Annotated in this window: 63 protein-coding genes, 1 tRNA gene and 2 pseudogenes (1 of these 66 cut by a window edge); 42 read left to right on the top strand and 24 right to left on the bottom strand. The window is 48.3% G+C overall.

Annotated elements, in window-relative coordinates:
- Positions 1-398: pseudogene (locus tag NDI52_RS07560) on the bottom strand (IS21 family transposase); the annotation flags it as partial.
- 634 nt (positions 399-1,032) lie between these two features.
- On the opposite strand from NDI52_RS07560, the gene NDI52_RS07555 reads away from it, so the two are divergent.
- The 3 genes from NDI52_RS07555 (at position 1,033) to radC (ending at position 4,035) form a co-directional block, all read left to right on the top strand.
- The gene (locus tag NDI52_RS07555; protein ID WP_348256380.1) at positions 1,033-1,599 is read left to right on the top strand and encodes a hypothetical protein; all 567 of its coding nucleotides are present in this window, start codon (positions 1,033-1,035) and stop codon (positions 1,597-1,599) included.
- A gap of 707 nt (positions 1,600-2,306) precedes the next feature.
- Positions 2,307-3,002, top strand: a complete 696-nt coding sequence (locus NDI52_RS07550; RefSeq protein WP_348256379.1) for a hypothetical protein — start codon at positions 2,307-2,309, stop codon at positions 3,000-3,002.
- A gap of 130 nt (positions 3,003-3,132) precedes the next feature.
- Positions 3,133-4,035, top strand: coding sequence for a DNA repair protein RadC (gene radC, locus NDI52_RS07545; protein WP_348256378.1), 903 nt, complete (start codon positions 3,133-3,135; stop codon positions 4,033-4,035).
- Here radC and NDI52_RS07540 read toward each other — a convergent pair.
- Positions 4,028-5,008: a ParB/RepB/Spo0J family partition protein gene (locus NDI52_RS07540; RefSeq protein WP_348256377.1), complete on the bottom strand. Its 981-nt coding sequence runs from the start codon at positions 5,006-5,008 to the stop codon at positions 4,028-4,030. The two genes, radC and NDI52_RS07540, sit on opposite strands and share 8 nt — an antisense overlap.
- Positions 5,005-5,787: a ParA family protein gene (locus tag NDI52_RS07535; RefSeq protein ID WP_348256376.1), complete on the bottom strand. Its 783-nt coding sequence runs from the start codon at positions 5,785-5,787 to the stop codon at positions 5,005-5,007. Before NDI52_RS07535 ends, NDI52_RS07540 begins: the two co-directional genes overlap by 4 nt.
- A gap of 238 nt (positions 5,788-6,025) precedes the next feature.
- On the opposite strand from NDI52_RS07535, the gene NDI52_RS07530 reads away from it, so the two are divergent.
- From NDI52_RS07530 to NDI52_RS07515, 4 genes are all read left to right on the top strand, one after another.
- Positions 6,026-7,102, top strand: a complete 1,077-nt coding sequence (locus NDI52_RS07530) for a replication initiator protein A (protein WP_348256375.1) — start codon at positions 6,026-6,028, stop codon at positions 7,100-7,102.
- 757 nt (positions 7,103-7,859) lie between these two features.
- Positions 7,860-8,105 (top strand): hypothetical protein, encoded by a 246-nt coding sequence (locus tag NDI52_RS07525; protein WP_348256374.1) that lies wholly within the window; start codon positions 7,860-7,862, stop codon positions 8,103-8,105.
- 321 nt (positions 8,106-8,426) lie between these two features.
- On the top strand, positions 8,427-8,813 hold the full coding sequence (locus tag NDI52_RS07520; RefSeq protein WP_348256373.1) for a response regulator: 387 nt from the start codon (positions 8,427-8,429) through the stop codon (positions 8,811-8,813).
- Positions 8,814-9,574: 761 nt separating this feature from the next.
- Entirely contained in the window at positions 9,575-12,988 is a 3,414-nt protein-coding gene (locus NDI52_RS07515; protein WP_348256372.1) for a PAS domain S-box protein, read from the top strand.
- Between the two features lie 79 nt (positions 12,989-13,067).
- On the opposite strand, the gene NDI52_RS07510 is transcribed toward NDI52_RS07515, so the two are convergent.
- Entirely contained in the window at positions 13,068-13,685 is a 618-nt protein-coding gene (locus NDI52_RS07510) for a hypothetical protein (RefSeq protein WP_348256371.1), read from the bottom strand.
- A gap of 480 nt (positions 13,686-14,165) precedes the next feature.
- Here NDI52_RS07510 and NDI52_RS07505 point away from each other — a divergent pair, with 480 nt between their 5' ends.
- The 4 genes from NDI52_RS07505 to NDI52_RS07490 all read left to right on the top strand — a co-directional run bounded on the left by NDI52_RS07505 (position 14,166) and on the right by NDI52_RS07490 (position 18,931).
- Entirely contained in the window at positions 14,166-14,522 is a 357-nt protein-coding gene (locus tag NDI52_RS07505) for a hypothetical protein (protein ID WP_348256370.1), read from the top strand.
- A 746-nt stretch (positions 14,523-15,268) separates the two neighbouring features.
- A complete protein-coding gene (locus NDI52_RS07500) occupies positions 15,269-17,074 on the top strand; it encodes a DUF4209 domain-containing protein (protein ID WP_348256369.1) in 1,806 nt (601 codons plus the stop codon).
- Positions 17,075-17,664: 590 nt separating this feature from the next.
- Positions 17,665-18,177, top strand: a complete 513-nt coding sequence (locus tag NDI52_RS07495) for a JAB domain-containing protein (RefSeq protein ID WP_348256368.1) — start codon at positions 17,665-17,667, stop codon at positions 18,175-18,177.
- A gap of 310 nt (positions 18,178-18,487) precedes the next feature.
- Positions 18,488-18,931, top strand: coding sequence for a DUF6876 family protein (locus tag NDI52_RS07490; protein WP_348256367.1), 444 nt, complete (start codon positions 18,488-18,490; stop codon positions 18,929-18,931).
- 491 nt (positions 18,932-19,422) lie between these two features.
- Here the strand turns inward: NDI52_RS07490 and NDI52_RS07485 are convergent, their stop codons facing one another.
- Together NDI52_RS07485 and NDI52_RS07480 are read right to left on the bottom strand one after the other, a co-directional pair.
- Positions 19,423-20,961: a tetratricopeptide repeat protein gene (locus NDI52_RS07485; RefSeq protein ID WP_348256366.1), complete on the bottom strand. Its 1,539-nt coding sequence runs from the start codon at positions 20,959-20,961 to the stop codon at positions 19,423-19,425.
- Positions 20,958-22,520: an NB-ARC domain-containing protein gene (locus tag NDI52_RS07480; RefSeq protein ID WP_348256365.1), complete on the bottom strand. Its 1,563-nt coding sequence runs from the start codon at positions 22,518-22,520 to the stop codon at positions 20,958-20,960. Before NDI52_RS07480 ends, NDI52_RS07485 begins: the two co-directional genes overlap by 4 nt.
- Positions 22,521-23,013: 493 nt before the next feature.
- Here NDI52_RS07480 and NDI52_RS07475 point away from each other — a divergent pair, with 493 nt between their 5' ends.
- The 9 genes from NDI52_RS07475 to NDI52_RS07435 all read left to right on the top strand — a co-directional run bounded on the left by NDI52_RS07475 (position 23,014) and on the right by NDI52_RS07435 (position 31,986).
- Positions 23,014-23,262: a hypothetical protein gene (locus NDI52_RS07475; RefSeq protein ID WP_348256364.1), complete on the top strand. Its 249-nt coding sequence runs from the start codon at positions 23,014-23,016 to the stop codon at positions 23,260-23,262.
- Entirely contained in the window at positions 23,259-25,391 is a 2,133-nt protein-coding gene (gene mobF / locus NDI52_RS07470) for a MobF family relaxase (protein ID WP_348256363.1), read from the top strand. Before NDI52_RS07475 ends, mobF begins: the two co-directional genes overlap by 4 nt.
- A 173-nt stretch (positions 25,392-25,564) precedes the next feature.
- Complete coding sequence (locus NDI52_RS07465) at positions 25,565-26,068, top strand: hypothetical protein (RefSeq protein ID WP_348256362.1); 504 nt, start codon at positions 25,565-25,567, stop codon at positions 26,066-26,068.
- Positions 26,058-27,698, top strand: coding sequence for a type IV secretion system DNA-binding domain-containing protein (locus NDI52_RS07460; protein WP_348256361.1), 1,641 nt, complete (start codon positions 26,058-26,060; stop codon positions 27,696-27,698). The genes NDI52_RS07465 and NDI52_RS07460 overlap by 11 nt, the downstream gene beginning before the upstream one ends.
- 12 nt (positions 27,699-27,710) lie before the next feature.
- Positions 27,711-28,319, top strand: a complete 609-nt coding sequence (locus NDI52_RS07455) for a hypothetical protein (protein WP_348256360.1) — start codon at positions 27,711-27,713, stop codon at positions 28,317-28,319.
- Between the two features lie 66 nt (positions 28,320-28,385).
- Positions 28,386-28,970, top strand: coding sequence for a hypothetical protein (locus tag NDI52_RS07450; protein WP_348256359.1), 585 nt, complete (start codon positions 28,386-28,388; stop codon positions 28,968-28,970).
- The gene (locus tag NDI52_RS07445) at positions 28,927-30,156 is read left to right on the top strand and encodes a hypothetical protein (RefSeq protein WP_348256358.1); all 1,230 of its coding nucleotides are present in this window, start codon (positions 28,927-28,929) and stop codon (positions 30,154-30,156) included. The genes NDI52_RS07450 and NDI52_RS07445 overlap by 44 nt, the downstream gene beginning before the upstream one ends.
- 123 nt (positions 30,157-30,279) lie before the next feature.
- Positions 30,280-30,930 (top strand): DUF4433 domain-containing protein, encoded by a 651-nt coding sequence (locus NDI52_RS07440; RefSeq protein WP_348256357.1) that lies wholly within the window; start codon positions 30,280-30,282, stop codon positions 30,928-30,930.
- An 18-nt stretch (positions 30,931-30,948) separates the two neighbouring features.
- The gene (locus NDI52_RS07435) at positions 30,949-31,986 is read left to right on the top strand and encodes a macro domain-containing protein (RefSeq protein WP_348256356.1); all 1,038 of its coding nucleotides are present in this window, start codon (positions 30,949-30,951) and stop codon (positions 31,984-31,986) included.
- Between the two features lie 4 nt (positions 31,987-31,990).
- On the opposite strand, the gene NDI52_RS07430 is transcribed toward NDI52_RS07435, so the two are convergent.
- Positions 31,991-33,052: an IS4 family transposase gene (locus NDI52_RS07430; RefSeq protein WP_348256381.1), complete on the bottom strand. Its 1,062-nt coding sequence runs from the start codon at positions 33,050-33,052 to the stop codon at positions 31,991-31,993.
- Positions 33,053-33,568: 516 nt separating this feature from the next.
- Here NDI52_RS07430 and NDI52_RS07425 point away from each other — a divergent pair.
- The 3 genes and pseudogenes from NDI52_RS07425 (at position 33,569) to NDI52_RS07415 (ending at position 35,608) form a co-directional block, all read left to right on the top strand.
- Entirely contained in the window at positions 33,569-34,552 is a 984-nt protein-coding gene (locus tag NDI52_RS07425; protein WP_348256355.1) for a tyrosine-type recombinase/integrase, read from the top strand.
- Positions 34,553-34,846: 294 nt separating this feature from the next.
- Positions 34,847-35,107 (top strand): annotated as a pseudogene (locus NDI52_RS07420) (tyrosine-type recombinase/integrase); the annotation flags it as partial.
- A 180-nt stretch (positions 35,108-35,287) separates the two neighbouring features.
- Entirely contained in the window at positions 35,288-35,608 is a 321-nt protein-coding gene (locus NDI52_RS07415) for a hypothetical protein (protein WP_348256354.1), read from the top strand.
- Positions 35,609-35,661: 53 nt separating this feature from the next.
- On the opposite strand, the gene NDI52_RS07410 is transcribed toward NDI52_RS07415, so the two are convergent.
- The 6 genes from NDI52_RS07410 to NDI52_RS07385 all read right to left on the bottom strand — a co-directional run bounded on the left by NDI52_RS07410 (position 35,662) and on the right by NDI52_RS07385 (position 57,770).
- A complete protein-coding gene (locus NDI52_RS07410; protein ID WP_348256353.1) occupies positions 35,662-52,623 on the bottom strand; it encodes a putative Ig domain-containing protein in 16,962 nt (5,653 codons plus the stop codon).
- Between the two features lie 1,465 nt (positions 52,624-54,088).
- A complete protein-coding gene (locus NDI52_RS07405) occupies positions 54,089-54,616 on the bottom strand; it encodes a hypothetical protein (RefSeq protein ID WP_348256352.1) in 528 nt (175 codons plus the stop codon).
- 250 nt (positions 54,617-54,866) lie between these two features.
- A complete protein-coding gene (locus NDI52_RS07400) occupies positions 54,867-56,243 on the bottom strand; it encodes a ThiF family adenylyltransferase (protein ID WP_348256351.1) in 1,377 nt (458 codons plus the stop codon).
- Positions 56,240-56,764 (bottom strand): Mov34/MPN/PAD-1 family protein, encoded by a 525-nt coding sequence (locus NDI52_RS07395; RefSeq protein ID WP_348256350.1) that lies wholly within the window; start codon positions 56,762-56,764, stop codon positions 56,240-56,242. Before NDI52_RS07395 ends, NDI52_RS07400 begins: the two co-directional genes overlap by 4 nt.
- Before the next feature lie 460 nt (positions 56,765-57,224).
- Complete coding sequence (locus NDI52_RS07390; protein WP_348256349.1) at positions 57,225-57,470, bottom strand: hypothetical protein; 246 nt, start codon at positions 57,468-57,470, stop codon at positions 57,225-57,227.
- A 78-nt stretch (positions 57,471-57,548) separates the two neighbouring features.
- The gene (locus tag NDI52_RS07385) at positions 57,549-57,770 is read right to left on the bottom strand and encodes a DUF2188 domain-containing protein (protein ID WP_348256348.1); all 222 of its coding nucleotides are present in this window, start codon (positions 57,768-57,770) and stop codon (positions 57,549-57,551) included.
- A 172-nt stretch (positions 57,771-57,942) separates the two neighbouring features.
- Between NDI52_RS07385 and NDI52_RS07380 the strand changes: the two genes are divergently transcribed.
- Together NDI52_RS07380 and NDI52_RS07375 are read left to right on the top strand one after the other, a co-directional pair.
- Positions 57,943-59,172, top strand: coding sequence for an XRE family transcriptional regulator (locus NDI52_RS07380; protein WP_348256347.1), 1,230 nt, complete (start codon positions 57,943-57,945; stop codon positions 59,170-59,172).
- A 30-nt stretch (positions 59,173-59,202) separates the two neighbouring features.
- Positions 59,203-59,676, top strand: coding sequence for a hypothetical protein (locus tag NDI52_RS07375; protein ID WP_348256346.1), 474 nt, complete (start codon positions 59,203-59,205; stop codon positions 59,674-59,676).
- A 132-nt stretch (positions 59,677-59,808) separates the two neighbouring features.
- Here NDI52_RS07375 and NDI52_RS07370 read toward each other — a convergent pair whose 3' ends face one another.
- Positions 59,809-62,436, bottom strand: a complete 2,628-nt coding sequence (locus tag NDI52_RS07370; protein WP_348256345.1) for a DEAD/DEAH box helicase — start codon at positions 62,434-62,436, stop codon at positions 59,809-59,811.
- A gap of 263 nt (positions 62,437-62,699) precedes the next feature.
- On the opposite strand from NDI52_RS07370, the gene NDI52_RS07365 reads away from it, so the two are divergent.
- Complete coding sequence (locus NDI52_RS07365) at positions 62,700-63,236, top strand: hypothetical protein (RefSeq protein WP_348256344.1); 537 nt, start codon at positions 62,700-62,702, stop codon at positions 63,234-63,236.
- 302 nt (positions 63,237-63,538) lie between these two features.
- Here NDI52_RS07365 and NDI52_RS07360 read toward each other — a convergent pair whose 3' ends face one another.
- A complete protein-coding gene (locus tag NDI52_RS07360; protein WP_348256343.1) occupies positions 63,539-63,973 on the bottom strand; it encodes a hypothetical protein in 435 nt (144 codons plus the stop codon).
- A gap of 539 nt (positions 63,974-64,512) precedes the next feature.
- Here NDI52_RS07360 and NDI52_RS07355 point away from each other — a divergent pair.
- From NDI52_RS07355 to NDI52_RS07325, 7 genes are all read left to right on the top strand, one after another.
- On the top strand, positions 64,513-64,713 hold the full coding sequence (locus NDI52_RS07355) for a hypothetical protein (RefSeq protein ID WP_348256342.1): 201 nt from the start codon (positions 64,513-64,515) through the stop codon (positions 64,711-64,713).
- A gap of 147 nt (positions 64,714-64,860) precedes the next feature.
- Positions 64,861-66,333 carry a hypothetical protein gene (locus NDI52_RS07350; protein ID WP_348256341.1) on the top strand — a complete coding sequence of 491 codons (1,473 nt, stop codon included), beginning with the start codon at positions 64,861-64,863 and terminating at the stop codon, positions 66,331-66,333.
- Positions 66,334-66,460: 127 nt separating this feature from the next.
- Complete coding sequence (locus NDI52_RS07345) at positions 66,461-68,101, top strand: caspase family protein (protein WP_348256340.1); 1,641 nt, start codon at positions 66,461-66,463, stop codon at positions 68,099-68,101.
- Complete coding sequence (locus tag NDI52_RS07340) at positions 68,098-69,174, top strand: MoxR family ATPase (RefSeq protein ID WP_348256339.1); 1,077 nt, start codon at positions 68,098-68,100, stop codon at positions 69,172-69,174. Before NDI52_RS07345 ends, NDI52_RS07340 begins: the two co-directional genes overlap by 4 nt.
- Positions 69,167-70,288, top strand: a complete 1,122-nt coding sequence (locus NDI52_RS07335) for a hypothetical protein (protein ID WP_348256338.1) — start codon at positions 69,167-69,169, stop codon at positions 70,286-70,288. The genes NDI52_RS07340 and NDI52_RS07335 overlap by 8 nt, the downstream gene beginning before the upstream one ends.
- Before the next feature lie 11 nt (positions 70,289-70,299).
- Positions 70,300-71,871, top strand: coding sequence for a formylglycine-generating enzyme family protein (locus tag NDI52_RS07330; protein ID WP_348256337.1), 1,572 nt, complete (start codon positions 70,300-70,302; stop codon positions 71,869-71,871).
- 551 nt (positions 71,872-72,422) lie between these two features.
- Positions 72,423-74,057 (top strand): SUMF1/EgtB/PvdO family nonheme iron enzyme, encoded by a 1,635-nt coding sequence (locus NDI52_RS07325; protein ID WP_348256336.1) that lies wholly within the window; start codon positions 72,423-72,425, stop codon positions 74,055-74,057.
- 149 nt (positions 74,058-74,206) lie between these two features.
- Here NDI52_RS07325 and NDI52_RS07320 read toward each other — a convergent pair whose 3' ends face one another.
- The 3 genes from NDI52_RS07320 to NDI52_RS07310 all read right to left on the bottom strand — a co-directional run bounded on the left by NDI52_RS07320 (position 74,207) and on the right by NDI52_RS07310 (position 76,253).
- Positions 74,207-74,581, bottom strand: a complete 375-nt coding sequence (locus NDI52_RS07320) for a DUF6876 family protein (protein ID WP_348256335.1) — start codon at positions 74,579-74,581, stop codon at positions 74,207-74,209.
- Between the two features lie 213 nt (positions 74,582-74,794).
- Positions 74,795-76,012 (bottom strand): DUF3596 domain-containing protein, encoded by a 1,218-nt coding sequence (locus NDI52_RS07315; protein WP_348256334.1) that lies wholly within the window; start codon positions 76,010-76,012, stop codon positions 74,795-74,797.
- 169 nt (positions 76,013-76,181) lie between these two features.
- A tRNA-Gly gene (locus NDI52_RS07310) sits at positions 76,182-76,253 on the bottom strand.
- Between the two features lie 269 nt (positions 76,254-76,522).
- Here NDI52_RS07310 and NDI52_RS07305 point away from each other — a divergent pair.
- The 4 genes from NDI52_RS07305 to murI all read left to right on the top strand — a co-directional run bounded on the left by NDI52_RS07305 (position 76,523) and on the right by murI (position 82,592).
- Positions 76,523-76,984, top strand: coding sequence for a VOC family protein (locus NDI52_RS07305; protein ID WP_190771801.1), 462 nt, complete (start codon positions 76,523-76,525; stop codon positions 76,982-76,984).
- 356 nt (positions 76,985-77,340) lie between these two features.
- Positions 77,341-78,777: a cation:proton antiporter gene (locus tag NDI52_RS07300; RefSeq protein WP_190773430.1), complete on the top strand. Its 1,437-nt coding sequence runs from the start codon at positions 77,341-77,343 to the stop codon at positions 78,775-78,777.
- 1,040 nt (positions 78,778-79,817) lie between these two features.
- Positions 79,818-81,638, top strand: coding sequence for an N-acetylmuramoyl-L-alanine amidase (locus NDI52_RS07295; protein WP_190773429.1), 1,821 nt, complete (start codon positions 79,818-79,820; stop codon positions 81,636-81,638).
- 57 nt (positions 81,639-81,695) lie between these two features.
- Positions 81,696-82,592 carry a glutamate racemase gene (gene murI / locus NDI52_RS07290; protein WP_190773431.1) on the top strand — a complete coding sequence of 299 codons (897 nt, stop codon included), beginning with the start codon at positions 81,696-81,698 and terminating at the stop codon, positions 82,590-82,592.
- Positions 82,593-82,811: 219 nt separating this feature from the next.
- Here the strand turns inward: murI and NDI52_RS07285 are convergent, their stop codons facing one another.
- From NDI52_RS07285 to NDI52_RS07265, 5 genes are all read right to left on the bottom strand, one after another.
- A complete protein-coding gene (locus tag NDI52_RS07285; RefSeq protein ID WP_190773428.1) occupies positions 82,812-84,884 on the bottom strand; it encodes a cation:proton antiporter in 2,073 nt (690 codons plus the stop codon).
- Positions 84,885-85,426: 542 nt separating this feature from the next.
- Positions 85,427-86,707: an SPFH domain-containing protein gene (locus tag NDI52_RS07280; protein WP_190773427.1), complete on the bottom strand. Its 1,281-nt coding sequence runs from the start codon at positions 86,705-86,707 to the stop codon at positions 85,427-85,429.
- A 102-nt stretch (positions 86,708-86,809) separates the two neighbouring features.
- A complete protein-coding gene (locus NDI52_RS07275) occupies positions 86,810-88,123 on the bottom strand; it encodes an SPFH domain-containing protein (protein ID WP_206754945.1) in 1,314 nt (437 codons plus the stop codon).
- A gap of 164 nt (positions 88,124-88,287) precedes the next feature.
- Positions 88,288-88,869: an NfeD family protein gene (locus NDI52_RS07270; RefSeq protein WP_199307867.1), complete on the bottom strand. Its 582-nt coding sequence runs from the start codon at positions 88,867-88,869 to the stop codon at positions 88,288-88,290.
- A gap of 375 nt (positions 88,870-89,244) precedes the next feature.
- Complete coding sequence (locus tag NDI52_RS07265; RefSeq protein WP_190773424.1) at positions 89,245-89,790, bottom strand: tetratricopeptide repeat protein; 546 nt, start codon at positions 89,788-89,790, stop codon at positions 89,245-89,247.
- Positions 89,791-90,366: 576 nt separating this feature from the next.
- On the opposite strand from NDI52_RS07265, the gene NDI52_RS07260 reads away from it, so the two are divergent.
- A complete protein-coding gene (locus NDI52_RS07260) occupies positions 90,367-91,944 on the top strand; it encodes a B12-binding domain-containing radical SAM protein (RefSeq protein WP_190773423.1) in 1,578 nt (525 codons plus the stop codon).
- Between the two features lie 63 nt (positions 91,945-92,007).
- Here the strand turns inward: NDI52_RS07260 and NDI52_RS07255 are convergent, their stop codons facing one another.
- A complete protein-coding gene (locus tag NDI52_RS07255) occupies positions 92,008-92,352 on the bottom strand; it encodes a DMT family protein (RefSeq protein WP_190773422.1) in 345 nt (114 codons plus the stop codon).
- A 509-nt stretch (positions 92,353-92,861) separates the two neighbouring features.
- Between NDI52_RS07255 and NDI52_RS07250 the strand changes: the two genes are divergently transcribed.
- The 4 genes from NDI52_RS07250 to NDI52_RS07235 all read left to right on the top strand — a co-directional run.
- Positions 92,862-96,512, top strand: coding sequence for a response regulator (locus tag NDI52_RS07250; RefSeq protein ID WP_190775438.1), 3,651 nt, complete (start codon positions 92,862-92,864; stop codon positions 96,510-96,512).
- A gap of 137 nt (positions 96,513-96,649) precedes the next feature.
- The gene (locus tag NDI52_RS07245; protein ID WP_190775439.1) at positions 96,650-97,483 is read left to right on the top strand and encodes a protein-glutamate O-methyltransferase CheR; all 834 of its coding nucleotides are present in this window, start codon (positions 96,650-96,652) and stop codon (positions 97,481-97,483) included.
- On the top strand, positions 97,483-98,055 hold the full coding sequence (locus NDI52_RS07240) for a chemotaxis protein CheB (RefSeq protein WP_190775440.1): 573 nt from the start codon (positions 97,483-97,485) through the stop codon (positions 98,053-98,055). The genes NDI52_RS07245 and NDI52_RS07240 overlap by 1 nt, the downstream gene beginning before the upstream one ends.
- A gap of 2 nt (positions 98,056-98,057) precedes the next feature.
- Positions 98,058-99,585: the 5' portion of a response regulator gene (locus NDI52_RS07235; RefSeq protein WP_190775441.1), read on the top strand. It continues 554 nt past the right edge of the window; the window shows 1,528 of its 2,082 coding nt (coding positions 1-1,528); it begins with the start codon at positions 98,058-98,060; the stop codon falls past the right edge of the window.

Genomic DNA, 99,585 nt, shown 5'->3' with positions numbered 1-99,585 from the left:
ATCATCCCTGGCTCATGGCGCAATTCGAACATCACATCCCGCGCTTCACCATGCAGGGCTTTCCATTCCTGCACTCGTCGTTGCAGGGTTCGCAGTACCTGAGGGTATTGTCCGGGATAGCGCTCTTGCAGATACTCGAATAGGGTCATGGGCGTTAGCCCTGGCTCTCGTTCTAGCATCGGTTTCAATTCGCTTTCCCAGACCTCGGCTAGTGGATCATGACCCGTACGGCGAGGGCGCTCTTGCCCTCGCTTGGGCTGATGGGTGCCAGCCTCGATGCGTTGGCCAGTCCGTTCTGAAAATTCGGCAATGGTAGCTGAATCTACCTGAGTCAACCCCAGTTCTCGTGCATTCATGTACACTCGTATTTGAAAACTTTCAATTGTTTTGCCAGACATTGTTCGGGTCTCCACTTCGCATGCGGGACTTTTGAACAATGTCTTTTTTGTCGTTGATTTTGTCTGATACCTAAGCGTCAATTGGCGATCTCACAGGTGGTCGTCAAATCCGCCTACTGCACTGTCGTCTCCTGACAAGGGCATTGTCACCTGACACCCCTCAAAGACATTTAACACTTAGGCGTATTAAAAAATTGCAGATTGCCTGTTAGTTATTATTCTTGACCTCGATGGCAGAATCCCTACAGTTCTTGCTTGGAAAAATTTCTTTTTGAAAATACTTACATAAGCGGTGTGTTTGGCTTGAGTAGAGCAAGATTTGATACACCCGGCCTATTTAATCGAAACACGTATCGTTGCGTACCCTGCTTTCCCATGCTCTCTAATGAATAATGAAGATCTGAACAAAGCGGAAGTTTGCGATCGCTACATCATTCCTGCCCTCTGCTCGGCTAGTTGGGAAATAGGGTAATTCGAGCCGAAAGTTTAGCTCTACAGATGCTTAGATGATTATAAGGGGACAAATGACAGGGTGAGGGAAAACTCGACGAGCTGACCATTTGTTATACTCCCTATTAACCAGGCGATTGCCGTTATTACAGTAAAAGACAACAAGCACAGCCTGAGGGCGGGGATGCAGCAGGCATTGGTCTATGCAGATGCGCTTCAGGTGCCGTTTGTTTTTTCATCCAATGGCGATGCGTTTCTGCTTCATGACCGGAGTGGCACCTATGGCAGTCCGGTAGAGCGGGAGATTCCGTTGGAAGGCTTTCCTTCGCCGGATGAGTTGTGGCAGCGATACAAGCAGTGGCAGCAGCTTGAGGATGCGCTGGAGAATTTACTGACAGCTCTCTATTTCGTGGAGTTGGATAGGCAAGACCCTTGCTACTCTCAGCAGTTAGCAGTGAACCGGACGATTGAGGCGATCGCCCTTATGAAAGTAGGCATCTTTGGTGCAATGCCTTCCCCCTATATGAGTGGAAGCTGTTGCATAGCACAGCGTAGAGCAGTCTCATTCTACAAACCCAGAAAGCTTGATCGAAAAGATCTTAAAGTTTTACTGGCACCTGTGGTTGGTAAAAGCTATGAATTTTTTCTCCTAAGTTCCACGCTCAAAAATCTTGCAGCTTTGCTATTTCTTGTGGAAGCAAATTGGCTTTCCTCCATGCCTAAAAGCGACTTTTTAGGTAGGTCTCAATAGTTCTTTGGTGAGCTGCCGGAGAATTTCTGTTAATTGCCCAATCAACAAGAAGTGCCTCGTTATAGCGAATGGTGCGAGAATTCCATCGATAGTAGTGAATTCCCTCTAACAGAGGTGAGTCTTTCGCAAGCCGATACTTCTTCAGGGTTGTTGGGCTAATTGAGAGAAGAGCCGCTGCTTCATATTTGTTTAAGAGCTTCACTGGAGGAAGAGAAAGTATAGGTGCACTTGTTTTTTTCCTCATAGGTCCTTACCACCACTGAGAAGAGTACTTTTCATATCACAACACAGTACTTTTTCGTCCCACTCAACATCAAACGCCCCATATATCTCCAAAAAGCTCCGCTGCCACCTGTGTTGATAGGAGTTTCAGGATATGACTGAATCGGGATCCTGAAACTTAGTTTGTTCTTAAGAAGGAGCCTCCCGTGCTCGCAGCCACACTTCTACGGTCTCTCATTTACTCTGTTAGTAGATAAGGTGGAGCTAAGACCAGAAAATGCTATGTTCCACGCTATAAATATGGTTTATTTATGAATTTGTCGCTACATCCTTATTAAATACCTAACTTCTTAAAAAGAAAGAATATGTTGAAAAATGAACTTCCTTCTTATGTTTAATTTTGCTTCCAAAACAGCGTGGAACAATCATGAATTTAACGCAAAATTATTAAGCCCTAGACTCTTTAACTAAAGGCTTAAAAATTAATGAATCAAACTTTGCAGCGCAAAGTGCATCATCTCCGTGAGATAGGCTTCACTACTCCTGAGATTTGTGCGCACCTTAATCTTGGGCTTGATGCCGTTATTTCTTTGCTACTGCATGAACCTGTTTCCCGTGCTCCAGTTTCTAAGAAACGTAAAGGCGTCGTAGGCAGACCCAAAGTAACACTGCATGAAAGTGATTTCGTGAGGTTAGTGAATATGCTTACTTCTCACCAAGAAGCAGCGCCGCTCTGGACGCTTCCTTGTGTGATTCAGGAGTTACGATTGACCATTGGGCCACGGCTTTCAACTGATACGCTCCGTCGCTATCTCCATAGCAATGGGTTAACCTTCTCTCAACAGATGAAGGAATGTTCTCTTTTAGAAGAAGTGGAGGAACTTGTGAGAGTTAAGCGATCGCTTCTTTATGTATTGACCCACTCTCATGCAAGAGATTTTGGTTTTGACTCAGTCAATGCTACAGCTCTTATAGGAATTAGTTCATCTAATCGCCTCGCTTTCTCTATTTATCAACAAAGCCGTATTTCTTGCCCAGCTTTGTCAAATTTTCTCACGAGATTGTTGCTCCTTCACTCCCAACGACATGTGACGGTTTTCTTTCCAAAGAAGCGGTACGGTTATCTTGTACAAAGAAGTATCGTTCCTTCTTCCCAAAGGCTTCATTTGGTCCCGTATTGAAACTATCAACTCTCTCCACCTTCAAGCGCTAACATTCAGAACAATTTTTGTTCTGAAATACCTCAAAGTAGGATATAGGAAGGCATACGATAACTTGCTTCTTCAGGTTAAATAGACTTTTTCCAAGCCTATGGTAGCGTACTCCTATAAGCTTTCAAGTACTTCATGGTCGTCCGACCTCACCTTCAATTCTTCTCAATCCCATGCATCTGAAGTTTCCGTTGAAGAGTCTTTCGAGAACAGTACGGCAACGCTTTCTTCTCAAGCTATTCGAATTGTAGAGAGTGACAGCCCAGTTGAACGACTACAGACAAGTGGACCTAGTTCGCTCTCTACTGAAGAACTACTTTCGTTATTGCTAAGCGCAGGAACATCAAGTTCGTCTCTTGCATTGACGCAGCGTGTTATTGAAGCAGTGCAGCAAGGTGATGGAAACCTTTGTAAGCGTCTTCTTCGGGTGGACATGACCGAGCTCATCGCCGTATCGGGAATGGGTGTCGCACGAGCGGCACGGATAATCGCCGCAGTTGAACTCGGTAGACGGCTCTACCTACAAGCACCTTCTATGGGCACTGTGATCGACACCCCGGATCTTGCCGCCGCTGCGATCGCCCCTCATCTCATGTGCAAACCCTATGAGGCATTTGTCGTTGTATGTCTTGATATTAAGCACCGGTTCCTCTCATCAAAGCTCCTTTCAATGGGAACCGACACTGAGACTCTCGCCCATCCCCGTATTATTTTTGGCGAGGCTTTACGGCGAGGATCAGCACGAATTATCGTGGGGCACAATCATCCAAGTGGAGATGTCGATCCTTCCCCGGATGATATTGCGCTCACTAGACAACTTCTCGACGCAGGAACACTACTTGATGTACCAGTCCTTGACCATTTAATACTTGGGTGCGGCACCTATAAAAGCCTTCGCCAAAGCACGCAGTTGTGGAAAGAGATTCCTCAAGCGCCGAGAGAAGGAACCGACACGACAGTCCATGAACAATCAGGAGTTCATGCGGTATGGCCGATTACGTAGAGGTTTCTTTTCGTTCGCTTTCTGTTAGTAATGCTTCTAAGTCCTTCACAATCTGCTCAAAGCGCTTTTTGTGTGCTGTGTGCTGCAACAAATTGTTGACCTTCTTTGCTCGTTTCAGTGAAACCTCAAGACGTGCAAAGAGTGATCGCTCAGCTCCCAGGTTACTCCTCTTTTTCACGCCCTTTGTACTTTCCTGTAGACGCTTTTTAATATCTCGGAATGAGAGTTTTTGAGAGAGTGCCTCTCTAAGGAGTGCTAATCGAGCGTCTTTCTCTTTTATCTTATTGAGTTCTAGCGCTGATGAGTAGGAAAGGCCCCTTTTAAGGTGTGCTTCCTTTAAATCTTCTGGAAGGGTAAGCGTAGGAAGGTGTTTGGTCCGAAATGTTTGCAGTTCAATGTTGAGCAATGAAAGAAGCACTTCAATTTGTTGCAACTCGTTGCTCGGAGCGACGTCGCTCCGAGCTTGTTGATCTGAATGCCCTTCTGAACGAATCACGGCAATTGCGCGATCACGTGCGATACCACATTTTGCTTCAATAAGTTGCAGAATTCCTTCTGTTTCTTCAAGCTTACTTAAGTCTTCCCGTTGAAGATTTTCTATCAAGGCAAATTCAAGTGCCTCTTCATCAGTGTAGTGGTCAATAAGACAACGTACCTTATTAAGCCCTGCTGCTTTCGCAGCCCGCCATCGACGCTCACCCGCGACAATCTCAAACGCGTCATCATTACGACGACGGACATTAAGCGCACCACGAAATCCCTGCTCCTTAAATGTATGAGCTAATCTTTCAATGCTCTTTTCTGAGAAGTATTGTCTAGGTTGGTAGGGTGCAGGAATGATTTTATCGATAGAAATCCATTCCGCATCGCCCTCTTGTATTTTTTGTGCCTCTTGCTGACCTTCTCCTGAAAGAAAGCCATCGAGAACTCCTTTCCCCCTCAGGGTAAATGCTGCATTTGTGCTAGGTGTCATGAAAGTCTCTCTATTACTGCCGCAATCTCTTCTAATTGCTCAACGGCTGGATGACGAGGTGTCAATTTTGCAAGTGGAAGGTTATGGGCAGTGGCTTTAGCAAAGTCAGTACGTCTTGGAATAGGGGGGAAGACTGTTGTTTGCGCAAAACTTTGCTTCTTCTGAAGTGATGCAAACAGTTCTTCAATCGTTTGCAGTGCACGTTTTGCTTGTGACGTTCTTTCGTCATACATCGTGGGAATTGCCCCTGCAACTTTCAAGGTCCGGTTGACTTGTTGGGCAATTTCGTACGTCGTTTGTAGAAGGTTAATCGTTGCTTCAACCGATTTGTATTCGGTTTGAATTGGAATTAGCAGGTACTGTGCAGCGACTAGGCAGTTGACCGAAAGAAGCCCAAGAGACGGAGGACTATCAATTAAAATAATGTCATAGCTTTTCTTTGCGCTTTCAAGCACATCGTGAAGCCTATATTCTCGCCGCAGTTCTGAAGAGAGCTTGAGTTCTGCTTGCGCAAGTGTGAGGTTTGCGGGCAGAAGATCACATCCAAAAATGTCTGGAATAATAGGGAGCGGCTCATAGTGAAGAAGACTATCACACAACGTCTTGTGGAGATCAAAAGGACTTTGTCCCATGAATGTGGTAAGCGATGCTTGAGGGTCTAGATCGACAAGGAGCACGCGCTTCTTAAAACGATCCACTAGATGAAAGCCAAAATTCATAGTCAGCGTTGTTTTCCCAACCCCACCTGACATGTTAAAAAGTGCAATAGTTTTGTTCATGTATGTAGATTTAATTGGGATATCTTTAGTGTGAAAACGCTATTGACTAACTAAATTCTCTTATTTTTAGATGTTTTACCCACATTCGGAGCGACGTCGCTCCGAATGTGGGTATTAGGTGAAAAAGACTATAGCTTTTGTGCCAAAAAGCGCAAAGATGTTTAGCGATCTTTCAGTAAGATAACGTCTGTAATAGGAGCTTTGAGAAGTTTCTTAAGATGGATTCCATTTAGGTTTCATGGTCACTCGAAAACCCCCTCCCAATGACGCCCAACTTAACCTCTTTACTGCGGTCTTTACCGATATTGCAACACGGGACACGCAGGACACAATGGAGGTGCCTTTTCTTAGCCTCTCGAAAAAGCCCCGCTTCACTCCGATTACCTACAAATCTGATACGGCAGAAATTACTGTGAGTGGTGGTGCTCCCTTTGGCATTGCGACGATCTGGGATTGGGACCTCATAATGTGGCTTTTAAGCCAAGTGCGAGAGTCGCTCGACCAGGGAGAGAATGCTTCACGCAAGATCCGGTTTCATCCTCATTCATTTCTTAAGGCAGCACGGCGTGCTATTGGAGGGGTGCAGTACCAACGGCTCGATGATGCTATTAAACGCTTAAAGAATACGACAGTAGTCACGACTCTTCGTGCAACGCGAGGGAGGACAGTCATGTTTAGTTGGCTTGAGTACGGTGAGCTCGAACGTGACGAGCAGGGGAGAATTCAGTACGCCACCGTGGTGCTTCCTGAATGGTTGTTTGAGGCAGTCAGTGATAATCGGCTCGTGCTCTCACTTCATCCTGATTATTTTCTGCTCACTGGAGGAATTGAGCGGTGGCTCTACCGCTTCATTCGTAAGCAAGCAGGCAGTAATCGTGCAGGGTGGGGGTGGTATTTTCAGACGCTCTATGAACGGTCAGGGAGTACTCAACGGTTTTCCGATTTCGCGATCGCGTTACGAGAAATTGCTGCAAAACGCACGTTGCTCGACTACGCACTTACCATCCAGGAGAAGGACGGACGAGAATATCTCCATGCAAAGCGCGCCATTGAGGTGGCGGACCAGCCAGAGCCAGAGGTTATGCCTCTCACGCCTGCGCCTCAGTTTCTTCATCTCCGCACGGCAACCTATGAAAAAGCAAAGGAGCTTGTTCCTGGGTACGATGTGTATACCCTTGAGGCCGACTGGAAAGAGGCCACGAAAAGAAACGGTGTTTTAGTTGCTAATCCTGATAGTGCGTTTCTTGCGTGGTGTCGAAAAGTGGGTGCACGTCCTACCAGAATTGCTCGTAAAGGGAGCAAGGGCTGTGGATAACTCCTTTTGACATTTGGTCTATTACCCGCATTCCATTTGGTCTATTACCCGCACGGATTTGGTCTATTACCCGCATCCATTTGGTCTATTACCCGCATGAAGGCCCTTTTTCGTGAGTGATTTTAAGGGGTTGGAGCGCCTAAACTCTTTTAAACTTTATTAAACTCTCTTCTAAACGGGATGTGACCTGTGGATAACTTCGGCTCGTTGAGGCCCTCTGAGCGGAAGATCTTTTTTAATTTTTGAGGAGAGAGGATTAGGAACCTCATTTCGTCGTTTTCTTTAGCTTGTACTTCTAAGGGCTTGTATAACGGTCATAAATAGCTTCTAGAGCGCATATTCTCCTTGTGTAGGGGTAAGGGGAGGGGGAAAGCCAAACGCTTCTCCTAGAGGCATTTCTGAGGCTTTAAAGCAGTGCTGAAGAAATTGATTGCGTCGTGGGTGTAGATGGGGAAAAGATCATTTGGTCTATTACCCGCACAGACGACAGAGCTATTTGGGCTATTACCCGTAGCGCCTATGGGTGGCACATTTTTTGAGAAGTGAACGGAACTAGATGAGGGAGAAGAAAGCGAAAAAGAGTAGTACTTCGTGCAAGGCTTAGTCTGGCTTGTACGACAAAAGAGAATAAATGATTTCCTACTTCAGCAATACGATCCCGAGGTGCAGGAATTCCATTTGACAGAGACAAAAAGGAGCGGCTCACAAGTACAACTTACTTGTAAGCACACACCTGCGATGCACAAGTGAGGAGACTATGGCTACGAAGGTTATGGCAGCGCCTCGTCTTCGTAAGGGGCAGAAGGTAAGTTTTATCGGTGGCAGTGGCGTAATTAGAGGCTTTCAACCTGAAGCTGGAACCTGGTCCTACTTAGTCGAGATGGAATTGGGGCCAGAGCCGGAGATGGGAAGAATTGGCTATGAAACAATGATTCTTCTTTCCCAAGCTGACTTAACGCTCCCTAGTGAAGCCGCATGTTTTGAATTCGCATATAGTGCATAGTGCTGCTCTCTACGTTTATGAAAAAAGAGAACTTCAGGGAGAAACTCAGTACTGAAATGCTTAAGCGATGTAGCAGATGGTCGCGTAGTCGCGTGGCTATCTTCTTTAAAGGCAGCCTCTTTAAGGCTGCCTTTTTCTTGGTTGTGTAAGGTTTGCGCGTGTTACACCTTACAATTTCGATAATAGAAATAGATAATACAGTAGGTATAAAATAAATTTATAGCTCACTTCATAAATACTTAATCTATGCCATAGGTGGGAAGACCAGGGGTTCTCTACATGAAATAATTCTTTGGCTTGTTTTACCAGCGTTGTTTTCCTGTGCCTGATTCTGTCTATCGAATCTTGGTTGTTGATGATGTACTCGACAATTCATTTTTACTGCAAACCGTATTACAAGCAGAAGGGTATGAAGTTGAATGTGCTGATAATGGCCAATTAGCTCTTAAAAAGGCTGAACTCTTCTCTCCTCATTTAATCCTGTTGGATCTTATGATGCCTGGGATGAATGGGGATGAAGTCGTTTGGAAGATGCAAGATTCTCCAAACGTTTCTGCTATTCCAATCTTTCTCGTGACCGCTTATGGAGAGTCAGAATCCATTCAAAGTGTAGAAGCACATGTAGAAGAAATTATTCACAAACCTATTGACTTTGAAAACCTCTTACTACGTATTAAGAATCTTCTCGTAAATAAAGAGATTTTTTAATCTTATTATTTATCATTCTGTAAATGAACGAAAAGAATCCCCTCGGGTTACCCGGCGAACGTAAGGAAAACGTCGTTAATTGTAGGGTATTCCCTCTATAAAAGAATGAAAGTGGACCTAGCGAAAGTTGAGTTTCTCTCGGGAACATCAATTGAGAAGCAAAGCTTGGTTACCACTCGATAAAAAACCGCAGGTGAAACTGCGGCTCGCGGCTTAAGAGGTTTGTTATGTACAGGATCCGGTAGCATTACAACAAAGACCTCTATCAAAAGAAATATAGTGCTAATGCTCGTAACCCAGGGAGATGTTTTCCTTCTCCAAAAGTCTAAAAAATAGGAACAAGAAACTGTGCTCCTCGGCTTATTCTCTGATTTGGACTTACCATCTTAAAAGAACTCCTTTTGCAAGGCTACACTTCTGTGATGTAGATTAACTTTCTACGCCTACCGATAGAAGAATAAGTGTTTTATCGGATGGTATAGCTGAAGAGACTGCATTTAACTGTTCGTGCATTGTGCTTGTAATTGACCACTCAGAGCTTGTAGGTCTTGTCCGTGAAGCCAGGCAACGCCTGGGATTTTTACAGGTTAAGGTTGCTGCAACGTTAGGAGTTTCTTTTCAACGCGCCAACCGCGGGGAGAACGGACGAACTAAGCCCTTGTTGATTGCAGCAAAGCAGACTGAGCATTTGCTGCATCAGAGAGGTGATTCGGGCCAGGATCTCTTAGTTAAGCACTTCTCATCGTGAAGACAAAGACTGTATGAGGGATCGCCTCCAGAACAACTCTGTTCTTTCCGAGAATGGATCACCTCAAAGCAGCAGTGGGGCGGTTACCGAAGCTGATGTCCTGATGACTGCGGCGCTAAGAGAGCGTTCCACAAGACAACCCAATTTAGCGGCAGAAAACCAAGCGTTGCGGGCGCTCTCTCAACGACTGATGGACGAGCCACAGTCTCTACTCAGAACGCTCGTGGAGATTGCCAAGGACCTCTGTCAGGCCGACACGGTTGGAGTGAGTCTTTTAGAGACATTACCCGGTGGTACTGCTGTCTTTCGTTGGGTAACGATCGCGGGGTCATTAGCATCTTTGGAGCAAACGACTACACCAGCCAGCTTTAGTCCGTGTGGTACAACAATCCGTTGCAATTGCCCGCAGCTCTATGCGTATCCTGAACGCTATTTTACCTACTTGCATCACCCCCAATTTCCCATTGTCGAGGGATTGCTGTTTCCGCTGAGCGTGAACAGTCAACCACTGGGCACCATCTGGCTTGTTTCTCACACAGCCGGGCGACACTTCGATCAGGAAGACCAACGGCTAATGGTCAGTCTTGCAGGGTTTACTGCCACTGCGTTGCAGAGCATCCATCTGCGGCAAACGGCTGAGCACGCATTGCAACGAGAGCAGGAAATCCACACGCAGCAGCAACAAGCAGAAACGTCGTTACGCCAAAGTGAGGCGTTTAATCAGCAGATCCTAGACAGCAGCGATGACTGTATCAAGGTTTTGGATTTATCAGGGCGGCTCCTATACATGAACCAAAGGGGGCAGGCGTTGATCGGTATTCAGGAGATGGCCCCGTTCCTGAACACTGCTTGGGTTGAGTTCTGGCAAAACGTTGACGACAGACAAGCAGCGGTAGATGCGCTTGACATGGCAAGAGCAGGCGGCGTGGGCAACTTCCAGGGCTACTGCCCTACTCTAGCGGGCGAACCAAAATGGTGGGACGTCAAGCTGACTCCAATTTGGGGGGTAGCGGGGCAAGTTGAACGTTTGTTGTGCATCTCGCGGGACATCACTGAACGCAGACAAGTAGAAGAGGAACGTCACCAAAATCAGGAGCGCCTGCGGACGAGCGAGGAGCGCTTATCCGCAATCTTCTCACAGGCAGCGGTGGGGCTCTCCGAAATCTCACTTGAGGGGCATTTCCATCGAGTCAACGACGAGCTTTGTAAGATGTTGGGGCGATCGCGCCAGGATCTGTTGGTCGCAGGTGTGCCGGATGTCACTCATCCAGATGATGTACCTAGGAGCCTGGAGGCGTTTAGACAACTGGTTGCAACGGGTGAGCCAATCTCGTTTGACAAACGTTATCTACGTCCGGATGGAACGATCGTCTGGGCAAACAGCAATCTCACCCGCCTCGACGATGAGCAGGGTCATCCACGCAGCGTATTGGCAGTCACCGTTGATCTGAGCGATCGCAAGCGCGCAGAGGAAGCGTTGCGTGAGCGTGAACAACGCCTATCCATCGCCACCGAAGCCGCCCAGTTAGGAATATTCGAGTGGAAAGTGCCCGAGGATGTCACCATCTGGGAAAACGATCGGCAGTACGAACTGTTTGGACTTACGCCTGCCGATGGTTCAGTTTCTGCGCAAGAGTTTTTTGAGCACTACTTGCATCCAGATGATGTCGAAGCCCTCACAGTGAAAATGACAGAAGCGATGCAGACGGGCATTTTGTTGCAAACGAGTTACCGAATTTGTCGCAAGGACGGCACCACGCGCTGGATCGAAGTTAACGGACAGTTTGAGTATGCTGCTGACGGTTCACCGCTGCGATTTATTGGCGTTAATGCCGACATCACCGAGCGCAAGCACGCAGAAGCCACCATTTTGCAACGGGAAGCGCAACTTCGCCAACTAGCGGACGCAATGCCGCAACAGGTTTGGATTACCGATGCTGGAGGCAACACGCACTACGTGAACCAGCAATGGACAACTTACACCGGGCTGACACTGGAACAGGCCCAAAACATTCACTATGTGGCTCAAGTCATCCATCCCGATGACTTTAAGATAACGAGTGAATTGTGGAGTACTGCACTTGCCACGGGGATGCCCTATCAAGCTGAATTTCGCTTAAAGCATCAGGCTGATAATACCTATCGTTGGTTTCTCTCCCGCGCAATCGCGGTTCGTGATGAACAGGGACAAATTGTGCGGTGGTTTGGCACGAGCACAGATATTGAAGAGTTTAGGCGTGCCCAAGCTGAACGAGAACAACTCCTGGCCCGTGAGCAAGCCGCACGCGCGGAAGCCGATCGTGTCAACCGAATCAAAGATGAGTTTCTGGCAGTGCTCTCCCATGAGTTGCGATCGCCCCTTAACCCGATTCTGGGTTGGTCCACTCTGCTCTTGGGTAACACACTAGATGAAGCTAAAACTACTCAAGCGCTTATCACAATTCAACGCAACGCTAAGCTGCAATCTGAACTGATTGAAGACCTTTTAGATGTATCCCGAATTCTGCGCGGTAAGCTCAGCCTGAATGTGGCTGTCGTTAATCTTGTTTCCATCATTCAGGCGGCGATGGAAACAGTACGGCTCGCCGCAGAAGCCAAATCAATCCACGTAGAAGCACGCCTTGCACCAGATGTATGCCTAGTCTCGGGTGATGCTACTCGATTGCAACAGGTGATTTGGAACCTCCTCTCAAATGCGGTCAAGTTCACGCCTAACGGAGGTCGGGTAACTATTCAGTTGGAACGTCTTGACTCCCATGCTCAAATTTCCGTGAGTGATACCGGGCAAGGAATTGAGCCCGGCTTTCTGCCCTATGTATTTGACCACTTCCGTCAAGCGAACGCTGCAACCACGCGGCAATTTGGTGGACTGGGGTTAGGACTCGCAATCGTGCGGCACTTAGCCGAATTGCACGGGGGTACAGTCGGGGTTGAAAGTTTAGGGGTGGGAATGGGTGCAACCTTTACCGTCAGACTTCCACTCATGCCCACACACATAAGCGCTTATCAGCACAGCCGATCATCAGAGTCGTCTTGTGAGTTGAATGGGATCCAAGTTTTGATCGTGGACGATGAGCCTGATTCACGGGAGTTTGTTGCCTTTGTGTTAGGGCAAGCTGGAGCACTCGTAATGACAGCAGCGACTGCCGATGAAGCATTGATCACGTTAATGCAATCGAAGCCAGATGTGCTGCTCAGTGACATCGGGATGCCTGACACCGATGGCTACATGCTTATGCAACAGGTGAGAGCCTTGTCGCCAGCGCAGGGCGGCCAAGTTCCGGCGATCGCCCTGACAGCCTACGCCGGAGATTTTAACCAGCAACAGGCATTGCAAGCTGGATTTCAACAACATGTGTCAAAACCTGTGGAACCTGAGGTGTTGGTAAGGGCGATCGCAAATGTACTCGGTCAGACCAAGTGTTAAACATCTCCAGAGAGGTCTGTCGCAGCGTAGTTCGCTCTCAATGCCCGTTTCCTTCATTGGCATACAGTACTTTTTCTTCTTAAGTTTTTCTCAGCTTGTTCTTTGGGTGCAGTTCCCAGAACGGTCTCTCTGGCGGTACAAACGTGACCCTTGAGAGTCCTGCGACACGGCGACGATGGTTAAGTGCAGTGACGAGCTCTCGCATCTGAGCAACTACGCCGGGAAATCGGTAGTAGGGGAGGGAGTTCACCGCTCGCTCTACGATCGCCTGTGGGTAGAGCGCTCGCTTGTGAAGCCGTGCTTCGACGTACTGCCACACCTCACGTCGTACCTGCACTGACACGCCCTGGTGAATGACTTTAATCGAGTACGCTCCAATGTAGAGCGGGACGAGCGTTGCGTCGTAGCTTTGAATTCGCTCAAACGCAGGATGATTACCTTTGGTGGCAAGCAGCACAAACGTGTGATCAAACCGCACGTATTGAACGACGGCTAATCCCTTTTGCTTTTGTCGCATTCGCTTCGTGCGACATTGCGTTACGCCATACACGTCAACGAGCTTTCTATCGATCGCTTGTGGATCTTTGTCTGTCGGAATATGGCGGAGTGCCCAGCGTGTGTAGCCATAGCGCATGTAATCAAGGGCAATACGACGGAGGAAGTGACCTAAGGTTGACACCTCATACAAGTACGGCATGTGGGCCTCCAGCGGTATCAAGAAGCGGACTGCCGTTGTGGTCAGTCCGCAAAAGTCCCCTTTCTTGTCAACCTTGATGGTGCACCTTTGTGAGTAAACTCTGTGTAACCTTGCACAAAGTCCCTTCTCTCCACACAAACGCATCGCGTCGCGATACGTTTGATCGCGCGTGCCACCTTCCTTAAGCTGTCACACAGCCCGGAAAATCAGGTCGTTGCGAATGTGTGTCTATAAACCATCATGGAGTTTTTCCAGTTCAAGAACTGCACTGGTTGAATTGGCGGAAGGCTGTGTTTCAGACCCACCGCCAATCCCACGAAAGAGGGGAACTCATAGAGAGCGTACAACCACCTCAGAGCTTTCGTGCTCATTGTGCTGTGTACCGTGGGCACCACCCCACGGTACTTTTGTGCAGCACCAATGAATGTGCAACGGACTGCCTTGCCCTTTGCACATCTCGCATTTCTTGCGAGATCCTACTTGCTCCACACTCCCAGTCTGGTCAGTTTTAACCACCTAGGTGACAAGCCCAGGCACCGAGAGGAGCCACCTCCCGGCCTGCCAGACCTTCCCCGGTTAGCACATAAAGTTGATGAACGAGTCACGTTGGTAGGGGATTGTTATCCTCAGGGCTACTGCACTGGCGGCTGTGCCGCTCCCATTGCAGGTTTCCTCGTGCGGAAGGCAGAAGTGACCACGAATTACTATGCAGCGCCTTTTCCTCAGTTCGGCATCGTCTCTCGTTCATCTGACCAGCAAGGGCTTTCGCCCCTTTCACAGTTGAGCTCTTCACCGTCGCGATTTCGCGCGATCGTCGAAGGTGTCTCCTCCGATTGACTTTTTCACAAAAGCCAAGCTCCCTGCGCTGGATAGGGTTGCACACCATATGTGTTGCCACACGTAGGCTATGCCCCCCTATGGGGATTAGTGCGCATGAGCACATCACCCGCTTCCGTATGTGCGACCTCTCTTGAGGTATGTCCCGGTCGCCCAACTTCCGTTACGTAAATGCTTCTTACGATGGGATAGAACGATTGGATTACTCTGCTTGCACAGGATTTGCACAATCGAGCCTCCCTGAGAGCTGTACAAATGCCTCTCAACATATACAGCTCGAAGCGTCTCGGCAGTAGTGCAGGTGGCTCACCTGCCCTCTTTTACCACTAATGGTGAGTTAGTGGCCGAGGGCTGCCGGTACTCTCTCTATGACGTGTACCCACCGCCGTGTTTGGCGAAGTAGCACAGTTGTCACGCCTGCATTAAGGGAATTATGGTTGGAATTTCAAGTGTTTATTTTGTGACGGTGGTTGGAAGCGATGAAGTTGGGAAGTGTGACTATTGTAGGCTTGCTTCATTGCTCTCCATCTCTTAAAGCTCCTCGGTCATAAAATTTCTTATATATTTATGCCAGCGTAGACCTGGTGAATGTTTATTTAAGATGCCCTTACTAGAATTACCTGTGGCATACACCCACTCCCTAGAAGTTCTAGAGCAATAAGCACAAAGGTTTTTAATACTGAAAGTCCAGCCAATCTGATGAAAATTTGGCAAAGTAGAAGATGAAATAATAAACCCTGACTATCATGCCATTGAATCCACCTCTCACGAAAAACGACTTCACTAATGTCTGTTGGCAGGATGTAGTTAACGGTAGCGAGCGGAAAGATTGTCTTTCTTATCATCGTGCTTTTTGGCAGAAATCAAAGGAATCGCAGGAGACAGGAAATCTTAGGGAGCAAGAGGTATTCGAAATTCTGGCATATGTTACTAGTGCTGAAGTTAAGCCAGAATCAACAGAAGAGTTCTTTGCCGATATTTTTAGGAATCTTACGGATGATCAGTTGGACTTTCTCACTGATATTGCGTCTGAAATATCAGATCCTGAGCTCCAAGCACGAGTGGCAGATATTCTCTGGTCCATACGGCGTAATTATCGAATGGCTCAATTAGCAGTTTCTGCTTATCTACAATCAGCAACCACTTTAGAAGACCCCGCTCATTGGACTTTCTGTCTTGATAGAATAGAGCGTGCACTACGATTAGCACGAAAAATTAATTATCAAGGGGAAGTTGTTTTTGCACATATAGAAACAGTTCTTGATCGCTATCAGGGGGAAGATCCTCTGTGGTTGTCAGCAAGGCTAATGAGACTTTTGCAAGAGTATCGAGTTGGCGATCCAGCTAAATATGCAACTCTTGCTGAAAAGGCAGCAACGTTAGCAGAAGCAATCTCTGATTGGTCCAGAGCAAGAACTCTTTGGAATATTAAGGCTATATGGCATCGAATTGAGAACGACTATAGTAAAGAGTTCGCTGCTTCAATGTCTTCTGCGGAGACTTTTGTAAAGGAATCTGGCTCTGCTCTTCAAAGAACCCCACCAAGCTACCTAGCCGCATCACGCTATTTACAACAGGCTGTTGAAGCTTTTAGGAATATTCGAGGCACAAGAGAAGAAACTGTAGATGCTAAAGCAAGAGCTGAAGACCTTCATAGGCTCCTCCTTGAGTACCAAGAGCAAACTCGTCATGAGATGATCACAAGTTCTCATGACGTGAACATTGGTGATTTGGTAGAAGTCGCAAGAGACCATGTCAGAGGTAAAGATTTTCAAGAAGCGGTCTTTGCTTTAGCTCTCTTGGGAGGATCAACTAATGTCTCTCACTTGAAGCAGCAAGTGCAGCAGCAGGGGCAAGAGTTTATTGCATCCCATCTTTTTCCTGTTGTCATGATGAATGAAATGGGCAAAGTAGTTGCTCGCCAACCAGGTTCTATCCTTTCTAGTGATCCCGAGGAAGCGGAAGCTGCAACCCGTTTCTCGATGTACCAAAACGCTGTTTATTATCAGAGTTTACAGGCTCAAGCATACGTTGAACCTGCTAGATATCAGATCAACGTAGAGCATGCGGTAGGTCTCTACGATATTCTCTCACTTATTTCACCTAGCCCTTTTATTCCACCTGGACGTGAATACCTTTTTGCAAAAGGACTCTATGCTGGATTCACTGGAGATTTTCTCACATCTACTCATATCCTAATTCCTCAAATTGAAAACTCTGTCCGTTACATCATGTGGCGAAGAGGCATAATTACTTCGGGACTAGACGATAGTGGTATTCAAAATGAACATAATCTGAACTCTACTCTTTATCGTCCGGAGATAACCTCTATTTTTGACGAAGATACTTTATTTGATTTGAAATGCTTACTAGTTGAACATGCTGGGAGCAACTTAAGAAATCGTATGGCTCATGGTCTAATGAGTGATGGCGATTTTATGAGTCCACTAATGTCGTATATATGGTGGCTTACATTAAGGCTTTGTTGCTTACCCATTCTAAGACAGCCGCAACATGTTGAAGAGTCCAACGCAAATCCCGGTACAACCTAACATCATGTCAGTGATCGGCTGAAAGCTACCGATGCTGAATCTAGGGGAGAAGCGTTAGCTCATTCAAAATAGCACTCGCTTTGCTTCCTCTTCTGTTGATCGTAGACGGCTCCATTTTCGGATACTCCATCACGAACCACTTTCAAACATGGTAGGTGTTAGACTAAGTCGCGTCTAACTTACCCATGCTTATGGTGATCGCAGCGGTGCGATATAACTCCACTGTTGTCTGACGTGAACAGTACTTAGGAACGTATTTCACCCCAAACGTTCATTTTTTCTTTCCTTCAGGGGGCCGCGCCCCCATCGGTGTCAAGGGACTCCCCCGAGAATTTTGGCTCCCCCCACTGCTGCGCAGCGGGTACCCCCCAAAATTCACGGCGGAGCCTCCCCTTGACACCGCTTCCCCCGCAAACGCTCCCGATGGGAGCGCTCGCCAGAAAAGCGAGCGCTCCACATTCCATTTTTTTAACTGGGGTGTGGCCAATTTGATTGCTTTTCGGATTTGTTCGGAGGCGATCGCAGACAACAAAAAAGCCGCCCCTCCCGCTCACAACGATAAGGGACGGCCCTTCCTACAAAGGAATAGTATGAGCAATACCGCAGAAAATAAAATCGTTCAACTTCCGCTTCAGGACAGTACTCAGCACGCGGCACCAAAGGAACCAGTCGCGTTATTTCGGGTGAGAGAAACAGTGGTGAAATATAGGACGCTCACGAAAGTAAAGGAGCCAATTAGAACCGCCGCGGATGTCGCCGCGCTGTTTTGGAAACTTGTCCCAAACAATGTGCAGGAACATCTGTGCCTGTTCTGCCTCGATGGTAGTCATGCCGTAGTGAACTGTTCACAGGTATTCATGGGCACCGCCAATAGCTCCACAGTTCACCCGCGTGAAATTTTTCAAATCGCATTTCTGGCTGGAGCGGTCAGCATCATCATCGCCCACAACCACCCTTCAGGGGTCCTTACTGAAAGCAAACAGGATCGCGTAGTGACACGACGGATTAAAGAAGCCGGGGAACTGATGGGGATTCCGCTGCTAGACCACGTGATTGTGAGTGATCACGGCTATCAATCAGCCCTTGAACAAGGGTGGCTCTAGTAGGGGAGTAAAGTTCAGGGGGACAAGGCACCGTGGAGTATAGGCGGGAAGGGGCCTTGCCCCTCTGCGTCAAGGGACTCCACCGAGAATTTTGGCTCCCCCCACCGTAGGAACCGGTGGGTGCCCCCCAAAATTCACGGCGAAGCCTCCCCTTGACTCATTCACCCCGCTTGGAAGTTTTCACTTGTTAAGGAAGAGCGCGAGGCGCTCTTCCCCCAGAAATTTCTGGGGGACAGAGCACAAGAAAAAACAAGAGACCGCCCATCCGTTGCGCTTAATCTGGACGGTCTCTCCAACACAGAAAGGAAGTATGACAACTCATGATAAAAAGACAATCCTCACGGAAAGAGACCTACAGCACTTTCAGGGAAATGGATATTACTGGTCTACTGGAAAGACTTTTCATCCGTTTGTTTATACCGATGGGGTACTCTACGCCATGATGCATGGGAATGCTGACTGGTTGCTTACCCTGATTGGCTCATGGCAGTTTGAGACGGTAGTGAAAGATGATAAGGCGCTCCAGAAAATTCAATTCTGGACACTGATAGTGAATGATAACCACTCTGTCGAAATGATATGCGAACGTGATCAAGGTGATGTCGTTGTGCGTCAGGAGATTGCGTGGCCTAACGTTTTACTGTCAGGAGTTCGATTCTATCTGCAACACATGGAGGCATATTGGGCCGCGGCTAGGCACCCAAATCGTGATCCGCGTAAGAACGGGGTCTTACATCTGCCGAGTGAGTACTAATCTCTTATGAACCAGGGGGAAGGGGATACGTTCTCCTTCCCCTTGGGGGTGGGGGGAGGAAAAGGGGAAAGGAGACCACGTTAAGGGCCATGCTCTTCTTGCCTATATACACATCCACAGCTACAAAGCTTTTCAAGTATGTCCGCATTGCTCAGGTAGTCGTGCCTTTGTTACAAGGCTTTGCTTTTGGTGTTGATTATAGGTTGGTGTTTTCCTAGCGATTCATATACGAGGCAGTTCTCATCTCGCTCTGCTAGACGTAGGAGTCTTTTTACAAAGACTCTAGCTCTCTCACCCAACTACTCGGATCTGTCTGCGAATTTAATTATTTGTGCGCGACGCGCACAAATAATTAAATTCGCAGACAGATCCGAGCCCTTTAGGTTGAGTGGGTACCCAGTTGGGTACCCACTCAATAAATTGAGTCTTTTATTGGGTAGTTTATAAGAAAGTATCCAGTTAAATTGCTACACACCAAGGCACTAAAGTGCCTACTGGTTTGTTGTATCAGCTGTTCCCGTTTTCTCTTGCTGCTCTCTCACAGATGCCAGCCCCTTTGCTGTCAGCAATGTATCAGGGTCATTGTCGCCTAGTACTTGTCGCGATGACTCTAAAGCTTCCTCATAAAAAGTCCGCGCTTCATCTAAACGCCCTTGGATCGAGCACAGCCACCCTAAATTACTGAGGTTAGCCGACCAACTACGAGTTGCTGTCCCTTGAAGCCGCTGCCGAAGAGCGAGCGCTTCACGACATACGGCTTCAGCCTCTGCATACCTTTTAGTTTCTACATACAAAGTGGCAAGCCGATTGAGATGGTTCAACACGGCATTATGCTCGGTGCCGAGCACGCTTTTTCGAATGTTGAGCGCTTGGGTCGAAAGGGTGATTGCTTCTGGGTAGCGGTTCTCTAAACGATACAAATTAGCCAGCACATCTAGGGTGATGGCAACTTCTAAATGAACCTCACCAAATACCTTGATTCGAACATCAAGTGCCTGCTGATACAGCGCCTCTGCTTCACGGTATCGGCCTTGTTCTTCATAGAGGGCAGCGAGATTGCCCAAACTCATGGCGACCTCTGGATGTCGATCACCTAGGCAGTACCACATGATTCCAAGGGACTCCGTCAAAAGTGCTTCGGTTTGCTTGGGTTCTTGTTGAAGGTAGTACAGGTTTGCCAATTGATTGAGATTAGTAGCGACTGATAGGTGATAATTGCCGTAGGAGCGTCTGAACACTTTGAGCGCCTTTCGTAAAAGAGTTTCTGCCTCTCGGTAACGTAATTGCTCAGTGTACACACCAGCCAAATTACTCATGGTAATCGCTACGCTTGGATGCAATTCTTGTAACACTTGAGTCATCAAGGTTAAGGCTTGCAGGTTGAGTACTTCAGCCTCGTGTATCTTTCCCTGGATTTGATACAAATCGGCCAAATTACTAATGCTGCTTGCTACATCAGGAGAAATTGCACCACACAACTCAATCCTTAGATCCAAAGATTGTAAGAAAAATAACTCAGCCTCTTTGTAGTTTCCTTCTGCCTTGCATAAGGAAGCCAAGTTATTCAGTGCCGTAGAAACATCTTTATGGCGATTGCCTCGAAGCTTCTTGATAATGTCTAACGCTTGCACAAATAGAGGCTTTGCTCTGGCCAAGTCCCCTAACGCGCGATAAACAGAAGCTACATTATTGAGAGCAACTACCACATTTGCATCAACAGTCCCTACTCGTTGTTGTGTTGCATTCAGCGATTCTTCAAGCCAGGATTGCGCTACTTGGTAAGCAGCTTGCTTGAAGTAATACATTCCGATGCTGGTGCTGGGCCAAAGAATGTCATCGTTTGTTAGCCAATCCTGCAACGCTGTCGCGACCACGAGCATGTGGGGAAGCGCCAAGCTCCATTTCCTTAATTCTTGTTGGGTTGAAGTTTCTGGGAAGGTCCGTGCAACATCAGCCATCGTTTTTGCAAACGCTTGCTTGAGTCGCTCGACCTGAACCTTTTCTGGTCTCCGAAGCAGTATCGAAGTCATGCCTCATTCTCCTCCAGCTTAAGTTGAAAAAATTTGCGTACCAGGGAATGCAGAAGATAAGTCTGGTTTCCTGTGCGTTTTAGTAAGTGGTAGCGCATTAGCTCCCGCCGTCCGGTGCGGAGCCGGTTGGGCTCATAGGTGAGTTCACCCTCTGATAGCTGACAGTAATACTTTTCTACTGATTCCACCCAATCCCAGGTAATGGGAGCCAGCTCAAATAATCCCAGTACACAAGCCAGTCGCTGCGTGTTGTCCTGCAATTTTGCCCAACTGAGCTCAAAGGCAGCAGCCACCCCACGGCGAGCCGTGAGTGACCACGTCTCATCACTTCCTGGATCACCGTTGAGTATTTCGTTGTTAATCGGTGTCGTTTCAAGACGAAATAGCATCTCCGTAAGGGAGACATCCGGTTCTTGGTTGAGATACCGACCCACCAACTCTAGCCCGAGAGGCAAATAGCCTAACCATTCACAGAGCCTATTTGCGATCGCCCGTTCATTGGCAATTCGTGCCGTTCCAATAAGATCGTTTGTTTCTAAAAACTGAATGGAAGACTCAGGAGAAAACACAGGTAGGCTTAGCACTGTGACGGGCGAACTGAGCATGATGCGAGTTGTTATCACAATGTGAAAGCGATCACGGTTAAAACGTAGTAACTCACGAATTTGCTCATAGCCCAGTAAATCGTCAAACACTAGGAGAACTTGGCCTTCTCGCCAATGCTGTAAACAAAACGCGACTTGATCCCTTAACTCCATGCCTTCTGGAAAGCTAAGCCCTAAGCTCGCTTGAGCAAACCCAACAATTTGGGGTTCAACTTCAAATTCGCGGGCGTAAATCCAGCAGATGCCTCCTGGATAGTCTGCTAAGTGTCTATTGGCATACTGTAAGACCAACTCGGTTTTCCCAATTCCAGGCATTCCTACAACAGCGAGCAACATAGAGCTGTTGGATTGAAGTAAGCGCTGGAGTTCTTGCAAATCTGCCTCACGCCCAGTAAAGCCCGGAGTGCCGCTGACTGGAAGATTGTGGGCAATTGTGCTGCATGAGGTTGGTTTACTGACGGTAGAGGTGGATGTTGGTTTGGATCCCTTTGGACGCCGAGACGTTATGCCCTGATTCCATTGTTCACACCAGGTAGAGAAGTCATACAGACAGCGGTCATGGTCCTGAGATACAAGGCGGAGCGTAAAAGCCCAGCCCTCTTTTTTCGGGCCAGTTCTTTCGGAGTGAGTCCTTAATTCTAAAAGTTGAGCCCGATCAGCTAGGCGATGTAGCACAGCGCCTAATTCTTTGGTTAACATGGCGTCGGTAAGAGGAGCCAAGTGATGCGCCCGTTCATAGTATCTGATGAGCATTTTGAGCGGATGCAGCGTTTCGGCTGAAACGACTAACTCCTCGCGTCCATTGCTGACCTGCTTTGATTCTTTCCACCCGCACTTTAGCGAGGGAATTGCAGGACGTTCTTTAGGGTGCTCTTCATTTGCGTAGTCAATCAGTGCGCCAAGGAGGCGCTTAGCGAGTTCTTGTTTCTTAGGGCCAAAGTCTGTGTTTGCCATGCCAATTTCAGGGGAAGGAACTTCCCGGTGATGCTTTTCCTATCCGGCGTGGTAGTGACCCTGCTTTTGTTATAGCGGCGATCGCTTGAACTTGGAAATAGGCTCATAAAGTTTCGGGATTCCGAAATACCTACCTCTCCCGAAACTATCCAGACCTAAGCTGTCCAGCCCTTTGGAGGTTAATTCTGGGATTTTGACCCCTGCGTTCCTGACCGTGGAAAATGCCCAATAGTTGGTGCTGGGTACCCAGGAGATAAATACTTTTCTCTTGCTCCTTAGTGTCCAACTTAAGGTGATTGGGCTGTAGGGTGGTATGTCCCCAGGGCTGGATAGACACCTCTGGTTAACCCAGTGCTAACGCCGATTGTGATGCGATCGCCCTGTTCCTTCCTCTCACAACAAATCTCATTCTCCTCCAACTGCACGGTGTACTCCCCTGACAAATCAGGGGAGGGAACACCACTTCAGTCCTGTCCTTTATGCGAGTAATGCCATGAACAAGGCATCCTCTTCACCTCCTCAAGCGTCTGCGGATGAGCTACCCAAAATGATTGGAGAGGTCATTTGCGAAGTGCTGTATCTCCACTCAGAAATTGAAACATTGAGCGAAGCGATCGCTCAGCTCCGGGCTGAACAGCGGGTCGTGACACAACTGCTCCTAATTGCGCTCGGTGGTCTTACTCCAGAAGAAGCTCAAAGCCTTGTAGTGCAAGTATTTAGCCAGGAGGAACCGTCTTCATGACATGTTCAGTTGTGCTGGTTCATGGAGGAGGGAGTGGATATGAACGCTATCTCCTGAAATACATGACCGGCAGCGTGATTCACGATGCCGAACATGGAGTCGCTTTGGGATACTTTGCAGGATCAGGCGCTCAGGAGCTTGGTCTTGCCGGTCAACCCATTTATGAGAATGACATTCGCGTCAAACAGCTCTATCGAGGAGAGTCGCCCCACACGGGAGAAGCCTTGCGTCATGGGATGACGACGATACGTACTTATAGGGATGAAGGTACAGGGGAGATCAAGCAGTATAAACCTGTTGTCGCCATGGAGTGTTGTTTTTCAGCACCGGAGAAGGTGTCTGACTTTTTCGGTACCACTAGCCCAGCGACCCGAGAACGCATTCTTCAACCCTTCCATCGAAGTGTCGATACTACCCTGAAAGAGATCGAGGCTAGTTATTGCTTCACTCGTACCGGGGCAGGAGGCAGTAACCGAGAAGCAGCTAAACCAATTTTTGCCTGCTTCACTCACTTCACCAGTCGCAATCTAGATCCCCAGCTTCATGTGCATGTCCAAATGTTTTCGACAGTGATTCGCGATGATGGCAAGGGAGGTGCATTGGATACGCGAGCCTTGCTCAAAAGAGAGGTTGTGTTTGCTTTGGGGCAACGATTTCGGGACTCGCTTCAGCAGGAATTATCCAAGGAATTTCCATATCTCGAATTTCGAGCAATTCCGATTAAAAATGGCACAAGCTTTGTCATCAATGGTATTCCAGACAGCCTCACTAAAGCTTTTAGTAGTCGGCGCACTCAGATTGAGGAGAAATTGCAAAAACTGGAGCACCCAACGGCAAAACAAGTGCAAACAGTTGTCTTACAAACCAGGAAAAAGAAGGAAACGATCCAGTCTCAGGACCAACTTTTTGCACAGTGGCGTACGATTGGTTTGGCGCATGGTTTTGATGCTGTCCGCTTTGAGGCTACTGCCCGTGAGCAGTATCTCGCTCGCCAGCAAGTCACTGCACACTTGCTATCACCAACAGATCAGCATACTCATACTGAGCCGCAGCACAAGAACGCGTTTATCTCATCTCAGGCAGCCCTAAAAAAGGAAGATGTATTGCCCTTTTTGCAGCCAATTCGCCCAAAGTCGCGTCTGTCCTCAACCCCTCTAAAGCACGCGACGCAAGAAGGATGGCTCCACACGCTCGCCCAACAACTGAAGGCATCACTATCGCGGGGATCTCTAAAAGATGACGAACTACCGCTCCCTTCTGAGCCAGTCTTTCCAAAGCCGAGTCTGTTTCCAAGTCCTCTAAAGAATGCCACGCCAGAGGGACGGGTACATGCACTTGCCCAAAAAGTGAAGGCATCAGTTACCCCAGAATGGCTGCGTTCAGTTAGCTACCCTGGAGAGGACAATGATGCAGGCGATGAGCTTACTCGTGCTGGACGTTTTGCTCAGGAGCGCCTTGAACGTTGGCAGCGAAAAGCGACATGGCTGTATTTCACCGGTCAAATTTCTCGTCAAACTTACAAGCGTAGTACCCACGGTAAAGAGGATCTCCTCTCTAAAGCTGCGATTGAATTGCAGTACTTCACAGGCCAAATTAAACTCAGTGAGCGCATTGATCTTTGGCACAAGAACCAATTGGGTACGCCCACATATCTTATACCTAAAAGCCGCGCCATGATTAACTTCTGCGCAGCTACTGGCCGTATTACGCGAACGCAGCAAATTAAACTGCTCGAACAGAACGGGCACAATGCTGCTGCTCAGAGAGTGATTCGTGCTGAACGTCTCGCTCAGGAGAAGCGTCTTGAACGCTTGGAGCAAAAAGCAACATGGTTACACACCATAGGTCAAATCTCTTATGAATCTTATAAGCGTAGTATCAACGGCAACGAGGCGCTTCGCTCTAAAGCTGCGATTGAGTTTCAGTACTTCACAGGTCAAATTAAACTCAGTGAGCGCCTTTACCTTTGGCAAAAGAATCAATTAGGTACACCGACGTTTTTTACGCCTAAAAGCCGTGCCATGATTAACTTCTGCGCGGCTACTGGCCGCATTACGCGAACGCAGCAAATTAAACTGCTCGAACGTAACCAACACATTCTTACCCATCGCAATATGCATAAATATTAGGAAGAAATTTTATGCTCCGTCGCGTACTTTTCCCCCTTTTTATCATTGTATATAGCTGCTCTGGGTATCTGGTTGGGCCACTCTTTGCTCCTCTTCTCGATCGCTATTTTTCAGGGCCAGTTTTAGGTGGCATTACTCTTTACTGGTGGTATCGCATTGCGCGATGGATCACCATGTTTTGGTTTGGTGCTGCGGGATGGACTAGCTACACCCAATACAATTACATTTCTTTACTGCGTTGGCAGTATGAAATTATCTACTTTCGATTTCGCGACGTGCTGAAAATCCCAGGAAATCGCGCTCAAGATTTTGTTTGGGCAAATGTGTATGGCAGCACATTAGAGACTACAGGTTTGGGAGCTATATTCTTCATGGCTTTTGTTCTACCGCGCTTTATGACTAAAAATCCTACGGGGCAAATCGCTCTAGGCTTTATATTTTTCTATTTTTCAGGATTTGCAGTCGAGTTAGTTGTCACTACTGTTGTTGAATTTTTTCGTCCTCGAGAGTTGGAAGAAGGGGTGCAATTTGCAGGGTTTACTATCGACTTTCTGCAAGCCAATCGTGAGCTGCTTAATGTAGTGGATCAAGAGCAGCGTAAAGGATACAGCTCAATTCCCTTTTCAGAGGGGAACCACAATTCTACCCGTCAGGAGCCGGAAACATATGACTGGTGAACAACACCTTACATCTGGACAATTAACTCGAAGACTACTCGATCAAGTTCTTCACAGTAAACGTAGCGTTCCCAAATTTATCGCTGAAATTCAAAAGCTATCGAACCAAAGTAAGAAAGACAAGATTGTACTGTTGGGACACACTTTTGATTTTGACCAGTTGGCCCATATGGCGTTTATTGGAGCTTCTGGACGCGGTAAAACAACAGGTGCTGGACCAACTTTTCATTCCATTGTGAAAGCGATCACTCCAGGAAGCGGAAGGCGTCTGTTTCTTGTCGATACCAACGGTGAAACGCTTAATTGGTTAAACGGGATGAAGCGGGATTACAAACTCATCTCGTTCACTTATGAAGAGGGATTTTCTTGGTCAATCTCCTGTGATTTTAACTCTTACCAATTGCTTGCGCAGTTTGCCTATCTCCTTTATCCCAGTTTTCAAGGCAACAATGCTTTTTTTCGTAATGGAGCACGAGCTATTGTCACTGCCATACTCATGTCGTTGTTTCACCGGCATGGAACGAACTGGCGATTTGACGATCTGGTTAATCTTGCCTTCTCTGATCTCGATACCGTGTATCAGGTGATGAAAGCCTTTCCTCGGGGTTCAGATATACTGAACACTTTTCTTCGAGATGATGATCCTGAAACACTCTACAAAGTGATGGCTGAGGTAGTAACTCAGATGTATCCCTACCTGCTAGTTGCTGCCAAATCCCAGCGTTCTCCCGGGGTGAGTCTTACAGAATTTCTACGTGAGGAAGGAATTTTTGTAATTAAGCTTAATTCTGAGAAGATTGAGCTAGAACGACCATTTCTCACGGCGTTCATTACGCGCCTCTTTGACCTTCTTATTGCTCGTCCATCGACGCAGACCAAAGATACCGTGATTTGGCTGGAGGATTGGCATTTCTTTGGAAAGTTTCCTCGCATGGATCGCCTTTCTGAAATGTCGAGAAGCCGTGGAGTGGCCATAGCTGTACTGTTTCAGACTATTGAGTCGCTGCGCTCTCAGGAGTCGTATGGGGATTTAGCGGAGAGTATTCTAGCTAACTTTCCTATCCTTACCATGCTTGGCACTGATTCTCCTACCACTGCTTCTTGGTGTGCACGGCAATTTGGCCGCCGATGGCTTCGGGAAATTACCTGCACGACGAGCTTTGGGGAAAGGGGACCTCAGCCATCGGTGCGAGAGGAACGGTCCGTACAAGATGTGGTGATGGATTCGGCATTTTTGACTCTGCCGCCACCCTCCTTTGAAAACGGCTACCGCTGCTATATCAAAAGTCCTCTGTGGGGGTTAGAAATTGACAAGCGCATTCCCTGGGAAGACATTTTACGGCGTCTTCCACCATCACCCACAACACCACTCGTTTTACATCCTATTCCTCCAGAATGGGAACTTCCCGAACCCTTTTCACCTGCACGTAGGCAACAGATGGTGTCAGGCTCAACTTCAAGTACTCCACAGAAAACTGCTCCTCTTGTCAGCCCGTTTCTTTCGGTCTTCGAAGAAGAAGTGCGCAAGGGGCTCTGCCAGATTACTGAAGACGTGTTGCAGCAGATTATTAAGAACGAATATGCCCGACTTCGTAACAGTGTCCATTCCTCTTCATCCGACAATCCTTAGGGAGGTTTTGTAATGAGTTTTTCCTTTGATCCAAATCGGGAGTACACCAAGAAAGAAATACAGGATCTCACGGGTCTTGCTCCTAACACTATTTATGAAACGATCAAAGCCTGCGGACTTTCAAGTAGTAAACGAGCCTATACTGGTCAAGAACTTGAGCGGTTCGTTCGTGCCCGAGGCTTATTGGAAGGGGGCGGCACGTATGATGACGTACGCCAAGCCTTTCGGCTAAAAACTGCAACGACGGTTCCTGAGAATAGTGATTATCCAGAAGGTGAAGAGGGCGAAGGCGTAGGTTTTGCTGGTGAGGTGTCCCAACAAATTGCAGAATCAGTCCGAGCCATTGTCATTGCGGGTGTCAAAGATCTAGTTCCCTATATCCCCAAGATGGCGGCTATGGCGTTAGAAGAAGTAGCCCGTAGTGGTGCGATTCGTGATGCCTTTGCTGAGGCGCGGAATGCCTATTTGAGTAGTGGACGATCGCCCAACGGGCATCAACCTACGCCTCCCCTCATCGTGTCCGTGGAGCCAGTTCCACAAGAGCCAACCGATGTAGACGAAACTTCAGAACCTGATAGCACGGATGAGAAGTACGAAGATACTTCAGATGTTTGGAAATAGTACCCACTGAACGATTGAGACGTTCCATGTATGGAGATTTTTCCAATGTTGCCGAGAAGACTAAGGATGTGGGCAACGATATTTCTGGTTACGTTTCCACTCACTGGTTGTGTACAGCCATCTACACCCCAGGCACCTCAGATCATCCTTATTTCTGTTGATGCGAGTACAGAATCAGAATTGGACTTTGCAACTGCGTTTCTGGATGAATTTGCATTTCAAACTGCTCAGTATCGATGGTTAATCGTTGATGTTCAGAAGAAAAATGAAGTCGCCAATTATTTCTCCAACAAGCCAAGCAAAGAAGCGATCGATGAAATTATTCAGAATGTGGTTCAGATTTCATGCAATGACCAGGCGTTACTGGCGAGTTTAGCGCATGCCAAAGAGTATGCGCAGCGGTTGAACGAGGATGAATCAATCACGGCTGTCATTTTGACAGAGGGTACCCGTAATGCCGAAACCCTTAGATCCCTGCAAGAGTTAAGCCAGGAACTCTCAAAATTTCCCCACTTAAAACTGTTCATTGCCGGTGTGAGTGAAGATAACCGTCTTCCACTCTCACAAGCCTTTACCCCGATTGAGCACCAGGTTCAGTTTTTTGGCAATGGCCTGGTCGAACTCGATGAACTACTTCGTCTTCTTTCGTGAAGGAGCCATCAATATGCTATTTAGTCGCCTAAAGAAAGATCCCTCCGGCATAAAGTTCGATCGCCCCAATTGGTTTGAAACGCGGGTTATTGATCCGGTGATGGAACGATCTGGAGGATGGTTAAGTCTTCTGCCTGCGGTGCCTTGGGGCAGTCACACCTTTCAAGGCGTGGATCTGCTTCATGATCCCCACGCTCAGCCTCTTGCGACGTTCCTAAGAGAACAGCATCCTCTGCTTTATTCGGAGTGGTTTCACCGAGTCTATAACGCCACTCAGCAAGTGCTCGGACTTGAGATCAAGCTTCAACAGTACAAGGAAGCGCGTGAGGCGCTTTTTCACCAAAGAAATGAGATGGCCTTTAGGCTTCAGGAATCTTTTGGTGACATGAAGGCTGACTTCAAAGTTTCTTCTGTCAACCAGGAGATGGAGAAATACCAGATGAAGGCAGTGGTTGCCTATCTTCTCTCACCCTGGCTTGCGCCTGTGCTGTTTCACACAATGAAAGAGTTGTTTGCCAGTTCTCTGGAGCCATCGGATCCAATAGGACTTATGGTGTTTCCGATCTTGGGTGGTCTCGCTGCTGCCGCATCTGTTGGTGCGAAAATTGCGGTGAAAACTGCCGTACAGAATAGTCGCTTATCGTATCAGGAGGACCATCAAAAGCGGCCTTCACTGATAGAGCGCGTTTTTCAATCGCCCGTGTTATGGACTGTTGTGGTGTTAGGTACAGAGATAGGCTTTGGTGCACCATTTATGATCCGGTTTTTGGATCGCGCTGTCCGCCACAATCTTTTCTGGCAGGTTGCCATTGTGTTGGGAACAAGCCTTGGCCCATCCATCAATATGGCGATGGCCTGGGCACTAGGACGTGAAGGGGCACGACTTTCTTACTTGGTCGCAAAGGAGGAAACGCGGTTGGCTACGCTTTACCAGGGTTCCCCTTATAGCAGAAGCATTGAGTTTACCAACTCACAGATAGGACAGCTCAAGATGCGGGTGAACGTCATCAATGAGCGGGTACGAGAGTTAGAGCGCCAGCAAAAAATTGCCTCTCGACGAGCTCGCATTGATTATCTGAAGTGGATTAGGAAAGTGGAGCGGGTACTTGATCGCTCCTCGAAAACAAGAAGTTCGTTTCGCTGGTTGCAAGAATCCGCAAATGGTGGTTTGTCTACCAGGCAATAAAATCGTTTTGAAGGAAGGAAGCGCCGTTATACTCATAGAGTCGTTAAGGAGGGACTACCCAAGAAATCTACTGTTATGCAGTGCTATTTGGTGTGAGAGAGACCTCTGAGAGGACAAAGCGGTATGGCGGCAATGCCCCCAAACCCCACAATTTACCACATTACTCACTTGGATAACCTGGCAGCTATTGCGGCAAGCGGAGGGTTGGTTTCAGATGCTCAACGTATCGCACGAAGGCTCAACTGCTCCTTGGTAGGGATGTCTACTATCAAGCAGCGCCGCTTGGAGACAATTGAGGTCTCTGTATGCCCCGGCACAAAGGTAGGCGAGTATGTGCCGTTTTACTTTTGTCCTCGCTCAATTATGCTTTACATTTTGTACATGGGAAACCACGACGATATAACCTACCGAGGCGGGCAACAGCCGATACTTCATCTGGAGGCTGATGTAGATGCTGCTATTCAGTGGGCAGATAGCCAATCTATCCCTTGGGCCTTTACCGATAGAAATGCAGGAACCTACTTTGTCCAATTTTATAATCGCCGTGAAGATTTCCACCGTATTGACTGGACTGCTGTTGCTGCAAGAGATTTTCGTGATGCCCAGGTCAAGGAAGGAAAACAAGCTGAATTTCTTACGTTTGGTACTTTCCCCTGGACGTTGATCCAAAAAATCGGGACAATCAATAATACAGTAGCTGCACAGGTAGAGGAGGTACTTTCAGGCTGCTCACATCAACCTCTTATCGAGGTCGAGCGAGATTGGTATTTCTAACGCGTAGGCCCGTATCCCATGATTGAATTTACTCAAGGAGATATTCTTAAAGCTGATGCGGAAGCGCTCGTCAACACGGTGAACTGTGTTGGTGTGATGGGCCGTGGTGTCGCGTTGCAATTTAAGAAGGCTTACCCAGAGAATTTTAAGGCGTATAAAATCGCTTGTGATACAAAAGAAGTGCGTCCAGGCAAGATGTTCGTGTTTGATCTTGCGCGAATTTATAATCCTCGTTTCATTATTAATTTTCCTACCAAGCGCCACTGGCGAGGGAATAGCCGCATTGAAGACATCAAAGCGGGTCTCAAGGATCTCGTGAAAGTTGTGCAGCAAGAAGCTATTCATTCCATTGCTATCCCACCCCTTGGATGTGGGCTTGGGGGATTGGATTGGGCTGAAGTGCGGCCTCTTATAATAGAAGCTTTTGCAGCATTACCAGAGGTCAGAGTACTTCTTTTTGAGCCTGCTGGAGCACCTAAAGCGACTGCGATGGTTTCCACTGCAAAAGTTCCGAACATGACGCCAGGACGTGCCGCGTTACTTGGTCTTATGCGCCGCTACTTAGTGGCAGTCATGGATCCCACCGTAACGCTCCTCGAAGTGCATAAATTGATGTATTTCATGCAGGAAGCGGGGGAGGACCTTAGGCTTCAGTATGAAAAGGCACCTTATGGCCCGTATGCCAAGAATCTGCGTCACGTCCTTAACCATATCGAGGGACATTTTATTAGTGGGTACGGCGATGCTGCCGATCGCCCCGATGTGCCGCTAGAACTTAAGCCGAATGCTGCTGAGAAGGCAGAGGCATTCCTTTCGGAGCGAGAAGGTACCCGACAACGGTTTGATCGGGTTGCTCAGCTCATTGAGGGCTTTGAGACTGCTTTTGGTATGGAACTTCTTGCCACCGTCCATTGGGTTGTTGCGAAGGAAGGCGCTGCAACTCCAGAGGAAGCGATTCAGAAAGTTCATGCGTGGAGTAATCGCAAACGAATGTTTGAACCCCGTCATATAGAGCTTGCATGGACGCGATTACGCGAGGCTGGTTGGGTATCGTGAAACCCTAGGTACAGGACAAAAAATGAAGGACGTGGAAAAACTCATCAATGAACAATTCCAGATTCAGCAATATTTGACGCAGGTGGTCAAAACCATAGCGAAAGATACTCCTGGCTTTACGCCCATGTTTTTTAACTGGAATCATCTTTTGTTCGGCTAACCATTCCCCAGTGCGAAATGCCCAACATAAGGCAATGGACAGCAGCGCAATCATTCGACTGAGACGCTCTGGATCCTTCAGATGAGTAGACTCTAAACAAAATCCTCGGGTCTTCAGACAACCGAATAGCGTTTCAATAGCCCACCTTTTACCATAATCAGCAATCGCTCGATGGGGACGATGGTTGGTGACGACAATCAATAATTTCCCATCCTCAAGCCGTAAGGCACTCACGTAAACCCAATGTCCCCAAACCTGGCGACGATGGCGTAAAACTTGCCGTTGTCCAACTGCTAGAGAACTGAAGACGACTTTGGCTTTCAAACATTGGCGACCATCTTCTAGTTTGTCGCTTTCGCGGATCCGGATGCGGAATTCACAGAAGCCTTGCTCCAACAAATATCCCAACCAATCCTGTCCCAGAAACTCCCGGTCTGCCGTTAGGTAGTCCACCTTGACCTCGGGAAACACCTGAAAAAACTCCTCCAACAGGTCAATCCGTTCGTCAGTATTGGAGTTGCCTTTTTTATCCAGCATCCACCAGAACAGGGGAAAAGCAACGCCGTTGTGAACGACTCCCAGCATCAAGATATTGTGGACACAGTGGCCAAACTCCCAGGTTGTTCGGTCTAAGGACAACACCCAGGGCTGAGGGATTTCCATCAGACCCACAACCACTTGGGCAAGGGTGCCGTAATCCAACTCAAACTTGCCCAAAAACCGTTGCAGGCGTTTATAGTTCGATTCTAGTTTGGCTGTACTGAGGAAGCCTGCTGCGAGTTGGGTCAAGTTCACACTCTTGACCCGAAACAGGGCAACCAGGAACAGCGCTAGAAAATTGACCCTGGCTCCATGCCACCCGAGAAGAGGCTGCAATGTTTTTCGGATTAGAGTAATCTGGTTCATGAGGGTTTTGTGGATGAATGTGGTAATTCTCATGAAACCCTCTTCTACTCAATCTTTGCAAGCTTTTGTCCTGTACTTAGCGTGAAACCTTATAATCCCTGAAAGACTGGCACTGAGGCTTCTTTATAAGCCTGTATTGCTTTTAAGGAGCCACTCCCAACGCTTTTTGCCTGGACAGAAAGCTCGACGCATATTCACTCATTTTTGGATGTCGTTTTTGAGAACTCGCTCTCAGATAGCGCCATTATGCTTTGAACCTATTTTTTATCCAGCTAACAAGTCTGCGGGATGTAGAGATACCAGCAGGTATAGCAGAAACTCTCATCGTGGTAGCAGCGATCGCACACCATCCCAATCAAATCCTCTACTAACCAACAACTTGCATATCCAAGAAAGCTATTTTCAGTGAGCCATAAAATCCTCTTGCGCGTCACCTGTGAATTATTACATAATCCCTCTTTATGTCACACTTCTTTCCTTAAAAGTATTATCATTGATGACGATGAATGACTACCCATGAATGAGTTAGTGTTGCCTTTGCCTCATTCTTCCTCATTAACACCTACTGGCTCTTCCAAGGTACAGCTCCCCGCGCTTATCACCAATGCGGGCGATCGCACTTCTCAACGATTCATCGAGTTTTTTCTTGTAAGCATACGCAATCCCAATACTCGTGCAGCGTATGCTCATGCAATCAAGCACTTTATTGCGTGGTGTAGCGATCGCCACCTTCAGTTCTTCGACATTAATGCTCTAACAATCGCTGCCTATATCGAGCAGCACCCTGGCTCGGCACCCACGGCGAACCAGCATCTTGCGGCAATCCGTTCACTCTTTTCCTGGATGGTCTCTGGGGGCATCCTGCAACGGAACCCTGCCGCAGAGGTAAAGGGGCTTAAGCATCGAGTGAAGATAGGCAAGACGCCTGTGCTCTCAGATGAGGAGATGCGGGAGTTGTTGACTTCTATTGATGTGTCGCATGTGGTGGGGCTGCGCGATCGGGCGCTTATTGCCACTATGTTTTTTAGCTTTGCGCGGATTAGTGCGGTGTTGGGGATGAAGGTCGAGGACTATTTTCAAAAGAGTAAACGCCATTGGCTTCGGTTACATGAAAAGGGCGGAAAACACCATGAGGTGCCCATTCACCACAAGGCTGAGGAGTATTTGGATCAGTACATGGATGCTGCTCGCTTATGGGAGGCGAAAGGGACGCCTCTTTTTCGTACTGCAGTGGGGCGATCGCACACTCTCTCTGATCGAGGGTTGCAGCGCCAGGAAGCGTGGGCGATGATTAAAAGGCGAGCGAGGGATGCGGGCGTGAACACTGATGCGTGCAATCATACCTTTCGCGCTTCAGGGATTACCAATTACTTGAGAAATGGGGGTAGTCGAGACAATGCTCAGAAAATTGCAGCGCATGAAGATGTCAGAACGACGGCGCTGTATGACCGGCGGGAAGACACGATTAGCCTTGATGAGATTGAAAGGATACGGCTTTAAGCTGAATAGATCTTACCCTGCTATTTGAATTAGAACAGGGAGTTTACTTTCAACTGGGCTAAGAAGTGAATGCTGGCTTAGAGGACAGAATTAACGACAGCCTTTATGGAAGTAAGAATAGTTTGTGTAGAAGGGTAGCTTATGTGGGAGTAACGATTGTCTTGATTCACAACTACCCCAAGAGCAATCGCCCTTCTAAACATTATTTGAATCCTATCAATCGATCGCCAGAGCCCTTCCTCTGCGCTATTCACCGAACGGCTCACATAATCGTGCCAAGTACGCCCCCTCTCCTATGCCACAGCCTACCGAGACTTGAGAGAAGCAATCGACGAGTACAAGTCACTCACGGGTACTCGCTTCCACGACCTCCGCCATACCTTTGCGACCGAGCGAGCACAGATCGTTTCCCTGGATGTCTTACGAGCATTCCTTGAGCATGAAAAGATTCAGACAACACTTATCTACCAAAAAATAACCTTACGGGTGGCTCAGGAGAGTGACGAAGAGGCGCTTCGGATGCTAGCAAAATCATGCAGCGGTAACGCTGCGTGATTTTGCGTTGTTAGAGCCCTATTCTAAACTTCCAAGACTATGGTCAATAGTCTACAAATCATAACTGACGAAATATAAGTCAAGTAAGTATTTCGCTTGTCTCCATGAGCAACACTGCCTACACTCAACTATGCTCTTTTCTATACCTGTCTTAAGACATTAACTTTGGAGCCCACAAACTTGAAAATTCCATTCAAAGTGGTTTTATATCTTTTCTTTTTAATGTATGGAACTGGCCTGCTTTTTGGGTTAATCACGATTCGTGCAACAGAAAGACCATTGATAGATGCATTAAAAATAGCTTGGGTTGCAATGTCTGGGCACCTTATTGCCGTTTCTGAAACGAAACTAGAAGCTTGCATCTATTCTTTTTATTCCTTGGTAGTTTTCTCTACTTTCGCAGTGCTTTTTGCTAGGTTTCCAGTACTACAATGTATCACTTTTTTGGTAGCATTCTATTGGGTGATTGTTGGCATTTTACTCGCTGCATCAGCAATCTAGATAGCTGCAATATGCTGCAATGAATTCTCATGATAAAGATTGGAATTGATAGGCTACACCACGTTCCTAGGGGCATTTCGCTCATTTTGAGGAGCCCATTCTGGTCGAGATGTATACTCCTGCCATCCTAATCTCCAGAAGGGTAATACATCAGCAAGGAAATGATTTACTACACTATATTCGCTGGAAATAAGATCAGGAGTTCCTGCGCCTGCTCCCCCTGTAATAAGTTTTCCATCGAAGTCATAAGTGACTTGCTGACCTGATACTCCGTTTGCTGAAAGTCTCCTATATGCAGAAAATGCTCCAGGATGAAAATAGCTTAAATGTCCAACTCCTTCTCGCCTCCAACCATGAGGACTGCTAGGCCCTGGAGCTGATTTAGTTCCATTCACCTCTCTTATTAAATCAACTTCTGTGGCTGGAGCACTTGGAAGAAATCTGGGGCTAGTATTGGAATTGTTTTTGACTATAGCTTTAGATCTTGATAATAAAATGTCGCCCAGCAAGATGCCATGCAATACAGTATTTAGAGCCAGGCTTGCACCAATACTAAATATACTGAAGTTTCCACTTGGATCTATGAAAGTTACAGGGTTGCTATTGCCGTAAATATATTTATTTAATGTAATTGGTTTTTGGATCAGGCCATCAAAATCATCTCTGCTGTTTAATCGGCCATTTGCAAAATTCAAATACCTTTGTCGCAAATAGTCTAAGTCAAGAACTGTGTCTCGTTGCTCCCCTGCAAACAAGTAGGGATTTTTTATAGTTCCAATTGGCGTGATTAATTGACCGAAGGCGTCGTATATATATTGAGCGGCATCAAGTCCAGCTTCATCGCTTAACGCTCGGGTACTACCCAGGCTATCTACATGATAAAAGAATTGTTCTCCCTCCCTATCCTGAGACACCAAATCATTACCATAAACGTAAGAGACCTTGATAATTTCACCAGGTGTGTATTCCTCTAGCACCTGGGCATAGTCTTGATTCTCATCAATCAAGAAACGAGTTTCTTCGCCGTTGACGGTTTGGCTGACACGGATACCGTTTTGGTTGTAGCGGTTTGTCACATCAATGGAGCCATTACCATCTGTATCCGCACCAATCAGTCGGTTATCAGCATTCCAGGTATAGGTAATAGTGGTGCCGTCAGTGGTCCTACTCGTAGTGTTGCCGTTGTTGTCGTAGGTGTAGGTGGTCTCAACACTGTTGATCGTGCTGGTGAGCAGGCGATCATTGTTGTCGTAGGTATAGATGGTAGTACCTTCTCCTGTGTCGGTACGGCTAAGGCGATTGCCCACGTTATCGTAGACGTATTCGATAGTGCGACTGGGAGCGGTAGCACCAGGATTGTAAATCGTCTCTCTCGTTAAGCGGTAGAGACTGTCGTAGCTGTAGTCCACACGACGACCATTGTGTTCTATCACAGACGTACGGTTGCCTGTGGCATCAAGGGTATAGCGGAAGCTCACAATGACATCTTGGGGGCCACTGGTTTCGATGTACACCAAGCGGTTCAAATTATCATATGCACGGGTTTCGACCGTACCATTTGGAAACTCGGTGCGGGTTAAAGCACCCACTGCATTGTAAGTGTAACGGGTCACACCACCTTGGGGATCAGTCACCGTGCTAAGACGGTTTTGAGCATCAAAGGTGTAAGCTGTTGTGCCCGAGGGAATCTCGATCGAGGTACGGTTTCCGGCGGCATCATACGTGTAAGCAATGGTACGACCATCCGGATCACTACGGCGGATGAGGCGATTGCGCCCATCATAGGTGTAAGTTGTTGTGCCCCGTGCATCAACGACCGTGCGGCGCTGACCATCAGCCGTGTAGGTGTAGGTACGGTCAAATTCAGTACCAGGAAGATCAGAGCTAGTGCGCCAATTACGCTCGTTATAGGTGTAATTTATCGTGTCCCCATTGAAGTCCGTCGTGCGAATCAAATTGCCAACGGCATCATAGGCGCTGGTCGATCGCTGACCCATCGGCAACACTGTTGCCACACGACGACCCAGACCATCGTATTCATAGCGGGTCTCATTGCCATTTGCATCTCGCTGGACAATCAAATTACCCTGGCTGTCGTGGGTGTACTCTGTGCGTTGCCCCCGCACATCAATTACCGCCGCAAGTCGTCCCAGCGGATCATATTCATATCGCGTCGTTATCCCTGCCTGATCCGTTCGAGCCACCACACGACCCGCCGCATCAAATTGTGTGGAGGTACGGGTTCCATCGGCATATTCCTGGCCGATAGGTCGTCCCACGTTGTCATACAGAGAACGTGTTACCTGCCCCAAGGGATCGGCTTGAGTAAGCTGCCGTCCTGCTGTGTCGTAGGTCGTTAGAACACGCGGATTGTCTGTGTCGTCATTCGGTGTTTCATCGGGCAAAATCGTCGCAATCCGACGACCCACGGCATCGTAGAGGAACTGCGTGCGATTGCCTCGCTCATCAATTTGGGCAATGGTGCGGCCTGCGGCATCATACTCGGTGCGGGTACGGGGATTATCGGTCTCGTCATTCGGTGTTGCATCGGGGTAAATGGCCGCAATCTGACGACCCAGTTGGTCATACACCATCACCGTACGGCGACCCAATTCATCAATCTCGGCGACGACTCGACCTGCGGCATCATACTCGGTGCGAGTGCGAGGATTGTCAGCTACATTATTCGGCGTTCCATCGGGGTAAATCGTTTCAACCAGTTGTCCCTGTTCATCATAGACATAGCGAGTCGATCGCCCTAACGCATCAACTTTCTCAATACGATTACCAACTGCATCATAAATCGTCTGGGTAACATCCCCTTCTGGATTTGTCACCCGAATCATCCGCCCCGCATTGTCATACTCCATGCGGGTTACAAGGTTCCGTACCGTTCCATCCGCAAGGGTCTGAGTTCTTGTTTCCGTCGTGCGATTACCGTTTCCGTCGTAGGTGTAGGTGGTGACATTCCCCAACGCATCCACCTGGCGGAGCACATTGCCCAGGCGATCGTACTCAAAGGTGGTCGTGCCAGAACCATCCTGCATCGCGGTCATATTGCCCGATGCGTCATAGCTCAGGTTAATCGGACCGCTGGCCTGTCCGCTTATCTGGGTCAGGTTACCCCGACTGTCGTAGGTATTGGTTGTGGTTTGCCCCGTTGGGTCCGTAGTTGTGAGTACATTGCCATTGGCATCATAGGTATAGCGGGTGACGTTACCGAGAGGATCGGTCTCCGTTAGCCTATTGCCGCTACTGTCATAGGTGAATTGAGTAACGTTGCCGAGGGCATCCGTTTCTGTCAGCGTGTTGTTGTCGTCATCATAGGTACGACGAATAGTGCCACCCAGCGCATTAATTTCAGTGAGCACATTGCCCCGCTCATCGTATTCATAGGTGGTGACATTTCCCAATTGGTCGCGTACCTGCTGAATGTTGTTATTGGGGTTGTAAATCAGCTCTACGGGGTTGCCCGTCGCATCCACCATGCGTCGTAGGCGGCCCTGATCATCGTATTCAGTACGCACCCCACTACGGCCTAAGGGGTCGATGATTTCTTGTAGATAATGAGCACGAGTGTCGTTGTAGTCATAGCGGGTTACATTGCCTTCGCGATCGCTCACCGATACCAGATCGCCCAACTGGTCGTACTGGTACGTAATCCGATTTCCTTCTGGATCAATCACCGCTGTAATGCGGCCCTGCACATCCCGTTCAAAGGTGACCCGCTGACCTGTCGAACTGGTGATGTCGCGATCGGTGAAGGTGAGCGTGTTGTTGTTGCGATCGGTAATAGTTTCTAAATCACCTGTGAGCGCATCAATGCGATAGGCAATCCCCTCACGGGTCGTAAGGTCATAGTACCCCCCAAATCCATAGGTCTCGTTGGCCGGGTTATAGAGCGCCCCATTAAGCCCTGCAAACTCTCCCGTCTGGGTTCGAACCAGTTGAGTATTACGAACCCTGAGCGTGCTGGTTACCCCATTATCGGCAACAAACTCAGGCTCATAAATCAGCGCGCTCTGCACCAGAAAATACCGCGAGATATGAGCTAGTCGAGGTTGAAAGGTAAAGCCCTGGCGCTGGCCACCGGGAAGGGTGATGTAAACGCGATCGCCCGCCCGTAAACCCTTCGACGAAATGCCAAATTCAATCAGTTCTGGATCTGTCCCCAGACTGGTACGCAAATCCGTATCGCGGAATTCCATCCGCCAGCCATACCCAAAGTTATCTCTGTCGTTGCTGGTAAGGGAATCGTAGGTCCGGGTAACCTGAATTGGAATACCAGACACCGGAATGGATAGGTCATTAAACGACAGTCGGAAGTTCCCCAGCTTCAGGTCACCACCGACATCCACCAGGGTCTCATCATAGGCCGTACGGCCACCTGTATCTGTCGCCGACAACCGCAAGATATAGCTATCGTTTTGTAGCGTCGTCGGGTCAAACGTCCCCAGGAAGCCTCCATTAACGACACTGGTGCCGCGATAGATTTCTCGGAACTCACCCCCTGCCGCTGGTGCAATCGAGAGGGTATAGAACTGAAGATTGTCGTCGGTAACTGTACCAATCACATCCGTCAGGTTCGTAATCACCGTCGTGAAGGGCTGGCCATTCTCAAGCGAGGTCAAATCCACCACCGGAAAATCAGAATCCGTGGGATCAATCACACGAATCGTTTGCACCGAAGTGCTGGTATTTCCCGCCGCATCAATGGCCGTTGCAACAGCCGTTATATCTCCCAGTGCCGTCAATTGCACCGTTGCCCGTCCGGAAGGATCAAGGGCAACCGCCTGACCACCTACGGTTAAGGTCAAAAATTCAACCCCAACGTTATCTGTTGCCAGCGCCCGCAGTACTACCGAATCTCCCACATTCACCTGAGGACGGCTGACCGTTAAGTTCACCTGAGGGGCGATCGCATCATTCTGCACCACCAGGTTATAGGTTTGGGTTGTGACTGCACCGTGACTATCGGTCACCGCCACGGTGATGGCATGGGTTCCTAGGGTTACATTATTGGCTGACCAGGAAATGCGGCCCTGCTCATCAATCGTCATTCCCGCAGGCGCTTGCTGAAGGGTAATGGTGATGGGTTCATCATCGGGATCGGAAGCCCACACGTCATAGCGGTAATCCGTGTTGGCGATCGCATTCACCATCGGCGTCGAGCGAATGACCGGAGCCTGATTGGCTGCCGTGATCTCTATCGTGTAGGACTGTGTTGCCCCTAATCCCTGGGAGTCAAAGACTGCAAGGGTAATTCGATGCTCTCCCACTTGGGCAGTTGTCGGATTCCAACGTACCAACCCTGTTGCGGCATTAACGCTTAACCCTGCGGGGCCAGAGAGCAGGGAATACCGCAGAGCATCCCCATCTGGATCGATCGCCGCTAATTGATAACGGTATCCACTTGCGACATCTCCCCAGAATTGGGGTGTAGTCGTAATCGTTGGTGCCTGGTTGACGGCATTCGGCGAGACAACCAAGGTGTAAGATTGGCGGCTGGTACCTCCCTGTGCATCCCGTGCCAGCACCTCAATAGTATGAGTACCCAGTTGATTAGCCTGTGGTGTCCATACAATTTCCCCCGTCGCTCCATTGATGGTCATCCCATTGGGTCGATTGCTGAGGCTAAATTGCAGCGCATCCCCTTCCGGATCGGTCGCTTGCACCTGATAGCGGTAAGCCTGGGTAATCCCCACCTGAGTTGGTGGTGTTGAGAGAATCAGAGGAGGTGTATTAGTGCTTCGAACGGTGAGCGTAAAGGTTTGTCTCGTCCCAGCTCCAAAGATATCGGTAGCCTGAAGCGTAACCGTATGGTTCCCAACCTGGTTCAAGGAAGGCTGCCAACCAACTGCCCCCGTTTGAGCATTAATGGTCATGCCAGTTGGGGCTCCAACCAGCTCCCAGAAAATAGCATCGCCATCCGGGTCAACCCCGCTGGCTTGATACTGATAGGTACGCCCCACACTGGTGAGCGCGAAAGGCTCTGACGTGATTTCAGGAGCAAAGTTAGCCGCCTGATGAGTGACGTTGAGGCGGTAGGTCTGTGTATCACGGCCACCTTGCCCATCTTGCACCACCACACTCACGGTGTGTGCCCCAACCTGGCTCGCTCCAGGTTGCCAGCTAAGGCGGCCCATTTGAGGATCAATCGTCATCCCATTCGGCGCGTCACTCAGGCTAAAGGTGAGGCGATCGCCATCCGGTTCACTCACCGCCACCTGATACACATAGGGTGTATTAGTGCGCGTTGCCACCCGAGGCTCGGATGTAATCTGCGGTGCGGTATTTGCCTGAGGTTGAATCACGCTCAGGGTAATGGCCTGAGTCGCTTCGCCCCCTCTGCCATCTTGCGCAATGACATTGACTGTCTGATTGCCCAACTGATTCATTGTAGGAGTCCATGTCAGCACACCTGTGACAGAATCAACCACTAAGCCAGCAGGGCTTTCAGCCGCCAGTGTGTAATTGACAGTATCCCCGTCTGGATCAACAGCGACCACATTGTATTGGAACGCCTTTCCAACTTGAGGCGTGGTACTGGTTGATGGACTTGAGCTAAAGACTGGCGCAGCGTTTGGTGGTCTAACCTCTAGCTGGAAGTACTGCAATGCTCTTTCACCGTAAGAATCGGTGACACGAAGAACAACATTGGCGGTTCCAATCTGGTCAGCTGTTGGATTCCAGAACACGGCCCCTGTGCTCTGATCTACGGTCATTCCCTCCGGCTTCACCACCAAATCGTAGAAAAGCTGGTCGTTTGCAGGTGCGCTGTCCGTCGCAACGGCTTGGTAACGTAGCCGCTCTCCCGCCGTGATTGTAGTGGGCGGTTGGCTCACAAAAGTGGGCGCTGTATTGCCGATAGATGCAGCGGTACGGGCATTGCCAAAGTTAACGTTCTCGACAACCTCCGAGGGAGCCACATTGACGCTATGGAAGCCTGAAGTATCCAACCGAGCACCACTCGGTAGGGTCAGTGTTGTCAGGAAAATGAGATCATCACTTGAAGGATTAGACGTATCAATTTGTATGGCTGTATCACCATTGCGGATAAACGGTGTCAGCGTGTACAACTCATCATCGTCAGCATTTACTGTACTGAGGGGATTGGTCGGGTTATTAGGAGAATCTCCCACGCCACCGATAGTAAACAGTGCCCCGTTGACTGGTAAGAACGCTCCAAATGCAGTATTTCCAATCAATGCAGAGATACCATCATTGGTTCCTCCTGCAACACTTGTTAATCGAGTTCGATTGACATCGATAATGGATGCTTGAGACGGATTGAGGTTGTAGGGCTGCCAGCCATACTGGATCCCTAGAGCCATCTCAGCAGCAAAGTCTGGACTCGTGGTGTTTAAGGGTTCGTCAAGTAAGACAACGTTGGTTTGTGGAGCTTCACCGGTAAGTCCGCCCTCAAGGACGATAATTGTCCGCTCTGGTAGCAAAGGGTTGGAGTAAATAACGGTAAGACTTATACCTTCTACCGCTGCGAGTGCTGATTCCAATGCGGCTACTTCATCCACGGTGAAGTTGAATATGCCGCCCTCACGGCCTATACGACTTGCCACAAGAGAGGTGACATCAGCCCGTCCTGTTTCAAAATTAAGTCTCCCGGCGTCCTGAACATTGTCTAGCCATGTTAGCGAAACAGGTGTCCCCTCAAACGTAATACCTTCGGGTCTAAAACCAACCGTCTGTGAGGAAGCCCGAGTTGCCACATGGAGAAATGCATACTCAATGGTAGAACCTGCGGGTACTTCAGCCTGAACGGTTCCAGTTCCGTTATAGCCATCCATACTGCTATTCATCCCTACACCATCTGTCGAGATCCCGGCTCGTCCAGTAAAGGTTGCAGGATCAGTAGGATTAGGTTGTAGAAGAGATAAATTGCCTCCGACTAGAACGCCATCATTACCCATTCTGAGGGGACGGTTCGGAGACGTTTGCACAAAGCCCGCAGGGTTGACTTGCCGCACCACATAGGTGCCAGGAGCTAAATCTCTGAAATGATACTGACCCGTTTCATCTACAGTTAACGTGGTTGGATTATCAATTGCTGTCACGTCAACAGGTTCTCCTGGATCTAGTTGCCCATTGGCATTGAGATCTAGATAAACCGGTACCCCTGCTAAACCACCTTCTGTCGCCCCTCGTTGGCCATCGCTGTTGCCATCTATCCAAACGCTGCCCTTAATCTCACCAAATCCTTTCCTTACATTGTTATCTTGTGCTTCCACCGTAAAGGTTTGACGATCGCTACCCCCTCGCCGGTCATTTACTTCCACTGTGAAGGTGTAACGCTCTCCTACCGTGAGCGTTCCGGGAACCCACACCAGGTGTCCTGTCTCGCGATCAATATACGCATTCGTTGGTGCTTCCACTAAACGATAGGAAAGCACATCATTATTGGGATCAAAGCTTTCAATGCGATAACTATAAACTCCCTGGTTAAGGCCTACTGTTACCTCAGGGGTACTGGTAATAATGGGAGCGCTATTACTTGCATCTGGTAAGAGCTGAATTTGATAGTTTTGGAATGCAACCCCGCCCTGGCCATCGTCTACACGAAGCTGCACCGCAAAACTGCCTAAGGAGCTCTCAGTACTAGAAGCTTCTCCAGAGCCTGGAATAATGACATCGCGGATCTGTTCTGCATCGTGCGAATATACCGTAAAGTCATAATTGAGTGGGTTTACCTCGCTTCCGCCCAAGATCAGGGTATAGGTACCACTGCGTTGGAGTTCTAGTTCAAAATCATTCCAGAGCGATGTGGGTGCTTGAACCAGTTGGTTGTCAGGGCCATACAGCATCCATTGATTCCCACTGGCCGTTCGAGAATCAAAGAAAAGCCTTTGACCAGCTTCACCTTGGAAGCTGTAAGATACCTGCTGTAACCCAGAGGTCAGCGTTCCCCTATTCGGCAGAGTGAATGTCAGGGGTTGTCCATCATCTAAGGACAACAACTGAAATTCATAATTCGTTGGAGTGTTCTGCTCACCCTGAATGACTAAGTGATAAGTTCCTGCTTGGGTAAGCGTGTAGGGACCTGAATCCTGGGAACCCATATTGCCAAGGAAGAAGATCTCACGGCCATTGGGTGCGTAGAGACGAGCAGCAATGCCACTTCCCTGAATACCATTGAGGAAAATGCGCTCTCCAAGCTCGCCCTCAAAACTAAAAACTTCAGCCGCTCTACCGTTAGGCAAAGCATCTCTCACATAATCTCCAATTTGTATCGTTGGGTGAGAGGCAGAGGGAATCTCTGAGCTAAGTTCTAGCAGCTGATACTGATAGTTACCTGTACTGGTGCCACCCAGTCCGTACACCTCAAATTGGTAAGCCCCCGTTTGTCCAAGCTGGAAGTTATCAGGGGTACCATCTGAGGTGAGTTGCCCATTATTGATAGCAATGGTGCCGTCAGGATTGATCAGGCGGAACCGCAAGCTAGAGCTTGAAGTATCCTGGCTATCAAAGAACACACGGGTTCCGGCATTCGCCGTGAAGGTATAGCGATTAACTTGTCCTGCATTTGCAATCGCACCGCTTTCAACAACGTTAAAGCCTGTGTTTTGAATAGATGTAACGCTTGTATCTGTAACTTGGAACGTATAGTTAATCGGGGTACTGCGAGAACCTTGAACAACCAGGGTGTATCTTCCATCAGACGCCAGTGTGATCCCAAAGTCAGGGCTAAACCATTGTGGAGTTGCAATGGCGCGGGCACCTGGGTCGTAAAGCGTCCAGTTTGCGCCATTCCATTGATTGTCTAAAAGATCAAAGCGTAAAGTGGTTCCTTGTCTTCCCGTAAATTGATAGAGGTCAACAGAATTACCAGGAGCCAGATTACCTGAAGTCGTCGTACCAACGCTGAGTTGAGATGATTGGTTTAGGTCATACAACACAAAGCTATAGGAACCGGTCGTAAAACTATCACTCCCACTAGGGGAGTTGATTGTTCCGTTAACCACCAGTTTATAACTTCCAGTTTCCGCTAGTGTAAAAGGAGCCCAGTCCAGAGTACCTTGTGGGGAGGTGATGGGCTGACGTGTCATTAATTGTCCACTCGGCGATACGAGCTGCATTTCAAGACCCGAAACCCCAGCCAACGTATCTAAGAAAAGTTGCTGCCCAACACTTCCATTAAAGAGATATGTATTGCGCTGCCCAGGTTGGCGAATTTCACCGCTAATCGTACTCCCAAAGGTAAGGTTTTCCGGGAGTGCCGTAGGCTTGACGACATTAACGGAGTACTGATTATTGGGCGAGCCTTCCCCTCCAAGAACAAGTAAATACTCCCCTGCCCTAGAGAAGCTGAGTTCTTTATCCCACATGGCGCTCAACATCCCGGAGGGGGTACGGTAGCCACCATTACTCAGCTCATACAGGGAGAAGGTATTAGTCCCATCTGCATTGAGTACATCTAGGAAGATGCTATCGCTTGCGGCTGCGGTAAAACGGTAAAGGCGAGATTCACGGCTTGTGGCACCAAAATTACCGGTGATGGTGCTATTGAAATTCAGTGTTGCTGCTTGTGCGACATCTAAGAGCCGGAACCCGTATTGGCCTGTCCCATCCCATGGAGCATCAATTCTAAACCTATACGTTCCAGCTTCCTGTAGGGTAAAAAGCTCCCGTTGATCACTATTAGCGTTTAAGTTGAAGGTATAAGACTGCCCAGAGGGAGCGTAAATCGTTGTGAGGGGGCTAAAGTTTGAAGCGAGTAACGTATCGAGATAAAACTGTTGTCCTACCTGCCCCTCAAAAGTAAACCAGTCTTGTTCCCCTGCTTCAGTAATTGCGTCAAAAACAGAGGTGCCAAGTGTATAGTTACTGGTAGTAAATTCAGGTGTAGAAATTTCAAAAGAGAATTCTCTAGGTACTGATCCATTACCAGAGATAACAAGATAGTATTCTCCATTTCTTTGCAATGGAGAAGATAACTCTAAATCCCAAACCAAGACATTTGATGAAACAATTGGTGATCCGAGAGAATCATACAGAGAATATGTATAATCACTCCCAAAAGGACCATTGAACGTTGTGTCAAAGTAAAGGCGCTCGCCTGCATTCGCTGTAAATCTATACGTTAGCGCTTCACGACCAGAAGGACCAAAGACTCCAGAGAATTGTGTATCGAGAGAGAGTTGGGGTGCAGAGGCCAAGTCGAGCAATCTAAAACCATACTCACCCGTCGCATCTCCCTGCCCATCAAATATAAGCGTATACGTTCCGGCTTCCTGTAAAATCGGAAGCCCTACCCCACCCGAGGAATTATACGAAGGAAGAAAGAGGGGAAAGTTTGGCCACCCAAGCCGTTGACCACTGGGAGTTTCAAGTTGAACCGTAAGATTACTATCGGTAACTGATAGAAAATCAAGCCAGAGCAGTTGGCCTGGCTGCCCTGTAAATCGGTAATAATCAGTTTCTCCAGCGGCTCCTATACCACTTTGAACGACACTACCCAGGGTATAGCCGTTATTAGCATTTTCGGAAGAAGCCAGGTTAAAACGATAGTTCCCATCGCTGGTATCTCCACCAGTTACAGCCAACACATACTCACCATTGGTTGGTAAAGCTGTGAGCTCATAATCTGTAGTTAAAGATTGTGAAAATAGTGGTTGTCCCGCAGGTGAGTATAAGGTGTATGAATTTCCTGAAGCGCCAATTTGCCGATCAAAGTAGATCCTCTGCCCTGCTTCTCCAGCAAATCGATAGAGGTGAGTCTCCTGGGTAGTAGTGCCAACATTGCCTGTCAATGGAGTATTAAAGCTAACTGTTGTGGCATCAGCGAAATTCAAAAGGCGGAATCTGTAAGGGCTCGGATTACCAACACTGCCAAGGACCTCAATCCGATAAGTACCTGTCTCGTTAAGAGTAAAGGTATTCGGATCATTGTTCCGTAGTTCGTGATTAAGAAGTAGTTGTCCACTAGGACTATAGACAGCGATGGACAAGCCATTGCCGAGCCCGAGGGAATTTAAATTATCAAAGATGAGACGTTCGTTATGTTGTCCATTGAATGTATAAACATGGCGCTGCCCTGCTCCTGTAATACTGCCTTGAATCGTTTCACCAAACTGGATTTCTCGAAGACTAGGAACAATCCCAAGCGAAGATGGTGTCAACGCTATCTGCACATCGTAGGAAATAGGAGCTGTGCTTTCACCCCGCACCATCAAATAGTAAGTACCATCACCTGGCAAAACATATTCACTATCTAACGGTTCATTATTGCGGGAAGTTCCACCAATCAATTGGTTCCCTGGCCCATAGAGGCTATGGAAAAGATTTTGAAAAGTGGTATTAATGTCCAGAGAAAGGCGATCGCCTCTGCTTCCTGTAAATTGATAAAACTGGTATCCATTACCAGGATTGACAGCACCACTGGTGACCACCCCAGGAAGCAGTATTGGCGCACTATTTAAATCCACTAAACGAAAACTATACGCTTCTGTGGCTCCCTCTACTCCATCGACACGCAACTGATAGGTACCGTTTTCAGGAAGAATAAGTGGGTCAAAACGATTATTGAATGCAATTGCCTGCCCATTCGAGAACATAGCTATATCATTGAGAATGGCATGGCCACTGGGGCTTAGTAGCGTGACTCGATTACCAAAAGCACTGGTTAACGTGCTATTGAGTATTTCTAGTGCTACACGTTGTCCCTGATTGCCGGTAAAGGTAAAAACATCTTGCTCTCCCTTCTCCCCAATTTGTCCGCTGACTAAGCTATTAAAGACTAGAGGAGTAACAACGGTTTCCGGTGTAATAACTTGAAAAGAGTAGTTCACAGGAATCTCTTCCTGGTCACCTTCAATAATGAGGGTGTAGGTATCTGCACGATTCGCAAGAACTTCGATATAACGTCCCGTAAAGGCAACAGCTACTTCTCGATTGCCTGAGTCATAAAGTCCCCAACGGACAGAATCTCTTCCAGTGAACAGAGACGTATCCTGAAACTCTATAAATACACGTTGACCAGCAACGACATTAAATTGATAGAGGTGGCTTGATTCTCCAGGATTTAAAGCGCCAGAATACGGCTGATCGGGATTAATCGGGGTAGCTAGGCTTAAATCACGGAGACTAAAACTGTAATTACCCAGGTTGTCAAAAGTACCGTCAATCCGAATGCGGTAAGTCCCATCTTCTGTAAGGGTGATTGGTCCCCATTCTCCCCCACCATCAAAACGACGGGTAATAATGGTTCCGCCATTTGGATTTTCGAGAGTGAGTACAAGAGAACTGTTATCAACCAGGCTTAACCGATCCAGGTAAATTCGCTGCCCTCTCGTTCCCACAAATGTGTAGAAATCTTGTTCTCCCGGCTCGCCAATCGACCCACTGACTGCATTGGGTATGTCGTTGCTGCCCAATGTGAAAGGTTGTGTGATTTCATCAGGGGTGACGATACGGAATGCATAGTCTGTGGCGGTGTCAAAGCTACCTTCCCCCTTAAGCACCAAAAGATATTCACCGTCATGGGGCAAGGACAGCTCTATATCATCTCTAAAGCTGCTTTGCGTAATGAGTTGATTGCCGGTGCCGTAGAGTACCCAACGAATATTGGTACTATTGCTCAGCTGATCAAAGTAGAGTTTCTGGCCTGCATGACCTCTAAAGCGGAAGACATCATCCTCACTCGCAGGCCCTAACCGTCCTTGAATCAGCGTATCGAAGGGGATTTCTGGAATCAGGGCGGTATCAATTAAGCTAAAACCATAACGGCCCGTGGTTGCTCCGGCCCCATCGGCAACAATCCGATAGTTACCTGTTTGTGTCAGCGTAAATAGACCATCAACAGGAGAAATCTGCCTGCCACTCGGCGCATAGATATTGATCTGTAAACCGTTAAATCCCTGCAACGCATCGAGGTAAAGCCTCTGTCCACTGACCCCACTAAATGTAAATTCATCGGTGTCACCAGGAAGACGAAGTTGCCCAATAACAGTCTCTCCAAGGCTAAGGATAGGTGGAGGTGTCCACCTGACTAACCCGGTACTTGGGTCAACAGTCATACCACTGGGGCCAGATACCAGACTGTATTGAAGTTGATCTTGGTCTAGATCAACGGCATCAGCATCATAAACGTAAGGTTGGTTAATCTGCGCATCAACCACCGGATTCGTGGTAAGTACAGGTGGCCGGTTCGGAGGTTCTGCGATGACAGCTAGTGTAAAGGATTGCTCGGCAATTCCCCCATGTCCGTCATTAGCCTGAATTGTAATGGTGTGATTCGCGATATCGCTAAGCGCCGTGCTCCAGCGTAGTTGACCTTGGGCGTTTAACGTCATGCCATCTGGCGCAACTAACAAGTTGTAAGTCAGCGCATCGCCGTCTGGATCGGTTGCTGCTACGTTATAGGCGTACGTCTGCCCACCAATGACGCTTAAGACAGGGCTAGACTCAATACTGGGTGCTCCATTGAGTTCTGAAAGTACGACCAGATCATAGGTAAACTGAATGCTATTGGGGTTGCGGAAGGCGATCACCCTGGTGCCTGTCTGCTGTGTCGGATCTAAGAAACTCCCAGTTATCAAGCGGCTAAAGTCATAGTAGGGGAGCCCATTGGGAGTAATCCCATCAGCATTTAAGACCTCAACAGTTGGGTCGCTGAGATTATCAATAGCAACAAGGAGCGGGCTCCTTACACTGTAGGTTCCGCTATTTTGTAACCCTAGCTCTGTTGTCAGAACCCCTGTTACTTGATTAAAGGATGTTTGATTATAAATTGCACCAATACTGCTTGATACATCGGTAAGACGGGCAAAAGTAATCGATGGTTGCGGTGTACTTCCTGGGCTGACAGGAATGAGAGTCGGCGGTGTAATGCCATCAACTGAGAGCAGTTCTAGCTGCGTGATTTCAACTGCAGTTCTGATATCACTGTCGTTATTGATTAACCTAAAGATCAGATTGGCCGCTATTCCCGGTTCGATCCCTGCGAGGTTAACGCTCACCGTCGTTCCATCTACGGAAACGCCTGTCGCTAACTCAGGATTAATACCTTCTGTTAAGTTAAAGAACGCATCTTGCCCATTGCCAATGGTTGGTACTAGAGAGCGACCATCAGCACCGACCACTGCAACTTCAAATGCATCGTTAATAAAGTCCGGATCTGTGGTGTCGAAAAAGAGATTTGTATAGGTAAATCGTAAAACTGACGGTGTAGCAGGAATTTGAATAGCCTGTTCTGCACTCACACGGAAGGATGCGCCTTCGGTTAAGCGAATTGCAGGGGTGATGACAAAACTGACGGTTTGAGAATCGCTGCCTCCTCGGCCATCCTCAACCCTATAGATGAAGTTTCCAGCATTTCCCGTTGCGCCAGCATTGGGTACAAAAATCAACCCTTCTAGTTGCGCGGGAGTGAGAGTCTGTCCAATGGCGACAACCGCACCATCAGCAAGCTGAATGCTTCCCTGACTTGCAGAAGGAATTCCCATCACCGTCAGTGTGAGGGCATCTCCATCGGAATCGGTTGGAGCAGTAATCCCTAAGGCAATACTTGTACTGGTGCTTGATACGAAAAGGGTTTTATCACCATCCGCTACAGGAGAAGCATTGGTACCCTGGGAAGTCGTAACCGTGATGGCGATCGCCCCACTCGCTTCAGCCGCACCCCCAGCGCCTGTATTCCCTAAATCATTGACTCGAAGCGCAACAGCATCTTGACCAACAAAATTGGTATCACCCCGATAGGTTAACGTTGCAAGCGTACTATTGAGTGCAGTAAGATTTCCTCGAAGACGCAGTGTTTTTTCTCCAATTCCACTGCCTTCTAAGAAAGTAATTCCAGCAATGGGATTGAGGGTAAGGGTGCCATTACTGGCTGTCAGCGCCACTTCCAACTCAGCATTACTTGCATCGATGTCATTAATGGCAAGACCGGGAAGGGCAATGGCTGTATTTTGTTGCACACTCTGGCTTGGAGGCACCGTCATTGTGGGTGCATCATTCACTGGAGTTACCACCAGTGAAATGTGTTGCCTCGCCGTTGTTCCCTGCCCGTCAGTAACGACATAACTGAATCTCCCCGCATTTCCGTTGGCGTTTTGTGCAGGGGTGAAACGCAGTGCGGCCAACTCATCTGGAGTGAGATTTTGACCCACAGCAACAGCATTCCCAGTTGCCGTTTGTACGTTCCCAATATTCGAGAGCGGTATTTCCGTTACCACAATCGATCGCACCGGCCCATCCGGATCTGTCGGTCTTTGGATTCCTAAGGCAACCGGTTGGCTATCCTCCAAGATTTCTAGCGTTTTATCTGGATCAACAATGGGTAATCTGTTGACATCGTTATCGCAAATCGTTGCCCGTCCCCGGCGCTTACGCACCGATGCTCTTGTTGGCCGTGTCAGTTCAACAAAGAATGTTTCATTACCTTCAACTACCTGATCATCTAGGAGCCTAATATTAAGTGTTTTTCTCGTCTCACCTGGGTTAAAGGTGAGGGTTCCACGCCGTGCTATGTAGTCTTCACCCGGTTTCGCGGCTCCCGCTACGGTGCGGAAGCACACCCTTATAGGAGAACGACTCGGTCGCGATAAGGTGATAGTAAAGCGAGCTGTCGCATTTTGCCCTTCTTGAACCTGTACATTGCTGATAGAGAGCTCACACTGACGTTGGCGTGGTGATGGGTTGCGATCGGTGTTATTGCGGTCTTGTCGGGATCCTTGGCGATCGCCCCAAATAAACGGCTGTGGGCGATAGATAATGGGCTGGGGTTGGAATGCATCAAAGGTTGTAAAACCGTATCTGGACTGTGTGCCACCACGGGTTAGTGAATCATTGCCGTCCGTTGATCCAACAGATATTGTTTCATTGAAGCGTCCCGCAAAGCTTGTTGCAGGATCAATATCAACTAGTTGAACCGGAAGGCCAGGATCCCAAAGTGATAGAATTGAGGGTTTAAGGCACCCCCCTTCGAGAGATGGAAGTGCTGATGGTAATCCCAATACCCTGGAAGCATTTGCATCCAGTGCCGCATTCGCTGACGACAAAGGATCTCGTGCTCCTTGGGAAGAAGGGCTAGACTCTTGGAAGGGGTTGAGCGCAGAATCACTAGGAGAACCACCAGAATTAATCATCTCAATTGATGGGGAGCGCGTTGGGTAAATGAGGTGCAACAAAAACCCATACCTGGATAACCGGTATGGTTCGAACTCAAGCCGGGGAAAACAACCTTTTACTGCTGGGAAGTAGCTTGAAATCCCTACTCAGGTAGCAATAAGAACTAATACACACAACTCTCTGAGGCACCCATTGTTCAAATACAGCTCAAGGAGCAATGCTCCTTGAGCTGGTTTCTTACCTACGCAGACCATTGCGGATGCCTATGTAGATCAATTTATACATAGACTACATAAGAGTTTTTAGGATTGAGAGAAAATGTGGCTAAGATTTACAGAAGCTTTAAACAAATATCTTTTGTAAGTGATTTTTTAGGGAATTGAGGATAAAGCGCTGCCAAATTTCCTCATCATGCTCCTTGGTATCAGGCAACTCAAGTCACGACAACACGAGAGGTAGCTTGTAAGTACGGTAAACTCAAATATTGAGTGGAGCAGTTTTAATTTGATAGGGGAGTGATCAGATTTTTGTGTAAATTCTAAGTTTTACACAAAAAACAAGGGTTTCAGCTTGCTCAACTCTGATTTTCTGAACACTCTCTTTGATAGCAGGAGGTGCCTTAGAAATGCTTGTATTGTAAGGACATTTAAGAGAGCCAGAAACGTAAAAACGTAGGGTGTTTGACATAATAGTTATTCCTTTTCGTTGGCGACTGTCCTCGTCAACCAAATAAACACACTGGCAAAAATACCCTTATGAGATGGGAAATACAGCCTTAAGCGTGTTTAGCATATCTCTCATTTCAGGTATCTGATGGAGGGTAGCAGAGGCAAAAGCAATGCCCAAAGCTTATATTGGTGTCTATCAGATTCCAAGCGACAACCAAATCCGGAACCTACTGGATCTCGCGGCACTTGAGCACACTTTTTCTGTGTTTGAGATACTTTTGAAGGTGTTAGAACAGCAGGGGAAGTTAAAGGGTTTGCGTTTGATGTCGCACAATTTTTTTGCCTTCGATGTCAATGAATACTTTAGTTCGAGGCAGGCTCACTGCTCAAACCATGCAATCTGTACTCTGAAGTCGAGAGGAAACCTGACAATTAGGTGACAACAGTACAAGTAATGGTTGTGGGGTTAAGCGATGAGTACGACAGCTTCCGCAATATTGAGCGGATACAGCTCTTAGCTAATGGTAACAGAGGGTGGCTTGCAGCAATCGCCCTCCCCTGTTGTAATTGAAGTTTTCTAGAAACCCTCTGAGTGCTGTTCGAGTTGTACATGTCGCCGCGTCAATTACTGGCGTTACCCCGCCAGAGCCTGTGCTTCGTATTATATGAGCCCGATGGAGGCTTGCCTGCTCCATCCCTTGAACAACGACTGCAATTAACTCATCTGTCAAGAAAGCTCTTCAAGCGTAACCTCTGCAAGGTGTGGTTGTAGAGGCTTCTCAGTGAGCCCTACTGCTGCTTGATGCCTACTACCATTATTGAGTGGCCCTCTTTCTGCTTTTAGTTCCGATGTCTGTTTTTTCGGTTTTTTCTTGCGCTTCCATTCTTTCCACTGTTCCCACTTATAGATGACCTGTGTGGCGTCAAGGGCAACCATTCCGTATGTTTCTAGGAGGTCTGAGAGCCGAATGACTGGATCACCACGTAGTGAGAGCGCTTTTAGTCCCTCTGGAAGCACAATTGGAACGTCAGACTTTTTGACAACCAGCGTGCCGTGCAGTTCAAAAATTGGACCGTTTACGATGAGGGGAACTGCCTCTGTTTGTACCAGTACTTGAGGAATCCCCTTCTCCCTTTTCTGTAACCGTTTTTGCTCATCTCTTTCCTCACAGATTGCATCTGCGAGGAAGATCGCACCAATGAGTACAATCGCGTACATTACAAAATCAAACGCACCAAAATAGATGTGAAGCATACCTCTGCCCTCCTGGGCAAACCTTTGACTTCAGGAGTTGGGTAACAGAGATAATTGAGAATTCCAAATGAAAAATTTCTTGAAAACGAATGTTTGCTTGTTTGGCTGAGCTTCTTAAGCTTGTGCTGTTGTAAGGACCTCAATGCTCAGAGGATTTTAGCGCCTGAAGATGGGGAAAACGACAGCTGATACAACGGATGGAGGAATACGTTCAACGTCGATGAAGTTGAGCAAATGCAGCTTTAGATAATTAGGGGTAGTTTTGATTTAGCTTCTTCTCAATAAAATGAGTTTCATGTATCGATAGCGAAGCATATTGAGTACCTTCTAGCATCTTCTTGTGCACGGTGCTACTTCTTTCACTACAAAGACAACCATTGCGGGGAGAGATAGGCTGCTCTAACAGTCGAGCTTGTGAACTTGGATGAGTATAGAAAAGAATTCGATCTTGTGTGAACGGAAATCCTTCCATGCGAAGTTTTACAATTTCCGCAGCTGCCATTAGTCCCGCCGCAAAAGAAAGAAAGGGTAGCGCTGCATCAACCTCTTTATTCTCAGTGATCTGGGGAACAGTGGCGCATTTCATAGGAACAGTTGTTTGCATTGCTGGAAAGATACAGCACGAACATGCTTCCTTGAAAGGGATGTGGCGTATCAACGCAGCTTGCCAGTTTTTTCCAGTCGTTCCATAAATTTGGAGAGGTGGATAACCTGATTCAATGTAGGAGCGAACATTAAATTCATTTGCCGTAGAAATAAGGATATCAGGCGTACCTGGGCCTCTGTCATGCCACAATGAGAGCTCGTGAAGCGGTTGTGTATAGACTTCAACTTGCTGAACTCCACATTGTTGAAGAAATTCTTTTGTTGCGTCTACTTTGGCCCTGTCTACATGTGAGTTTGTAAAGATTGGAGATCGATCCAGATTCTCGATTTCGACAACATCCATATCTATTAAGGTTGTCCGAAAGTTCTGGGTAAAGAGGGATAAAAAATAAAGAGTCGCCGTTCCGACCGAACCAACTCCGATTGTCCATATGTCACCAAAGTGCTCATTTGCCAGAGGTGCAATTACCACAGGGGGAATAATACCTTTATCCCAGTAAAGCGAGTTAAATCGGTAGGAAGCAAATGGTTTCCATTGCCCGACAAAGAGCTCACGTGCAGCAAGTATTGCTGCGAATGCTGGTCCAAAGGGATTGTGGTCATCGCTTGGGGTAAGGGGAGAAGGTGCGGGACCTATATAGGTATTCCAGCCAGAACCGTGAACAACGGTATCAGCTCCATGAGAACCTAGTTGAATAAGAAAGTCTTCGGATTGGTAAGGTCTACGGCAGGCTTTGGTGTGAGGATCGACTGATCGAAGAAGTGCGAGCAGCGCTTCTCCCAACTCATTTGACGCTAATGGTAGTGCCGGATGAACAGAAATCGTAGGAATGTCGATTGCGATCGCAGGTGACATTCTTCCTAAGAGATTAGTGAGCACTAGGGCTGCAACCTGGCCATCAAACGTTTCAGCGTAGGCTGGGGTAATTCTGATGCATATCCGCTGCGTTTCATCTAATGTTCGACCTGCGTAATGCAGCGTTCGACTATTTCGTCTGCCATACCATATTTGTTTGTTCATAAGACGATTTCAGGTGCAATGGTAATGTCGCCTAGACTAAGCAGTACAAAACCTTGGGCGTCTTGAAAGATGTAAACCGCAGCATCTTTAAGACTTGGGAGGTGTTGTCCATAGTCTGGAAGAACAATTGAGGCGTAGCCGTTATATTTGATGCGCGCGCCTTCTTCATCCCCTTTGCTATGGAAGGCGATAGTAGGATGGGTATGGACTTGTGCCACCACTTGTAAATTGAGCTTTGCTGCACATCGAACTACTCGTGCCATTGCAAGGGAGGCAACTTCAAAGCTTCCAGAAGTAGTCTGTGCTTCTGGTCGTACCGCAGTCGCTGCAATTGTAATGCAGCCATTTGTTCTCCCTAGGAGATACGTGATCCCCTCGTGTTTGCGCTCTATTTCTGGCAGAAGGCATTGCCGGATAGCTCTCAGACACACTTCTGTGAGAATTAGTTTGGGAGAAGTTTGAGGTGCGGAAGATGCTAGGATGCGCTGTCTTTTGAGTCCTTGGAGCAGCCACTTCATCATTGTTGCCCCATCCTTCCCTGAAAAGTTGGGGCTTTTAGCTCGGTTGCAATCCTAAGCGCCATCGCTGTCAGCGTTTTACACCCCCCTGTATATGAATTCTCTTTCCAATTCCCAATCTGCCAATCACTATGAGGGCCTTTAGGATGTTCTGATGCATATGCTAATCGGTTCCAAGGAGCACAAATGACTGCACTCCCATGAAAAAAATTGCCTCCCATTGGCACATCTTTAAGCTCGCCGGGGATACCCGTTTCGTTGTTGTACCACTGCCAGGCAGGTGGTATAGCGGGGTACCTATCACACTCAACCTGGAGCCAAAACCAGCTCTGGTCTCTCGCCTCTAAACCCAGATAAAAGCTCAGGGATGACATTTTTGCAAGCTGCCACTTCCGCATAAGTGCTACCTCCTCAAGGGAATGCAGCTCCTCGGCAACTGTAAGCTCTGCTGCTGTAGTCATAGTTAGACCCCTGAGCCGGTAGCCACAAGATCAAGCTCTGCCCGATCGGAAAGCCCAAAGCTGACCAACGGACGCTCTACGGGAGCAAGTACCTTGCCGTCATACACCAACTCAAAAGAGTCTCCCGACGAAAGACCCTGCTGCTGCACCACGGTAGAGATTACCTCTTGAACCTTGACTGTTTTATCAAACGTTCCTTCGTAAACTCCCGCAGGAGTTGCGATATTGAGCCTGAGTTGATCTTTCATACTTCTTTGTATCTCCGAAATAACGATGTGTTGGTTCAAAATGGGAGTTAGCCTCTCGTCAGCTCTCAACACTGCGGCTTAGCCCTGAGGTGGATAGGGATCGGTACCGTAAGAATCCCGTGCGCGAATACGTCCGTTGCGCCCATGAATAAAGAGTTCAGCCCCTCGGTTGCGAGCAATCTCGCGGCCTCGGGCAATTGCTTCTGCTTGAGTAGGATGGACAGATAATACTCTGCTTGCTCCTTCAACTTTGACTGCCCACCCTCGGGGATGAGGTATAACGTGTATGGCCTTCGTCATAGTGGATTTTCTGTGATTACCTCTCTTTGAATAGTTAAAAGTGCAAAACTCGCACTTTACTCTGTTTTTTTGGCGCTTATGTTCTTATCTTGGCATATCTACTCTTGAGACTGCAACATTTTTTGAAATTTGAGGCGAGAAGGTGCGATTATGGAACATAGGAGGATGGAGCATGACACTTACACATGAGGTAATTGGCGAGCGGCTGCGGGAGGCCCGAAAAAATGTGCAACTAAGCCAAGAGGCAGCGGCTATGGCACTTGGGCTTGATAGAACTGCATTGGTCAAGATTGAAAAAGGTACTCGTACGGTGACTGGGGTTGAACTCCACCAGCTTGCAAAGCTTTACCGGAGAGATCCGGCTGAGTTTTTAGTTGATCAACCTCTTCAAGAAGACCCTCTCATTACGCTTGGTCGTATTAAAGGGAATGCTTCTCTTGAGTGGAGTAAGGGGGTTGCCCATAATGTCGAAATGCTTAAGCAAGCAGTATGGCTAAGGGATGCCTTAGGCGATCCTGTCTCTGCCCTTCCACCTACCTATCAATTACCGGTTCCTCGGTCTTATGAAGAGGCGGTGGCCCAGGGAAAAGAGATTGCGGTGCTTGAACGGGAGCGTCTTAAGCTTGGTGCGGGGCCTATTCCTGATGTCGCCAATCTCATTTCGTCTCAAGGAATATGGACTGCCGCAGTACCCTTTCCTGATGAGGTGTCTGGGCTCTTTATTGCACATGAGAAATATGGTTTAGCTATTTTTGTGCACCAGCGACACGCACGAGTAAGGCGGCGCTTCTCTTATGCACATGAATATGCACATGCCTTAGTTGATCGTCATCGAAGAGAGCCAGAGGCTACCTCTACTCACAATAAAAATGATTTTATTGAAAAGCGTGCCAATGCATTTGCGAGTGAGTTGTTAATTCCTGCCGCAGGTGTCTATGAGTCTTTAGAACGTATGCATAAGGGCCGTCCAAGCCGTGCTTCTGCATGGATATGGGATGCAGCGGCTAATGAAGCAGTGCATCACGAAGTGCGCCATGATAGTACTGCACAACGCATTAGTGTTCATAATGTTGCCCTACTTGCCCATGAATACGCGGTAAGTTACGACGTTGCTGCAATTCGCCTAAAAGACATTGATGCAATCAATAAAAATCAGTTAGGTACTTTACTTGAGCAGCGGAACCAAGGAAAGCAATTGCTACAAGCACTCAAAATGCTTGAGCACTCCTCTAATGAGGAGCAAGAGGAGCAGCCCTATCTTGTCCGTCAATTAGTTATGCTAGGAATTGAAGCCTTTCGTCGTGATGTCATTTCTGCGGGTCGATTCCGTGAGGTATGCGAACTTGTAAGCATCCCTTATGAAGAACTTATGCCGGTTGCGATTGCAAGTAAAGAGGACTAAACCACAGTGGGGAATTATTGGAGTACTTATGTGTTAGTCGATGCGCCTCCACTTATTTCTTTCTCTAAAATTGGAAAATTTGATCTACTTGAAATACTCGCACTTCCTCTCGCCTGTACTGATTTTGTGCGTGCAGAGGTGAGGCGGTCTCGGGAGCCCCTTGAAAACCTCTTTGCAGTGCAGCGGTTAAAGGAAATTGCTCTAATTGATCCTGCACAGCTCCTTGAAGTTGAGCAGCTTTATGGAGAAGGCTTAGGACGAGGAGAGGCAAGCTCTATAGTGCTTGCGCGTCATAAAGGATATAGCCTTATTCTTGATGCCAAACGGGCAAGAAAGAAGGCTGAGGCGAGAAGCGTTTTGCTACATTCCACTGCGGAAATTGTGATCCAAAATATTAGGGCTGGTATGCTGACTATGACAGAAGCAGATACTTTTATTGCACAGTGGCAATTGCTTGGAGAGTTTCCTCTATCCTATAAATCGTTTACTGAGTTGCTGAGTTAAATTTATAGAAACTATATTGTAAATATCGAAAAATACACCCTTTCTCCACTGAGTTTATTCTTTCTTTTAGCTTGTTTAAACATGTTCATGCGAGAGAAAATATTTCTGAATCACCCTTTTCTTTTATTTGAACTAATTCTGAGGCAAATCTTTGAGCCTTCTTTGTTTTACTAAAGATGCAAGCGAATTAGGAGACAATTTGTTTTCCTTATAAATCTTTTCTGCTTTCTTCCTCCATTCAAGATTAGCTTCTCCAGGAAAGCTGTTTCTTAGTTCTCTAATAACTGCAATTGCTTGTTTGGCCCAAACAAGAAAATCATTTCTATTCCAGTAAAATACGTTTTCAGCGTATAGAGCAGCATTTTCCTCAATTTTTACGACTGGAGAAATCAGGACTTGAAAAATCTCAGCATCTTTACGCACTAATTTTTTACTTCTAATCCATTTTTCATGTGATTCTGCTTGTCTGACTTTATTCGCTCCAATCACCGCTGTTTCGATATCTCCTTCAGAAGAATGGTCTTCAAATACGATACAAAAATCATCACCTCCAATCCACCAGGGATCGGGAGCAGCCGTAGATTCAACATTCCCTGCACTATAGCCCAGTAGACTACCTAATCTTTTGTGCGCTTCTTCAAAAAGATATGATTCCTTGGGGTCGGTCTTATCGAGGTTCTCAAGAATAAATTTGATTTCCTTTTCAAATTTTCTGTTGTTTGTTGTACCAAGTGAGATAAGGTGCGACTCTAACCCTTCAATTACTGCTGCTAAGCGTTCAGCTCCTACAAAATCTTCTTCTTGAGAACTTTCTGATAATCTTGATAATTCAAGAAGCCATGGTATTCCTGCTCCTTCTGCAGCGAGGAAAGCTTTCTTAAAGAAATCGCGAGCGACAGCTTCAAGAGAACTGATTCCGCTCTCAGAACCGAGCCATGCTGCACTCCCTGCAATATAAAACCAAAATGCACGGTATCCTTTTACTAAATCACCAGAGAGATGTGTGAGCACTGAACGGCATTCATCCACAGCCTTTTCATAATCACCTCTCCAAAGGGAATATTGGTAGCGTATCTCGTGGGGGGTAGCGGCTTTTAGCTGGTTAAGCCCTGGTAATGGAGCTTGCTGTAAAGTATCGCGTTGGGAAAGGATATAGTCCTCTGCCTCTTGCCAGTCTTCTTGATGCTCTAGGAATATTCTAAAGTTGTCCAGGAATGTATGTCTGCTTACATTTCTAGATTCCGATATACCAAAATCTAGTTCAGCTTGAAGTTCTGGGTGTAGAAGAAGGCGTTGGTCATTATCAAGAAGGAACGCATTGAGATCCTCACCAAGAATTACTACAGCAGCATAATCTGTCGCAGAACGAGTACATCTGCCAATTGCCTGAACAATTCTAGTAATCATTCGGTCAACGAACAAAATACTTGCAGGCATTCGAGAGATTAGGAATTTCTCTTGTAGGTTAAGAGCCCTTGGTAAACCCTTAATTACGAGAAGTCGGCATTCATCATCTTTAAGATCGATCCCGTCATACCTATTTGCAACTATGGCTGCTGCTCTATCAAGCTCTACGAAAGGTTGCTTGGATCTCTCAAGTTCTTTTGCATCAAATACTTGATAAGCTGCTTTCTCAGTAACCAGTGTCTTGAGATGGCCTGCTGTCCTTTCTTCTGGTACGAGAAATAAAGCTCTCGATGTTGCCTTTAACATCTCAATGGTAAGATCTAAAGCTTCTTCTTCATCCAGAGACCGTTCGGGGAAAAAGAAGAGCCGTCTACCATTACCTTGCTTTTCCCACCCGTTAGGTGGAGATAATCTCTTAATGCTTTCAATACCAGTAATGCGTTCAAGTTCACCACCTTCACCCAAAGTAGCTGACATATAAACCCTTTGCTTTGCGTTAGCAAAGGGTAGATGAGTAAGCGTAGGAGGTAATACCGGACGAATGAGAATGCTATTTACACTAAGGTAGAAGTTACATGCATGTAGCTTGTCTCGTAGAACCGACCAGGAGAAACTTAATTCTTTGATGTCTGAGATATGTTCATCAAGAATAACTGTTAGATGTTTTAACTTCGCAGCAAAATAGGGAGATGGCAACTTCTCTACCCAGCCCAAATCCGTAAAGTCAGGAGCTTCCTTTTCTAATCGTAGGTATTGTTGTGGAGATATAATATCTGATAATGCAGAAACAATAGTCTTGAATAGTATGCCGTGCTTTCGATTCTTGTTAAAACGTTCAATTTCAAGGGACCAGTAATCTGCGATATAACCCTCAGCAGCGTGAGCATCATCAAGAATTATTAATCCTGGTTTTTCAAAAAATGGAGCTATATTAAATAATCCACTGTAGGTAGCAACGGCTATTGTTTCTCCATTTAAATACTCAGATTTTGCTTGCTGAGAAAAATCCTGCTTACTGCCAGTGAAAGCATTCGTTTTAATGCCGTAAAGAGTAGATGACTGTTCAGCCACTTGATGAACTAACTGACGTGTTGGACAGAGGTATAGCACCTTTTCTCCGAATTTTCGCCGCCGCCATTCTCCCAACAATAATCCTACAAGGGTTTTTCCTGAACCTGTTGGAAGTTGCAGCGCAACGTCCTGAGCATCTAAAAACTCCTCATGGGAATACTCGCGGAGTAAATCCGCTTGATGGGCTAACAACCCCTGTACTTTCCTATTACGTAAGTCCCTGAAAAGCGCTTCAGGGCTTTCAAGAGAAAGATTAGATTGTTTGGTCTTTTTGAACGCCATTAGTGAGAGAAGGGTAATTTTTCCTGGTTCTGTGCGTTAAGGCTGTGATACTTTGCGGTCTATGCATATCACACCAGGTTAGCTAACTTTAGATGTTTCACGCCATACGGATAAAAAGGTGGCTTTGAGAAAGCTACATGATGTCGCCCTGTGGAACCTTTGATTCTCCTTGTATAGCAGATTTTACCCTGGGACTACTTTTTGACCCAGCTTCTCAAAGCTCGTAGGATAATCACGGTCAGGCTTATTCTTTAAGTAAATTTATGAGCAGCCAATCTGCAATTACCTTTTGGGGCTTAAGCATTGCCGATCTAACCGCGCTCTTAATAATGGGCCTTACCCTTATTACCACTGTTGCCAATATTCTGCTGTGGCTCTCCACCCGACAAACTGTGCAACTTCTCGTGGGCCAGGTGCAGCACCAAATAAAAAGCACCTACACGGATGCTAAACACCAGCTTGTGGAAGCTCATCGAGATATCTTCTTTGGTATTCTCAATAATCCAACTTTGCTAGAGCACTTTGCCAGGACGAATGGGCTTGATCCAAAAGAATGGGAACTTGAGAAGGTAAGCGCCTTTCTTATCAATCAAGTGATGATCAGTTTTTTACGTTTTCAGACTGGCATCATAAACCGCACTCACTTTGAGGGATTTAAGCGGGATGCCCGTGATGTGTTTTTGTATAGCACAGTGCGATCGCACTGGGAAAAAGTAAGATTGCTTCACTCAGAAGAGTTTCGACTGTTTGTCGAGACAGAGATCCTTCTTCCAGACCCAGTGCCTACTGCAAACTCCTGACCCCCTCAGGAGTCAGGAGTTCGGAAGGTGTGTTAATTATGTTACTTCGCCTTTAAAAACGCGATCAGTTCTGGTGTAATCTCCACGACTTCTTCATGGTCAGGTACAGTGAGACCCTCGTACTCTGCGCGATTCAACCTACTGCCTTGCACAAATACCCGCCCTACCTCATCAGTAAAAAGGGTTGGACATGTGCCGTTGTTGCATGGGCGAGCAAGTACCTTGAGACATTTTGGAGCCGGTTCCATAAAGTTCTCCTTTGCAGGGAATATGTAGGGGTTGGGTAAGTGTAGAAAAAGAGGCTACCAGGGAAGCCAGTTTCTGACGTGAGTTGCCGTGTCTTTTACCGTCTCAACTACACGGTCATCCTTTTGACGCTGGGAACCGTGATTGTTGCCTTTCACCTCTTCATGAAGACGATGGGCCGAAAGAGTTTCGCTCACCATGTAAGCTTTTTGCGCTTCCTTTGGCAGGGTCGAGCGATCGCCCTTGCTACCCCCAGTCGATTCATACAGCTCATCTACGCCGCAGCCAAAGAGCTGCTCGGTTTCTGCTCTCACTGCGCGTGGGTAGGCTCTGTCACTACCTCCAGCCTCTTTAATGGCTTTCGTAAAATCTTTGTTAACCGTAGCCGAATCAACCCGCTCATGACGTGTGAGTGGCTGTGAGTCGCCCAGTAAGTTCAGTTGGGAATCTGTCTCTTCCTGGTTGTTCTGCCACCAATTGATAAAACCCATTCGCGTCTCTCCTATCGCTAGGGGTAAACGAGTCAGACATCAACTGATCTAGACCACACTTAAGCAGATCTAACGCGCCAGGAATCATCAAGAACTCATCGAAGATCTGATAGCGAAATGCATAGTCCCATCGATCTTCGGTGAAGTTTAAGGTGTGGAGAATGAGGTTGTGGGCATCAAGGCAATCGTGAAAGGCATTGAGTGCTTCATACCGTGCCAGTGCACAAATCCATGTCTCTTTACGCCGTAGGTCTCCAAACTCCTTTCGCACCTCGTCCTTAAATCTCTCAGGCATCACGACACAGCCGCGATAGCCGCCGAGAAATTCCCACGCTTCGTAAACTCTGCTCTTTAGCTCGTGCAGCTTCATGGTGAATGGAGAGGCCCGTGACGAGGTTGACATAAGCATAGCTCCAAAAATTGCAGATTTTCAAAGAGAGGTTTCTCTTTATGCGATAGAATACCATGAAAGAATCTACTGGCTTCTTTTGGCTTCTAATTGATGCATTTTCTTTACATACGCTTTACAGAGATACGATATGGAGGAGGTGTTTGATGAATTGCTTGTGGGTCAGCGCGATCGTATCTCTGTTGATGTAAGTGACATTCGAGAGCAGATAGAGCAGTGCCGTGATGATATGGCGTGGAGTGAGCTTCCGCTTGCGGCAAAGATTCGTGTGCTTGTTAAAGAACGTCTTGCCCAAATGGAAGCGGAAAAGCAGGAGTCTCAAGAGCTGTAGAGGTGTTGAAATTAGCGTGGTCTCAGCTCTTCTCGTTATTTCATTGTTTAAGGCTTAGAGAAGCTCAGTAACAGTCCACTTTTAGCTCCCTGACGAAATATTGGGCTATAACTGAGGGGAGTTTTCGCTAGAAGGGTAACGTTTGAGATGACGAAGCGTTTTCGTCGCTTGCTGCAACGGGGAGCTGTGGTGGCGATCGCCACCACAGTGATTACGGTTAGTCCTGCCTACGCAGACTTAAATGTTTCTCCTGAAAGTATTATTGTTACTGGGGTTCGGAACGAGCAGGCATCTATAACCCTAACCTTTAGTAACAGTGAAGGTGCTACAACTTTACAGGCCGCTGTTTCAGACTTGCGAACAATTGATGGTGGGGGCTCTATTGCTGCCGATAAAATTGAGATCACTCCACCAAAGATTACGATTCCGGCAAACGCTCCTGCACAGATGAGACTTGCGGTTGATTTAGCTGAAGCTTCTGCAAGTGGTGAATTTTCAGGGTCTTTGTATCTCTATCATCCAGATGGGCGGCAGGTTGTGCCTTTGATCGTGCGGATCAAGGCTGCATCTTTGCGTCCTTGGATCATCATGATTGCAGGAGTTTTGTTAGGGACGGGTTTATCCTTGTACCGGGCAGAAGGGCGATCGCGAGACGAGATTATCGTTCAGGTAGGCCGATTGCGAAATCAAATGCGCAGCGATAGTGACCTGGACGAGGACTTCCAAACAAGTATCGAATCCGAATTGGTGGACGTTGAATCTGCGGTGGAAGACAAGGACTGGGAAACGGCTAAAGCTCAAGTCCTGGAAGCAAAAGCTCTTTGGACTCGGTGGCGCAAGGGCCGGGAGGATTGGATTGCTCAGCTACAGGATGGGAAAAATTTAATTTCAGAAAACTTTGACAACCTTGGAGGTTTGGTCAAGTCAACGGTCTACATGCAAGGTGTTAAAGATCGTATTGATACAACTCGCCGTAAGTTAAGGACGGGACAATACGAAACTCCACAAGCCTTGAAGGATGAGTTTTCTGAAATTCGCAGATTACTCTCTCAATTTAAGGAAGGGGAGGCGCTATTGACGTACCTGCAAGACCTCCGCTCAGAAGCCCAATTACCAAAGGACCGAGAGCAGTATTGGCTCGATCGATTGGAGCTACGGGAGAAGGACCTGCATAACCTGGGCATGGATACGCAAAGTTTTCAGGATTGGAAGACTAAGCTTGAACACGACCGAGATGAATTAAAAGAAGAAATTGCTCAGTTGACTTCAGATGATGCAACGCAAGAAGGTACTGGAGGCATTATGGGTCGGTCGGCTAAAAGTGCCCTCATCCTTCCAGATCCATTGCTTTCTGGCCCCTCTGTCGTCTCTCAATTTAATCCTAATCAGGTAGCTCAGGCAGGACGAAATTTGAGATGGTTTAACTGGATTAGTCAGGCTATTGCAATCGCCCTCCTATCTTGGTTAGGCATGACGGAACTTTATGGTAATAATCCTATCTTTGGAGCCGACCCACTACGGGATTACTTTTCGTTACTGGCGTGGGGCTTTGGCGCAGAACTCACCCGAGAATCGGTAGTAAGAGCAACTCAAGACTTGGGCTTACCCCTGACCAAGTAGAATGTTGGAGGAATATTTTCATACTTGTGCTGCTATCCGTTCGGAATACCGTTTAGGACGAGCGTATTTACTAATATTCAGAGTCCTATTGCTATAAGCATGTATCGCTAGTTCATCATTATAGATAATGCCAATTCGCAAGCGTTGGGCTTTTCTCGTTGGGATTAATCGCTATACCGCGTACAGTAGCCTTAGTTACTGTGTGGATGACATTTTAGCTCTCGCAAAGCTTTTGGAAGCAGCAGGCTATGTAACGGTCTGCCTCCATGATCGCTTGGACGCAGAAAACAGACGCTTTCCTACCGTGGATAACATCCGCGAAGAGTTCAAAAGCTTGTGCAAAGCCATTAAGGACGGTGAAAATCAGGGGCAAGATGATTTGCTTCTGGTCTACTTTGCTTGTCATGGTACTCGTACCTCCGATGGTCAGCCCCGTTTAGTTTCCAAAGATACCCGTAAGAACTTACTAGAAGATCGAGCAATATCGATCACAGAAATTGAAGCAGGAATGGAAATGAGTGGGGCTGGGTGCAGGATCTTAATGTTAGATGCTTGTCACATTGGGCTGGGAAAAACAAATACCCGTGCTCCAGAAGATCCCGAACTATTGAGAAAAATACATGATCTCGCTAAAGGCTATGCGCTCCTCGCCGCTAGTACAGATCAGCAAGACGCTCATGAGTGGGATGGAGTCAAACATGGCATCTTTAGCTTCTATGTATTATCGGGTTTGAGTGGAGAGGCCGATTTGCACGGTAAGAACTATGTCACCGTGAATGATTTGTCTGGATATATATTAAGCAACTTGCAGGATTGGCGGGTTCGCCAGGGGGTTGATCAGGTTCCCCAAGGAAGGGTTGAAGGCAATCTTGGTGACTTTATTCTTGTCGATGGTTATCAAAATAATCCAAGTCTTATAACGCCAGAGATTGTTCCAACCGACAATAGTGCCCTTGCGCAGGGAATCCAAAGCCGGGGGCGATCGCCCTCCCAGATCGTCGAGTGTCTCTGGTCGTTGAACTGTAAGTCTCAGTGTGATGAGTTTGGCACAGGCCCGGTGAGACCTCGACGGGCAGCAGCGTTTGTGGTGCAAGCTAAGGATACCCGCATTCAGCAATGGCTGGTGAAACGCCTAGTGAATCAAATTCCAAATGTTGCCAACGCTAAAGTATTTCCCATTGTGGTGCCCAGCCATCCCATGTGGAAACGGCGTAATTTTGATGAGCTGTGGTTGGACTTATCGCGTAAGTTGGAGTGCCCAGCAGATCCCACATCGGTAATTGATGCATTGGTTCAGATTTATCGGACCAAGCCTATTATTATTGCCATGTATGGATGGACTGAGATGGCGCGATCGCAAACCCTACAACAGGATGTATTGACGAAACTTTGGCAACCCCTGGTCAAAGCCATAGGTGCGTTGGAAGAACAACCTGTGCGATCGCGCGCCATCTTGTTGCTGGCGGAGGGACATGATTCAGCGGCCTCTGCATCCCAGGTTGGAAGTCCAGACGACGCTGATATTCCCAAGCGCCTCGCTCCCCTCACAGAAATCACCTACGAGCACCTGGCTGACTGGATGGAAAGCGATGCCGTGTTTTCTGTCTTAAGCCAATTGATGCCACAAGAACAGGTCGAACTCCTGATTCGTGAGGAAATTCAGGAGTGGAGCACAGACCCCGTGCAGGCGATCGAGCAGATTTGCTACATCTTTAACCTGGATAACGGCATTGCCGATATTGAAGCGGAATGGAGACTGGCAGGATGACAAACCAGACTGATGTAGACTACACCTATTCAGGAGATCCAAAATACCAGCCTCCAGCCTCTGGTATCCGGGATACCAAGGGGAGAGAGTATTTTCCCTATTTGCCAGAACCAGGGTTAAGGAAGGCGCTGAATCTGGCCATTACGTTGCAGCGTCCGCTCCTTCTGGAAGGGGAACCGGGGTGTGGTAAAACCCGAGTTGCTTCGGCGCTGGCCTACGAATTGGCTTGCAGGAGTTGGGGAACAAGGCCCGTTGATGCCAAGAAAACAAAAGGGCCAAAACAGCCGAAGGAATGGTGGAATTTCTATATCTGGAATATCACGTCCACGAGCCGTGCCCAGGATGGTCTGTACACTTTCGATGCGGTGGGGCGATTGCGGGATGCCCAGTTGATGGGAACAGATCCGGCTCGGCTGCATCAGTTTTTAGGGGGTGATGCAGAAGCGCTGGAAAAGCGCATGAAGGATAAGAAGGAGTATCGGGAGTTTGGGGCTTTAGGAGAAGCCCTGCGAGAGCAAACCTACCGCCCTGTTCTGCTGATTGATGAAATTGACAAAGCGGATAGCGACTTTCCCAATGACTTGCTGTTGGAATTGGATGAATTGCGTTTTACGATCGCTGAGACTCAAGAGGATGTTGGGCCACCAGAAGCCTATAACAAACCCATTATTCTCATTACCAGTAACCGAGAAAAGCCTTTGCCAGAGCCATTTCTGCGCCGCTGCTTATACTACTATGTTCCCTTTCCCCAGGAAGACGCGTTAAGGGACATTATCAAAGCTCGTTTTGGGGAACGGATAGGGCAAAAGGAGGATATTGTTAATCTGGCGCTGAAGAAGTTTGACTTGATTCATAAACTGCTGGAAAGGCAACCGGGCAGCCGTCCTCCTGGAACTAGCGAATTATTGGAGTTTTTGACTGCCTTAATTCAGGAAAATAGAAAAGTTGAAGACACCCTCGCTGAATTGGAAAACCTGGCTGAAGAATTACCTTTACTGGGGACGCTAATCAAAACGAAGGCTGACCAGGATCTCTTCAAGGCATCTCAAAAAGCGATGAAAGATAATGGCTGATCTGGTCTTTCCATTTCTAGACCTGTTTGAAATGCTGCAACGGGAGGGCATGAAGCTGTCGCCTGAGCAGTATGATTTACTGCGGCAAGCCCTCAGTCAGGGATTGGGGCTGGAAAACTGGGATGGTCAGAATTGGGATGATTTGCGTCAGATTTGTCGGGTCTTATGGGTGAAGCCCAGCCGCAACTACGATGCTCAGGTATTTGAACAGGTTTTTGATCGCTACGTTCGGCAAAAACGGCGGGAAATTCAACAAGCGCAAAAGCTTGTAGAGGAAGCACCTAAGCCAGAATCACGCAAGTCACCTGATCCCACTCGACAATGGCCCAAGGTACCACCTCGTAAGATGCCTGTTAACCAACCCGCACCCGAAGAAGCGAAAACCCCTATTGCTGTTAAAACAGGGCTTGCCGGATTGCCTGAGGTCGATGAGTCAGGGCTATCCCTGACACCAAGCCAGTTTCCTCTCCCCCAGCGAGCGATTCTTGATACCTGGCAACTGTTGCGTCGTCCCCTACGGAAAGGCATTCGGGATGAACTGGACCTGGATGCGACGATTCGGTGCATTACTAAGCAGGGGTATTTCAGTGATGTGGTGATGCGCCCTATTAAGAGCAAACGGGCCGAACTCATTGTGTTTGTTGACGATAGTAATGTAATGCTGCCTTTCTGGCCTGCATTACAGCCGTTAGTTAACGCTATTGAAAGCCAGAAAATTACCCCTGCAACCATCTACCGTTTCACCACCTATCCCGATGAGTATTTGTATGCCTGGAAGCAACCGACCCAGGCTCTTCCCTTCGATCAAATCCTGGCAAGAATGCATCCTCGTCGGACAATTGTGCTGATTTGGGGAGATGCAGGGGCAACACAGGCAAGTCCTTTAGATGACCATCGGCAGGGGTTGCTGCAATTTTTGACGCGGCTTAGCCCCTGTGTCCGATCGCTGATCTGGCTCAATCCGCTACCACCCCACCGATGGGTCAACACTCTGGCATCGGAGGTAGCCTACTGGTTGGATGGACGGATGACATATTTGAGTGCGCCTGCGGTGTTGTCGCTGGCAAAACTACCTGCTTCGGATGATCGCTTGTTTTTACGGGCACCTGTCTAGGAAGGGGATTTATGGTGAGCTTTAAACAACGACAACGATTTGCCAAAGACCCTACAGAACAGCGGGTGAATGCCTTTACACAGCGTTATGGGCGGCAGGCCACAAACCTAGCGGCCCATGCGGCATTTCCCCTAACGCTCACGACGGATGTAGTTTACTGCTTACGGGAATCCTTTTTACCCGACTGTCCCTGGTACGCGGCAGCGGATGTGCTGCTTTCGGGGCTATGCATTTCCGCAGGGCATGACCTGTATGAAATGGACGCTGCTACCCGTCGATACCTATTGCGTTATCTGGTGGATCAGTTTGGGGAGGGGCGTATCGAGGAGTTGGAGCGGTTTATGGTGGCGTATTTGCGCCATCGGCTGATAGGAGACAACCCAGATGAGCGTGCTCTACTGTTGGGAGAAAAGCCTAACTGGACGGCATTGGCTTGTTTGCAACCGGGGGATGCCTATGAAGAAATCCGCCAAACTCTGGAACAACTCGCCCTTCAGGACACAGACCCCAATGAACGCTTCCGGCTTGCTTCCCTGGTCGAGAGTTATGGAGATTTTCTGGCCGATCGCGGGTATCAACCGGTGCTACTGGAGTGGGCCGATCGCATTGCTGAAGGAGAACCCATCGATGAAACCGCAGAGGTCGTAGGGCAGCTTCAGCAATCAGGCTTTATTGTGAACTGGGTAGATTTCGAGGTCGCTACTGTTCTCTTCGGAGTAGAGGTTCCCCCCTTAACAGAGAGTGAACTGAGCGAGTTTGAGTTTGAGTCGGTGACGGTGGATGATCGTGGGAAGGTTGTTGATAGGCAAACCCATCGGTCGTTTTACTTTGAAGAGCCTTTGGGAGAAGGCGTGTCACCCCTAAAGATGGTGGCTATACCCAGTGGAGAATTTATGATGGGGTCTCCGGATGATGAACCTGGACGATACGACGATGAAGGTCCACAGCATCGAGTAACGGTATCTCCATTTTTCATGGGCCAGTATCCTGTCACTCAGGCTCAGTGGCGAATGGTGGCGACACTACCTGAAAAAGAAAGAGAACTAAACCCTGAGCCTGCTCACTTTAAGGGGCAGGAGAATTGCCCAGTGGAGCAGGTTTCCTGGTGGGATGCCATAGAATTTTGTGCACGGATATCAGAGTACACAGGACGTACCTATCGGTTGCCAACGGAGGCAGAATGGGAGTATGCCTGCCGTGCTGAAACTGTGACCCCATTTCATTTTGGGTCAACCATGACAACGGACTTAGCCAATTACGATGGGTCTGTCTTTTTGAACGAGCCAGAGGGACAGAGCCGAGGTAAAACTACACCAGTGGGGCAGTTTCCACCGAATGCCTTTGGACTTTATGATATGCATGGCAACGTTTGGGAGTGGTGCCTTGACCACTGGCGCAATGGCTACGAAGGTGTACCTACCGATGGTAGTGCCTGGTTAACAAAAAATGATGATGCAAGACGATTGACCCGTGGTGGGTATTGGGGCGAACTCCCAATGTACTGCCGTTCCGCATGCCGCATCAACCTAGAGCCCAACGATCGCCTTAACTTTATTGGTTTCCGAGTTGTGTGTGAGGCTTGAGGCCTTTGATATGCCTTTTCTCTTTTTCCTTACTTTCCCCTTGGGCGATCGCGCGATCGCCTCAAACTCCTACTGTATGACTACGCCGTGGGTCTATTAAACATACCTGTACTGATTCAGCGGCTTCAGAGTTGGGAAGCCTACCTCAAACATGGGAACACCTACTGCCTACGTCGGCATATCTTTGACGCAACGGTTTTAGGAGAAAACGTATTAAAAAAGGTGATCGACAACCTTCAGGAAGTAATACCAAACCGCTGCTTTCAGATATTCTTGTGGATGGGGCGGGCAGCCAAACGCGGCGGGTCTTGGAATAATCCTCTGAGGAATTGCCATTCCGCGTATCGCAACAACAATATTGGTTTTCGAGTGGTATGCGAGGCCCGAGCACTCCTTTGCGCTAGAGTTGGCAGGTGTGAATCTGTCGAGCGTGCCAGGGAGGAGTCCAGACCTGTTCCAGCGATGCTCAGGCATCCGAAAAGTAAACAGGGCCAGAGGGCTTAGTAGGTAACTCTCGAACCGTCCTCTGGCTCACCCATTTCTATAACAAAATGCCAGCAATGCCTCAAGAAAACCTGCGTGCTTTTATTTTTACATCACCATTCGAGCATCATATCGTTGCAGGTTTTTTAACGTCTCAGGATGTGACGATTTACGAAGGAACTGTTTATGAAACAAGCCAATTTACAGGTAACAATTTGGTTTGGGATGTAGGGCTTGCCCAAATTGAGGCCGATGACATAACAAGTACCGTTGTACAGGCAAAACGAGCGATCGCCTACTTCAAACCTCATGTCATCTTCCTGATCGGAGTTGCGATAGGCATCCAAGATGTTCTTCCCGGTGATGTTGTTGTGGCTACCGAGATTTATGGATATAGACACGAAAAATCAGGAGAAGTTTACAATCTCCCATTTGAAATGCTTGGGTTTGGTTCCTATGGTTTACAGCAATGCGCAAGAACTGAAGCCCAACAAAAAAATTGGCTAGACAGGTTACCTAAATTTCCTTCACCCACTCCAGAGGTTCATCTTGCGCCCGTCGTCTTTGAAGAGAGGGATGCGACCTCAGTAAAACGTTCACAGTCGAATTATCAGGACGCTCAAGCTGTTGATCCGGAAAGCTACGGTTTTTATGAGATTGCAAGAGAACTTCAACGCCCTGTCGCAGGCATAGTTATACGAGGAATTTCCGAGCTTATTGATGATGATAGAAGAAGAGAGACCGATCGCATTGCGAGGGAAACAGCCGCTCAACATGCCAGTGCGTTTGCTTTCCAACTACTCGCTAACTTTGTTCCTGATTCCATCCTGACAGACGCCCAGGATGATCCGGAGCAGTCATTCCAGGAAGACAATGAACCTATTAGTATTTTAAGGAAACCCCGACGAGCGCAGTGCTTCACCGAATCTGCGATTCACCTCGACCTGATGCTGATTCCCGCTGGAACTTTTATGATGGGTTCTCCACCAGAAGAACTGTGGCACTATGACAATGAAGGCCCTCAACACGAAGTCACAGTCCCCACTTTCCTGATGGGTCGCTACCCGGTAACCCAAGCTCAATGGCGAGCCATCGCTGATCGCACTGACTTAAAAGTAAATCTGGATCTCGACCCTGATCCATCACGCTTTAAGGGAGACGATCGCCCCGTTGATTGGGAGTCTTGGTATGAGGCGGTGGAGTTTTGCGATCGACTGTCTCGCCTTACTGGACACACCTATCGTTTGCCCACAGAAGCAGAATGGGAATATGCTTGCCGCGCCCATACAAAAACTCCATTCCACTTTGGCGAAAGTATTACCACCGACTTGGCTAATTATTCTGGAGAAGAAGATGAATTTGGTATCCCCGGCAGCTATGGCAAGGGACCTCAAGGAAACTACAGAGAAGCCACTACCTCAGTTATCCACTTTCATTCCCTAGCAAACAGCTTTGGCTTGTGTGACATGCACGGCAATGTGTGGGAGTGGTGCCTTGACCACTGGCATGACGATTACGAAGGGGCACCTACAGATGGTAGGGCTTGGTTAACAAAAAACACTGATGCAGGACGATTGGCGCGCGGTGGGTCTTACAATCAGCATCCGGGTCGTTGCCGTTCTGCGTCTCGTCGCACCGCTCTTCCCAGCAACCGCATCGACCATATTGGTTTCCGAGTGGTATGCGAGGCCCGAGGACTTTAATTTCCCTTTTCTCTTTTTTCTTCTTTCCCTCTTCTGCGAGTGAAGCGAGCGCGATCAATTTTTTTGATACCTCTTCCCCTTCCACATTTTTTAAGGCAAGCAGATCATGCAGGGCAAGGAAAAGTTAACCTGCATGAAATTTCTATCCCTTAATACTCCGCTGGGAGAAGAAGAATTCCCCTTTGCAAGTACAGCCGGATTTCTTTAAGCGGAAAGTCGGTAAAGGGAATAGTTTGTGTAACCGCAATATCATCTGTATCTCGTTCGCAACTCAGCACTGCCGACCGATTGTCGTTGACCGTAAGCGCCCAGAATTGAATCTGTTGCAACATCTGGTCATCTCTAATCCGTGGATCGATTTGCCAAGAGGCGATCGCATCAATGAGCCAGTATGCGCCACCACGTTCAGCGAGGAAAAATACGCCGTCTGTGTACTGAATTCCTAACCAGTGCTGATAATATGTGCTCGTTCCAGTAAATTGCGTGAGATCCGCTGCGGTGAGCGGATGGGATGAGTGAGCCATGGAAAGATGCCCTTTGCATGAGAGGAGCAACAAGCCATGCCCGTGCAAAACCTTATGGTGTAAACCAATCAGTTTTTGCCCTGCATGGTCTCACTACCCATGCAGGCATCTTCTACCCTTACCTAATTGTGTTGTGGTCGTGCTCACGTTAATGTGCAATTAACGTGTGCGGATTAAGGGCTGTCAAGATAAAAGCGTATTGACAGAAAAATTTTAGAATTCGGGTACAAACAACTCTCTTTTCTTACCTGCATAGTGCTTGTAAATAACCTCAGGAGAGTTTCCTACCAGTCGTGCGACATCTTTTACATCTAGTCGTTCACCGTGTTCACCAGTCGCTTCTAGTGCCAATGTGATAAATGTATGGCGTGTTTGGTAGAGCTTTCGATAGCGAATATCTAAACCTTCTAAAATAGGTTTCCACAAACGTATCCGCAGGTTGTTGGTATCAATCCATTTACCTTCAGGACTAGGAAAGACAAGGTCTGTAGGTTGGCAGTTTGTGGGTTTAATTGCACTCAGCAGATCTCTTAGAGACTGGTTACAGGGAAAAACCCTTCTCTTTTGTCCATTCTTGAGTCCTGGATTAATTTTCTTGCCACTACTGGTATTAATAAGCCTCTGTTGGAACATCACTTTGTCTAACTCTGGAGAAATATGTCCCCACATTAATGAGACTGCTTCAGAAGGGCGGCACCCTGTCTTAAACAGAAATGACATCAGAGGGTGATAGTAGGAGTGCTTGTACGCGGAAGCCTTAGGGCAGAAGGTGTTTAAGGCTATCGCATTGAGAATACAGTCTCGCTCTTCTGCCGAAAACGGATCAATGTCGTACTCCTCTTCTTCCTTCTTGGGAATTTTAATATTCTCAGCCATCCCTACAAAGGGATTCGCCTCAATCATCCCAGCCTCGATTGCCCAGGTACAGCATGCAGCCAACCGAGTCAGAAAACGCTTGGCAGAATCAAGCGGAATTTCCTTCACCACAAAATCCCGAATTTCTCCCGCTTCATGGAGCTCATGGGTTGGAAGCCGCTTCATATAGCCGGTGTAGACCCCATACATGTAGCGCATCGTATTCTCGGAACACTGGGGAGTTTTATACTCGATGAATTTGTCCCATAGCTCGGAGAGGGAGGGCTTGGGGGGAGCGATTGGGGTAATTGGGGTAAGCGTACTTAAGGCAGACTGAGGCTTATATTTCTCAAGGGTTGGGTCAAAATTACCCGAAGCAATATCGAGCTCGATTTGCCGAGCTTTCATTTCTACTGCTTTTCGATTGACTGGATTGTCTGCAAAGCCTGTGGAGAGGTAGTGGCGTCGTCCCGCGAACGTAAAAACCAGCTGGAGGCGACTGTTAGAGGATTTGATCTGAACAGCCCCTTTTGATGCCTTTCGGGATTTTGAGATATCTGGTTGTGAGGGTGCCATAGTTCAAATGAACCATATATTTACCCCAATCTTACCCCAATTTTTTAGCTAAAAGCCTCAAAAGATGCCCAAACTTATCCCCGAATCATCAGCTACTTCAGCAGGAAAAACCGCTACAATACATGTAGCAAAAGCATAGAACCACTGATGTGAAAGGTTTTTCCTAGAAAGCGGACGATGGGACTCGAACCCACGACGTTCAGCTTGGGAAGCTGACATTCTACCACTGAATTACGTCCGCGTAGTACATCTGCTCAGGCAAAACCGCCTTTGCGGAAGTGATTCTCATATTAGCATCAGAAAACACCTTTTAGCCCATCTCTCTCCAACGTTTTGACGGGTTGTGGGATGAACCGCAGGTTTACTCCATAACACGCCTCTATCAACTCACTCTGACGTTTTGATGGGTTGTGACGTAGTCCACAGGTTTACCCCACAACCCACCTCCTATCAAGCCACGCTTGTTAAGATCCGAGTAATATACTGGTCGATCGCGCGAGGGATTCTTTCATGACCGTTAGCCTTTCTCCCCAAGCTCAGGGTATTGCGCCAGGGACGCTGCGGCGCATTCATCACATTGCCCTGAACGTGCAGGATATGCAAACCTCCCGGCACTTCTATGGAACCGTGTTGGGCTTGCATGAGCTGGAAGGGGAGGAGGTGCCTTCTACCCTGAAGGAGCTCGTCGCTGCGGGAAAGGTCGCTAACTTCATAACGCCGGATGGCGTCATTCTGGATTTATTCTACGAACCTGCATTGTCGCCTCCCCACCCTGACCCGACCCAGCAGTTTACCCGGGCGAACCATCTGGCTTTTGATATTGCCCCTGAGCTGTTCGATCAGGCTGTCGAAGCCTTGCACCACCATCAGGTACAGATTGACCATGGTCCCGTTTCTCGCCCTACAGGGCGGGGGATATATTTTTACGATCCTGACGGTTTTTTAATTGAGATTCGGTGCGATCGCTCCTAAATCACAATACACAGGCCAGAATTTCAATTTGCCTCGTTGCTAAATAGAGCTATGAGGATGTGGAATTGTAGTTCCACATCCTCATAGCTCTATTTAGCAACACCTAAGGAGGTTTCTGCATAAGAATTTACCCAGAATGTTGGTGCTTTGCCCGCTTCGCGGGCAAAGCACCAACATTCTGGGGGTAATTTCATTACTGGAAATCTCCTAATTTGTTGTCTCTTTGAACGGTGAATTAAGGTTCTGGCTTATTTGACAAGTTGTGACGCGATCAAAACTCGGACCGATCTGTGCCGTTCGATATGCTGAGAAGGGAGAGAAACCGCTAAGCTATTACGGACGAGTTTTGCGATCGCATGTCAGCTCTGGGCCTATTCTCTGATTTACTGGGATCCAATCATCTCCGTTTACCGCTATCGAGTTGGTTACTGGCTAATACCCCTGAGGCTGCTGAAACTGGGCCTCTCGTTCTGTGCGGTGTGCTGCTGAGCTTGGTAGTTGTTTACCTGGCCGCCAAGGTTGGGGGAGAACTCTGTGCCCGTATTAACCTGCCCTCTGTTTTAGGGGAACTGGTCGGCGGGGTCGTGGTTGGCGTCTCAGCCCTGCAACTCCTCTCCTTTCCAGAGAGTGGAGGTGGGGAAACAGGTTCCCTCATCATTCGCTTCCTGGAAGCTACCGGTGGGCTATCGCTGGATGCAGCTCCTACGGTATTTCAAGCAGAGTCGGAGGTGCTGAACATTCTGGCAGAACTAGGAGTCATTATTCTCCTGTTCGAGATCGGGTTGGAATCCGATCTGAAAGAATTAATTCGCGTGGGGCCTCAGGCCGCTGTCGTTGCCGTGGTGGGGGTTGTCATGCCCTTTGCCTTGGGGACCATTGGCCTGACCGCTTTATTTCATGTGCCGACCATTCCGGCGGTGTTTGCTGGGGCAGCCCTGACGGCCACGAGCATTGGTATTACGGCTAAGGTGCTTTCCGAGCTGCAACAACTCAGTTCCCGCGAAGGTCAAATCATTATTGGGGCGGCTGTCCTCGATGATGTGCTCGGCATTATTGTGCTAGCCGTCGTTGCTAGCCTGGCTAAGACGGGTGAAATTGAAATCATTCGGGTCGTTTATCTGATTGTGGGAGCTGGAGTTTTCCTGATTGGCTCCATCTTGCTGGGTCGTCTGCTGAGCCCCTACTTTGTAGCTCTGGTTGACCAACTCAAGACTCGCGGTCAGGTGCTTATTGCTTCGCTGATTTTCACCTTCATCCTGTCGTATATTGGGGCCGTCATTCAGCTGGAGGCCATTCTGGGAGCCTTCGCAGCGGGCCTTATTTTGGCAGAAACGACCAAGCGCGAGGAGCTGGAGGAGCAAATCATTCCCATTGCCGATATGCTGGTGCCAATTTTCTTTGTGACAGTGGGTGCCCGAACGGATGTGAGTGTATTGAATCCGTTTGAGCCGAGCAATCGCGAAGGGCTGATTGTGGCAGCGTTTCTGGTGGTCGTGGCCATCATCGGTAAACTGGTGACCGGATTTGTGGTGTTTGGCCAGGAGAAGATCAACCGGCTGGCGATCGGGGTAGGGATGATACCACGAGGTGAGGTTGGTCTGGTATTTGTCGGGGTCGGTTCTGCCACTGGTATCCTGTCCAAGTCCCTGGAAGCTGGCATTATTGTGATGGTAATCCTGACCACCTTCCTGGCTCCGGCCTTACTTCGGGTTGTTTTCCAATTAACTGGTAAAGAAGACACCCCAGACGCCGATCAGGCTGCCTTAGAAGAAGTCGCTCAGGAAAAAAGCTGAGGAATACACACTGCAATGGCAACTCACAACTGAAGCTATTGTGTGTGGTGGGAAGGTATCTATCTATTCGGTTCCGGATAGGCGAGATGCCTTCCTAAGTAAGAATTTGTAGTGTGATAGCGCTATATGTTCAGAACCAGGACGTTTAGTTTTTGGAAAAACTAAACGTCCTAACCAGATGACGTAAGGCTATATATGGCGTGCGGTGGTTTTATGTCTCATAGAACATAGATGAAACATAAGCTTGTTGTCATCTTGCAAGCTAAAGCCCTTTTGGCATGTCACAGGACTTACCAACTAGCGAGTAGAACTTTACTACATCTGCCATTTCATACAGCAATTCTCATTTTGAAATCAGGCCCGAAGACCGCGCGCCAAAGGCGCGCGGTCTTCGGGCCTCAAAGCCAAGAGTTCACGCCCGTAGGGCGTGAACTCTTGGCTTTGAGGCCCATACTGAGAATTGCTGCATTTCATACTCTATACTTGACAAATTTGTTTAAGGCTTGTGCAGGTTTGAGGCCGAGAACCCATTTGAGGAAGGTGGGGTGTACGCACCCAGCCTCTTGCCAAATGGGTTCTCGGATAGGCTTTAAAGGAGCTTCAGCTTGCAAAAATCGAAAGTCCGTCCATTTGAGATAAGAGGAATTCCTCGCAGTAGCCCTCTCTTAGAGAAATAAACACTTATCCCTTGTCAATGCCACGATTTTGCAATGACCAAAATTTACCGACGGAATCGTTGAAGACTGCTATATACTGCGTGGAGGTTTGGTAATTAAGAGAACTCAGGGGGGCTGAAACTTCTAAGTTTGTCTCTACGTCCAAAAGGCTGTAGAGAAAAATTCCTGGAATGTCTTTTTTCGGGAGTGACTCATGTTTTATTATTCGCTCAACAATTCCTTCTTGCATCTAGATAAAAGTTGGTATCAAGATTTCAATCTCGAAATTTGTACCGATTTTGGGAAAGGCTGTACGAACAATATGAATGACCGTAACGTGAGTCTACCCAACGACTTCCGAATCGACTTTGGATGAGGTTTGTTGTGAATTTTAAGTGGATTGTGCCCAGTGTTGTGGGCGTTGTAGGTTCCCTGTTAGTTTCAACGAGTGCAGCCTACGCCGGGACGTTGCAGAACTGGCGATTTGATTCCAACCAGAATCGGCTCGTACTCGTGACCGATGAGGGCGTCCAGCCCAGAGCTCAATTAATCGCAGACCCAACCCGATTAGTCATTGACCTGCCTGGTATTCAACTCGGGCAATCGACCCTGAGGCAATCTGTTAGTGGTGCCGTTCGAGAAGTACGAGTGGGGCAGTTTGATGCCAGTACCACTCGGATCGTCGTTGAACTGAGCCCTGGTTACACCCTCAATCCCGAGCAAATTGTGATTCGGGGGGCGACCCCTACAGAGTGGTCAATTCAGTTACCGACACCTCAACTGAGCCAAAACCCAACGCAGCCTCCCAGTAACCCTCGTCCCTCCCCGACACCTTCTGAAAACACGCCACCGGGAAGCTCAGGGGTGGCTCAGATCCAGGATATTCAGACGGTGACAGATGGGTTCTTTATTCGCACCACGGGGGGCACCCCTCGAGTCAGTCTGGATCGGAACCGCGATCGCGACGAACTGCGTATTGACCTGCGAGATGCCCGCCTGGCCTCAAATTTAGATGATCGCACCCTGCAGGTTAATAGCAGCGGCGTCGAGAGCATTGAACTGAATCAACGACGGCGCGATCGCGCGCGTATTACCCTCAACTTAGAGGATGAGGATATCAACTGGGTTGCCAGTGTTGCACCCAATGGCATTACACTGATTCGGAACCGATTGTCGGGCGATCGCGTTGTCACTAGCCGTACTCCTGTCGCGACAACACCCCCATCGACCCAACCTCCGACTCAACCCTCGCCGCCTACTCGTCCACCCACCCAGCCTCCGACCCAAACCCAAGTTACCCAGGTTGAATCGGTAGAGTTGGATCGTAGCGGTCAACGGTTGTTGATTCGCACCAATCAACCGTTTAGGTATCGGACGGAGCGCGATCGCTCCACTGGAGCCTTCAACATCATCATTCCGTCGGCTCGTCTGGCCGACAGCATCCCCGATCCGCAGTTAGACCGGAATAGCCCTCTGCGTCGGGTGCGCCTACGGCAGGAGACCGACCAATCGGTTGTGATTCAGGTTGAACCGGCTGCTAATGTCCAGATTGGTGAAGCTAATCTGGTGTCTCAACAGTTGCTCGCCCTGGAGTTGCAGCGCCAAAACACGCCCAGTCGTCCGAATCCTCCTTCTGCCGGAGGTTTGCCGGAAGTCCGTAGCGGCCTGACGGTGGTACTTGATCCGGGGCATGGGGGGTATGACCCTGGTGCTGTGGGAAGGGGTGGCCTCGAAGAAGAAGACGTCGTGCTGGATGTGGGGCTGAAAGTGGCTCAAATATTAGAACAGCAAGGTGTACGGGTTGTGATGACCCGGCAGGGAGATACAGACATTGACCTGGAACCCCGTGTACAAATTGCTGAAAATTCTAATGCCAACATCTTTGTCAGCATCCATGCTAACTCCATCAGCCTGTCTCGCCCTGAAGTGAATGGCATCGAAACCTTCTATGCTTCCCCCGAAGGAGCGCGGCTGGGACGAGTTATCCATGACAGCATGATTCAGTTCTCAGGGTTTAATGACCGGGGGCTGAAATCTGCTCGGTTCTACGTGATCCGCAACACGTCGATGCCAGCAGTGTTGTTAGAAATCGGTTTTGTGACTGGGGCACATGATGCACCTCTTTTGGCAGATTCAGACTGGCGATCGCAAATGTCGGTAGCCATTGCACGAGGAATCCTGCAATATTTATCACAAAACTACTAATCCTAGTGTGGTGTGCCCGTGATTGATCGCCCGAACCCGAACTCGTATCGTCCTAACCTGTCCAGCGTCTCTGCTTCGCCCTATTCTGCTCTCTCTCCCCGCCCTGACGCCACCCACGCCCCGATTGGGCTATTTGACAGTGGCGTCGGCGGTCTGACCGTGCTGCGTGAGGTCTACCGTCAGTTACCTCACGAGTCTACGGTGTATTTTGGAGACACCGCCCGGGTGCCTTATGGCACCCGTAGCGAAGCCGAAATTCTGCAATTTGTGAGGGAAATTCTGACCTGGATGCAGAGTCAGGGCGTCAAAATGGTCATTATGGCCTGTAATACCAGTTCAGCCCTGGTGCTGGAGGCGGTACAGCCCGAGTTTCCCATGCCGGTGTTGGGGGTAATTTTGCCGGGAGCTCAAGCCGCTGTGCAGACCGGAAAGCGCATTGGCGTCATTGCAACTCCTGCTACTGCGGCCAGCAATGCCTACTGTCGCGCCATCGAAGAAATTGATTCAACGGCTCAGGTATGGCAGGTAGGATGCCCTGAATTTGTTCCATTGATTGAGCAGAATCGCATCCACGACCCTTACACAGAACAAGTGGCCCGGCGCTACCTTGCTCCTCTCCTGGAGCAGGGCATTGATACGCTAATCTACGGTTGCACCCACTATCCCCATCTGGCCCCTGTGTTGAAAAAGATTCTGCCACCCACAGTGCGTCTGGTAGATCCAGCAGTTTCGGTGGTGAAGGCCGCAGAGCGCGAGTTAGATGCTCTGGGACTGCGCAGGAATACATCCGGCGAGGGGAAGGCGATCCCCTCCTTGACCCAACAAAGCCGCTTCTATGTGAGCGGCCAACCCACTACGTTTGCCCAGATTTCAGAACAATGGCTTGGGCAAGTTCCTGTGGTTGAGCAAGTGAGTGTTGCTGGTTTAGCATTAGAGATTCCAGAGCCCCTCTAAATGTTACGTTTAGGCCATTTCGTCAGTATGGAAAAAAACGAGAACCCTGGTGTTTTCAGAAATACCAGGGTTCTAATATTTAATAGACTTCCTGTGCGAATTGTTGAACGGCCAGGTTGTTCATTGATTCACATAGGGTTATTTTTTCGTGCGCTTTGTGCACGAAAAAATAACCCTTTCAATCAGCTTTAAAGCGCGCTCAGTGAGAACACGCTTCTTTTACCAAAGGGGTGTAGCAGACGCTCCGTGTGTTTCTCCTACAAGGATGATTGAACACTTGATCCGTTGCAGCAACGGTGTCGTTTCATCACTCATTGCAAGGCCATCAGCTCCAACACGGCGACGGTGCGATCGCAGCACCACCAAATCATGGGTACTTGCTTCGCGAAGAATGCCTGTGGAGATGCGATCAGAATCCTCCACTTTAATTTCTACCTCTGCATCATTAGGAAAGTATTGGGAACGCAAGGTAGCAAGTTGTTCTCGTACCCAGTTCTTACGGGTGGGGGAGAAGGAGCGATCGTGAATGTGCAGTAGCGTTACCTTTGCCCCAGTTTCAGAGGCAATAATTTGGGCAATACGAACCGGTCTCAAAATGGACGTATTAAAGTCTTCAACGGGAACAAGAACCCGTTGCATGGCAAAGGGAGATTCCAGCAAGCGGATAATCGCAACACGACAGTGCGCTGCCCACAGAACCTTGTCGGTAATGTTGCCAAAAAGGCGAGAGCGAATGCCAATATATTCGCTCATCCCCAACACAATGACACTGGCATCCTGTTCACGCGCTGCCTCACAAATACCCGCAGCAATATCAGAGGTAATGCGCAGTACTGGCTCCGTCTCAATTCCCAACTCGCGGCTCGCTTCGTTGGCTTCTGCCAGCAGTTTCTTACTGCGTTCGATCGACTGATCCAATAAAGGAGAATCCATTCGGGATTGAGATAAGGCAATGGATAAGGGAACAATGCGTCCCCCTTCGTGGCGGGCTAGTAAGGTCGCAATTTCTAAAAGAAACCGTTCGTTTTTGGGGTTGTTAACGGGGACAACCGCTGTATAAGTTTCGGGAGATAAGGTGTGTTCTAGAGCAGAGGAAGGGGCCGTAGGAGGAGTGAAGCGATTGCTGCTCTCCACCAACTGTGGAGCCGAACGCGATGTAATCAGTGGCCCTAGAATTGATGTGATCAACATCATCAAGACAACGCTGTTGAACACGGTTTCCTTGATAATTTCGTGCTCATAACCGACTTGAGCCGCCGCCAAAGTTGCGGCTACCTGGGGCATAGAGAGGGACCACATTGTTAGGGTTTGATGCCAGTTGTAGTGATACAACGGTTTAACAGCAAAGGCCGCTATAAACTTGCTGACAATCAACCCTAATACAATGGTGAGTGAAAGGCCGATGGAACTGAGGCTTTCAAAGAATGCTCCTACATCGAGTAACAATCCCATCCCCACAAAGAACATAGGGATAAAGAGCACAGAACCAATAAACTCGACCTTTTCTTTGACGGGGCTATCTCCCAAAACCCCATTCACCGATAGACCTGCTAAGAAGGCCCCGACAATTGGCTCAACTCCAATAAGCTGAGCGCATACCGAAGCTAGAAAGACAGCCAGCAGAACAAATAGAAATTGATTTCCCTGGTCATCTCTGGACTTGCGGAAGAATTGTTTGCCCAGGCGATCGAGACCAAAAACCGTTGCCACGGTATAGACGGCCAGGGAACCTAATAAAAAGAGCAATCGGGTCAGGGTAAAGTCTCCTTTACTAATTCCGACACAAATTGCCAGAACTAGTAGAGCCGATATATCTGTAAAGATTGTGGCTCCAATGGTTACCGTAACGGCTTCGTTATTCACTACCCCTAGGCGTCGCACAATCGGGTATGCCAATAGGGTATGGGACGCTAGCAAAGACCCAATTAAGATGGAGGCTAACCAACCAGAATTGAATGCCAAACCAATTAGCGTTCCCGCGATGAATGGAAAGATGAAGGTGGAAAAGCCAAAGCCCAAAGAACGGTTTTTAGTGCGTTGAAATTGCGATAAATCAATTTCTAAACCCGCCACAAACATCAGGTAAATCTTCCCAATGTCTGAGAGCAACCCCATCGTTTCGGACTCTTTGCTGAGCAGGTTAAAGCCACTTGAACCCAAAACAACCCCGGCCAGCAGAAGACCTACCAGCCCCGGAAGTCGCATGCGTTCGAAGATGGGAGGCAATATTAAAATAACGGCCAGTAGCAAAACAAAGGTGACGATTGGCTCTTGAAATGAGAGCGTTTCCATAGAAGTTAATCAGCCCAGGAGTGAAGGATAAACTCTGCCTAATAAGCAACAGTCGTAATTTGTGACCAGTGAAATAAAACTACTCAGATAAAAATAGCGACATTCATCATAGTTCTGGAGATAACTTCAATAAACCAATCCAAGGGTAGATTTCCTGGCATGGAGGGCGATCGCTCAACCCTTTCTAAAATCAAATCCCGAAAGTCCTATTTTTTGTGCGCAAAACGTACGAAAAATAGGACTTCCGGGCTCTGGTGCAAGACCTGAAAATACCAACTCAATTGAATATAAAATTCCAAAAGCTGTGCTATCCACTTTGTAAGCAGCCTAGCTTTTTGGGATTTTATATTCAATTACGCCCACTTAAGTTACAAATTAATTTCATTTCTCTTGCATCTTTCTGAAAAATTACTCTACTTTTGCCTTCAAAGGCTTAAGTGGAAGAGGCGTAGCGCATAGCGCTACGCCTCTTCCACTTAAAGAGTGTCTGCCGATGAAAATTCTTGTGGGACCCAATACAAGCTTGCTCCCACCCTCGCAATTTAACTTTCCTTGCCGTCTGTCAGTCCCGGCAGGTCAAGGGTATTAAGCGATCGCCCCTCTGTCAAATTCTGCACTGCCGTACTCAAGTCAATGCCGGTCGTTTGACGGAGTTGTTCAACAAATGACGCAATTTTGGTCGCTGAGGTGCCATTTTTGCCATCCACAACCGTGACATTTTCCACATGCACTTCAGGAATGGCATCCGTGAGAATTTGCAGCAGGGGTTCCAATCGCTGTAGCAAGAAAATATCACGGGCATTGTCTCCAGCGGATTTCCAGGATTCGGCCAGACGCAAGCTACCTTCGACACGGGCCTTACCATCCTCAATGATACGAGCGGCTTCCCCCTGGGCACGGGCGATAGCCTGCTTACAATCTGCCTCTGCCGGGGCGATGACATCTGCCTGAAGCTGTTGCTCCACCTGCTTGATCCGCTCCTGCTGCACGGGCACTTCTGCTTGAATACGGGCCAGTTCGGCTGCGATTTCGGCTTCAGCCTCGGCAATTACTGCGTCACGCTTGGTGAGCGCATCCGTGATGCGGCGTTCGGCCTCGGCGCGGGCAATCCCCATGTCACGTTCCAGTTGGCTTAGAGACGTGATCTTCTGGTTTTCAGCCGTTTGAATTGCGGATTCCGCCTTAGCAGTTGCTTCCGCAATGCGGGCATCTCGTTGTAGATCGGCCTGTTGTTTGCGCCCAATGGAATTCAAATAGCGTACATCATCAGAAATGTTCTGAATTTTCAGGGTGTCCAGTACCAGACCCAGCTTCACCAGATCATCCTCAGCCTCATCCAGTAAGCTGCGGGCAAAGGCCATCTTGTCTTCGTTCACCTGCTCGGGTGTCAGGCTAGCCAGTACTCCCCGCAAGTTGCCCTCTAGAGTTTCCTTCGCCATCTGTTCAATTTCCTGGCGGGTCTTGCCCAATAGCCGCTCGATGGCGTTATGAATGGCGGGCTCCTCCCCGGCAATTTTGATGTTGGCAACCCCCTCCACTGTCAGAGGAATGCCCCCCTTACAGTAAGCATTGGAAACTTTCAGGTCGATGATCATGTTGCTCAAATCCATCTTCAGCGCCCGTTCCAGGAGGGGAATCCGAACGCTACTGCCCCCCTTTACCAGGCGATAACCGACACGCCGATCATCGGAAAGGCGGCGAGTTGGGCCTGCAAAAATTAGCACCTCGTTAGGCTGACAGATGTAATACAAATTGCGGATGACCAGGGCACCGGCTCCTGTGCCAGCACCGAGGATCATCAGCAGGGCAAAAATTGCCTCCATGAGGGTCTCCTTGAAGTGGAAATATTGTTTAGAAAATGATTGAGGGATTGATTTTGGGCGGCAGAAGCACGTCCTCAATCAACCATTGAAAATGCAGAGCCATTAGGATTTGGTGCGGATGGCGCTCACTTCCACAGCTTCTGAGGATTTGCCATTGCCGTTACCGTTGTAGCGATCGCGCTGCAAGTTCAAACTCACATTAATACCAAGGGTTTTCTCTACCTGGTCAAGGAAGCGCTGCACCATCTCTGGGTAGCCATTGATCAGACTGGCTAGCGCTCGGCCATCGCCACTATCAATTACATTCACGTGTTGCATGTGCAGTCGGTTGGGCACTTTCGCGGCTTCCTTCAACACCATTTCGATTTGCTGAATCAGGAATAACTCCGACGCGTCCACACCCGTCCTGTGCCATACATCTGACAGCATTTCGTTCACCAGCGCAGCCGCCTTAGCATTTTCCGCCAGAGCCGCAGCAGAGCCTTTTGCCTCAAAGGTTTTAGCTTCCCGCTCTGCCTCAGCAGGTAAGACCTGATCGGCTTCCAATCGCAACCGTTCTAACTCAGCCCGGACAGTTTGCAGCTTTTGCTCCGCCCGAGCACGCGCTTCCTTGGCAGCCGCAACGGTGCGCTCCTCCTCGGATTTGGCCTGTTGCTCCAGTTCAGCTTTAATCTTGCGCAGCTCATTGGCTCGCTGTTGCGTCACTGCCAATGCCTGAGATTTGGCAACTTCTGCTTGCTGCATACACTCCGCTTCCTTACGGTCGGCCTGACTCATGGCCTCTGCCTCAGCAATTTCAGCATCTCGAATAATTTGTGAAATCCGTTTGCGCCCGATAGAACGCAGATAATCTACATCATCGGCCACACTTTGGATTTTTAAGGTATCCAATTGCAAGCCCAGCTTGGTTAAATCGCGGGCCACGTCTTCGGCAATCTGCTCGGCAAATTGCAACCGATCTTCATTTACCTGCTCCGGGGTGAGGGTTGCCACGATACCCCGCAAGTTTCCTTCCAACGTTTCCCGCGCTACACGGATGATCTCAGAGCGATCGCGCTCCAAAAAACGCTCAATAGCATTACCCACAACGGCTGGATCACCGGAAACTTTGACATTGGCGATCGCTTGAATCTGCAACGGAATGCCCCCCTTCGAGTAAGCATTCCGCACCTCCACAGGTACGGGCATCGTCGTCAAATCCATCTTGCGCACCGTCTCCAGAATGGGAATGGCTATTACACGCCCTCCAAAGATGACGCGATAGCCTACCTCTTCCCCACTTTCCGTGCGATGTTTGCGGCCTGACAGAATGAGAATTTCGTTGGGGTTGCAGATTTTCATGAAGTTCTGGATGAACCAGGCCAGGAAAAACGCACCCAGCACCGTCAAAGCCAGGGGACCAACCGGCAGCGACATCTGCTGCGCCTGAATGGGCGTGACGTCACTCAGGCCTTCCACCTGGGAAGACGGGGTATTCGATGAAGCCAGGGTATAAGATTGAAAATTCATAAGTTATAGAGTTGGGAAATGATGCGTCAGGGATTGCAAAATCTAGAGGTATCAAACAGCGCGGCTCAACATTACGCGCTTAGATCCGGTGCGGATGACTCTGCTGGAATCACCCAGAGGCGATTGTTTTCAGTGCCAATCACCAGGATGCGATCGCCCCGTTCCAGTGGCTGCTGGTCGTTGGTATAAGCGATATAGTCCACCACACTTCCTTTGACCCGTACTCGCACTTTGCCCCGGGTACTGGCATCAAACGGCACTTCCACCGTGCCTTCAAGCCCTGCCAAATCAGCGGTTTCTACCAGGCTGCTGGCATAGCGTTGTCGTAGGGCTCGCAGGGTCAACGCCATCATGGAGCCGCACAGTAACCCCATGAGTACAGCAACGATCGCGACTACCCCAGGGTTCAGCCCCAGGTTGGTCAACACCAAGCCGGTAAGGCCAAAGAAGCACAGGCCAAACGTCCAGAACTTAAAGCTGGTGAGCAGGCTCAGGGGTGAGCTACGCTGGGCTCGCGCAAACAGAGATGGAGAGGGGCGATCGCCTGGATCAGTGAATTCCAGGTCGCGATCGCTATCAGCATCTGTAGGAACCTCGAACTCAAAGTGCCCATCTGCCAGATCGGCCCCATCAAGGCCCCCCAGGATGGCCATGAGAACGAATGCGCCACCTAATACGAAAGAAATCCAATATAACATCCCTATTTGGGTTGAAATTCCTACCTAATCACTCCAATCTTAGTAGCGACTTTTACGGAAGCCTGGAATTGAAATGAGTGTTAACGCAAGATAAAGAAATAAAACTTCAGAGAAGGGGGTGCGAGCGTCACCCGCACCCCCTTCTCTGAAGTTTTATTTAGACAGCAAGTTTCTTACAGCGCTTTGCGCTTGGATCAGCCACAGTTGTTTTTGCGGGAGCAGTGCTCCGCGCGGCTCTCACAAAAACAACCAGATTTTAAATGCTTGAAAAGCGCTGTAACTCAGTCATGGTTGCCTCGGCCTCGAAAACGCCCCTAACCCAAACTGAGGTTAACGAAGCTCCTGGGATTGAAGCTGCTGCTGTAATTGTTGAGCTCTCCCAAAAGTGGGTGTAATGGCTAACGCTTGTTGAACTTCTGCCAGGGCTTCATCCATTTTACCCTGTCGGCTAAAAATGATTGCCAGGTTGTAGTGAGCAAGTGTGTAGTTGCTGGCGGGTGCCTCTACACGTTCAGGAAGCTCTAAAACTTGATGAAATACATTAACGGCATCATCCAGTTGATTGATTTGAATGTAGGCCAGCCCTAAGTTGATGTAAGCATCATCAAATGTTGGATCAACACGAGTGGCATTCTGATAAGACTGAATAGCCTGCTCAAACTGGCCATCTCTATGGAATAAAACCCCTTCTTCAAAATAAGATTCTGCCGATTCAAACTCAACCTGCGCCAGGTTCCACGGAACTTGAGAATTAGATTTATTCACCCATAACGTCGTTTGTAGTTGAATATCGGGTTGCGGGGTCGTTGGTTGTGCAACCCCTAACAAACAACCAACACTATAAACACCACTACATACCGCATTTGCTAAGAACATTTCACATCATCCCAAACGATAATTTATTAACTCAGTATTCTGAATGAATATAGCGTTCCTATTTGAGTTGTGAAATAGTTTGCGAGTAATAGAATGAGCAAAGCCCACTCTATTACTCACAAACTACAGCGCCTTGCGCTTGAGTCAGACACAGTTGTTTTTGTGAGAGCCGCGCGGAGCGCGGCTCTCACAAAAACAACCAGGTTTTAAGCGCTTGAAAAACGCTGTATGAAGGATTCCCACAGCTTTGAAGGCGTATGCAAAATTAAGGGTTTCAGCAAAAACATTTGAGATTTCTAGCGGACCAAATACAGTTGTAGACGGGGCAGAACTGCCAGGGTTCCCATAAAACTCTGCCAGCTCAAGAATCGAGTGCCTGAATTACGCGGCGCTACAGCAAAATCCTGTTCAGTTAAGGCTGTTATAATGCTCACTTGACAAGGCAATTTCAGATCAGTGATTGCTTGAAAAGTGATTTTAGGGTGCGCCGAGCTAAATCAACCGTCCTTAACCCTTCTCCAATACTCTCTTAAATTAGCAACGGTTAACCTCCGTCTATAGGGCAGAGCTAGGTCTATGCGCGTTTTGTTACTGTATCCTCTATTTCCTAAGTCCTTCTGGTCATTTGATAAAACCCTGGAACTAATCGGGCGGAAAGTATCTTTACCACCGTTGAGTTTGACGACCGTTGCCGCGATTCTGCCCCAATCCTGGGAATTTCGTCTGGTAGATCGCAATGTGAAGTATGAAACCGGAGCTGACTGGTCCTGGGCCGATCTGGTGATTATTTCCGGCATGATCGTGCAGAAAGAGGACATGGTGTTTCTGATTGAGTTGGCCAAGCGGAAGCGGAAACCCGTTGCCGTGGGTGGGCCTTACGTCACGTCCGTCCCCGAGGTGGCCCAGGAAGCAGGTGCCGACTTTCTAGTGTTGGATGAAGGAGAAATTACTTTGCCGCTCTTTGTCGAAGCCTTGGAGCGCGGCGAAACATCTGGCATTTTCCGATCCAATGGGGAAAAGCCCGACGTGACGACAACCCCTATCCCTCGCTTTGACCTGCTGGATCTGAATGCCTACAGTGACATGTCGGTTCAGTTTTCGCGCGGGTGCCCCTACCAGTGCGAATTCTGCGACATCATTGTGCTGTATGGCCGCAAGCCCCGCACGAAAACTCCAGCTCAATTGCTGGCAGAATTGCAAGCCTTGTATGACCTGGGTTGGCGGCGATCGGTCTTTGTGGTCGATGACAACTTCATCGGCAACAAGCGGAACGTCAAGCTATTGCTGCAAGAATTAATTCCCTGGATGGAGGAACGGGATTACCCCTTCACCTTTGTTACCGAGGCATCCGTTGATCTGGCACAAGATCAGGAATTACTGGATTTGATGGTGACAGCTAATTTCAATGCCGTTTTCCTGGGCATTGAAACTCCTGATACCGACAGTTTATCCCTGACGCAAAAGTTTCAAAATACCCGTAATCCATTAGTGGAAGCAGTTCAAACTATTAATCAGGCAGGTCTGCGGGTGATGGCCGGGTTCATCATTGGCTTTGACGGGGAAAAATCGGGAGCGGGCGATCGCATCATCGATTTTGTTGAAACCACTGCCATTCCCCAGGCTTTTTTCAGCATGCTGCAAGCGCTACCTAACACAGCTCTGTCGGAACGACTGCAAAAAGAAGGGCGATTGTTGAGTGACAAAGAAGAAGCCAACATTCACCAAACAACCTTGATCAACTTCGTTCCCACGCGACCTGTTGAAGAAATTGCTGAGGAATATGCCCGTTGCTTTTGGGAACTCTATGATCCCCATCGCTATCTGGCACGGGTCTACCGTCACTTTATCAACATGAAGGTGGAATCGCGTAAGAAAAAGGTGCCCCTGCCAGAGTTTGCAGATTTGCGGGCGATCGCCCTCATCTGCTGGCGACAGGGGCTCAAGCGCAACACTCGCTGGCAGTTCTGGCAGCAGCTATTCTCTATCCTGCGCCAAAACCCCAGTGCGTTTGAATACTACCTGACCAACTGTGCCCACCTGGAGCATTTTCTCGATTATCGACAAATTGTACTTCGGGAGATTGAGGCTCAATTGGCGAATTACGAGCCGATTGAACCAGAGGTAGAGGCTGTGGAAGTACCTGCCAGTCGTTAACGAATAAAAAAAGACGACCTGCTGCACATTGTGCAGCAGGTCGTCTTTTGGGATTTGTCATGATTATGATTGGGGCTTCTCGCTGAAGATCAAATAGGCTGCCCCAGCCAGCAACATTGCCGCAAAGAAATAATTGCGTGTGACTGGAACTTTCATGTAGCTGACGCTAAACCCGGCAAAGACAATCATCGTAATCACTTCTTGCATTACTTTGAGTTGCGGCAAGCTGAAGTATTGGTTACCCAATCGATTGGCAGGCACCTGGAAACAGTATTCGAAAAAGGCGATCGCCCAACTGCTGGCGATCGCAATCCACAGCGGCGCGCTCCTGAGATCCTTCAAATGCCCATACCAGGCAAATGTCATGAATACATTAGAGATAAACAGGAGGATAACGGGACGCAACATAGAATGCCTTTGGACGTTAGGTTAAGGGAATTGCAAGCCTAGATATAGCAGACCTGGCTTGGGTGTCAACTGAAGGTGAAAAACCAGATAAGGCTTTCAGGATGGAATGGCTATAACCACCTGTAGGAAGGGGTTTTGCCCCTATCCCAACCTCACAACTAAAAGGCTCATTCAAACCCGCTCTTACTATCGGCGGTGAATGGGGGCGATCGCCATCGATGGTAAGGACGGGTGCCAAAAATAAGTGATGTGCCTGGTTTACAGCAATGTTAGACAGGCCTGTGTATTAAGGAGATTTCTGAGAAACAATATCCCCATTATTTGGAAAAAAGGCGCGGCGAAGCCGCGCCTTTTTTCCAAATAATGGGGATATTGTTTCTCAGAAATCTCCTAAGGCTGTTATTGTTGATGCGATCGCTCTCACGGCAACTCTACACCAACCAACCACAGGAGTGACACGTCTCCACCTTTCCCGTGAGATACTGATCTCAGGTGACTGAGCACGTTTCATGGTAAATCGGTTCAAAATTGGGACGCGGATTGGTGCAGGATTTGCACTGGGGATAGCAATTTTAACCACGTTGGGTGTCGTTTCTTATAGAACTACCACCAATCTGATCCGTAACTCGCAACAGGAGAAGGACTCCTATCAGGTTTTAGGCTATCTCAATGAACTGGAAGCCGAACTGGCAAACGCTGAAACAGGACAACGGGGTTATCTCATTACTGGGGAACCCCGATATCTGGAACCCTACAATAATGCCTTAAAAGCGATCGACAACAAATACGAGGCATTGCGCCAGCTAACCACAAATGATCCTGACGTTCAAAGCCGCCTGATAACGCTAAAGCCCGTCATTGAGGCAAGGTTGGCCAGAATGCGAGAGGGCATTCGGTTACGAGAGATGGCTGGGTTTGAGGCGGCGCAAGAATTTGTTTTAACCGATCAGGGGCGGCAACTCATGCAAGAGATCCGCACCCTCATTGTAGAACTGAGACAACAAGAGCAGAATTTGCTCCAAGAGCGAACAACTCAAGCACAACTGGCTGCCCAACAGACCGTTAACACGATTGCTTACGGCGTTCCAGCATCTATTGTTGTGTTGTCGCTGGTGGGTTGGGGTTTGTCTCGCAACATCTCCAGGCCCCTACGGAAACTTTCAGATACAGCCGAACAAATTGCTGATGGTAATTTGGCGATCGCCCTCCCACGCAGCGCTGCCCAAGATGAGACAGGCGTTTTAACCCGCACCTTCAATCAGATGGTTGTGAATCTGCGAGAAACAATTCAGTCAAACGAAAATCAGCGCTGGCTAAAATCTAACCTGGCCGATTTGTCCCAGCGGTTGCAGGGGCAGCGTAACCTGGAAGCCTTAGCTGAAATTGTTTTGACCTATGTCGCACCCCTCGTCAGTGCTCAACAGGGTGTATTTTACCTATTTGATTCGGCCGGTGAGGCACCTCGCTTAAAACTGTTAAGCAGCTATGCTTACCAGGAACGCAAGCATCTGGCAAATGAGTTTCGTCTGGGGGAAGGGCTGGTCGGCCAATGTGCCCTGGAGAAGCAGCGAATTTTGCTGACAGAGGTACCAGGAGATTACGTTCGCATTCGTTCTGGCTTAGGAGAAGCCCCGCCGCTTAACATTGTGGTGCTTCCCATTCTGTTCGAGAAACAGATTAAGGGTGTCATAGAACTGTCCTCTTTCCAGCGGTTTGAGGAACTTCAACTCACGTTTTTGGAGGAAACCAGTAATGTGACAGGCGTGATGATCAATGCGATCGCCGCCTATCTCCAAACCCAAAAATTGTATGAGCAATCGCAGGTTTTGACCGATGAACTGCGGCACCAGCAGGAAGAACTGCTGCAAAGCAATCAACTGTTAGAAGAACGGACTCAATCTTTACAAGAATCGGAATTAGTTCTGCAACAACAACAGGAGGAGTTGCAGCAATCCAACGAAGAGCTGCAACAGCTGAATGAGGAACTGGAAGAAAAAGCTGAATTACTCGAAACTCAGAAGCAACAGGTTGAACGGAAGAACCATGAAATCGAACAGGCCCGCCAGGAACTGGAGGAACAGGCCCGTCAACTGTCGCAGTCATCCCGATACAAGTCAGAATTTCTGGCTAATATGTCCCATGAATTGCGAACGCCCCTCAACAGCCTGCTCATTCTGGCAAAGCTACTGAGTGACAATAGTGATGGCAATTTAACAGATAAACAGGTTGATTATAGTCGCACGATTTATTCTGCTGGAACTGACCTGTTATCGTTGATCAATGACATTCTCGATATGGCAAAAATTGAGTCGGGAATGATGCAAGTCTCGGTTGAATCTCTCGCGCTCACAGCCATTCAGGCCGAGTTAGAAAGAACATTCCAACCGATGGCGTCCAGCCGAGGGCTACAGTTTGAGGTCAGGCTGGATGCACCGTTGCCAACAACCATCTCCACGGATCCAAGACGGTTGCAGCAAATTCTGAAAAACCTTCTTTCTAATGCGATTAAATTCACCGAGCAGGGCAGTGTTACGGTGCGAATCTACCAGGCTATGGTGGGCCGAGTAGGCTTCGCAGTCAGTGATACGGGAATTGGCATTCCCCTCGAAAAGCAGCAAACCATTTTTGGTGCTTTTCAGCAGGCCGATGGTACGACCAGCCGCAAATACGGTGGCACTGGTTTGGGATTGTCTATCAGCCTGCAACTGGCTCAATTGCTGGGTGGTTCCCTTGAGTTGGGAAGTCAGCCCGGTCAGGGGAGCACGTTTACACTTTACCTGCCGGAGCAATATACTGCACCGTCGGCTGATGCTGAAGTCCTTCATGTGAAAGCACCGATCGCCGATCGCCCAGCAATTTCTGCCGAAACGAGACAATTCTCTCCAGTAGCACCTGCTCCGCCGCTATCACTTCCAACTCTTCCCCCTGGGCTTGAGGACGATCGAGCCAAGCTACAACCCAGTTCTTTCCAGCGGCAAGAGCCAACAGACCGGGTCTTACTGGTGATTGAGGATGATCCCAACTTTGCACGGATCTTGCTGGATATGGCGCGGCGGCAGGGATTCAAAGTGTTAATTGCCCTACATGGACAGTCGGGGTTGGAACTGGCGAGAAAATTTGTTCCCAATGCTATCACTCTTGATCTGCATCTACCGGATGTCGAAGGCTTGACCGTATTGGAGCAGTTGAAGCAAGACCCAGCCACACGTCACATTCCTGTGCATATTCTCACGGTGGATGACCAGCAGCAGCAGGAATTTCAGATGGGGGCGATCGCCCATATCCAGAAGCCGGTTTCACCCGAAATCTTGACCCAAACCCTGATCGGTATTAAGCAGTTTGTCGAACGTCGAGTACGGCATCTGTTGGTCATTGAAGATGACCCGATACAGGCCCAGAGCATTATTGAACTGATTGGTGGGGGCGATGTTACCAGTACGGCTGCTCACACAGGCGCTGCTGCGCTGGAACTGCTACGCTCTCAGCCCTGTGACTGTATCGTGCTCGATTTGGGTCTACCGGATATGAATGGTTTTGATCTCATTGAACGGATCAAACAAGAACCCGCACTGGCCCGGTTACCCATTATTGTTTACACCGGAAAAGATTTAACCGAAGCTGAAGAAACCCAACTGCGTCGTCTGGCTGAAACCATCATTATTAAAGATGTGCGATCGCCAGAGCGATTACTGGATGAAACAGCATTGTTCCTCCATCGAGTGCAATCACATCTTCAACCTGGCCAACAGCAAATATTAGAGCGCTTGCAGCACAATGACCCCGCTCTAACAGGCAAAAAAGTTCTCATCGTAGATGATGATGTACGGAATATCTTTGCACTGACTAGCTTGCTGGAACAGTACGAAATGGATGTGCTGTTTGCAGAGAATGGCAGAGCCGGTATCGAAATGCTACAGGCGAATCCCGATGTGGGCATTGTTTTGATGGATGTGATGATGCCAGAACTGGATGGATACGAAACCACGCGCTTGATCCGGCAACAAGAACGCTTCCGAACGCTTCCCATCATTGCTCTGACCGCTAAAGCGATGCAGGGCGATCGCGAAAAGTGCATTGAAGCGGGAGCTTCAGACTACATCACAAAACCCGTCGATACAGAACAGCTCCTAACGCTGCTGCGCCTATGGCTGTATCAGTAATCCATGCGAGCTTTTCTGGCGCAAAATCCACTTTTTGAGATATATCTTAACTCTGTGATTGGGAGACAATAGAACATGACTCTCACTAGCCTTTGGCTAAAAACTGTTCATCTCGATTGTCTCTTTTCACTGATTTTATGGTTCCGGCGGGGGGATTAAAACCAGAAGATGTTGAAGTTCACTTACTGGTAGAGGGCTTATATCGTCGATATGGTTATGATTTTCGCAATTATGCGCAGGCTTCTCTAAAGCGCCGAATTCATAACTTTCTGAAGGTTGAAGGGTTACCTGGCATCTCTGCTCTGCAAGCTCAGATTTTGCACGACCCCGCTTGTGCTGAACGCCTGCTCCTGGGGCTAACGGTTAATACTACGGCAATGTTCCGTGATCCGAGTTTCTACATTGCCTTCCGCCACCAGGTGGTACCATTACTACGCACCTATCCCTTCATTCGCATTTGGCATGCAGGATGCTCTACAGGGCAGGAAGTTTATTCGATGGCAATCCTATTGCAAGAAGAGGAGCTTTATCATCGCTGTCGGATTTATGCCACCGACGCCAATGAGAAAGTTTTGCAAACGGCAAGGAATGGCATCTACCCTCACAAGCAAATGCAGGAATACACCCAGCTATACTTAAAAGCTGGAGGAAAGCGGACCTTCTCAGAATATTACACGGCCAGTTATGGCAATGTGATTTTGCGTCCTTCCCTGCGAGAACGGATTGTTTTTGGTGAGCACAATCTGGTAACAGACGGCTCTTTCAATGAGTTTAATGTCATTATTTGCCGCAATGTGCTGATTTATTTTAATCAACTATTGCAAAATCAGGTGCATGAACTTTTTTATAACAGCTTGTGTAAATTCGGTATCCTGGGCTTAGGTAAGCAAGAAACCATTCGCTTCACAAAATATGAAACTGCCTATGAAGATTTAGTGAAAGCTGAACGGCTTTATAGGAGGCGTAGTTAGTGGCATATGAGCTGGTGGCAATTGGTACATCTTTAGGAGGATTATCGGCCTTAAAAACTTTGCTAGGGTGTTTTTCGAGAGATTTTCCTGCTGCCGTTGCGATTGTTCAGCATCGTCATAAAGAGTCAGACAAAGCATTGAGTTCCTTTCTGCAACAATTTACGGTACTTCCAGTGCATGAGGTGGAAGATAAGGAACGCATTCAGGCAGGGAATATTTATTTTGCCCCGGCAGATTATCATTTATTAGTAGAATTTGGTTACTTTTCCTTATCCATCGACGAGCCCGTCTCCTATGCTCGTCCTTCCATCGATGTACTGTTGGAGTCTGCAGCTGATGCCTATGCCGAGCGAGCTATTGGAGTGATTTTGACAGGAGCCAATCAGGATGGAGTACGGGGGTTATCGGCCCTCAAGGCACGAGGTGGTAAGACGATTGTGCAAGATCCAAATACCGCAGAAAGTCCAGTTTTACCCAGTGCGGCGATCGCTGCGGTAGACGTAGACCAGGTTCTACCACTCACGCAAATTGCTCCTTACTTAATTCACCTTTGCGAATCGGCACGAGGCTAACCATGCAGACCGATCCAGTCAACATCCTGCTTGTCGACGACCAACCAGAAAACCTGGTGGCGCTAGAAGCGATTTTGGGTGAACTGGGGGCTAATCTGGTGAAGTCAACATCTGGGGAGGAGGCATTGCGCTGTCTGCTTTATGACGACTTTGCTGTCATTCTGCTAGACGTACAAATGCCACAGATGGATGGGTTCGAGGTGGCAACTCTGATCCGTAGCCGTAAGCGATCGCGAGATACCCCCATTATTTTTCTCACAGCCTTTAGCAGCAGTGAACAATTTATGTTTAAGGGCTATGCTCTGGGTGCGGTCGACTACTTGATCAAACCCATTGCACCCAACGTGCTGCTGTCAAAAGTTGCTATTTTTATTGAACTGTTCAAAAAGACCGAAGCGTTGCGGCAGAAAACAGAGATTCTGCAACAACAGACTGAAGCACTGCAACGGCAGGCCAATCAATTAGAAGCCATCAATGCCGAACTCCAAATGAGCGAAGAACGTTTTCGCTTACTCAGCACCTGCTCCCCTGTGGGGGTGTTTGTGACCGATACTGCTGGCGATTGCATCTATACTAATCCACGCTTTCAAGCTATTTGTCATTCTGCCGAACCCACTCCCTCCCAGAGTTGGTTAGCATCTGTTCACCCGGATGATTTGGCTACGGCCTGCTCAACCTGGACGGCTTATCTACAGGAAGGGCAAGAGTATTCACAGGAGTTTCGGTTTCAAGCGGATGGAGAGACCATGCATTGGGTTTCCGTTCGCTCTGCTCGCATGGTGTCTGAGCAGGGAAAATTTTTGGGTTATGTTGGCACCGTTGAAGACATTACCGAGCGCAAGCAAGCCGAGGCTGCCAATGCCCAGGTAATTCGTGAACAGGCGGCCCGTCAGGAAGCAGAAACAGCTAACCAGATGAAGGATGAGTTTATTGCCATCCTGTCTCATGAACTACGTACTCCGCTCAATGCCATTTTGGGCTGGTCACGTCTATTACAAGCGGGCAACCTGAATCCGCAGAAAACGGATTACGCTATCAATACCATTGAACGCAACGCCACCGCCCAAGCAAAACTGATTGAAGACATCCTGGATGTTTCGCAAATCATCCGTGGCAAACTACAGCTCAATCGTCAGCCTTTAAATCTAATTACCATCGTTCAGGCCGCTCTGGAAACCGTTAGGCCTATAGCAGACGCAAAGGCGATCGCCCTAACAACCCACTTCCATGATTACTCTCGCATAGAGGTGATGGGAGATGCCTTGCGATTGCAACAGGTCATTTGGAATTTGCTGACCAATGCCATCAAATTTACGCCAACTCAGGGGCGGGTGGACGTTGATCTATCTATTGTGACCTCTTCCTCAGAAGCACAACTCCATCAGGAACAGCCCATGGCCCAATCCTATGCGCAGCTTCGAGTCGTCGATACTGGCCTTGGCATCAGTGTCGGCTTTTTGCCCCATATCTTTGATCGATTTCGTCAAGCTGATAGCAGTACCACCCGGTCGGAGGGTGGCTTAGGGTTGG

The sequence above is a fragment of the Leptolyngbya sp. PL-A3 genome (genome assembly GCF_039962325.1).
Classification (GTDB): domain Bacteria; phylum Cyanobacteriota; class Cyanobacteriia; order Elainellales; family Elainellaceae; genus Vacuolonema.
Note: the sequence above shows the minus strand (reverse complement) of the source record. Positions and strands in the feature narration are given on the sequence as shown.

Coding starts and splice junctions, on each gene's coding strand:
- NDI52_RS07285 (WP_190773428.1), bottom strand. CDS start 84,884: ATGGAAACGCTCTCATTTCAAGAGCCAATCGTCACCTTTGTTTTGCTA.
- NDI52_RS07510 (WP_348256371.1), bottom strand. CDS start 13,685: ATGCCGTACTTGTATGAGGTGTCAACCTTAGGTCACTTCCTCCGTCGT.
- NDI52_RS07305 (WP_190771801.1), top strand. CDS start 76,523: ATGACCGTTAGCCTTTCTCCCCAAGCTCAGGGTATTGCGCCAGGGACG.
- NDI52_RS07525 (WP_348256374.1), top strand. CDS start 7,860: ATGGCTACGAAGGTTATGGCAGCGCCTCGTCTTCGTAAGGGGCAGAAG.
- NDI52_RS07265 (WP_190773424.1), bottom strand. CDS start 89,790: ATGTTCTTAGCAAATGCGGTATGTAGTGGTGTTTATAGTGTTGGTTGT.
- NDI52_RS07315 (WP_348256334.1), bottom strand. CDS start 76,012: ATGGCACCCTCACAACCAGATATCTCAAAATCCCGAAAGGCATCAAAA.
- radC (WP_348256378.1), top strand. CDS start 3,133: ATGGTAGCGTACTCCTATAAGCTTTCAAGTACTTCATGGTCGTCCGAC.
- NDI52_RS07540 (WP_348256377.1), bottom strand. CDS start 5,008: ATGACACCTAGCACAAATGCAGCATTTACCCTGAGGGGGAAAGGAGTT.
- NDI52_RS07535 (WP_348256376.1), bottom strand. CDS start 5,787: ATGAACAAAACTATTGCACTTTTTAACATGTCAGGTGGGGTTGGGAAA.
- NDI52_RS07360 (WP_348256343.1), bottom strand. CDS start 63,973: ATGGGTTTTATCAATTGGTGGCAGAACAACCAGGAAGAGACAGATTCC.
- NDI52_RS07335 (WP_348256338.1), top strand. CDS start 69,167: ATGGCTGATCTGGTCTTTCCATTTCTAGACCTGTTTGAAATGCTGCAA.
- NDI52_RS07380 (WP_348256347.1), top strand. CDS start 57,943: ATGACACTTACACATGAGGTAATTGGCGAGCGGCTGCGGGAGGCCCGA.
- NDI52_RS07300 (WP_190773430.1), top strand. CDS start 77,341: ATGTCAGCTCTGGGCCTATTCTCTGATTTACTGGGATCCAATCATCTC.
- NDI52_RS07485 (WP_348256366.1), bottom strand. CDS start 20,961: ATGACTTCGATACTGCTTCGGAGACCAGAAAAGGTTCAGGTCGAGCGA.
- NDI52_RS07320 (WP_348256335.1), bottom strand. CDS start 74,581: ATGGCTCACTCATCCCATCCGCTCACCGCAGCGGATCTCACGCAATTT.
- NDI52_RS07555 (WP_348256380.1), top strand. CDS start 1,033: ATGCAGCAGGCATTGGTCTATGCAGATGCGCTTCAGGTGCCGTTTGTT.
- NDI52_RS07370 (WP_348256345.1), bottom strand. CDS start 62,436: ATGGCGTTCAAAAAGACCAAACAATCTAATCTTTCTCTTGAAAGCCCT.
- NDI52_RS07495 (WP_348256368.1), top strand. CDS start 17,665: ATGAGCAATACCGCAGAAAATAAAATCGTTCAACTTCCGCTTCAGGAC.
- NDI52_RS07500 (WP_348256369.1), top strand. CDS start 15,269: ATGCCATTGAATCCACCTCTCACGAAAAACGACTTCACTAATGTCTGT.
- NDI52_RS07530 (WP_348256375.1), top strand. CDS start 6,026: ATGGTCACTCGAAAACCCCCTCCCAATGACGCCCAACTTAACCTCTTT.
- NDI52_RS07400 (WP_348256351.1), bottom strand. CDS start 56,243: ATGAACAAACAAATATGGTATGGCAGACGAAATAGTCGAACGCTGCAT.
- NDI52_RS07255 (WP_190773422.1), bottom strand. CDS start 92,352: ATGTTGCGTCCCGTTATCCTCCTGTTTATCTCTAATGTATTCATGACA.
- NDI52_RS07490 (WP_348256367.1), top strand. CDS start 18,488: ATGACAACTCATGATAAAAAGACAATCCTCACGGAAAGAGACCTACAG.
- NDI52_RS07280 (WP_190773427.1), bottom strand. CDS start 86,707: ATGGAGGCAATTTTTGCCCTGCTGATGATCCTCGGTGCTGGCACAGGA.
- NDI52_RS07455 (WP_348256360.1), top strand. CDS start 27,711: ATGAGTTTTTCCTTTGATCCAAATCGGGAGTACACCAAGAAAGAAATA.
- NDI52_RS07325 (WP_348256336.1), top strand. CDS start 72,423: ATGCCAGCAATGCCTCAAGAAAACCTGCGTGCTTTTATTTTTACATCA.
- NDI52_RS07345 (WP_348256340.1), top strand. CDS start 66,461: ATGCCAATTCGCAAGCGTTGGGCTTTTCTCGTTGGGATTAATCGCTAT.
- NDI52_RS07425 (WP_348256355.1), top strand. CDS start 33,569: ATGAATGAGTTAGTGTTGCCTTTGCCTCATTCTTCCTCATTAACACCT.
- NDI52_RS07250 (WP_190775438.1), top strand. CDS start 92,862: ATGGTAAATCGGTTCAAAATTGGGACGCGGATTGGTGCAGGATTTGCA.
- NDI52_RS07390 (WP_348256349.1), bottom strand. CDS start 57,470: ATGAAAGATCAACTCAGGCTCAATATCGCAACTCCTGCGGGAGTTTAC.
- NDI52_RS07430 (WP_348256381.1), bottom strand. CDS start 33,052: ATGAACCAGATTACTCTAATCCGAAAAACATTGCAGCCTCTTCTCGGG.
- NDI52_RS07270 (WP_199307867.1), bottom strand. CDS start 88,869: ATGGCCATCCTGGGGGGCCTTGATGGGGCCGATCTGGCAGATGGGCAC.
- NDI52_RS07385 (WP_348256348.1), bottom strand. CDS start 57,770: ATGACGAAGGCCATACACGTTATACCTCATCCCCGAGGGTGGGCAGTC.
- NDI52_RS07350 (WP_348256341.1), top strand. CDS start 64,861: ATGACGAAGCGTTTTCGTCGCTTGCTGCAACGGGGAGCTGTGGTGGCG.
- NDI52_RS07395 (WP_348256350.1), bottom strand. CDS start 56,764: ATGATGAAGTGGCTGCTCCAAGGACTCAAAAGACAGCGCATCCTAGCA.
- NDI52_RS07355 (WP_348256342.1), top strand. CDS start 64,513: ATGGAGGAGGTGTTTGATGAATTGCTTGTGGGTCAGCGCGATCGTATC.
- NDI52_RS07435 (WP_348256356.1), top strand. CDS start 30,949: ATGATTGAATTTACTCAAGGAGATATTCTTAAAGCTGATGCGGAAGCG.
- NDI52_RS07515 (WP_348256372.1), top strand. CDS start 9,575: ATGAGGGATCGCCTCCAGAACAACTCTGTTCTTTCCGAGAATGGATCA.
- NDI52_RS07340 (WP_348256339.1), top strand. CDS start 68,098: ATGACAAACCAGACTGATGTAGACTACACCTATTCAGGAGATCCAAAA.
- NDI52_RS07260 (WP_190773423.1), top strand. CDS start 90,367: ATGCGCGTTTTGTTACTGTATCCTCTATTTCCTAAGTCCTTCTGGTCA.
- NDI52_RS07445 (WP_348256358.1), top strand. CDS start 28,927: ATGGCCTGGTCGAACTCGATGAACTACTTCGTCTTCTTTCGTGAAGGA.
- NDI52_RS07450 (WP_348256359.1), top strand. CDS start 28,386: ATGTGGGCAACGATATTTCTGGTTACGTTTCCACTCACTGGTTGTGTA.
- NDI52_RS07330 (WP_348256337.1), top strand. CDS start 70,300: ATGGTGAGCTTTAAACAACGACAACGATTTGCCAAAGACCCTACAGAA.
- mobF (WP_348256363.1), top strand. CDS start 23,259: ATGACATGTTCAGTTGTGCTGGTTCATGGAGGAGGGAGTGGATATGAA.
- NDI52_RS07245 (WP_190775439.1), top strand. CDS start 96,650: ATGGTTCCGGCGGGGGGATTAAAACCAGAAGATGTTGAAGTTCACTTA.
- NDI52_RS07475 (WP_348256364.1), top strand. CDS start 23,014: ATGAACAAGGCATCCTCTTCACCTCCTCAAGCGTCTGCGGATGAGCTA.
- NDI52_RS07405 (WP_348256352.1), bottom strand. CDS start 54,616: ATGCTTCACATCTATTTTGGTGCGTTTGATTTTGTAATGTACGCGATT.
- NDI52_RS07275 (WP_206754945.1), bottom strand. CDS start 88,123: ATGTCGCTGCCGGTTGGTCCCCTGGCTTTGACGGTGCTGGGTGCGTTT.
- NDI52_RS07460 (WP_348256361.1), top strand. CDS start 26,058: ATGACTGGTGAACAACACCTTACATCTGGACAATTAACTCGAAGACTA.
- NDI52_RS07465 (WP_348256362.1), top strand. CDS start 25,565: ATGTTTTGGTTTGGTGCTGCGGGATGGACTAGCTACACCCAATACAAT.
- NDI52_RS07480 (WP_348256365.1), bottom strand. CDS start 22,520: ATGGCAAACACAGACTTTGGCCCTAAGAAACAAGAACTCGCTAAGCGC.
- NDI52_RS07365 (WP_348256344.1), top strand. CDS start 62,700: ATGAGCAGCCAATCTGCAATTACCTTTTGGGGCTTAAGCATTGCCGAT.
- NDI52_RS07550 (WP_348256379.1), top strand. CDS start 2,307: ATGAATCAAACTTTGCAGCGCAAAGTGCATCATCTCCGTGAGATAGGC.
- NDI52_RS07440 (WP_348256357.1), top strand. CDS start 30,280: ATGGCGGCAATGCCCCCAAACCCCACAATTTACCACATTACTCACTTG.